The 101,677-nt window shown below is 70.1% G+C and carries 97 protein-coding genes (1 of these 97 running past the window's edge); 59 read left to right on the top strand and 38 right to left on the bottom strand.

Translation table 11 applies throughout. The features are described from left to right. The 4 genes from DW307_RS03100 to DW307_RS03115 all read right to left on the bottom strand — a co-directional run. Positions 1 to 579, bottom strand: partial view of a ferredoxin reductase gene (locus tag DW307_RS03100; protein ID WP_136023901.1) — the 5' portion only. It extends 147 nt beyond the left edge of the window; the window shows 579 of its 726 coding nt (coding positions 1-579); its start codon is at positions 577 to 579; the stop codon falls past the left edge of the window. After that, on the bottom strand, positions 576 to 1,169 hold the full coding sequence (locus DW307_RS03105; protein ID WP_136023902.1) for a sulfite oxidase-like oxidoreductase: 594 nt from the start codon (positions 1,167 to 1,169) through the stop codon (positions 576 to 578). Before DW307_RS03105 ends, DW307_RS03100 begins: the two co-directional genes overlap by 4 nt. Before the next feature lie 174 nt (positions 1,170 to 1,343). Next, positions 1,344 to 1,538: a hypothetical protein gene (locus DW307_RS03110; protein ID WP_136023903.1), complete on the bottom strand. Its 195-nt coding sequence runs from the start codon at positions 1,536 to 1,538 to the stop codon at positions 1,344 to 1,346. A 213-nt stretch (positions 1,539 to 1,751) separates the two neighbouring features. Then, entirely contained in the window at positions 1,752 to 2,408 is a 657-nt protein-coding gene (locus tag DW307_RS03115; protein WP_136023904.1) for a GntR family transcriptional regulator, read from the bottom strand. A gap of 149 nt (positions 2,409 to 2,557) precedes the next feature. Between DW307_RS03115 and DW307_RS03120 the strand changes: the two genes are divergently transcribed. From DW307_RS03120 to DW307_RS03145, 6 genes are all read left to right on the top strand, one after another. Further along, a complete protein-coding gene (locus tag DW307_RS03120) occupies positions 2,558 to 4,639 on the top strand; it encodes a beta-galactosidase (RefSeq protein ID WP_136023905.1) in 2,082 nt (693 codons plus the stop codon). Beyond that, positions 4,636 to 6,048: an aminomethyl-transferring glycine dehydrogenase subunit GcvPA gene (gene gcvPA, locus DW307_RS03125; protein WP_136023906.1), complete on the top strand. Its 1,413-nt coding sequence runs from the start codon at positions 4,636 to 4,638 to the stop codon at positions 6,046 to 6,048. Before DW307_RS03120 ends, gcvPA begins: the two co-directional genes overlap by 4 nt. After that, positions 6,045 to 7,628, top strand: coding sequence for an aminomethyl-transferring glycine dehydrogenase subunit GcvPB (gcvPB, locus tag DW307_RS03130; RefSeq protein ID WP_136023907.1), 1,584 nt, complete (start codon positions 6,045 to 6,047; stop codon positions 7,626 to 7,628). The genes gcvPA and gcvPB overlap by 4 nt, the downstream gene beginning before the upstream one ends. Next, entirely contained in the window at positions 7,625 to 8,911 is a 1,287-nt protein-coding gene (locus tag DW307_RS03135) for an ATP-NAD kinase family protein (protein WP_051667830.1), read from the top strand. Before gcvPB ends, DW307_RS03135 begins: the two co-directional genes overlap by 4 nt. 48 nt (positions 8,912 to 8,959) lie before the next feature. Then, positions 8,960 to 9,718, top strand: coding sequence for an SDR family NAD(P)-dependent oxidoreductase (locus DW307_RS03140; RefSeq protein ID WP_136023908.1), 759 nt, complete (start codon positions 8,960 to 8,962; stop codon positions 9,716 to 9,718). Positions 9,719 to 9,901: 183 nt separating this feature from the next. Continuing rightward, positions 9,902 to 11,422, top strand: a complete 1,521-nt coding sequence (locus DW307_RS03145) for an SDR family NAD(P)-dependent oxidoreductase (RefSeq protein WP_136023909.1) — start codon at positions 9,902 to 9,904, stop codon at positions 11,420 to 11,422. A 111-nt stretch (positions 11,423 to 11,533) separates the two neighbouring features. On the opposite strand, the gene DW307_RS03150 is transcribed toward DW307_RS03145, so the two are convergent. Beyond that, entirely contained in the window at positions 11,534 to 11,872 is a 339-nt protein-coding gene (locus DW307_RS03150) for a winged helix-turn-helix transcriptional regulator (RefSeq protein ID WP_021198374.1), read from the bottom strand. A gap of 76 nt (positions 11,873 to 11,948) precedes the next feature. Between DW307_RS03150 and DW307_RS03155 the strand changes: the two genes are divergently transcribed. Continuing rightward, positions 11,949 to 12,605, top strand: coding sequence for an FMN-dependent NADH-azoreductase (locus DW307_RS03155; protein WP_029265148.1), 657 nt, complete (start codon positions 11,949 to 11,951; stop codon positions 12,603 to 12,605). A gap of 265 nt (positions 12,606 to 12,870) precedes the next feature. Here the strand turns inward: DW307_RS03155 and DW307_RS03160 are convergent, their stop codons facing one another. Continuing rightward, the gene (locus DW307_RS03160; protein ID WP_136023910.1) at positions 12,871 to 13,953 is read right to left on the bottom strand and encodes a sensor histidine kinase; all 1,083 of its coding nucleotides are present in this window, start codon (positions 13,951 to 13,953) and stop codon (positions 12,871 to 12,873) included. 10 nt (positions 13,954 to 13,963) lie between these two features. Next, the gene (locus DW307_RS03165; RefSeq protein ID WP_136023911.1) at positions 13,964 to 14,635 is read right to left on the bottom strand and encodes a response regulator transcription factor; all 672 of its coding nucleotides are present in this window, start codon (positions 14,633 to 14,635) and stop codon (positions 13,964 to 13,966) included. A gap of 87 nt (positions 14,636 to 14,722) precedes the next feature. Between DW307_RS03165 and DW307_RS03170 the strand changes: the two genes are divergently transcribed. The 5 genes from DW307_RS03170 to DW307_RS03190 all read left to right on the top strand — a co-directional run bounded on the left by DW307_RS03170 (position 14,723) and on the right by DW307_RS03190 (position 18,979). Next, complete coding sequence (locus DW307_RS03170; RefSeq protein ID WP_136023912.1) at positions 14,723 to 15,391, top strand: M15 family metallopeptidase; 669 nt, start codon at positions 14,723 to 14,725, stop codon at positions 15,389 to 15,391. Beyond that, entirely contained in the window at positions 15,388 to 16,512 is a 1,125-nt protein-coding gene (alr, locus tag DW307_RS03175) for an alanine racemase (protein ID WP_136023913.1), read from the top strand. The genes DW307_RS03170 and alr overlap by 4 nt, the downstream gene beginning before the upstream one ends. Next, complete coding sequence (locus tag DW307_RS03180; protein WP_136023914.1) at positions 16,509 to 17,459, top strand: D-alanine--D-alanine ligase family protein; 951 nt, start codon at positions 16,509 to 16,511, stop codon at positions 17,457 to 17,459. Before alr ends, DW307_RS03180 begins: the two co-directional genes overlap by 4 nt. Continuing rightward, positions 17,456 to 18,514 (top strand): acyltransferase family protein, encoded by a 1,059-nt coding sequence (locus DW307_RS03185; protein ID WP_168440975.1) that lies wholly within the window; start codon positions 17,456 to 17,458, stop codon positions 18,512 to 18,514. The genes DW307_RS03180 and DW307_RS03185 overlap by 4 nt, the downstream gene beginning before the upstream one ends. Positions 18,515 to 18,589: 75 nt before the next feature. Further along, on the top strand, positions 18,590 to 18,979 hold the full coding sequence (locus DW307_RS03190; RefSeq protein WP_029260102.1) for a VOC family protein: 390 nt from the start codon (positions 18,590 to 18,592) through the stop codon (positions 18,977 to 18,979). A gap of 67 nt (positions 18,980 to 19,046) precedes the next feature. On the opposite strand, the gene DW307_RS03195 is transcribed toward DW307_RS03190, so the two are convergent. The 5 genes from DW307_RS03195 to DW307_RS03215 are packed head-to-tail and all read right to left on the bottom strand — an operon-like array spanning position 19,047 to position 25,007. Further along, positions 19,047 to 20,063: an ABC transporter substrate-binding protein gene (locus tag DW307_RS03195; protein ID WP_136023916.1), complete on the bottom strand. Its 1,017-nt coding sequence runs from the start codon at positions 20,061 to 20,063 to the stop codon at positions 19,047 to 19,049. A gap of 54 nt (positions 20,064 to 20,117) precedes the next feature. Further along, positions 20,118 to 20,897: an ABC transporter ATP-binding protein gene (locus DW307_RS03200; protein ID WP_136023917.1), complete on the bottom strand. Its 780-nt coding sequence runs from the start codon at positions 20,895 to 20,897 to the stop codon at positions 20,118 to 20,120. Beyond that, positions 20,894 to 22,042: a FecCD family ABC transporter permease gene (locus DW307_RS03205; RefSeq protein WP_205810321.1), complete on the bottom strand. Its 1,149-nt coding sequence runs from the start codon at positions 22,040 to 22,042 to the stop codon at positions 20,894 to 20,896. Before DW307_RS03205 ends, DW307_RS03200 begins: the two co-directional genes overlap by 4 nt. Next, on the bottom strand, positions 22,039 to 23,805 hold the full coding sequence (locus DW307_RS03210) for a prolyl oligopeptidase family serine peptidase (RefSeq protein WP_136023918.1): 1,767 nt from the start codon (positions 23,803 to 23,805) through the stop codon (positions 22,039 to 22,041). The genes DW307_RS03205 and DW307_RS03210 overlap by 4 nt, the downstream gene beginning before the upstream one ends. Then, positions 23,802 to 25,007: a hypothetical protein gene (locus tag DW307_RS03215; protein ID WP_136023919.1), complete on the bottom strand. Its 1,206-nt coding sequence runs from the start codon at positions 25,005 to 25,007 to the stop codon at positions 23,802 to 23,804. Before DW307_RS03215 ends, DW307_RS03210 begins: the two co-directional genes overlap by 4 nt. Positions 25,008 to 25,122: 115 nt before the next feature. On the opposite strand from DW307_RS03215, the gene amiA reads away from it, so the two are divergent. The 7 genes from amiA to DW307_RS03245 all read left to right on the top strand — a co-directional run bounded on the left by amiA (position 25,123) and on the right by DW307_RS03245 (position 32,867). After that, complete coding sequence (gene amiA / locus DW307_RS18240) at positions 25,123 to 25,221, top strand: streptamidine family RiPP (protein WP_017831216.1); 99 nt, start codon at positions 25,123 to 25,125, stop codon at positions 25,219 to 25,221. Between the two features lie 85 nt (positions 25,222 to 25,306). Next, positions 25,307 to 26,107, top strand: coding sequence for a hypothetical protein (locus DW307_RS03220; RefSeq protein ID WP_136023920.1), 801 nt, complete (start codon positions 25,307 to 25,309; stop codon positions 26,105 to 26,107). Next, positions 26,104 to 27,081: a CocE/NonD family hydrolase gene (locus tag DW307_RS03225; protein ID WP_136023921.1), complete on the top strand. Its 978-nt coding sequence runs from the start codon at positions 26,104 to 26,106 to the stop codon at positions 27,079 to 27,081. Before DW307_RS03220 ends, DW307_RS03225 begins: the two co-directional genes overlap by 4 nt. Continuing rightward, positions 27,078 to 28,481: a YcaO-like family protein gene (locus DW307_RS03230; RefSeq protein WP_136023922.1), complete on the top strand. Its 1,404-nt coding sequence runs from the start codon at positions 27,078 to 27,080 to the stop codon at positions 28,479 to 28,481. Before DW307_RS03225 ends, DW307_RS03230 begins: the two co-directional genes overlap by 4 nt. Before the next feature lie 8 nt (positions 28,482 to 28,489). Continuing rightward, complete coding sequence (locus DW307_RS03235; RefSeq protein ID WP_136023923.1) at positions 28,490 to 29,509, top strand: hypothetical protein; 1,020 nt, start codon at positions 28,490 to 28,492, stop codon at positions 29,507 to 29,509. Continuing rightward, positions 29,506 to 31,161 (top strand): ATP-binding cassette domain-containing protein, encoded by a 1,656-nt coding sequence (locus tag DW307_RS03240; protein ID WP_168440976.1) that lies wholly within the window; start codon positions 29,506 to 29,508, stop codon positions 31,159 to 31,161. The genes DW307_RS03235 and DW307_RS03240 overlap by 4 nt, the downstream gene beginning before the upstream one ends. Further along, entirely contained in the window at positions 31,158 to 32,867 is a 1,710-nt protein-coding gene (locus DW307_RS03245) for an ATP-binding cassette domain-containing protein (protein ID WP_136023924.1), read from the top strand. The genes DW307_RS03240 and DW307_RS03245 overlap by 4 nt, the downstream gene beginning before the upstream one ends. On the opposite strand, the gene DW307_RS03250 is transcribed toward DW307_RS03245, so the two are convergent. Continuing rightward, positions 32,828 to 35,362 (bottom strand): DEAD/DEAH box helicase, encoded by a 2,535-nt coding sequence (locus tag DW307_RS03250; RefSeq protein ID WP_136023925.1) that lies wholly within the window; start codon positions 35,360 to 35,362, stop codon positions 32,828 to 32,830. The two genes, DW307_RS03245 and DW307_RS03250, sit on opposite strands and share 40 nt — an antisense overlap. Positions 35,363 to 35,511: 149 nt before the next feature. On the opposite strand from DW307_RS03250, the gene putP reads away from it, so the two are divergent. After that, positions 35,512 to 37,023 carry a sodium/proline symporter PutP gene (gene putP / locus DW307_RS03255; protein WP_021198353.1) on the top strand — a complete coding sequence of 504 codons (1,512 nt, stop codon included), beginning with the start codon at positions 35,512 to 35,514 and terminating at the stop codon, positions 37,021 to 37,023. Positions 37,024 to 37,045: 22 nt separating this feature from the next. Here putP and deoD read toward each other — a convergent pair whose 3' ends face one another. From deoD to DW307_RS03270, 3 genes are all read right to left on the bottom strand, one after another. Further along, positions 37,046 to 37,759: a purine-nucleoside phosphorylase gene (gene deoD / locus DW307_RS03260; protein ID WP_029265122.1), complete on the bottom strand. Its 714-nt coding sequence runs from the start codon at positions 37,757 to 37,759 to the stop codon at positions 37,046 to 37,048. Between the two features lie 69 nt (positions 37,760 to 37,828). After that, the gene (locus tag DW307_RS03265) at positions 37,829 to 38,497 is read right to left on the bottom strand and encodes a DNA alkylation repair protein (protein WP_021198351.1); all 669 of its coding nucleotides are present in this window, start codon (positions 38,495 to 38,497) and stop codon (positions 37,829 to 37,831) included. 19 nt (positions 38,498 to 38,516) lie between these two features. After that, positions 38,517 to 39,554, bottom strand: a complete 1,038-nt coding sequence (locus DW307_RS03270; RefSeq protein WP_021198350.1) for an FUSC family protein — start codon at positions 39,552 to 39,554, stop codon at positions 38,517 to 38,519. 113 nt (positions 39,555 to 39,667) lie between these two features. Here DW307_RS03270 and DW307_RS03275 point away from each other — a divergent pair, with 113 nt between their 5' ends. The 13 genes from DW307_RS03275 to DW307_RS03330 all read left to right on the top strand — a co-directional run bounded on the left by DW307_RS03275 (position 39,668) and on the right by DW307_RS03330 (position 54,349). Further along, positions 39,668 to 40,246 carry a TetR/AcrR family transcriptional regulator gene (locus DW307_RS03275; RefSeq protein WP_021198349.1) on the top strand — a complete coding sequence of 193 codons (579 nt, stop codon included), beginning with the start codon at positions 39,668 to 39,670 and terminating at the stop codon, positions 40,244 to 40,246. A 203-nt stretch (positions 40,247 to 40,449) separates the two neighbouring features. Continuing rightward, entirely contained in the window at positions 40,450 to 41,766 is a 1,317-nt protein-coding gene (locus DW307_RS03280; RefSeq protein ID WP_240750468.1) for a cytosine permease, read from the top strand. Continuing rightward, complete coding sequence (locus DW307_RS03285) at positions 41,763 to 42,911, top strand: DUF917 domain-containing protein (protein WP_136023927.1); 1,149 nt, start codon at positions 41,763 to 41,765, stop codon at positions 42,909 to 42,911. Before DW307_RS03280 ends, DW307_RS03285 begins: the two co-directional genes overlap by 4 nt. Beyond that, positions 42,911 to 44,461: a hydantoinase/oxoprolinase N-terminal domain-containing protein gene (locus tag DW307_RS03290; RefSeq protein ID WP_029265119.1), complete on the top strand. Its 1,551-nt coding sequence runs from the start codon at positions 42,911 to 42,913 to the stop codon at positions 44,459 to 44,461. Before DW307_RS03285 ends, DW307_RS03290 begins: the two co-directional genes overlap by 1 nt. A gap of 70 nt (positions 44,462 to 44,531) precedes the next feature. Then, a complete protein-coding gene (locus tag DW307_RS03295) occupies positions 44,532 to 45,590 on the top strand; it encodes a hypothetical protein (RefSeq protein WP_136023928.1) in 1,059 nt (352 codons plus the stop codon). Positions 45,591 to 45,684: 94 nt separating this feature from the next. Further along, entirely contained in the window at positions 45,685 to 45,930 is a 246-nt protein-coding gene (locus tag DW307_RS18045) for a hypothetical protein (protein WP_029260083.1), read from the top strand. A gap of 65 nt (positions 45,931 to 45,995) precedes the next feature. After that, positions 45,996 to 48,878: a helix-turn-helix transcriptional regulator gene (locus DW307_RS03300; protein WP_168440977.1), complete on the top strand. Its 2,883-nt coding sequence runs from the start codon at positions 45,996 to 45,998 to the stop codon at positions 48,876 to 48,878. A gap of 74 nt (positions 48,879 to 48,952) precedes the next feature. Beyond that, a complete protein-coding gene (locus DW307_RS03305; protein WP_017831237.1) occupies positions 48,953 to 49,156 on the top strand; it encodes a cold-shock protein in 204 nt (67 codons plus the stop codon). A 256-nt stretch (positions 49,157 to 49,412) separates the two neighbouring features. Beyond that, positions 49,413 to 50,438, top strand: coding sequence for an iron-siderophore ABC transporter substrate-binding protein (locus DW307_RS03310; protein WP_136023930.1), 1,026 nt, complete (start codon positions 49,413 to 49,415; stop codon positions 50,436 to 50,438). Positions 50,439 to 50,471: 33 nt separating this feature from the next. Beyond that, positions 50,472 to 51,521 (top strand): FecCD family ABC transporter permease, encoded by a 1,050-nt coding sequence (locus tag DW307_RS03315; RefSeq protein WP_136023931.1) that lies wholly within the window; start codon positions 50,472 to 50,474, stop codon positions 51,519 to 51,521. Then, the gene (locus tag DW307_RS03320; protein WP_136023932.1) at positions 51,518 to 52,600 is read left to right on the top strand and encodes a FecCD family ABC transporter permease; all 1,083 of its coding nucleotides are present in this window, start codon (positions 51,518 to 51,520) and stop codon (positions 52,598 to 52,600) included. The genes DW307_RS03315 and DW307_RS03320 overlap by 4 nt, the downstream gene beginning before the upstream one ends. Further along, positions 52,597 to 53,397: an ABC transporter ATP-binding protein gene (locus DW307_RS03325; RefSeq protein WP_029260078.1), complete on the top strand. Its 801-nt coding sequence runs from the start codon at positions 52,597 to 52,599 to the stop codon at positions 53,395 to 53,397. Before DW307_RS03320 ends, DW307_RS03325 begins: the two co-directional genes overlap by 4 nt. Continuing rightward, positions 53,387 to 54,349, top strand: coding sequence for a siderophore-interacting protein (locus DW307_RS03330; RefSeq protein ID WP_136023933.1), 963 nt, complete (start codon positions 53,387 to 53,389; stop codon positions 54,347 to 54,349). The genes DW307_RS03325 and DW307_RS03330 overlap by 11 nt, the downstream gene beginning before the upstream one ends. Positions 54,350 to 54,484: 135 nt before the next feature. Here the strand turns inward: DW307_RS03330 and DW307_RS03335 are convergent, their stop codons facing one another. After that, complete coding sequence (locus DW307_RS03335) at positions 54,485 to 55,327, bottom strand: alpha/beta fold hydrolase (protein WP_029260076.1); 843 nt, start codon at positions 55,325 to 55,327, stop codon at positions 54,485 to 54,487. Between the two features lie 96 nt (positions 55,328 to 55,423). Here DW307_RS03335 and DW307_RS03340 point away from each other — a divergent pair, with 96 nt between their 5' ends. Next, positions 55,424 to 55,990 (top strand): TetR/AcrR family transcriptional regulator, encoded by a 567-nt coding sequence (locus tag DW307_RS03340; RefSeq protein ID WP_136023934.1) that lies wholly within the window; start codon positions 55,424 to 55,426, stop codon positions 55,988 to 55,990. A 124-nt stretch (positions 55,991 to 56,114) separates the two neighbouring features. Continuing rightward, positions 56,115 to 56,927: a tryptophan-rich sensory protein gene (locus tag DW307_RS03345; RefSeq protein ID WP_136023935.1), complete on the top strand. Its 813-nt coding sequence runs from the start codon at positions 56,115 to 56,117 to the stop codon at positions 56,925 to 56,927. On the opposite strand, the gene DW307_RS03350 is transcribed toward DW307_RS03345, so the two are convergent. The 6 genes from DW307_RS03350 to DW307_RS03375 are packed head-to-tail and all read right to left on the bottom strand — an operon-like array spanning position 56,909 to position 64,672. Beyond that, a complete protein-coding gene (locus DW307_RS03350) occupies positions 56,909 to 57,580 on the bottom strand; it encodes a response regulator (RefSeq protein ID WP_029260073.1) in 672 nt (223 codons plus the stop codon). The two genes, DW307_RS03345 and DW307_RS03350, sit on opposite strands and share 19 nt — an antisense overlap. Then, positions 57,577 to 60,135, bottom strand: a complete 2,559-nt coding sequence (locus DW307_RS03355; protein WP_029265113.1) for an ATP-binding protein — start codon at positions 60,133 to 60,135, stop codon at positions 57,577 to 57,579. The genes DW307_RS03350 and DW307_RS03355 overlap by 4 nt, the downstream gene beginning before the upstream one ends. Continuing rightward, positions 60,132 to 60,734 (bottom strand): potassium-transporting ATPase subunit KdpC, encoded by a 603-nt coding sequence (gene kdpC / locus DW307_RS03360; protein WP_029260071.1) that lies wholly within the window; start codon positions 60,732 to 60,734, stop codon positions 60,132 to 60,134. The genes DW307_RS03355 and kdpC overlap by 4 nt, the downstream gene beginning before the upstream one ends. Before the next feature lie 25 nt (positions 60,735 to 60,759). Further along, positions 60,760 to 62,901: a potassium-transporting ATPase subunit KdpB gene (kdpB, locus tag DW307_RS03365; RefSeq protein ID WP_029265111.1), complete on the bottom strand. Its 2,142-nt coding sequence runs from the start codon at positions 62,899 to 62,901 to the stop codon at positions 60,760 to 60,762. 2 nt (positions 62,902 to 62,903) lie between these two features. Further along, entirely contained in the window at positions 62,904 to 64,583 is a 1,680-nt protein-coding gene (gene kdpA, locus DW307_RS03370; RefSeq protein WP_029260069.1) for a potassium-transporting ATPase subunit KdpA, read from the bottom strand. Continuing rightward, positions 64,583 to 64,672: a potassium-transporting ATPase subunit F gene (locus DW307_RS03375; RefSeq protein ID WP_017201862.1), complete on the bottom strand. Its 90-nt coding sequence runs from the start codon at positions 64,670 to 64,672 to the stop codon at positions 64,583 to 64,585. Before DW307_RS03375 ends, kdpA begins: the two co-directional genes overlap by 1 nt. A 306-nt stretch (positions 64,673 to 64,978) precedes the next feature. On the opposite strand from DW307_RS03375, the gene DW307_RS03380 reads away from it, so the two are divergent. Further along, positions 64,979 to 66,142, top strand: a complete 1,164-nt coding sequence (locus DW307_RS03380; RefSeq protein ID WP_029260068.1) for an SLC13 family permease — start codon at positions 64,979 to 64,981, stop codon at positions 66,140 to 66,142. 117 nt (positions 66,143 to 66,259) lie between these two features. After that, positions 66,260 to 66,709 (top strand): hypothetical protein, encoded by a 450-nt coding sequence (locus tag DW307_RS03385; protein ID WP_136023936.1) that lies wholly within the window; start codon positions 66,260 to 66,262, stop codon positions 66,707 to 66,709. A gap of 53 nt (positions 66,710 to 66,762) precedes the next feature. Here DW307_RS03385 and DW307_RS03390 read toward each other — a convergent pair whose 3' ends face one another. The 3 genes from DW307_RS03390 to DW307_RS03400 are packed head-to-tail and all read right to left on the bottom strand — an operon-like array spanning position 66,763 to position 68,929. Next, the gene (locus tag DW307_RS03390; RefSeq protein ID WP_136023937.1) at positions 66,763 to 67,359 is read right to left on the bottom strand and encodes a GNAT family N-acetyltransferase; all 597 of its coding nucleotides are present in this window, start codon (positions 67,357 to 67,359) and stop codon (positions 66,763 to 66,765) included. Between the two features lie 32 nt (positions 67,360 to 67,391). Beyond that, the gene (locus DW307_RS03395) at positions 67,392 to 67,997 is read right to left on the bottom strand and encodes an FMN-binding negative transcriptional regulator (RefSeq protein ID WP_136023938.1); all 606 of its coding nucleotides are present in this window, start codon (positions 67,995 to 67,997) and stop codon (positions 67,392 to 67,394) included. After that, the gene (locus DW307_RS03400; RefSeq protein WP_136023939.1) at positions 67,997 to 68,929 is read right to left on the bottom strand and encodes a DMT family transporter; all 933 of its coding nucleotides are present in this window, start codon (positions 68,927 to 68,929) and stop codon (positions 67,997 to 67,999) included. Before DW307_RS03400 ends, DW307_RS03395 begins: the two co-directional genes overlap by 1 nt. Between DW307_RS03400 and DW307_RS03405 the strand changes: the two genes are divergently transcribed. Further along, positions 68,928 to 70,334, top strand: coding sequence for an aminotransferase-like domain-containing protein (locus tag DW307_RS03405; protein ID WP_029260063.1), 1,407 nt, complete (start codon positions 68,928 to 68,930; stop codon positions 70,332 to 70,334). The genes DW307_RS03400 and DW307_RS03405 overlap by 2 nt on opposite strands. 83 nt (positions 70,335 to 70,417) lie before the next feature. On the opposite strand, the gene DW307_RS03410 is transcribed toward DW307_RS03405, so the two are convergent. Continuing rightward, on the bottom strand, positions 70,418 to 72,538 hold the full coding sequence (locus DW307_RS03410; protein ID WP_029260062.1) for an APC family permease: 2,121 nt from the start codon (positions 72,536 to 72,538) through the stop codon (positions 70,418 to 70,420). An 83-nt stretch (positions 72,539 to 72,621) separates the two neighbouring features. Here DW307_RS03410 and DW307_RS03415 point away from each other — a divergent pair, with 83 nt between their 5' ends. Next, on the top strand, positions 72,622 to 73,728 hold the full coding sequence (locus DW307_RS03415) for a VanZ family protein (RefSeq protein ID WP_136023940.1): 1,107 nt from the start codon (positions 72,622 to 72,624) through the stop codon (positions 73,726 to 73,728). 30 nt (positions 73,729 to 73,758) lie between these two features. On the opposite strand, the gene DW307_RS03420 is transcribed toward DW307_RS03415, so the two are convergent. Then, positions 73,759 to 74,121, bottom strand: coding sequence for a nuclear transport factor 2 family protein (locus tag DW307_RS03420; RefSeq protein ID WP_029260060.1), 363 nt, complete (start codon positions 74,119 to 74,121; stop codon positions 73,759 to 73,761). A gap of 107 nt (positions 74,122 to 74,228) precedes the next feature. On the opposite strand from DW307_RS03420, the gene DW307_RS03425 reads away from it, so the two are divergent. The 5 genes from DW307_RS03425 to DW307_RS03445 all read left to right on the top strand — a co-directional run bounded on the left by DW307_RS03425 (position 74,229) and on the right by DW307_RS03445 (position 78,051). Continuing rightward, positions 74,229 to 74,963 carry a GTP pyrophosphokinase gene (locus DW307_RS03425; protein WP_029265100.1) on the top strand — a complete coding sequence of 245 codons (735 nt, stop codon included), beginning with the start codon at positions 74,229 to 74,231 and terminating at the stop codon, positions 74,961 to 74,963. A 106-nt stretch (positions 74,964 to 75,069) separates the two neighbouring features. Further along, the gene (locus DW307_RS03430) at positions 75,070 to 75,357 is read left to right on the top strand and encodes a hypothetical protein (protein WP_136023941.1); all 288 of its coding nucleotides are present in this window, start codon (positions 75,070 to 75,072) and stop codon (positions 75,355 to 75,357) included. A 110-nt stretch (positions 75,358 to 75,467) separates the two neighbouring features. Continuing rightward, positions 75,468 to 77,090, top strand: coding sequence for a molybdopterin-dependent oxidoreductase (locus tag DW307_RS03435; RefSeq protein ID WP_136023942.1), 1,623 nt, complete (start codon positions 75,468 to 75,470; stop codon positions 77,088 to 77,090). Between the two features lie 41 nt (positions 77,091 to 77,131). After that, positions 77,132 to 77,620 (top strand): MogA/MoaB family molybdenum cofactor biosynthesis protein, encoded by a 489-nt coding sequence (locus tag DW307_RS03440; RefSeq protein ID WP_029260056.1) that lies wholly within the window; start codon positions 77,132 to 77,134, stop codon positions 77,618 to 77,620. Next, complete coding sequence (locus tag DW307_RS03445) at positions 77,617 to 78,051, top strand: molybdenum cofactor biosynthesis protein MoaE (RefSeq protein WP_136023943.1); 435 nt, start codon at positions 77,617 to 77,619, stop codon at positions 78,049 to 78,051. The genes DW307_RS03440 and DW307_RS03445 overlap by 4 nt, the downstream gene beginning before the upstream one ends. Positions 78,052 to 78,168: 117 nt before the next feature. On the opposite strand, the gene DW307_RS03450 is transcribed toward DW307_RS03445, so the two are convergent. The 4 genes from DW307_RS03450 to DW307_RS03465 are packed head-to-tail and all read right to left on the bottom strand — an operon-like array spanning position 78,169 to position 80,919. Beyond that, the gene (locus DW307_RS03450; protein WP_029260054.1) at positions 78,169 to 78,402 is read right to left on the bottom strand and encodes a MoaD/ThiS family protein; all 234 of its coding nucleotides are present in this window, start codon (positions 78,400 to 78,402) and stop codon (positions 78,169 to 78,171) included. Then, positions 78,399 to 78,893 carry a cyclic pyranopterin monophosphate synthase MoaC gene (moaC, locus tag DW307_RS03455; protein ID WP_136023944.1) on the bottom strand — a complete coding sequence of 165 codons (495 nt, stop codon included), beginning with the start codon at positions 78,891 to 78,893 and terminating at the stop codon, positions 78,399 to 78,401. The genes DW307_RS03450 and moaC overlap by 4 nt, the downstream gene beginning before the upstream one ends. Continuing rightward, positions 78,890 to 80,125: a molybdopterin molybdotransferase MoeA gene (locus tag DW307_RS03460; protein ID WP_136023945.1), complete on the bottom strand. Its 1,236-nt coding sequence runs from the start codon at positions 80,123 to 80,125 to the stop codon at positions 78,890 to 78,892. Before DW307_RS03460 ends, moaC begins: the two co-directional genes overlap by 4 nt. Further along, positions 80,122 to 80,919, bottom strand: coding sequence for a HesA/MoeB/ThiF family protein (locus tag DW307_RS03465; protein ID WP_029260051.1), 798 nt, complete (start codon positions 80,917 to 80,919; stop codon positions 80,122 to 80,124). The genes DW307_RS03460 and DW307_RS03465 overlap by 4 nt, the downstream gene beginning before the upstream one ends. Positions 80,920 to 81,137: 218 nt before the next feature. Between DW307_RS03465 and DW307_RS03470 the strand changes: the two genes are divergently transcribed. Further along, a complete protein-coding gene (locus tag DW307_RS03470; protein WP_136023946.1) occupies positions 81,138 to 82,163 on the top strand; it encodes a tellurite resistance/C4-dicarboxylate transporter family protein in 1,026 nt (341 codons plus the stop codon). Here DW307_RS03470 and DW307_RS03475 read toward each other — a convergent pair. After that, positions 82,117 to 83,490: a D-alanyl-D-alanine carboxypeptidase family protein gene (locus DW307_RS03475; RefSeq protein WP_136023947.1), complete on the bottom strand. Its 1,374-nt coding sequence runs from the start codon at positions 83,488 to 83,490 to the stop codon at positions 82,117 to 82,119. The genes DW307_RS03470 and DW307_RS03475 overlap by 47 nt on opposite strands. Positions 83,491 to 83,646: 156 nt before the next feature. Here DW307_RS03475 and DW307_RS03480 point away from each other — a divergent pair, with 156 nt between their 5' ends. The 6 genes from DW307_RS03480 (at position 83,647) to DW307_RS03505 (ending at position 88,600) form a co-directional block, all read left to right on the top strand. Next, positions 83,647 to 84,039 (top strand): TOBE domain-containing protein, encoded by a 393-nt coding sequence (locus tag DW307_RS03480; RefSeq protein ID WP_021199267.1) that lies wholly within the window; start codon positions 83,647 to 83,649, stop codon positions 84,037 to 84,039. Position 84,040: 1 nt separating this feature from the next. Further along, on the top strand, positions 84,041 to 84,817 hold the full coding sequence (modA, locus tag DW307_RS03485; protein ID WP_136023948.1) for a molybdate ABC transporter substrate-binding protein: 777 nt from the start codon (positions 84,041 to 84,043) through the stop codon (positions 84,815 to 84,817). Beyond that, positions 84,814 to 85,602 carry a molybdate ABC transporter permease subunit gene (gene modB / locus DW307_RS03490; protein WP_205810331.1) on the top strand — a complete coding sequence of 263 codons (789 nt, stop codon included), beginning with the start codon at positions 84,814 to 84,816 and terminating at the stop codon, positions 85,600 to 85,602. Before modA ends, modB begins: the two co-directional genes overlap by 4 nt. After that, positions 85,599 to 86,693 (top strand): sulfate/molybdate ABC transporter ATP-binding protein, encoded by a 1,095-nt coding sequence (locus tag DW307_RS03495; protein ID WP_136023949.1) that lies wholly within the window; start codon positions 85,599 to 85,601, stop codon positions 86,691 to 86,693. Before modB ends, DW307_RS03495 begins: the two co-directional genes overlap by 4 nt. 117 nt (positions 86,694 to 86,810) lie before the next feature. After that, the gene (moaA, locus tag DW307_RS03500; RefSeq protein ID WP_136023950.1) at positions 86,811 to 87,905 is read left to right on the top strand and encodes a GTP 3',8-cyclase MoaA; all 1,095 of its coding nucleotides are present in this window, start codon (positions 86,811 to 86,813) and stop codon (positions 87,903 to 87,905) included. 8 nt (positions 87,906 to 87,913) lie between these two features. Continuing rightward, complete coding sequence (locus tag DW307_RS03505; protein WP_021199262.1) at positions 87,914 to 88,600, top strand: hypothetical protein; 687 nt, start codon at positions 87,914 to 87,916, stop codon at positions 88,598 to 88,600. On the opposite strand, the gene DW307_RS03510 is transcribed toward DW307_RS03505, so the two are convergent. Then, on the bottom strand, positions 88,597 to 89,064 hold the full coding sequence (locus DW307_RS03510; protein ID WP_021199261.1) for a GNAT family N-acetyltransferase: 468 nt from the start codon (positions 89,062 to 89,064) through the stop codon (positions 88,597 to 88,599). The genes DW307_RS03505 and DW307_RS03510 overlap by 4 nt on opposite strands. A gap of 116 nt (positions 89,065 to 89,180) precedes the next feature. Here DW307_RS03510 and DW307_RS03515 point away from each other — a divergent pair, with 116 nt between their 5' ends. After that, positions 89,181 to 89,450 carry a ribbon-helix-helix protein, CopG family gene (locus DW307_RS03515; protein ID WP_021199260.1) on the top strand — a complete coding sequence of 90 codons (270 nt, stop codon included), beginning with the start codon at positions 89,181 to 89,183 and terminating at the stop codon, positions 89,448 to 89,450. A 104-nt stretch (positions 89,451 to 89,554) separates the two neighbouring features. Here the strand turns inward: DW307_RS03515 and DW307_RS03520 are convergent, their stop codons facing one another. Together DW307_RS03520 and DW307_RS03525 are read right to left on the bottom strand one after the other, a co-directional pair. Beyond that, positions 89,555 to 90,769, bottom strand: a complete 1,215-nt coding sequence (locus DW307_RS03520) for an amidohydrolase (protein WP_136023951.1) — start codon at positions 90,767 to 90,769, stop codon at positions 89,555 to 89,557. A gap of 53 nt (positions 90,770 to 90,822) precedes the next feature. Then, positions 90,823 to 91,470: a TetR/AcrR family transcriptional regulator gene (locus tag DW307_RS03525; RefSeq protein WP_021199258.1), complete on the bottom strand. Its 648-nt coding sequence runs from the start codon at positions 91,468 to 91,470 to the stop codon at positions 90,823 to 90,825. A 158-nt stretch (positions 91,471 to 91,628) separates the two neighbouring features. On the opposite strand from DW307_RS03525, the gene DW307_RS03530 reads away from it, so the two are divergent. The 6 genes from DW307_RS03530 (at position 91,629) to DW307_RS03555 (ending at position 99,472) form a co-directional block, all read left to right on the top strand. Further along, the gene (locus DW307_RS03530) at positions 91,629 to 93,287 is read left to right on the top strand and encodes an ABC transporter substrate-binding protein (protein WP_136023952.1); all 1,659 of its coding nucleotides are present in this window, start codon (positions 91,629 to 91,631) and stop codon (positions 93,285 to 93,287) included. Positions 93,288 to 93,360: 73 nt separating this feature from the next. Further along, positions 93,361 to 94,185, top strand: a complete 825-nt coding sequence (locus tag DW307_RS03535) for an ABC transporter ATP-binding protein (RefSeq protein WP_021199256.1) — start codon at positions 93,361 to 93,363, stop codon at positions 94,183 to 94,185. Beyond that, positions 94,182 to 94,988, top strand: coding sequence for an ABC transporter ATP-binding protein (locus DW307_RS03540; protein WP_136023953.1), 807 nt, complete (start codon positions 94,182 to 94,184; stop codon positions 94,986 to 94,988). Before DW307_RS03535 ends, DW307_RS03540 begins: the two co-directional genes overlap by 4 nt. Next, positions 94,985 to 96,073, top strand: coding sequence for an ABC transporter permease (locus tag DW307_RS03545; protein WP_021199254.1), 1,089 nt, complete (start codon positions 94,985 to 94,987; stop codon positions 96,071 to 96,073). Before DW307_RS03540 ends, DW307_RS03545 begins: the two co-directional genes overlap by 4 nt. A 1-nt stretch (position 96,074) precedes the next feature. Next, on the top strand, positions 96,075 to 97,226 hold the full coding sequence (locus DW307_RS03550) for an ABC transporter permease (RefSeq protein WP_136023954.1): 1,152 nt from the start codon (positions 96,075 to 96,077) through the stop codon (positions 97,224 to 97,226). After that, the gene (locus DW307_RS03555; protein ID WP_136023955.1) at positions 97,226 to 99,472 is read left to right on the top strand and encodes an exo-beta-d-1,3/1,6-glucosidase; all 2,247 of its coding nucleotides are present in this window, start codon (positions 97,226 to 97,228) and stop codon (positions 99,470 to 99,472) included. The genes DW307_RS03550 and DW307_RS03555 overlap by 1 nt, the downstream gene beginning before the upstream one ends. Before the next feature lie 49 nt (positions 99,473 to 99,521). On the opposite strand, the gene DW307_RS03560 is transcribed toward DW307_RS03555, so the two are convergent. After that, on the bottom strand, positions 99,522 to 100,871 hold the full coding sequence (locus DW307_RS03560; RefSeq protein WP_029265082.1) for a DUF1214 domain-containing protein: 1,350 nt from the start codon (positions 100,869 to 100,871) through the stop codon (positions 99,522 to 99,524). A 64-nt stretch (positions 100,872 to 100,935) separates the two neighbouring features. Next, positions 100,936 to 101,385, bottom strand: a complete 450-nt coding sequence (soxR, locus tag DW307_RS03565; RefSeq protein ID WP_021199250.1) for a redox-sensitive transcriptional activator SoxR — start codon at positions 101,383 to 101,385, stop codon at positions 100,936 to 100,938. 134 nt (positions 101,386 to 101,519) lie between these two features. Between soxR and DW307_RS03570 the strand changes: the two genes are divergently transcribed. Then, positions 101,520 to 101,677: indolepyruvate ferredoxin oxidoreductase subunit alpha (locus DW307_RS03570; protein ID WP_168440978.1), on the top strand; the 158-nt coding region annotated here is incomplete at its 3' end.

Below are 101,677 nucleotides of genomic sequence, written 5' to 3' on the forward strand. Positions count from 1 at the left end.
CACCTCTTCGGTGATGCGTCCGACGGTACCCGCCCATCCGTCTGGAGCGGATCGCGTGAACGCCCATCGCACATCCGCCGCCGCCCCTGCGGGTGCCGCCTCCAATTCACTGCGGTAGAGGGCTTCGTGCGGAGCCCTCACCGAGTAGAGCAACCTGACCGAGTCGGTCGCCCCTGCGGCCTGAGCCGCCCGCACCATCGACATCAGCGGCACGATGCCGGATCCACCGGCGATGAGCTGCACGGGACCGGGGGTCTCCGGATGCCAGACGAAGTATCTCCCGAGTGGGCCCTTCACCTCGAGCTCGTCGCCGACGCGGACGTCCCGCACCAGGTACGGGGAGACCTCCCCATCGGGTATCTCGTCGACCGCGAGTTCGATCGTCTCGCTGTCACCGAAGGAGGCGAGCGAGTAGGAGCGGACCGCCTGGTAGCCATCTTCGGCGGTGAGACGGACATCGACGTGCTGCCCCGGGTCGCTCCCCGGCCAACCCGGCACGCTGAGCCTGATCGTGCGGGCCGATTCCGTCTCCGCATGCGCGCCCGTCACCCGCGCCTCACGCCAGCCGCCCACCGTCACCAATAGCGTTCCTCCGTCCACGGATCGCCGTGCATGTTGTAGCCGTTCTGCTCCCAGAAGCCCGGGGCGTCCTCCTCCATCAGGGTGAGTGCCCTGAGCCACTTCGCGCTCTTCCAGAAATAGAGGTGAGGCACGATCAGCCGAGCGGGGCCGCCATGCTCCGGGGCGAGCGGTTCACCCTCGAACTCGAATGCGATCCACGACTGCCCGCCCAGCAGATCGTCGAGGGGGATGTTCGTGGTGTACCCGCCGTAGGAATGGGCCATCGCGAAGGAGGCGGCGGTGTCGATCTCCTCGAAGAGCGTGTCGAGAGAGACTCCGCGCCAGGAGGTGCCGAGCTTCGACCATCGCGTCACGCAGTGGATATCGGTGTGCACGTCTTCGATGGGCAGCTCGTGCAGTTGATCCCACGTCCAGGAGGCGACCTCGCCGACCTCGTTGCGGATGCCGAAGCTCCACTCCGACATAGGGATGTTCGGCGTCGGCCCTGCGGAGAGCACGGGGAAGTCCTCGGTGAGGTACTGCCCCGGCGGGAGCTCCGGAGTGCTCTCCCTGCGTCGAGCGCCGAAACCTCGGGAAATCACGGCCATGATCTTGCTCCTGTCGGTGGATGCGACCCTGCGCGTCAGGCGTACTGGTTCAGACGGTACTCCGCGGAGGGTGCTCGGAGCGAGGAAGCGCTGCATGCCGTGCATCCACGTGAGCTTGATCGCTTCGACGGCCACAGGGATGGCGCCGTCGGCGAGATGCCTCGAGCCGCGTGCCTAGTTCTGTCCCGACCGGTCCCGCGCGGCCAGGACCAGCAGGACCACACCGGTGACGGCTAGCGCGATGTTCATGATGAGGTACGTGGCTCCGTCGACACCACCTGCGCGCACGACAGAGTACGACGTCACTGAGCCGACTGCGGCCAGGGCGATCGCGACGAAGCCCCACCCCCGCATTGTCGATTTCTTCATCGCATCACCGTCCCTTTTGTGCCCCTAGGGTAGCCCGCGGCGATCCGTTGCGCGAAACGCAGAAGCCTATCGTGCAGGCTCTCATCCGCGTCCAGAACTTGATGCCCCGCACCGGGTACGATCGTGACCTCCACGTCGGCACCCGCGCCGCGGCAAGCGTCGCCTGGAACGCCTGATACGCCCCGTAGGACACGTCACCCTTTGACGGCGGGACTACGCCGTGAAGTACGAGCTCGTGGCGTTGTCGAGGATGCGCTGCATGCCGTGCATCCAGTTGAGCTTGAGGGCCTCGACGGCGCCGGGGACGTCGCCGTCGGCGAGGTGCCGAGCGATCTCGGCGTGCTCGGCAGCGACGCGTTCGACCTTGACGTCTTCGGGCACGAGGAGCGACTCGTAGCGGTGGAACGAGCTGCGCACGTTGTCGATCACGGCGAGCAGGCGGGCGTTCGGGCAGGCCGACAGCATCACGCTGTGCCACTCGTCGTCCTTGGTGATGACGAGCTGGTGCTCCACGAGCTCGTCGGCGAACGCGTCGGCCATCTCTTTGAGCTGCGCGCCGATGCGACGCAGCTCGTCGGGCGGGCTGAGCTCGATCGCGAGGCTCTCGAGCGCCGCCAGGACGGGAGCGAGATCGCGGAACTCGGAGGCGCTGAGCGGGACGAACCGGAAGCCCTTGCCGTTCTCGCTCTCGATCTGCCCTTCGGACTCCAGGGCGATGAGCGCCTCGCGCAGGGGAGTGCGGCTGACGCCGAGCTCGGTGGCGAGCTGGACCTCGTTGATGCCCTCGCCGGGCTGCACGAGTCCGGCGCGCATGCGGTTCAGCAGCTCCTGCCGGACCTGCGAGCGCAGGTTCTTGCGTTCGATCGCCATGCGTCCCCTCTTCTGCCGCCTGCCCGTCAGCCTATGGGTTGACGGGCCTGGGACGACGTCCTAGTGTGTTGTATACAGAATACAGCCGATTCCGGATTCGCACCAGTGCACCGCCGGATCGGCCGGTGATGACTCAGAGAGGAGACTTCGTGCCCGCACCCGGTGGCGACCAGCCCACCCGACGCGTCCGCCTCGACGCCCTCGCCTACGGCGGCGACTACAACCCCGACCAGTGGTCGGAAGAGATCTGGCACGAAGACATCCGCCTGATGCGCGAAGCCGGCGTGAACATGGTGAGCCTGCCGATCTTCAGCTGGCCGCAGTTGGAGCCGGAGCCCGGTGTCTACGACTGGGCATGGCTCGACCGCATCATCGATCTGCTGTGGGAGGCGGGCATCGCGATCGACCTCGCCACCGCCACCGCGACCCCGCCGTCGTGGCTGCTGCGCGCCCACCCCGAGATGGCGCCGTGGGATGCCGACGGGCACCGGCTCGAGTTCGGATCGCGCCAGACGTACTGCCCGTCATCGCCGGTCTGGCGCGAGAACGTCGCCCGCATGACCAAGGCCATGGCCGAGCGCTACGGTGAGCACCCCGGCCTCGCGATGTGGCACATCTCGAACGAGTACGGCGATCACACCTCACGCTGCTGGTGCCCCGAATCGGCGCGGCACTTCCGCCGCTGGCTGCAGGACCGCTACGGCGATCTCGACGGTCTGAACGAGGCCTGGGGTGTGAACGTGTGGGGTCAGCGCTACACCTCGTGGGAGCACATCGAGACGCCGAAGAAGGCGCCGGGACCGGTCAACCCGACCAAGCTGCTCGACTTCGAGCGCTTCTCGTCTGACGCTCTTCTGGAGCTGTTCCAGGTCGAGATCGATGTGCTGCGCGAGGTCACCCCCGACATCGCGGTGACCACGAACTTCATGAGCATGTTCCGCGACCTGGACTACTGGGACTTCGCCGCCGTCGAAGACGTGGTGACCGATGACGCCTACCCCGAGCCCGCCGACCCGACATCGCACGTCGGCGCGGCTCTCAACTACGGCCTGATGCGCTCGCTCAAGGGCGGACAGCCCTGGCTGCTGCTGGAGTCATCTGCCAGCGCGACCAGCTGGCGCGACGTGAACGTGCCGAAGGCGCCGGGCAAGATCCGCATCGAGAGCCTGCAGGCCGTCGCCCACGGCTCCGACGCGGTGATGTTCTTCCAGTGGCGCCAGGCCAAGTACGGCCAGGAGAAGTTCCACTCGTCGATGCTCGGCCACCGCGGGGAGCGCTCACGCAGCTTCCGGGAGACCAAGGCGCTGGGGCTCGAGCTGAAGAAGCTCGAGCAGGTGCGCGGCACCCGGGTGCGCTCGCGCGTGGCACTCGTCGTCGACTGGGACTCCTGGTGGGGGACCAGTGCGGTCGAGTCGCTGCCCTCGCAGCGGCTGCAGTGGGCGCAGCAGGCGCGCGCGTGGCACCGAGCGCTGTACACGCTCGGTCAGCCGGTGGATGCCGTTCGCGCCACCGGCCCCTTCGACGCCTACGACGTGGTCGTCGTGCCGAACCTCTACATCGTCGAACAGCCGCAGGCCGAGGCGCTCGCCGCCTTCGTGGAGCGCGGCGGGCACCTCGTGGTCGGACCGTTCTCGGGAGTGGTGGACGCCACGGAGAAGGTGCACGACGGCGGAGCCCCCGGGTTGCTGCGAGACCTGCTCGGCATCGAGGTCGACGAGCAGTGGCCGATCGCCGACGGTCTGACCGAGAGCATCGACTTTGCGGGCGAGCACCTGAGCGTGCCCTCGTGGAGCGAGTGGCTCGAAGCGGATGATGATGTCGAGGTACGCGGGGCGTACGCGAGCGGCGAGCTCGAAGGGTTGCCCGCGGTGACCCGTCGCACGACGGGGGCGGGGTCGGCCTGGTACGTCAGTGCGATGCTCGAGCCTGAGGGCCTGCTCCCGGTCTTCCGTGATGTGCTGCGCACCGCCGGCGTTCCCGCCCGCGAGCGCACCGACGTCGAGGTCGAGGTCGTCACCCGTGCCGACGACACCAGCGACTACACCTTCTATCTGAACCACGGGCGCTCCCCCGTCGCGTTCGAGATCCCGACCCCGGGCGTCGACCTGCTCACCGGCATCCGTCACGCGGACCGGCTCCAGCTCGACCGTTACGGCGTCGCCGTTCTCGCCGCACCCCGCGCCGCCTCCATCCCTTTTGCCACCCTGATCCCCGAGAAGGAGGACGCATGACCGCCCCGTTCGTGCATCCGTACATCCCCAACACCGCCCCGGCCTCCCGAGCGGCGATGCTCGCGGCCGTCGGCGCCGCCTCGGTCGACGAGTTCTACGCCGACATCCCGGAGTCGCTGCGACTCGGACGTCCGCTCGACCTTCCGACCCCGTTCGTGGCCGAGCAGGACCTCGCCCGCCACGTGCGGGGGCTGCTCGCCAAGAACCGTTCGACCCAGGAGCGGCTGAGCTTCCTCGGCGCGGGCACCTACAACCACTACGTGCCCGCCGTGGTGGACGAGGTCATCGGCCGCAGCGAGTTCCTGACCGCGTACGCCGGTGAGCCCTACGAGGACCACGGTCGCTTCCAGGCCCTGTTCCAGTACCAATCGCTGATGGCCGAGCTGCTCGAGATGGACGTCGTGAACGTGCCGACCTACGACGGCTACCAGGCGACGGCGACCGGCCTCACGATGTCGGGGCGACTCACGGGCCGCGGGCGGGTGCTGGTCGTCAGCGACGTGCTGCCGGCGAAGCTCGCGAAGGTGCACGACTACGTCCGCGCGCACCTGACGCTCGAGCTCGTACCCACCGTCGGCGGTACGGCCGACGTGGCCGCCGTTCGCGCGGCGCTGGGCGATGACGTGGCCGCAGTCTGGATCGAGACGCCGAGCGCCACCGGCGCCGTGGAGGCGTCCCTGCAGGAGATCTCGGATGCCGCCCACGCGGCCGGCGCCGTGGTCGTCGTCGGCACCGACCCCATCGGCTACGGCGTCCTCGCCCCGCCCTCGGTCTCGGGAGCGGACATCGTCACCGGCGACATCCAGTCCCTCGGCCTGCACCAGTGGTTCGGCGGCGCCCACGGTGGCTTCATCGCCGTGCACGACGACCCGACCTTCGTGATGGAGATGCCGTCGCGCCTGTTCGGGCTCGCCACCACCGACGTGCCCGGCGAGTACGGCTTCGGCGACGTGGCCTACGACCGCACCTCGTTCGCACACCGCGAGGAGGGGAAGGAATGGGTCGGCACGGCCGCGGCCCTCTGGGGCATCGCCGCCGGGGTGTACCTCGCGCTGATGGGACCGGCCGGGATGGCCGAGCTCGGCGAGGTGCTGCTCGCCCGCACCCGGTACGCGCAGCAGGCGCTCTCCGCAGTGCCGGGTGTCTCCCTCGACGACGACGCCGTGCACCTGCGCGAGTTCACGGTGACCTTCGCCGACGTCACGGCCGAAGCGGTCGTCACGGCGCTCCGCACCAAGGGCATCGAGCCCGGCGTGGTCGTGGGGGAGCGCCGCCTGCTCGTCTGCGTCACCGAGCTCACCACCCAGGCCGACATCGACACCCTGGCGGGCGCGCTCGCCGAGGTCACGGCATCCGACGCGTCTTCATCCCATGCATCACACCAGGCTGCGAAGGAGCAGAACCGATGAGTCTTCCCGTCGCCCCGAAGCCGACGCTGCGCCGCTTCCAACAGGCTCGCTGGGATGAGCCGATCATCTTCGAGCTGAGCGCCCCCGGTGAACGCGGCGTGCTGGTGTCGCAGGTCGAGCCGGGCGTGCGCGAGGTGGTGGGCGATGTGGTCGCCGCGCTGCCGGACTCCCTGCGTCGCCCGTCTCGTCCCGCGCTGCCCGAGATGGGGCAGATGCGCGTGCTCAAGCACTACCTGCGCCTGTCGCAGGAGAACCTCGGTGCCGACTTCAACGTCGACATCGGCCAGGGCACCTGCACCATGAAGTACGCCCCGAAGATCAACGACCAGCTCGCGAACACGCCGCAGCTCACCGCGATGCACCCGCACCAGGATCCGGCCGATGCGCAGGGCGTGCTCGAGATCGTCTGGCAGCTGGAGCGGGTGCTCGCCGAGATCTCCGGCATGGACGAGGTGTCGCTGCACACGCAGGGCGGCTCGGCGGCGATCTGGTCGAACATCGCCATGATCCGGGCCTTCCATGAGGCGAACGGCGAAGGCGAGCAGCGTCGCGAGGTCATCACCACGATCTTCAGCCACCCCTCGAACGCGGCCGCTGCGAAGGCGGCAGGCTATGAGGTCATCACGGTCTACCCCGACGCCGAGGGCTATCCGTCGCTCGACGCGTTGAAGGCCGCCCTGTCGCCCCGTACCGCGGCGATCATGGTGACCAACCCCGAGGACACCGGAATCTACAACCCGGCGATCAGGGAATGGGTGGATGCCGCGCACGCGGTGGGCGCCCTGGCCTCCTACGACCAGGCCAACGCGAACGGGATCCTCGGGGTCACCCGCGCCCGCGACGCCGGTTTCGACGTGTGCCACTTCAATCTGCACAAGACCTTCGGCACCCCGCACGGCAGCGGTGGACCGGGATCTGGCGCCAACGCCGTGAGCGCGGCCCTCGCCCCGTTCCTGCCGGGGCCGCGCGTGGTGCGGGCCGATGACGGGACCTTCGCCGTAGCCGAGGCGGGGGAGCTGTCGATCGGCGCGGTCGGCCCGTTCTTCGGCGTCATCCCCGCGCTCGTGAAGGCCTACTCGTGGATCATGGCCCTCGGCGCTGAGGGACTGCTCGCCGCCGCCGAGACCGCCGTGCTGAACAACAACTACCTGATGGCTCGTGTGCTCGCGATCCCCGGAGCCTCGGCGCCGTATGCCACGGGGCGCCGCCGCATCGAGCAGGTGCGCTACTCGTGGGAGGAGCTGTACCAGGAGACCGGCATCTCGTCGGAGGAGATCGGCGTGCGCATGTCCGACTTCGGGATGCACTACTGGACGAGTCACCACCCCTACGTGGTGCCGCAGCCGTTCACGCTCGAGCCGACCGAGTCGTACTCGATGGCAGAGCTCGATGAATATGCGGCGACCCTGGCCGAAGTGGCACGCGAAGCACGCGAGAACCCCGAGGTGGTGCGCACCGCCCCGCACAACCAGACCGTGCACCACACGCACCATGACGACCTGGACGACCCGGAGCGGTGGGCGATCACGTGGCGCGCGTATCAGCGGAAGTACTTCCCCGCGGAGTCTGTCGCGTCATGATCGGAGTCGTCGTCAATCCTGTCGCCGGTGTCGGCGGGCCCGCGGGCCTCGCCGGCTCCGACGGTGCGGACGTGCAGCGCAGCGCCCTTGCGCGTGGTGCCCGCTCGCGCGCCCAGGAGCGAGCGGTCCTCGCCCTGACGACGCTCGCCGAACGGCATCCGGGACTCGTGGTCGCGACCGTCGCCGGTGCGATGGGGGCCGACGCGGTGCGTGCAGCGGGACTCGTGTCGCGCGTCGTCGGGGTGGGCGCGCGTGATGCGGGCTCGGCGGGATCGCCTGAGGCGGCGGGGGTGACGGAGGCGGCGGATACGTCGCGTGCGGTCGCAGCGTTGGCCGCGGCAGGGGCAGATCTGATTCTCGTCGTGGGTGGCGACGGCACCCTGCGCGACGCGGTCTCGGGGCTCGGTGCCGTGGGGCATCCGTGGGGTGAAAGGGTGGATGGCGGGAGAGGCGACGACGGATCTGCGTTCGAGGCCGAAAACTCCCGACAGGTGCACGGTCAGGGCGGATCGGGCACGCGTACGCCGCGGCTCGGTCTGCCGGCGGTCCTCGGAGTTCCGGCAGGAGTGAAGATGTACTCGTCCGTGTTCGCGGTCAGTCCGCGGGCGGCGGGATCGATCGCCGCGGACTGGGTCGACCACGAGGGCCTCCCGACCGAGGAGCGCGAGGTGCTGGACATCGACGAGGCCGCGATGCGGCGTGCTCGCGTCGACCCCACGCTGTATGGAATGCTCCGGGTGCCGCATCGTTCGGGCCGCACGCAGGCGCGCAAGGCGCCGACGCCGGTCACCGAAGCGGCCGCGGTCGAGGCCGCGGCTCGCGGGGCCGTCTCCCGCATGCGACCGGGCGTGCGTTATCTCCTCGGCCCCGGAGGCACGATCGCCGAGATCACCCGGCAGCTCGGCGTCGAAGGATCGCCGCTCGGCGTCGACGTCGTTCTCGACGGTGCCATCCTCGTCCGCGGGGCGAGTGAGCAGGAGCTGCTCGACCAGATCGCCCAGGGCCCCGCGCAGGCTGTCGTCACCGTGATCGGCGGGCAGGGATTCCTGCTCGGGCGCGGCAATCAACAGCTCTCGGCGTCTGTGCTGCGCGCCCTCGGCGACGACCCGCTCCTCGTCGTCGCCCCCGAGCAGAAGCTCATCGACCTGCACGGACGCCCGCTCCTCGTCGACACCGGCGACCCGGAACTCGATGCGAGACTCGCCGGGCACGTCCGCATCATCACCGGCGTCGGCACCCGCAGCCTCTACGCCGTGAATGCGCCCGAACTGATCTCCGTCTGACCATCTCCTGTCTGACCCCCAGTCTGAACGAACCCGAAAGGACACCCCATGCGTCTCGAGAACAAGAAGGCCATCGTCACCGGCGGCGCCGGCGGCATCGGTCGCGCCACGTCGCTCGCGCTCGCCGCCGAGGGCGCGGCCGTCGCCGTCGTCGACCTGAACGCGGATGCGGCCGAAGCCGTAGCGGAGGAGATCCGCGCGACCGGCGGCACGGCCGTCGCGATCGCCGCCGACGTCGCGAGCGAGCCCGACATCGAGCGGGTGATCGCGACCTCCCTCGCCGAACTCGGCGGCGTGGACGTCGTCTTCAACAACGCCGGGATCATCCGTCGCACCACTGCGGTCGAGACGACCGTCGAGGAGTGGGACCGCGTCTTCGGCGTGAACGTGCGCTCGATCTTCCTGATGTGCAAGCACGTCGTTCCGGTCATGGAGGCGGCGGGTGGAGGCTCGATCATCAACACCGGATCGGGCTGGGGCCTCAAGGGCGGCGGCCAGGCCATCTCGTACTGTGCGTCGAAGGGCGCGGTCGTGAACATGACCCGCGCGCTCGCGATCGACCACGGCCCCGCCGGCATCCGCGTGAACTCGGTCAACCCCGGTGACGTGAACACCGGGATGCTGCGTGACGAGGCTCGGCAGCTGGCGCAGGACACCAAGGCGTTCCTCGCCGAAGCCGCCGATCGTCCGCTGCGCCGCATGGGTGAGCCGAGCGAGGTCGCGCAGGCCGTGGTCTGGCTCGCGAGCGATGACTCCTCGTACGTCACGGGCTCGGCGCTCGTCGTCGACGGCGGGGGCATCGCCTAGCCGGGCAACGCCCTGCGCGCTCCGTCGAGTGCACAGGATTTCGCCGAGCGCACGGCTCTTCGGCGTTGATACGCCGTGCGCTCGGCGACATGCCGTGCACTCGGCACCGAGGGCGAGGGCGAGGGCGAGGCGAGGCGAGGGCGGCGGGGCGGATGCCCAGGACACTCGCGTAAAATCGGCACAATGACCGACGCCCCCTCCGACGCTGCACCCGACCTCGGACCGGGCGTCGATCCCGAAGATCTCGCCACCACCCTGCGTGTGCTGCGCGAGCTGCACCGGATCGACAACGAGCACCCCGACTTCATCGCGGTGCGCCAGGCCACCGCGGCGATGTTCAAAGACGTGAAGCGCGTGCGGCGCAAGCAGATCCGTGACGCGATCGCCGAGGCCGACAAGGCCGTGGTCGCCCGCACCGCCACGGGTGCCCCCGACCGCATCGATGATGAGACCCGTGGCAACGATCTCGCCACCAGCGTCGTCGACGCCCCGATCGCGGGCGAGCTGCTGAAGCCCCGCAACTGCTACATCTGCAAGCAGCCGTACACCGTGGTCGACGCGTTTTACCACCAGCTCTGCCCGGACTGCGCCCGCTTCAGCCACGGCAAGCGCAATGCCCGCACCGACCTCACCGGCAAGCGCGCCCTGCTCACGGGCGGCCGCGCCAAGATCGGCATGCACATCGCGCTGCGGCTGTTGCGTGACGGCGCGCACACCACGATCACGACCCGCTTCCCGCGCGATGCCGTGCGGCGCTTCTCGGCCCTGCCCGACTCGGCGGACTGGCTGCACCGCCTGCGGGTGGTCGGCATCGACCTGCGCGATCCCGCCCAGGTGATCGGCCTCGCCGACTCCGTCGCCGCACAGGGGCCGCTCGACATCCTCATCAACAACGCCGCGCAGACAGTGCGCCGCTCGCCGGGGGCGTACTCGCTGCTGGCGGATGCCGAGCTGCAGCCCCTCCCCGACGGACCCCTGCCCGAGATGGAGACGTTCGGGCACACGGCCGACCCGCACCCGCAGGCGCTGCAGGCTTCGGTCGATGCGCATCCGCTGCTGTCTGTGGCCGCGCTCGGTGGCACGGTCGCCGAGCAGGGTGGCCAGGCGCTCACCGCCGAAGACCTCGCCCGACTCGCGATGGCCCCCGGATCCTCCTCGCTCGAGAAGCACGCCGACGGCACCGCGATCGACGCCGGCGGACTCGTGCCCGACGTGAACCGCGTGAACAGCTGGGTGCAGTCGATCGAGCAGGTCGATCCGCTCGAGATGCTCGAGGTGCAGCTCGCCAACACGACCGCGCCGTTCCTGCTGATCAGCCGTCTGCGCGCCTCGATGGCCGCGTCCGATGCGCACCGCAAGTACGTCGTGAACGTCTCGGCCATGGAGGGCCAGTTCTCCCGCCGGTACAAGGGACCGGGCCACCCGCACACGAACATGGCCAAGGCCGCTCTCAACATGCTCACGCGCACGAGCGCGGGCGAGATGCTCGAGAAGGACGGCATCCTGATGACCGCCGTCGACACCGGCTGGATCACCGACGAGCGTCCGCACTACACGAAGGTGCGCCTCGCCGAGGAGGGCTTCCATGCCCCGCTCGATCTGGTCGACGGCGCCGCCCGCGTGTACGACCCGATCGTGCGCGGCGAGGCCGGCGAAGACATCCACGGCGTGTTCCTGAAGGACTACGAGCCCAGCCCCTGGTGACGAGTGTGGGGCTTCCACCTGCATGAGGAGACCCCGGATGCATGAGGGTTACTCGGTGTGTTCGCATGCATCCGTTGATCGGTCATGCGGGTGGCAGACGGATGAAACGTCTTAGTGGGCGCGCGCGGCGAGATTCGCCGAGGCCCACTGCCCGAGTTGGTTCAGGATCGGCAGGAGTCCTTCCCCTGCGGGCGTGAGTGCGTACGACACGGTCACAGGCGGGCCGGCGTCGACCGTGCGGGCCACGAGTCCGGCCTCGGCGAGTTCGGCGAGGCGGTCGGAGAGCACGGTGTCGCTGATTCCGGCGACGGCCCGACGCAGAGCGACGAAGGTCGATGGACCCCCGCCGAGCGACGACACGATCATGCCGTTCCACCGCTTTCCGAGCACGCTGAAGGCGAGTGTGACGGCAACGTCGCACACCTGACGCTCTTCGTCGACCTCGGCCATGCCTTCATCCTATCGTGCTACGTTAATCACTGCCGCTAAGAAAAACCTAGCGACTACGAAAACGAGAGGTAGGCCCATGTCCCTGTTCCGCCTGGATGCCAGCATCCTTCCCGCGTCGTCCGCCAGCCGAGCGCTCGCCGACCTCGTCGAGGCCGAGTGGACCGCGTCCCACCCCGACTCCACGGTCACCCGCCGCGACCTGGCGAGCGACCCGGTGCCCGCGACCGCCTGGGCGGATGCCGTGACCGGCGGCTTCGTCGACGCGGCCCAGCGCACTCCCGCGCAGAACGATGCCCGCGCTCTCGCCTCGCAGTTCGCCGATGAGCTGATCGGCGCCGACGCGCTCCTGTTCGCGGTGCCGCTGTACAACTACGGCGTCTCGCAGCACTTCAAGACCTGGTTCGACCTGGCCTACACCGACGCGCGCATCGACCCGACCGGCACTGCGCTGAACGGCAAGCCCGCCACGCTGGTCACGGTCCTCGGCGGCAACTACGCGGCCGGCTCGCCCAAGGAGGGCTGGGACCACTCGACCGGGTGGCTGCGCCGCGTGCTCGAAGACGTCTGGGGCCTCGACCTGCGCGTCGTGCAGCGTCCGTTCACCCTGGTCGGCGTGAACCCGGCCCTCGACGCCTTCGCCGACACGGCGCGCGAGCTCAAGGAGAACGCCGAGGCCGACGCTCGCACCTACGGCCGTGAGCTCGCGGCGACGCGCGACCCCCGCGTGGCCTGAGCCGAGCGGCATCCGGTTCGTCTTCGGCGTCGCGTCGGGTATCGGGTTCGGGTATTTGGTCGGGCGTCCGGTTCACCCGTCGGAAGGATGCACGGATGTAGGGCGGGAGACCGCCTACCGGCCCGACATCCGTGAAATCCTCCGACATCTGAACCGGGCGGACGTGAGGGCCTCGGCCGAGGGGACGTGAACCGGGGTGGACCCGAGGGGCACCGGACCCGGGACGTGAACGGGAGGGCGTGAACCACGACCGACCGGCGTGCGGTCAGGCGGGAGGCTCCACCGGGTAGGGATGCGGGAGCCACACCGTCACGATCAGGCCGCCGTCCGTGCGCGGGGTGAGCACCAAAGTGCCGCCGTGCGCCTGGGTGATGCGGTCGACGATCGCGAGGCCGAGCCCCGCTCCGGCATGGTCGTCACTGCGGATGCGTTCGGCGCCACGCTGGAAAGGCTCGACGAGTGTCGCCACACGGTGCGCCGGCAGCACCTCGCCGGTGTTCTCGACGACCAGCGCGACCGCATGGGGCATCGAGTGGGTGCGCACGGCGACGGCTCCGCCGGACGGCAGGTTGTGCACGATCGCGTTGAGCACGAGGTTCGTCACCAGCTGCGGCAGGAGGGCGGCGGAGCCGAGCACCGGTGCCGGTACGCCGCCCACCTCCACGGCGACACCGCGACGATCCGCGAGGGGCACCAGCGCCTCGACTGCTCCCTCCGCGAGGAGCGACAGATCGACGATCTCGCGGGTGAACGTCCGTCGGTCCGCCCGGCTGAGCAGCAGCAGTGCCTCGGTGAGGTCAATCGCGCGGGTGTTGACCTGTTGCAGGCGTGAGATCAGCTCGTCGACGTCGCGCTCCGGGTCGTCGTGCGCGACCTCGAGCAGCGTCTGCGAGATCGCGAGAGGTGTGCGCAGTTCGTGCGAGGCGTTGGCGGCGAATCGCTGCTGTTCCGCGACGTGCGCCTCGAGCTGTTCGAGCATCGAGTCGAAGACGTCGGCGAGGTCGCGGAACTCGTCGCGGGGGCCGGGGAGAGCGATCCGATGGGAGAGCGATCCCTGCGCGGCCAGCCGCGCCGCGTCGCCGATGCGCTCCAGCGGCGCCAGCATCCGTCCGGCGAGCAGCCATCCGCCCCCCAGGCCCAGGGCGAGCAGCACGACCATGACGGTGGAGGCGACCGGCACGAACGCCCGGATCAGGTCGGAGCGGTTCGGCACACGGACCTCGAAGTAGGGGATCTGCACGTCCGGCACGTACCGCAGCAGATACAGAGCCACGGCGGCGAGAAGCAGGAGTCCCGACACCAGCACGACAGCCGCATAGCTGAGGGTGAGCTTGAGGCGGGCGCTCATCCCGCGGCGTCTACGCATCGGCGTCCGTCCCGATCCGGTACCCGACGCCGGGCACCGTCAGGATCAGCCACGGCTCGCCCAGGCGCTTGCGCAGCGACGACACCGTGATGCGCACCGCGTTGGTGAACGGGTCGGCATTCTCGTCCCAGGCGCGCTCCAGCAGCTCCTCGGCGCTGACCACTCCGCCATCGGCGTCGACCAGCACTTCCAGCACCGCGAACTGCTTGCGCGTCAGCGCGACGTAGCGGTCGTCGCGGTACACCTCGCGACGGAAGGGGTCGAGGCGCAGCCCCGCGACCTCGAGCACGGGCGGCCGGCTGCGCTGACGGCGACGGTCGAGGGCGCGCAGGCGCAGGACGAGTTCGCGCAGCTCGAACGGCTTGGTGAGGTAGTCGTCCGCGCCGATCTCGAAGCCGCTCGCCTTGTCATCGAGGCGGTCGGCGGCGGTCAGCATCAGGATCGGGATGCCGCTGCCGGAGGCCACGATCCACCGGGCGATGTCGTCGCCGGAAGGGCCGGGAACGTCGCGGTCGAGCACGGCGAGGTCGTAGGAGTTGATGCTCAGCAGTTCGAGCGCGGTGTCGCCGTCGCCGGCGATGTCGGCGGCGATCGCCTCCAGCCGCAGTCCGTCACGTACCGCCTCGGCGAGGTAGGGCTCGTCCTCGACGATCAGTACACGCATGGCTGCGATCCTACGCAGTGCGGCATATCGGCAGCATATGCAAAAGCGCATACGCCCCGGCAACCGGCCCCCTTCTTCACTGGGAGCATGAACACCCGCACCATCCCCCATCCACCGCGAGTGCGTCGCCGTCGCCGTGTCGTCGTCACGCTGATCGCGATCGCTGCGGCCGTGATCCTCGCGTTCGCGGTGCAGCAGTCGCTGTCCGCGGCATTCGCCGATGCGGCGCACACGATCCCCTCGCCTGCCCCGACGCCCGTTCCGACCGGGGGATCCGCCGGCTCGGTGGTCGCCCCGACCGAGGCCGACGGTGTGATCGTCGACGATGACAAGCCCACGGTCTTCGAGGTCGACAGGGTCGCCGTCGGCAACCTCGACCCCGCTCTGCTCGCGGCGCTGCAGCGCGCCGCTTCCGACGCCGAGGCCGACGGGGTGACCATCCGTGTGAACAGCGGATGGCGTTCTCCCGCGTTGCAGGAGTGGATGCTGCAGGATGCCATCGTTCAGTACGGATCCGAAGAAGAGGCGCGCCGCTGGGTGGCCACCCCCGAGACCTCGGAGCACGTGACGGGCGATGCGGTCGATCTCGGACCGTGGGCGGCGCTCGACTGGCTCGCCCAGCGCGGATCGCGATACGGCCTCTGCCAGATCTACGCGAACGAGTCGTGGCACTACGAGCTGCGCCCCGACGCCGTCGACGACGGATGCCCCGAGATGCTCGCCGACCCGACCGCCGACCCGAGGACGAAGCGATGACCACCCTTCTCGCCACCGAGCGCACCACGTACTCGCGTCTGCACGCGCCGACGCTCCACACCCTTCCCGGTGCCGTCGCCGAGAACCTGCGCCGTGTGCAGGCCGTGACCGCCGTGCCGATCATGGCCGTGGTGAAGGCCGACGGCTATGGGCACGGGGCCGTCGTCGTGGCCAGGGCCGCGGTCGCCGCCGGAGCCGGATGGCTGGGGGTGACCGATGTCGCCGAGGCGGTCGCGCTCCGCGATGCCGGGCTCGATGTGCCGATCCTCTCCTGGTTGAACCCGTCAGGTGTCGACGCGGACGTCGCCGCGGAGCACCGCATCGACATCGCCGTCGGTTCGGTCGAAGAGCTGCGCCAACTGATCGCCGATGCCGGGGATCCGGTACGCGTGCACCTGCATCTCGACACCGGCATGGCGCGGGGAGGGTGCCCTCTCGACGACTGGTCCGAGCTGTTCCGGCTGGCGCGTACCGGGCGGGGCAGGGTCGAGATCACGGGGGTCATGGGGCATCTGCCGCGCGCCGATGAGGCCGACCCGGCGGCGAACGCGGCAGCGGTGCTCCGGATGCGACAGGGGCGCGACGCCGTGCTGCGCGCAGGACTCGGCCCCGTGCTCGTGCATCTCGCCGCGACGTCCGGAGCGCTGACCGACCCGGCGACCCATTTCGGCATGGTGCGGATCGGGGCGGGACTCGTCGGCATCGACCCGTCGGAGACGACCGCGCTGGTGGGGGCCGCGCGCTGGACGGCACCGGTCGTGCACAGCGTGCGCGTGCCGGAAGGAACCGCGGTCGGTTACGGAGGCGGGGCGGTGACCGATCGGGAGACGCACCTGGCCGTCGTCGGCGTCGGGTACGCCGACGGCATCCCGCGGGAACGGGAAGCGGGCGCCGGCGTGGAGATCGACGGGGTGAGGTATCCGCTCGTCGGGAGGGTGTCCATGGATCAGATCGTGATCGACACCGGCGCCGTGCGGTTCCCCCGGGGCACGATCGCAACCGTGTTCGGACCCGAAGGGGGAGCCGTGCCGTCGGTGCAGGAGTGGGCGCGGTGGGCGGGAACCATCCCGCACACGATCGTCACCGGAATCGGGCCGCGAGTGCAGAGGAGTGTCGCATGACGACGAAGGTGCTGGTCATCGGCGGGGGACAGAACGCCGAGCACGAGGTGTCGCTGGCATCGGCAGCCGCGGTCGCCGCCGCCCTCCGGATGGGCGATCACGAGGTCACGTGCGTGACGATCGACCGTGACGGGATCTGGCGCGTCGAGGGCCGCCCGCACGGGAGCTCGGCCGCCGAGTCGCTCGCCCTCGCCCTTCCGCTGCTCACGCGGACCGACGTGGTCTTTCCCGCGGTGCACGGTGCCCCGGGCGAGGATGGTGCCCTCGCGGCGCTGTGCGCGCTCGCCGGCGTGCGTGTGGTCGGCTCGGGCCTGCGCGCCGGAGCCATCGGCATGGACAAGTGGACGACGAAGCTGGTGGCTGATGCCGTCGGTCTGGGCACTGCACGCGGTCGCCTGGTCTCGGCCGACGACATCGGCGACGTGGAGTTCGAGGGCGAGGTCGTGGTGAAGCCGGTGTCGTCCGGATCCAGCCACGGTGTGGGTCTCGTGACGCGGGAGGAGGATCTGCTCGTCGCGCTGCACGAGGCCGCGCGCTTCGACCGCCGGATCCTGGTCGAAGAGGTCGTGCGGGGGCGTGAGATCGACGTGGCGGTGCTGCGTGAGAAGGGCGGCATCCGCTGGGCCGCTCCGCCCCTCGAGATCCACGCGACGGGATTGTTCGACACGGCCACCAAGTACGACGGCAGCGCGCGGTTCACGGTTCCGGCGCAGCTCGACGCCGGTGAGGTGTCGGCGCTCAAGCGGGCGGCGATCGCCGTGTTCGATGCCCTCGGATGCGAGGGCGTGGCGAGGATGGACTTCTTCCTGACCGACCGCGGTCCGGTGCTGAACGAGGTCAACACGATGCCGGGGCTGACCGCGGCATCGCAGGTGCCGCGGATGTTCGCCGCGGCGGGAGTGACATACGTCGACCTGGTGGCGCGGCTCGTGCGCGCGGCGTCGTGACGGCGGCTCCCGCGCCACGCGTCGGATGGCCCGATGTCGCGAAGGGCATCTGCATCATCCTGGTGGTGCTCTGGCACGTCGTGACCAAGCACGCGATCGAGGCCCCGGGTGCGGGGCCGGTCACCGACGCCTGGGCGACGCTGAACGCCCAGCTGCTGCCGTTGCGGATACCGCTGTTCTTCCTGGTCTCCGGGATGTTCGCCGCACGCGCGGTGCTCGTCGACGACGGCAGTTCCTGGCGGCGGCGCGCGGCACGGCTGACGATGCTCTACATCGTCTGGGTCGTCATCCAGACGTTCGTGCTCGCTCTGGCTCCCGACTTCGACACGGCTCGGGCGACCAGCGGGTGGGAGCTGCTCGCGCAGCTGACCATCAGCCCGACGAACCTCTGGTATCTGCTCGCGCTCGCGGTGTACCTGGCGATCGGTCGACTGAGTCGCCGCATCCCGGCGGTCGTGGTGCTGCCGGTCGCCTTCGTGATCGCGGCGGTCGCCGGGGCCGGGGTCATCCCCGACCTCGGCAACCTGTGGCAGCTGGTGCAGAACCTGTTCTTCTTCCTCATGGGGCTGCGGCTGCGCGCGGTCGTCGAACGGTTCGCGAAGAGCGTCAGGGTGTGGAGCACCGTCGCGCTCGCCGCCGTGTACGTCGCGGCGCTGGCCGTCGTGGCGGGCCTGGCCATCCGCCTGCTGCCGGGCGTGTGGCCCGCGCTCGCCCTGATCGCGGTGGCGTTCGGGGTGTCGCTCAGCGTGCTCCTGGACCGCCACGTCGACGTGGTCGCGCGGCCCCTGCGCTGGATCGGACAGCGCACCTTGCCGACCTACGTGCTGCACATGATGCCCCTCGCCCTCATCGATGCGGTCCTGCGCTCGACGCGCGGGCGGACGACGGACGTGGTCGAGGCCGTCGCCCCCATCCTTCTCACCGCGATCGTGATCGGGATCTGCCTGGGTGTGCATGCGCTGCTCGTGCGCTTCGGGCTCGGGGCGCTGTTCGATCCGCTGCGGGTGACCGACCGCTTCACGGCACGGCTGGTGCCTCGCGGGGGAGAGGGATGACGCCGATGAAGGGGCTCGATGAGGGCGTTCGAGGAAGGCCTCGACAATCGGCGGAGGACGGCGGATGCTGGGATCATGGCGGCCTTCACAGCGGACAACGCATTCAGCGGATTCAGCGTCGACGACATCGACGCGGCGGAGGAGTTCTACGGCACGGCGCTCGGGCTCGACGTCGAGCGCAATGCGATGGGTTTCCTCGACCTGCGGCTGCCGAGCGGCGGATCGATCCTCGTCTACTCGAAGCCGAACCACACCCCGGCGAGCTTCACGATCCTGAACTTCCCGGTGGCCGATGTCGACGCCGCCGTGGATGAGCTCATCGCCCGGGGCGTGCAGACCAAGATCTACAGCGACGAGGAATTCCCGTCCGACGAACGCGGCATCGTGCGCGGCAACGGTCGGGGTCCGGACATCGCGTGGTTCCGCGATCCCGCGGGCAACGTGCTCGCGGTGATGCAGGCCTGACAGCGAGACCGGAGGGTCTGCGCCCCGGAGACCGAGGTCCCCGGGGCGCAGTGCCGACCGACGCGGCTCAGCCGAAGACGGCGTCGGGGTAGAGGCCCTCGGCGATCAGCCGGACCGCCGAGACGTTGCCGAGCGTGCCGGGGAACAGATCGGTCGAGGGCACCGCGATCAGGCGGCCGTCGCGCACGGCGGGCATGTCGGGGAAGGTCGCTGCGAGGTAGGAGCGGACCGCCGCCTCGTGAGCGGGGTCGGACACCGCGAAGACGAGCGCGTCGGGTGCTTCGGCGGCGAGGGATTCCGGGGTGATCTCGGCGGCGAAGAAGTCGGCGAACGCGGGGTCTTCCGGCGTGAAGACGTTGTCGGCACCGGCGCGCTGCAGGATGTCGTACTCGATGCCGGCGCCGATGGCGGTGAGGGTGGTCCCCTCGATGAAGACCTGCGCGACGCGGGGGCGATCCTGTCCCTCGATCGCGGTGTCCACGGTGGCGAGCTCGGCCTGCGACGACGCGATCAGGTCGTCCGCCTCGTCTTCCACGTGGAAGATCGCGCCGAGGTTCTCGAGGTCGGTGAAGAGGTCGTCGACCGTGCCCTCCATGCGGCGGTCGAAGCAGCCGCCGGTCGCGGTATACGCGGCGACCCCGGCATCCGCCAGCTGCTCGACGCTGGCGAATCCCTGCTCGGCAGTGAACTCGTACGTCGTGGGCGAGTAGACGAAGTCGGGTTCGACGGCGAGGAGCTCTTCTCGGCTCGGAGGGGCGTCACCGCCGATGACCGGCACCTCGGCGGCGAGGTCCGCGACGTCGGACGGCAGCTTCTGGGTCGTGGCCTGGGCCTGGCCGACGAGCGCATCGGCGAGGCCGAGACGCAGCAGCAGCTCGGTCTGCGACGGGTGCAGCCCGACGACGGCGGTGGGCGTGGACGGGATCTCGACCGTGCGGCCGCAGTTCTCGATCGTCACCGCCTCACCGGAGGCGGCGGGTGCCGTTCCGTTCGAGACCCCACCCCCGCATGCGGTGAGGGCGATCGCGCCCAGGCCGACGGTGACGGCGGCCAGCAGACGGGTGGTTCGGGTACGGGGTGTCATTCGTGTTCTCCTTCGTTGGTGTGGGGTGGGGGTATGAGTTCGGATGCCGGGGGATCAGCGGCCGGCGGGCTCTCGGGGATGGAAGGTCATCGCGCGTGCCCCGGTGTCGACCTCGACGGCGATGCGGGCGGTGACGTGGAAGACCTCATCGACGAGCGCCGGGGTGAGCACCGTGTCGGGCGGACCGAAGGCCACGAGTCGGCCCTCGTCGAGCACGGCGACCTCGTCGCAGAACGCCGCGGCGATGTTGAGGTCGTGCAGGGCCGCGATCACGGTCGTGCCGAGTCCGCTCACGACGCGCATCAGGTCGAGCTGGTGCGCGATGTCGAGGTGGTTGGTCGGTTCGTCCAGCACGAGGATCTCGCCGCTCTGCGCGAGAGCGCGGGCGAGCATCACCCGCTGGCGCTGACCGCCCGAGAGCGAACGGACCAGGCGGTCGCCGAGGTCGTGCACGTCGGCGGTGCGCAGAGCCTCGTCCACGATGCGCTGATCCTCCGCGGTGTCCCGGCTGAAGGGCGGACGATGCGGCGAACGGCCCACGAGCACGGTCTCTCGCACGGTCAGGTCGAACTCGGAAGGGGAGTCCTGCAGCATGACCGACACCGTGCGGGCGAGGGCGCGCGGGGCCAGCTGCGACACGTCGGCGCCGTCGATCAGGACGCGCCCGGTGTGCGGACGCTGACCCGTGAAGAGCGCGCGCAGGAGCGTGGACTTGCCGCTGCCATTGGGGCCGAGCAGTCCCACGATGCGCCCGGTGCCGACCTCGAGGTCGATGCCGTGCAGCACGGTGCGACCGCCGCGTGCGACGCTCACGCCGTCGAACAGCACGCTCATCGGTCGAACCCCGCGCGCTCGCCGCCACTGCGCATCAACCACAGGAAGAAGGGAGCACCGACGAACGCGGTGAGGATTCCGAGGGGGATCTCGGTCGGCATCGCGACCGTACGGGCCAGCAGGTCGGCGACCATGAGGAACAGCGCGCCGCCGAGGACCGTGATCGGCAGCATCCGACGATGATCCGACCCGACCAGGAGTCTCGCCATGTGCGGCACGACGAGGCCGACGAAGCCGATGCCGCCGCTCACGGCCACGATCGCACCGGTCAGGAGCGAGGCGAGCACGAGCAGCAGCCCACGCAGCCGGGTCGTTCGTACGCCGACCGCCATCGCGGACTCGTCACCGGCGAGCAGCGCGTTCATCGACCGCGAGAGCCCGAAGACCGCGATGCAGGCGACGGCGAGTGCGACCGCGGGGATCAGCAGCGACGACATGTCGGCGGCCGACACGCTGCCGAGCAGGAAGAACATCACGCTGACGACGTTCTGGGCATCGGTGGTGAGCGTGAGGTAGCTGGTCACCGCGCTCAACAGAGCGCCCAGTGCGACGCCGGCGAGGATCATGCGGGTCGGAGACAGCTCTCCGCGGATGCGCGCGAGCATGGCCACGAGGATGCAGGCGACCATCGCGCCCACGAACGCCGCCCCGCTCATCGTGAGCCCGAGGAACGTGGCGCCTCCCGACACGATCACCAGCACGGCGCCGACACTCGCGCCGGAGGAGACGCCGAGGATGTACGGCTCGGCGAGCGGGTTGCGCACGACCGCCTGCATCATCGCCCCGGCGAGGGCGAGACCTGCGCCCGAGAGCGCGGCGAGGAGCGACCGCGGCACCCGGAACTGCCACACGGCCTGATCCTGCAACGGCGTGAGGGTGCCGTCGGACATCCAGGGCATGCCGGGGGCCAGATGGCCGATCACGATCTTCGCGGCATCGAGGGGCGAGACCGTGACGGGTCCGGTGGCGGCCGAGAGCACGAGGACGAGCACAGCGAGCACCGTGATCGTCGTCACGGTCGGGCCGACGGGCAGCATCCGCCGGAAGCCGACGCGGCCGCCGGCGCGCCGACGAAGGCGCGGGATGCGTCGAACGGGGGTGCGCCGTGTGTCCGTCCCGGTGAGGGCTCCGGTGGATTCGCTCATCGGGCGCGTCCCATCGTGGATTCGGTCGTGGATTCGGTCGTGAGTTCGGCCGCGAAGTCCAGCACGGTGAGTCCCAGCTCGTGCAGCGCGGCGGACTCGTTCGCACCGTGTCCTGCCCCCGAAGCCGTCCAGAGCCGGGCGGACCCGCCGGCTCGTCGCAGCGCCTCGACCATCCGGTGCGTGTCGCGAGCGCGCACTCGGGTGTCCTCACCGAGTACGACGCCGAGATAGGAGGGGATCCGGGCACCGGCCGGAAGGGCTTCGGCCTGCGCCAGCGGAGACAGGGCCCGGAGGTGAGCGCGCGATTCGCGGGTGCCGTCATCGCCGAACTCCGCTCGCCAGCGTGCACCGAGCGGATGATCGTCCAGGTGGAGCAGATCGAGGGGAGCGGCGGTGGTGACGAATCCCGCGCACAGATCCGGGTGCGCGATCGCACACCCGGCTGCGACGACCCCGCCCAGAGAGGCCCCGGCGAGGACGAGGAGGTCGGGTCGCGTGATCCCGGCCTCGATGAGTCCGCGCGCGATGTCGGCGAGGTCGGCGATCGTGCGGTGCTTGCTCCTGCCGCGGCCCCCCTCGCGCCACGCAGCTCCGCGCTCGCCACCACCGCGGAGCTGCGCGACGGCGTACGCTCCACCGCATTCGACCCAGGCGGGCACGGTCGGCTCGAAGAGCGGAAGGTGCGGCACGCCGAACCCGCCGTAGCAGGTCAGGATCAGCGGCAGCGGGCCCTCCGTTCCCGGGGGAGAGGTCACGTGGACGGTCAGGATCACGCCGTCGTCGGCGCGGATGTCGTGGCGGACGGTCGTGCCGAGGGGCCGCACGGCAGCGGCCGGCACCACCACGGTCCCCCGGCGCTCGCGCTGCAGGAGGCGAGGGGGAGTGAGCGGGCCCTCGACGCCGAGACGCAGCACGCCGTCGTCGACGCCGATCATCGTGGTGGTGAGCGCATCGGAGGGGCTCGACGCGGCCTCGATGCGCGCGACCTCGACACCGTCGACCAGGTCGATGAGCACGCTGCGCCCGTCGGCGACGGCGAGGACGACGACGCGGTCATCATGCACCGCGACATCGACGATCAGCGCGTCGGGATCGTGCCAGCGCCAGAGTGCATCGTCTTTTCCGGCATCGTCTTTTCCGGCACCGACGTTCGGCACGGCATCGAGCCCGCGGTCGTGCCACACCAGCACGCCGGTGCCGAGAGGGGAGGCCCGCAGGAGCGCCGGCCAGCGACCCAGCGATGCTCCGGTGCCCCGGTCGGTCAGCGTCGTGCCTCGCGAACCCGAGCTGAGGGCGCGCAGGCCGCTCTCCCCGCCGGGGAACAGTCGCAGTCGTGCATCGGCCTCGAGGGCGGCCGCCCGCTGCTCGCCGGTCTGCAGGTCCAGGGTCACGAGCATCCGGTCGCGGCTCGCGACGACGTCGAGGCTGCGCGAGTCGGGTGCCCAGAGCACGGTGTCGTAGCGCAGACGGATGTCGGGGTGCAGCTGCAGGGTGCCTCCGTGGGCATCGACGATGCCGAGGACGGCGTTCTCGTCGGCGGTGGGCGCCCACTCGACGGCGATGCGCCGACGGTCGGGCGACGGGAAGATCCGATGGAGGTGCCCGTCGGGCTCGATCACGGTCGTGCCGTCGAGGCGGTGGATACCGCGACGAGAGCGACCGTCGGCCCGACCCAGGATGAAGCCCCCGACGGGAAGACCCGGTCGACCGTGACGTTCCGCACGTGCGAGGGCGTCGTCGAGCACGGATCGGCGAGCGCTCATCGGCCGACCAGATCGTCGACGCGGTGGTCGGCACCGGCCCACAGCAGGTGCCCGCCCTCGTCGAGTGGGGTGGGGAGCTCGATGGTCGAGATGCCGCTGTCGTCGACGAGGTGGATCGTGCCGTCTCCGCCGCTGGTGACGGCGATCGTTCCGGTGCCGGGGTCGATCGCGATGGACCGGCGCTGTGCGGGGCGGCCGTCGACGCCGTCCCACGGCAGTCGTCCTGCGCGGGGCGGGTGCGTCATCGCCGGGATCGGGGTGATCCGCGCGATGCGCGCGTCCTCCCGATCGATCACGATCACGACATCCTCGTCGGGATGGATGACGGAGACGGCTGCGACGCCTGTGGCGAGGGCGAAACGGAAGGCGAGCCCCGGCGGCAGCGGCACGGTGCGGGAGGCTCCCGACGCGAGGTCGATATCGACGAAGGTGTTGGTCCACTCCGGCCACGATCCGGGAGAGGCCGGTCCTCCGCGGACGATGCCGGTGGCGCGCCCGGTGTCGCCCGCGAGGCGCAGGTAGTACGCGCGTCCTGCGACGGGCCACGGGACGATGCCGATGGCGCGGGGAACTCCACCGTCGACGATGAAGCGCTCCAGACCGCGGCTCGTCGCGATGCCGATGATGCCGGAAGCGGGGTCCACCACGTCGCCGTGTCCGTCTGCAGCGAGGTCGTCGATGACGTGCCCGCGCAGGACCGGTGCGTGCGCTCCGACCTCGAGCGCCGCCGCGAGGGGCAGCGCCTCGACGGCTCCGGGTTCGCGATGGCGGAGCACGATCATCGGCTCTCCCGTGGCCTGATCCGGGGCGACCACGACGCCGGGCTCGCCGGTGCGCACGCGGAAGCGCACGGAGGAGTCGGTCGCGAGATCGACGACGGACACCAGGTCGGTCCAGGCTTCCTCGTTCATGCCCAGACCGGAGGTGACGACCACGTGGCGTCCGCTCGGATCGCAGGCCAGATGCTCCGCCGGGATGGCGATCGGGACGCGTCGTACGGAGTCCGCGTCTCCGATGACCAGCGCACCGCCGCGGTCGTCCGCGAACGCCCAGCGGCCGGATGATCCGGCGGGAAGCCGCAGGAAGCCCGCATGCTCGGCGAGCCAGCTGTCGGCGACGGCGACACGCCGGGAACCGTCATGAATCTCGTAGACGACTCCGGCCCGGTGATCAGCGGCGAGGAGGGGGATGGAGGAGGACATGTCAGCGATCCTAGTAGATATTGAGAATCATTATCATTTAGGGTCGTCAGTGTTCACTCACCGTGGACACCGCCCCGCACCCCGCGAGGCGGACACCTCACAGAAGGAGCACGAAATGGAAAAGCAGATCCTCGCCGAGATCGAAGAGTCCGAGCAGCTGGCGCACCTGTCGGCATCGCACTCGAACGCCCTGGTCGAGAACCCGTTCGACTGATCGCGGATCCTTCCGTCGCGCTTTCGAGCGCACTCCCGTCCGGCCGGGCGTTCGCGCCCGGCCGGGCCCATCACCGAGAGACACCATGACTTCCGAACCCCGCATCCTGCCGCTCCCCGACACCGGGGCGCATCTCGTCATCGGTGCCGACGGCCGCCCCCGGATCCGTCTGCGCACCGGACGACTCGTCCTGGTCGACGCACCGGCCGCCGCTCTGGTCGAGGCCCTCGAGAGCGGGGCCCACGGAGAGCGCTCGACCGCACTCGACCGGCTGACGCTCGAGGTGCAGGAACGCGAGTCCGCCGATGCCCTTCACCGCTGGCCGCAGGAGCGCCGCGACGTCTGCCTCCTCGGAACGGGCCCGCTCGTGCACGACCTCGAGCGCGTGCTCGCCGCCTGGGGCGCCCGGGTCGCCGTCCTGGATCCGGAGGCGGCACCGTCCGAGCACGCCGCGCTCGTGGTCGCCTATGCCGAGGACGCCTCCGGCCGCCGCCGCTGGGCAGAGCTCGATCGGCTTCCGGAGCGGGGCACCGCATGGCTCCGCGTGCACCGGGAGGGCGAGGTCGTGCTGATCGATCCGCTCGCCGTCGACCCCGGCGACCCCACCTCCGTGCAGGTGGCCGCGCGACGGGTGGCCGCGAGCAGCGCGCCCGCCTCGACCGAGGCCTGGCAGCGGGCGCGTCCGCTCACCCCTGGCGCGCTCGACGACGCGACCAGAGCGCTCGTGCTCGCCCGACTGCTGCACACCATCCTCGCCTGGGCGCAGGAGGACGCAGAGCTCGACCGGCTGCGGACGACGCTCTGGAAGGTCGTTCCCGCAACCGGTTCCGTGAGCGCGCACACGGTGCTGCCCTTCCCCGCGGCCCCGCGCCGGGTGATCCGATGACGCCGCCGCGCGACGCCCGCCCTCATGCCGTGCTCGCGGAAGACGGCGCCCTGCTGCGCGGCTGGGTCTGGGAACCCGCGGAACCTCGCGGCGTCGTGCTCATCCGTACGCCATACGGCGCCTGGCGACACGGCGACACCGCACGCGCCTGGGTCGGGCGGGGCTACCGCTGCGTGATCCATGACGTGCGCGGACGCCACTCCTCCGACGGTGAATGGCGCCCCTACCTCGCGGAACGCAGCGACGGGCGCGCGGTGGTCGAGCAGGTCAGGGCCGAGAGCCCCGGGCTCCCGCTCGTGCTGTCCGGCGGCTCGTATGCCGCGCACACCGCACTCGAAGCGGCCAGGGCCGTCGTCGTCGAGGCCCTGGTGCTCCAGGTGCCGGCGCTCGGGCTCGCCGAGACCGCGTGGGACGAGAACGGGCGTCCCCAGCTGCGCGACCGGATCGGGTGGTGGCACCAGCACGGCCGCGGCCCGCGTTCTCTGGCGCCGCTGTCGGACGAGCAGCTCTCGGCCCGTGTCCGGCGGGCATCCGACGTGGGCGTGCATCGGGCCGCCGACGAGTGGGGGTGGTCTTCCGAGGTCCTGTCCGGATGGCGACGCCTCTGGTCTGCTCCGGCCGTCGACCTGGACCGTGCCTACGGGGCGCTCCTGGCACCGCTGCTGCTCATCCGCGGCGATCACGACTTCTTCTTCATGCATGCCGGTCGGCTCGCGGCCGCCTGGCAGGGCCCCGTCCACCTGGTCGACGGTCCGTGGGGACACCGACTGGCCGCGGACATCGACGACGACGATGTCCGCTCCCGGCTGCGCAGTGCGGGCGGCATCGGCGGCGTACTCGACTCCTGGCTCGCCGAGACCGGACTGCCGACCACGGCATCCGCGCTCCCCGCACCGGCGTCGGCGCGAAGCCGCCGGACCAGATCCGCCTTCGAACCCGAGACCGGCCGCTGGCGGTACGAGAGGACAGCATGAGCGTGCACGACAACCTTCACCGCCGCACAGCGCGGGCGACGCTGTCGGCCGAGGCGCTGGTCGACGCCGAAGCCGGCATCATCCGCTCGGTGCGGGAGGTGCCGCATCCGATCGGCGCCCCAGACCCGTACCTGGCCTTGACGGCATCCGTGGCCGACGCCCGGATCCTCGGCGAGTGGCCCGCCGATCGGGTCTCGCTCGGCACATCGTTCGGCGACCCCGCTCAGGCGCGCATCGCCGCGATCGGCGAGGGCGTGGAGCGGTACTGCGGCAACTGGCTGCCCGATGAGCTTCCTCACGACGAGCTCCGTGTCAGCTCGGCGGATGACCTGCGTGCGGAGGGGGAGAGCGTCGTCGCCGAGTCCGATCTGCCCCGCTTCGCGGACTGGCAGCTCGCACGCCCCGGCTTCGCGTACCAGCGTCTGCTCCCCTCCACACCGACGCTCTGGGCACGCTGCGACGAGATCGACGGTGGCTCGGTGTGGGTGCCGGACTCTCTCGTGCACCTGAACTGGCGGCAGTCCCGGTTCCGCGCGCTGCCGCGGACACACCATCTGAACTACGCCGGCATCGCGACCGGCGCAGGGTTCGACGACGCCCGCGACCGCGGGGTGATCGAGGTCATCGAGCGGGATGCGCTCGAGGTGTGGTGGCACCTGGACGGACCGACGTTCGGCATCGATCCGGCCACGGTCCCCGGCCTGCTCGACGATCTTCAGGGGAGCAGCCTGCGGGTGTGGCTGGTGGCGATGCCCTCGGAGTTCGCTCCCGCGATCGGCGCGCTCGTGCACGACGAGGAGCGCGGGCTCTACGCTGCAGGCTTCTCGGCCTCGCTCGACCCGGCGCGGGCCGCGCGGAAGGCCGTGCTCGAAGCGGTGCACACCTGGATCTACACGCAGGGATGCACGACGGACGACGGATGGGTGTTCCGCGCGGTCGCTGCGGGACTGATGGCGAAGGGCCTCACCCTCGACTTCCGTCCGCACGCCGACTACCTCGCCGCGGCCGGGCCGCAGTTCGAGAACGTGATCGACCTCGGCGCGCACGTGCAGGTGTGGCTCGACCCGAGCGTGCACGACGAGGCCCGGCGGTTCCAGTCGCCCGCGCAGGGCGTGTGTCCGCTGAGTGCGGTGGACCCGGTCACGATCGACGAGGTGTACGGGCGTCTGCGCGATCGCGGTCACCGCGTCCTGACCCGCGACCTCACGACCTCCGACGTGCGACGCACCGACCTGCGCGTGGTGCGTTCGATCGTGACCGGACTCGTGCCCAACGCCCCGGCGGCGTTCTCGTACCTCGGAATGCCACGGTTCCGCGAGGCGGCCGAGGAGCGCGGCTGGCGCACCACCTGGACCGGCGGCCCGGAGGACTTCACGCTCCTCCCGGCTCCGCACATGTGAGGGGCGTCATGGATCGCACACGCCGCGAGAGCCGCGGCCTTCCTGCCCCGCTCGACGAGGCGCTGACCTCGCGCATGCCCGCAGGTCCCCTGCCGCCGGGGCCGCGCGCGAACGCCTGGGATCGGGTCGGCGCCGTCGCGGACGAACCTCACCGCGGGGTGTCAGAGCTCGTCGACGCCCTGTGGCACCCGGGGGAGTACCACCGGGATGCCGACGGCTCGGCCACCCGCATCCGTCGGCGCCCCGTCCCCTCGGCCGGAGCGTGCTATCCGGTGCAGACCCACCTGATCGACCCCACCGGTGTGCGCTGGACGGTCGACCAGGAAGGGGTCTTCCATCGTCGCGTCCTCGCATCCGACCGTGCGGACGGATGGCCGTCGCCGGCATCGGACGACGGCACCGCACGCCTGGTGTTCACCGTGCTGCCGGGGCGGTCGTTCGGCCGCTACCGGCACCGGGCGTGGCCCCTGTGGATCGCGGATGCGGCCTACGCGGTCGCCGCCGTGCGATTCCTGCTGGGGGAGCGCGCCGGGCCCGTGCAGGTCGGTCCCTCGAAGCGGCTGCGGGAGATGCTCGGCGTCCCCCGGGCCGCGGATGCCGACGCCTGGATGCGCCGAGGACTCGCGCCGGAGATCCCGCTCGCCGCCGTCGGGATCCCGCACGTGCCGACCCCGCACGCCGCTGCTGTGCAGGCTCTCGGCACGCGACGCTCGCCCGCCATCGCGGAGTTCGCCGATCGGATCGGGGGCTCACCGACCACCGAGGTCGAGCACGTCGCCCGCGCCTCCGGACAGGGCTGGGTGCGCGGTGCGACCGAAGTGCGCTCCTGGTCCGTGCCGAGCAGGGCACCCTCGACGATCGTCGGCGCCACCCTCTGGAGCGCCCATCTCGCCGCCGCACGCCTCTGCTACGAGGCCGCTCTCACCGGAGACAGGCGCACGCGCCCGGTCTCCGGCCTCTCCTCGACGGGCGACCGGTGGATCCTCCACGCGGTCGCCGTCCTCGACTCCCGCGGAGGTGCACGATGATGATCGTCCCCGAGCTGTGGCGCGAAGCGCGACGGCACCCCTGGCTCCTGTCCATGAGCATCCTGCTCCTCCTCCTCGTGTTCGCGACGCACCTCGCGCAGGCGCTCGCCCTCGCGTGGTCTCTCGCCGCCTTCGTGCGCGGTGACACGGCCGGCGCGGTGGCGGGCATCGGCGGGATCCTCGCGATCGGGGTGGCGCGGATGCTGCTGACGCTCGCGCAGGGCGATGCCGCCGCCCGCCTCGGAGGGCGGGTCAGGGAAGATCTCCGAGGTGCGGCCGTCGCCGCGGCGCTGGTGCCGGAACGACTGCACGATGCCCGCCTCCGCGACGGCTCGACCCAGCTCGCGCTCGGCGACGGCATCGACGGCACCGACGCCTACGTGTCGAAGTACATCCCTGCGGTGGCGCAGCTCGTGGTCGGCAGCCTGATCGCGGTGTGCCTCGTCGCGGTGCTGTCGCCCGTGATCGCGCTGTGCGTCGCCGCGGGGATCCTGCTCGCGGTGCTGGGCCCTTTGGCCTGGAAGCGGATGCTCGCCCGGCGCGGTTTCGACCACTGGGACAGCTACGAGGCTCTCAGCGGCGACATGCTCGAGGCACTCCGGGGGATGTCGACGCTGCGGGCGCTGGGCGATGTCCCCGCGACCCGTGAGCGCTTGCAGGCGAGGTCGGAGTCGTTGCGCGTGGCCACGGAACGCGTCATGCGATCGTCGCTCGCCGAGACGGCGATCACCGACTTCGCGGTGCAGGCCGGAGTGGTGGTCGCCGCCGGGCTGGCCGTCGTGTCCGTGATGACCGGACAGCCACCGGCCATCGAGGTGTACGCCCTGCTCCTGCTCTCCTCGGAGGCGTTCCGGCCGGTACGTGAGCTCTCGCGCCACTGGCATGCCGGATTCCTCGGGCTCACGGCGGTTCCCGGGCTGGCGGCCCTCGGTGCGTTCCGTCGGTCCGCACGGGTCGCGACGGAGATCGAGCGCATCGAGGAACCCGAGACCGGGGCGGTGACCGGCGGGGGAGACGTGCTCCGCATCTCCGGCCTGTCGTACCGATACCCCGGCACCGATCACGATGTCCTGCGCGGGGTCGACCTCCGTGCCGGGCGTGGCGAGGTGCACGCGATCGCCGGCCCCTCCGGTGCGGGCAAGTCCACGCTCTTCGACCTCGTCCTCGGCTTCCTCCCGCCCACGGCGGGAACGGTCGAGCTCGACGGGCGCCCGCTCCGCCCGAGCGATGTCGCCGTGGTCTCCCAGCACCCCGTCCTGTTCACCGGGACCATCAGGGACAACGTCGATCTGTTCGACGCCGGACAGGAGGCGCTGGAGGATGCGTGCGCCGCAGCCGGTGTGCTCGACGAGATCCGGGCGATCCCCGGAGGCTTCGACGCGAGGGTGGCGGAAGCGGGGACGAGCCTGTCGGGCGGGCAGCGGCAGCGTCTCGCCCTCGCCAGAGCATTGCTCGCCCGGCGCCCCGTGCTTCTCGTCGACGAGCCGACCAGCGCCCTCGACGACCGCAGCGCCCTGACCGTCGCCGAGACGCTCGAACGTGTCGCCGCAGAGAGGATCGTGCTCATGATCAGCCACCGTCCGGAGGCCCTGTCCAGGGTCGCCGATGTGCGGGTGCTCCGTGACGGAATGCTCGTGGAGGAGGCCTCATGACCTCGTCCGCGGGCATCCTCGCTCGGCTGCTTCCGCCGCTGCGACCCGAATGGCGGCGCATCGTCGGCAGCTACCTGATCGCCACCACGAGCCTGTGCGCGCTCGCCGCCATCGCGGTGCTCACCGCGCTCGGCGTCGGCGGGGCCGTCGTGCGCGGCACCTGGCCGCCGGCGGTCTGGTGGTTCGCCCTCGGAGGCCTCGTGCTGCTGCGCACCTTCCTCACCTGGCGCGAGATGGACGTGTCGCACGCCCTCGCGTACCGCGTGCTCGCCCGGCTGCGGATGGCGCTCTTCGACGCGTACTCGCGCAGCGTTCCCGGTCGCCGTCGCGAGCACTCCGGGCGCGCGGCGTCGGTCGCGATGACAGACATCGAGAAGCTGGAGTTCTTCTACGCCCACACGGTCGCGCAGATCGGTGCCGCGTTCACGCTCTTCGTCGGAGCCCTGGTCTGCGCGTTCCTGGTGATGCCGGTGGCGGCGGTCGTGATGCTCGCCGGAGCGGTCGCGGTCGCGCTCACCGTCTGGGCCGGGGCGGGTCCGTCGCGGCGTATCGGTGCGCGCGAGCAGCAGGAGCGCGAGGAGCAGTCCGAACGACTGGTCGATGCCCTCGGTGCGCTGCGCGAGATCCTCGCCTTCGGGCTGCAGAGCCGGATCGTGCGCGAGGCCGTCGACGGTACCCGGCGGTCGGCGCGCGTCACCCGCCGCCGGGAGGTGATCGCCCAGCTCGTCGACGGCACGCGCGAGCTGATCCTCACCGCGGTCGTGATCGGGGTGATCGCCGTCTCCCTTCTCGACGGATCGGTTGACGGGGCGGTCGACGCCGGGCGAGCGGCACTGCTGCCCGCGGTGATCGCCCTCGCCGTCGCCGGCGTCGCCGCGGTGGCGGACGCCGCGCACACGGTGTCGGAGCTGCATCCGCTGATCGCCAGTGCCGATCGCGTGGGTGCAGGGCTGCACCGCCCCCCGGTCGTGGCGCCGGTCGATCGTCCGCTCCCGCTGCCGCCGGGGCCGCTCGGTGTGCGCTTCGAGAGGGTCGCGTTCTCCTACGACGACCGCACGGAGGTTCTGCGCGGCTGGTCGATCGACGTCGACCCCGGTGAGCACATCGCCCTCGCGGGGCCGTCCGGCGCCGGCAAGAGCACCGTGATCGCGCTCGCCGCGCGGCTGTGGGACCCTGCAGAGGGCACCATCGCTCTCGTCGATGCGGCGGGGGTCGCGTACCCGCTGGGTCGCATCCGCGATGAAGATCTTCGCCGGACCGTGGCCGTGGTGGAGCAGGATGCGCGCCTCTTCCACGGCACCGTGCGCGACAACCTCGTGCGGGGTGCCGGCGCCCGCACCGACGAGCAGTTGCGCGAGGCGCTCACACGGGTCGGCGCCGACGACTGGATCACCCTCGACGACGAGCTCGGCGAGCACGGGGTGAGGCTCTCCGGTGGTCAACGGGCACGGTTGGCCCTGGCGCGGGCGCTGTGCCGCGAGCCCCGGGTGCTCATCGTCGACGAGATCACAGCGAGCCTGGATGCCGAGTCGGAGCGCATCATCTCCGACGTGCTCGAAGGGTTCGACGGCACGGTCATCGCCGCCTCGCACCGGCGCGAGACGCTGGGGCGGTTCGGGCGGGTGGTCGGCGTGGAGCGCGGAGGCCACGCGAACGACGACGGCGGCTACAGCCGGTCGACCCCGGTGACCGTGACGACGGCCTGACCGGCTTCGTCGGAGTCGGCGAGATCGATCGTCGCGGAGATGCCCCAGTCGTGGTCGCCGGCGGGATCGTCGAGGATCTGCCGTGCGGTCCAGGCGGTGGGCCCCTCTGTGAGGATCAGCAGCTTCGAGCTGCGGGCATCAGCGCCGGTGAGGATCTCGTCGTGGTCGGAGAAGTACCCGTCCAGCGCGTCCGACCAGGCGTCGGCGCCGAAACCGGGATCGAGCTCGGCCAGCGCGTTCACGTCTTCCCTGGCCGCCAGCTGCACCCGGCGGAAGAGTTCGTTGCGCACCAGGATGCGGAAGGCGCGGATGTTGCTCGTGAGGCGCTTGGGTGCGGGCGGGACGATCGGCTCATCGGGCGCGTGTGGATCGAAGCGTCCGTTGTCGACGCCGGCGATCAGCTCCTCCCACTCGTCGAGCAGGCTGGAGTCGACCTGGCGGACGAGCTCGCCGAGCCACTCGATGAGATCGCGCAGATCCTCGTCCTTGAGCTCTTCCGGGATGGTCTGCGAAGCCGCGCGGTACGCGTCGGAGAGGTAGCGCAGCACCACACCTTCGGAGCGCGCGATCTTGTAGTACGCGACATATTCCCCGAACGACATGGCCCGTTCATACATGTCACGCACCACCGACTTGGGGTGCAGCTCGAAGTCGCGGATCCATGGCTGGGCCGCGCTGAAGGTCTCGAAGGCCGCGGTCAGCAGCTCGTCCAGCGGCTTCGGGTAGGTGATCTGCTCGAGCAGCTCCATCCGCTCGTCGTACTCGATGCCCTCGGACTTCATCGCGGCGACCGCCTCGCCCCGGGCCAGGAACTCCTGCTGACTGAGCACGGCGCGGGGATCGTCGAGGGTCGACTCCACGATCGAGATCATGTCGAGTGCGTAGGAGCCGGTCCCCGTCCCGGCGGCGGGATCGGGGTCGAGCAGCTCGAAGGCGGCGAGGGCGAACGGCGACAGCGGCTGGTTGAGCGCGAAGTTCGGCTGCAGGTCCACCGTGAGGCGGATCTCTCCTTCGGGGGTCTTCTCGACGATGCCCGATTCGCGGAGCGTGCGGTAGATGCCGATGGCCCGTAGCGCGAGCTCCCGCTGGCGCCTCCGCGGCTCGTGGTTGTCGTATACCAGTGCGCGCATATTGCCGAACACGTCGCCGCCGCGGGCGATCACGTTGAGCATCATCGCGCTCGTGATCTGCATGTGCGAGGTCAGCGTCTCCGGCACGGCGTCGATGAGCTTGCGGAACGACGGCTCGCCCCACGACACGAAACCGTCCGGTGCCTTCTTCCGGACGATCTTGCGCTTCTTCTTCGGGTCGTCGCCGGCCTTCTTCACCGCAGCGACGTTCTCGCTCTCGTGCTCGGGCGCCTGCGCGACGACCGTGCCGGCGGTGTCGTAGCCCGCGCGGCCCGCGCGGCCCGCGATCTGGTGGAACTCGCGGGCGTTCAGCTGCCGCATCCGGGTGCCGTCGAACTTCGTGAGCGCCGTAAGCAGCACCGTGCGGATCGGCACGTTGATGCCCACCCCGAGGGTGTCGGTGCCGCAGATCACGCGCAGCAGTCCGCGCTGGGCGAGCTGCTCGACCAGACGCCGGTACTTCGGCAGCATGCCCGCGTGGTGCACGCCGATCCCTGCGCGCAGGAACCGTGAGAGCGTCTTGCCGAACGCGGTCGTGAAGCGGAACTCGGCGATCAGGGCGGCGATCTCGTCGCGCTGCTCGCGGGTGGCGACCTTGGTGCTGGAGAGCGCCTGCGCGCGCTCCATCGCTGCGGCCTGCGAGAAGTGCACGACGTAGATCGGCGCCTGTCCGGTGTTCAGCAGATCGTCGATGGTCTCGTGGATCGGCGTCGTCTCGTAGAAGAAGTGCAAGGGGACCGGACGCTCGACACCGGTGACCGTGGCCGTCTCGCGGCCGGTGCGACGGGTGAGGTCGGCGGCGAGCTCGGTCACATCGCCGAGTGTCGCCGACATGAGGATGAACTGCGCCTGAGGCAGCTCGAGCAGCGGCACCTGCCACGCCCACCCGCGGTCGGGGTCGGCGTAGAAGTGGAACTCGTCCATCACGACCTGGCCGACGTCGGCATCGGTTCCCTGGCGCAGCGAGAGGTTCGCGAGGATCTCGGCCGTGCAGCAGATGATCGGAGCATCGGCGTTCACGGAGGAATCGCCCGTGACCATGCCGACGTTCTCGGCGCCGAACACATCGACCAGGGCGAAGAACTTCTCGCTCACGAGCGCCTTGATCGGTGCCGTGTAGTAACTGCGCCGTCCGGCGACCAGGGCACTGAAGTGGGCACCGATCGCGACGAGCGACTTCCCGGTGCCGGTGGGGGTGGAGAGGATCAGGTTGTTGCCGGAGACGATCTCGATGACCGCCTCGTCCTGCGCGGGGTACAGGCTGATGCCCGTCGATTCCGCCCATTCGACGAACGCGAGGTAGACGGCATCCGGATCCGCGGCGTCCGGGAGGAGGGCGGGGTCGAGCCGCGGAGAGGAAGTCATGGTGATTCGATCATCCCTCATGCGCGGGGGCACCTGCTCTGCGGGACCGACATCCCGCCGCGCCGGGCGACGTCTGGGCGGCACCGCCGGCGGTTGACATCATCGAACGACGACCGGATGCGGTGACTCCACCGCGAGGGGGGACGACGATGCCCGACCAGATCTTCACTTTCGCCGCGCTGGGTGTGTACTTCGCGGCGATGCTGCTCATCGGATGGATAGCCTTCCGGCGCACCGGCGATCACGAGGACTACATGCTCGGCGGACGGAATCTGCCGCCGTGGGTGGCCGCCCTCAGCGCCGGGGCCTCCGACATGTCCGGCTGGCTCGTGATGGGGCTGCCCGGTGCGATCTACGTCTCCGGTCTCATCGAGGCGTGGATCGCGATCGGCCTCACCATCGGCGCCTACCTGAACTGGCTGCTCGTGGCTCCTCGGCTGCGCGCCTACACGCAGGTGTCGCGCAACTCCATCACGGTGCCGAGTTTCTTCGAGAATCGACTCCGCGATACGACGCGACTGCTGCGGGTGGTCTCCGGTGTCGTCATCCTCGTCTTCTTCACCCTCTACATCTCCTCCGGCATGGTCGCCGGTGGGGTCTTCTTCGAGAGCTCGTTCGACGGCGACTACCTCACCGGCATGCTGCTTGTCACGGGCGTCACCCTCGCGTACACGCTCTTCGGTGGGTTCCTCGGTGCGTCACTGACCGATGTCGTGCAGGGACTGATGATGGTGATCGCGCTGGTCGTGATCCCGGTGGCGGCGATCGTCGCGATCGGGGGACTCGCCGAGACGGGCGAGCTGATCAACGAGGTGGCGCCGGACCACCTCTCCATGCTCTCCGGAACGGCGCTCACGGGCGGCACCATCCTCGCCATCGTCTCGTCGCTCGCCTGGGGCCTCGGATACTTCGGACAGCCGCACATCATCGTGAGGTTCATGGCTCTGCGCTCGCCCCAAGAGGCGAAGAGCGCTCGACGCATCGGCATCTCCTGGATGATCGTCTCGCTCGGCGGCGCCGTGCTGTCGGGCCTGGTCGGCATCGCCTACATCGCCAAGACGGGCGTCGACCTCGCCAACCCCGAGACCGTGGTGCTGCTCATGTCGCAGACGCTGCTGCATCCGTTCGTCGCCGGCCTCGTCCTGGCGGCCGTGCTCGCCGCGATCATGAGCACGATCTCCAGCCAGCTGATCGTGTGCTCCTCGGCCCTCGTGGAAGACCTGTACGGCGTGTTCCGGCGCACGCCGCCCTCGCAGAAGACGCTCATGCTGATGGGGCGGCTGGGTGTGCTCGGCGTCGCGATCGTCGCCGCGGTGCTGGCGATCACCCCGAACGACACGATCCTCGGACTCGTCTCCTTCGCCTGGGCCGGATTCGGCGCCGCATTCGGCCCGGTCATCCTGCTCAGTCTCTACTGGCGCAAGCTCACCAACTGGGGTGCCCTGGCGGGGATGTTCGTCGGCGCCGCGACCGTGTTCATCTGGAAGGCTCTCGACACCGGGCTCTACGAACTGCTTCCCGCCTTCGTTCTCGCTCTGATCGCCGCCGTCGTGGTGAGTCTCGTCACGTACCGGCACGACGACGAGATCCAGCAGGAGTTCACCGACACCGGCGCCATGCTGGCTCTGCCCCGTCCGCACGCGGTCGGCGACACGCCGTAGCGGCCGAGCGCGCCGGGGACGCTCAGACCGCGGTGGCGGCGCGCAGAGCGATGCGGATCATGTCGCCGAAGGTCTGCTCGCGCTCCTGCGCCGAGGTCTCCTCGCCCGTGACGATGTGGTCGCTGACCGTGCAGATCGCGAGGGCGCGCCGACCGTAGTACGCCGCGAGAGTGTAGAGACCGGCGGCCTCCATCTCGACGCCGAGGATGCCGTGCTGCACGAACGGCTCCATGAGCTCGGGGCGCGTGCTGTAGAACTGGTCGCTCGAGAACAGCTGTCCCACGTGCACGGTCGAATCCAGAGGTTCGGCCTCGCTCGCCTCAACTGCGGCGCGCAGCAGCGAGAAGTCGGCCACGGGTGCGTAGTCGAGTCCGTGGAAACGGCTCCGGTTGATGCCGGAGTCGGTGCTGGCGGCGTTGGCGATGATGATGTCGCGGATCTTGACGCGCTCGGTCAGGGCTCCGCACGAGCCGACCCGCACGATCGTCTGCACGTCGTACGCGTCGAACAGTTCGTTCGCGTAGATCGCCATCGACGGCTGCCCCATGCCCGAGCCCTGCACCGAGACGCGATGCCCCTCCCAGGTGCCGGTGAAGCCGAGCATGCCGCGCGTCTCGGAGTAGAGCTCGGCATCGTCGAGGAAGGTCTCGGCGATCCACTTCGCCCGCAGCGGGTCGCCGGGGAACAGGACGATGGGGGCGATCCGACCGGGCTCTGCGGCGATGTGGGTGCTCATGGCCTCAGCGTAGCCAGCCTCATCCCGCCCCGCCCGCGCACCCGTGTCCCCGGGGCGATACCGCGCCGATCACCCCTCGCGTCGCCGCACGATCTCGCCGATCCAGAGCGGGGCGAAGGGCGAGGTGCACCCGGGTGCGGTCGGGTAGTCGGCGAGCACCTGCAGGCGTTCGCCGATCGCCAGCGCCCTGGCGCGGTACTCGGGGTGGAAGATGCCGATGTTCGCGAGGGTCTCGTTCATGGACCACTGCAGGCGCGACGGCGCATCCTTCATGTCCCGCTCGATCAGGTCGAGCAGGTGCGCAAGGTCCAGGCCGTCGGCGTCCTTCATGACGCGCACGGTCGTGAGCGACCAGGCTGCAGCAGCCACCGTGGGGTCGGCGTCGTCGAACCACCGCAGCCGCAGCTCTTCGGCGAGCGGGGTCTTCTTGGCGACGTAGTTGACGAACCAGTCGTTGACCTTGGGTGGGCGGGTCTCGCGCAGCATGGCGTCGAGCTCGTCGGCGGTGAAGTCGCGCGGGCGGCAGATCAGCAGGGCCAGCAGCCGTGCGGGCGTCTCGCCGGTCGCCCACAGCTCCTGCGCGAGGGGCTGGTCGGTCTTGATCTTCTTGGCCAGCGCTCGCATCCGGCTGAGGTTGATGCCGTGGTCATCGCCCCGCTTCTCGTTGGCGGCGCGCATCTTCGGGTCTTCCAGCGCGGCGAGTTCGCCGAGGGCTTCGGCGACGGTCATGTCGGACATGCCTCCAGAGTAGGCGGGCTCAGTCCTCGTCGAGCAGCTCGCCCCTGATGCGGCGCAGGTCTTCCATGAGGGAACCGATCAGGATCCAGTGCTGTGACGACGGCGGCCGGATCACGAGGGGAGCGGTGAGCGCGGGGATCGCCGAGGTCATGGTGTCCGGCTCCGGCGAGGCATCGGCGACCTGCACGGCGAGCCGTACGTCGTGCCCTGCCCGTCGCAGCTGCTCGGCGATCGCGGCGACGGCGGGCTCCTCGCCGATCCGGTCGTCGTAGTGGTCGAAGTAGGCCCGGGTCATGCCGATCGTCTGCGTGACGATCGGGGAGAGCCGGTCGAGCAGCGCCCGCATCTCACGCAGATCGGCACGATGGGTCGAGCGCCGCGGGTTCAGAGTGAGCGATTCCTCTCCGGCGGCGATCGAGGCCTCGGCGGCCTCCTTCATCGGCCGCAGCAGCCGTACCTCCAACATCAGCTCCTGCAGCCGTGCGGGCGTCTGGGGTTCGGGCAGTGCGTCGGCCAGGCGATCCAGGCTCGCGGCGAGCTCGAGGCCGAGGAGCCCCACGTCCCGACGGGCCGGCGCGACGAGCACCGGAGGCACGATCAGGGCGTTCACGACGATGCCGATCACGACCCCGATCAGCGTCTCCACGATGCGGGCGAACGCATACTCGGGACTCGACGAGCCCAGAGCCAGCACCAGCATCGCCGAGATCGCGACCTGATTGCCGGTGCCGGGCGAGGCGCGGAAGATCCACGCCACCAGCATCGCGACGACGATCGCGAGCAGCACGATCCAGCTCGGCGAACCGAGCAGCAGCCCGAGTGCGACGGCGATCACGACACCGGCGATCACGCCGATGCTGCGCTCGAGCGCCTTCGACAGCGACTGGTTCACGCTGGGCTGCACCACCAGCAGCGCGGCGATGGCGGCGAAGACGGGCAGCTGTGCGGGGAACACCCATCCGGCGATCAGCCACGCCGCGATGGTCGCCGCGGCCGACTTCACGACCTGCAGCAGCGGGGAGCGCTGGGAGGCGCGGATCGCGGCGGGGATGCGCATGACCTCAACGCTAGTCGTGCGGATGCCCCGAGCGCGGCTCTTGCGTCGCGGGGAGATGCGGGGTTACGCTCTGCCTAACTAACAGTCGTTAGGTAACAAGTCTGAGGCGGAAGATGACCAGAGCAACGATCCTCGCGGAGGCCCGGACGATCTTCGCGCGCCAGGGCTACGCCGAGACGAGCCTGCGCGAGATCGCCGAAGCCGTCGGGATCAAGACGCCCTCTCTCTACGCGCACTTCTCGAGCAAGGAGGCGCTCTACGCCGAGGTGTATGCCGCGGTGTCGATCGATCACACCGCGTTCTTCGACGAGCTCGTGCGGAGCAGCTCCGATATGGAGCCGCTCGCGCGTCTGCAGCACCTCCTCGGCGGCATCGAGGCCTACTACCGCGACCGGCCCGACCTCGCGGAGTTCAGCCTGCGGGCCGCGGTCACCGAATACGGTCCCGGTGGCGAGCAGCTGCGGCAGATCTTCCTCGACTCGGAGTCGACCCTCGCCGCCGCGGTGCGCCAGACATATGAAGACGGGGTCGCGACGGGGACGTTCGTCGCCGGTGACGCAGACGGTTTCACGGCACTGGTCTTCGTCGTCATGGACGGCCTCTTCCTGCAGCTCACCCACTACACGCCCGAGGTCTACCGCGAACGGTTCGACCAGGCCTGGCGGCACCTCTCCACGATCCTCTCCCGATGAACACCACGCTCTCCCGATGAACCACGCCGCATCGACGCGGCACATGCCTGACCCGCCGGCACCGAGCCACGAGCTCCGACCCGGCATCGCACGACACGGCCGCCACGACAGGCCGCCCCCGACCCGCCCTGCGAGTCGTCCGCACCACGGGAACCCGAATCCCCGCCGACGGACTCGCAGGGCCACTTCTCAAGGACAAGATGATGACCACCACCGACTACGAGCACGGCGTCGTGCCCCAGGACCAGCGCAAGAGCTGGCTGTCGATCGCCACCGTGTGGATCGCGATCGGCATCGACCTCTCCGGGGCGTTCCTCGGTGTCTCGCTCGCCTCCGGCATGGCCTTCTGGCCGGCGATCGGCGCGACGATGCTCGGTTCGCTGCTGCTCGGACTGCTCGCGATGGCCTGCGCCTACGTCGGCGCCGCCACCGGGCTCTCCACCGCGATGATCTCCCGCGCGGTGTTCGGGCGCATCGGCGGGGCGATCCTCGCCCTCGCGATCGCGATCAGCCTGGTCGGCTGGTACGCCGTGCAGGCGGGCTTCTTCGGAGCGAACGCGCAGATCGCGTTCGCCGAGTTCACCGGCATCGATGTACCCGTGCAGGTGTTCACCGCGATCGGCGGCGTGCTCATGGCGATCACCGCGTTCTGGGGCTACCGCTCGATCAACCGCCTCAGCACCCTCGCCGTGCCGCTGCTCCTCCTCCTGCTGATCGTCGGCGTGGTCGTGGCGTTCACGGTGAACGGGTCGGCAGGGCTCGAGGCCCCGGTCGAGGCGACGTTCACGTTCGGCGGTGCGGTGTCGCTCGTGATGGGCATCTTCATCCTCGGTGTCGTGCTGGCCCCCGACATGGCGCGGTGGGCGAAGACGCCGAAGCAGGCCATGATCGCCGGGTTCGTCGGCTTCTTCTTCGGCAACTCGATCATCCTGGTCGTCGCGATCCTTCTCGCCCGCATCATGGACGGCACCGAGTTGATGGCGATCTTCTTCGCCCTCGGTCTCGGCGGCGTCGCCGTGGTCGTGCTGATCCTGGCGCAGTGGACCACGAACACGACCAACCTCTACTCGGCCGGCCTCTCGTTCGCGTCGATCAGCGAGCGCCTGAGCCGCCGCACCGTGACCATCGTGCTCGGCGCCATCGGCATCGTCGTCGGAGTGATCGGCGCGGCCGACTACTTCGTGCAGTTCATCCTCGTGATCGGCACGATCATCGCCCCCTACGGCGGCGTGTACCTGGCGTCGTTCTTCACGGGTCGAAAGACCGCGCGCTGGGCGCACGGCGCCACCGTGCCGCTGGTGGACGGGTGGTCGATCACCGCCTGGGTGGTCGGCATCTTCGTGGCCGTCGCGACGACGAACCCGGCGGACGGTCCCGGCTTCGGCTGGTTCACGATCACCTCGATCTCGGCGCTGGACGGACTGCTGGTCGGCTTCGTCGCGTACCTCGCGCTGCTTCCGCTCCGCCGCCGTGCGGCGCCGGAAGCCGTGGCACCCGCCGCGGATGAGGTGAAGGCATGACCGCCGTCACGACCGCTCCCTTCCTCACAGAAGCCGACATCGACGAGATCGCCCTGGGCGCCGCGGTGCTCGGTACCGGCGGCGGAGGAGACCCGCACGTCGGCTCGCTCATCGCCAAGCGCCTCATCCGCCTGCACGGACCGGTGCCGCTGGTGGCTGTCGACGACCTGACCGACGACGACTTCGTGATCCCGATCGGCGGGATAGGGGCGCCTTCCGTGAGCGTGGAGCGCATCCAGGCCGAATCCGAGCTGCTCGCGGCCCTGCAGGCGATCGAACGCGCGGTGGGTCGCAAGGCCACGGCCGTGATGCCGATCGAGGTCGGTGGAGGCAATTCCATGATCCCGATCGCGGCCGCCGCGCTCGCCGGACTCCCGGTGGTCGACGGTGACGCGATGGGACGCGCCTTCCCGGAGGCGCAGATGGTCACGTTCCATCTCGCCGGCTATGGGCCCGGTACGACCGTGCTCGTCGACCACCACGGCAACGAGGTGGTCAGCCGCCCGGTCGACGGTGGCTGGTCGGAGCGCATCGCGCGGGCCGTCACCGTCGAGATGGGCGGAGGGGCGACCATGATCGACTACGCCTACGGCGGCGACGTCGTGCGCGAGTGCGCGATCCCGGGCACTCTGGGGCTCGCCCAGCGCATCGGACGCATCCTCCGGGGGCGCGATGGCGGCGGACGCGAACTGCGCGACGACGAGCGCATCGACGCTCTGTGCGCCGACCTCGCCGCGGTGCGGCTGTTCGACGGCAAGGTGGCCGACCTGCAGCGCTCCGTCGACGGCGGTTTCACGCGGGGAGCAGCCGAACTCGTCGGCGTCGGAGAAGACCGGGGGAGTGCGTTCCGTCTCGACTTCCAGAACGAGATGCTGCTCGGGCGTCGTGACGGCGTGCTGGCGGCGGTGACCCCCGACCTGATCGCGGTGCTCGACCTGGCGACCGGCATGCCCATCACGACGGAGTCCCTCCGCTACGGGGCGCGGGTCGCGGTCATCGCGATCCCCTGCCATGACAAGTGGCGCACGCCGATCGGGCTGGAGACGGCAGGTCCCACCCACTTCGGCTATGACGTGGAGTGGGTTCCCGTCGAAGACATCGCGCAGCGCTCCGGTGCGCGCACGACGGACGAGGAGGCCGCGTGATGGCCGGCACCTATCGCATCGGCATCGACGTCGGCGGCACCAACACCGACGCCGTGATCCTCGACGAGCGGCTCGACGTGGTCGCCTCGGTGAAGCGCCCGACCACGGCCGACACGGGCGACGGCGTGGCCGCGGCGATCGACGCCGTGCTCGCGGCCTCCGGCGTCGACGCCGCCCTGATCGGGCACGCGATGCTCGGCACCACTCACTGCACCAACGCGATCGTCGAGCGTCGCGGTCTCGGTCGCGTCGGCATCCTCCGCCTCGGCGCACCGGCCACCACGGCCGTCCCGCCGTTGGAGGGCTGGCCCGACGACCTGCGTGCGGCGATCGGCGAGCAGGCACACCTGCTGGACGGCGGCTTCGAGGTCGACGGCCGGGTGCTCTCCCCGATCGATGAGGATGCCGTGCGCGAGGCCTGTGCACGGATGCGCGGCGAGGTCGACGCGGTCGCCGTCGTGGGGGTGTTCGCCCCGATCGACGAGAGCCAGGAGGGGCGGGTCGCCGCCATCGTCACGGAAGAGCTGGGTGTTCCCGTGTCGCGGTCGGCCCGGATCGGGTCGCTCGGACTGCTCGAGCGCGAGAACGCGACGGTGCTGAATGCGGCGCTGATGCAGACGCTGCGGCAGATGGCCGCGGGCTTCGTCGCCGCTCTGCGGGAGCGGGGCATCCCGGCCACCCCGTACTTCGGCCAGAACGACGGAACCCTCATGCAGCTCGAGTACGCGCTCGAGTTCCCGGTGCTGACGATCGGCTGCGGTCCGACGAACTCGATCCGCGGCGCCGCGCACCTCTCGGGCGCGACCGACGCCCTGGTGGTCGACATCGGCGGCACCACGACCGACATCGGCGTGCTCGTCGACGGGTTCCCGCGGCAGTCGGCGCACGCGGTCGAGATCGGCGGCATCCGCACGAACTTCCGCATGCCCGACGTGCTGTCGGTCGGCCTCGGCGGCGGCACGATCATCCGGGAGACGCCTGCGGGCGCGACCGTCGGCCCGGACAGCGTGGGCTATCGCCTTCCGCAGGAGGGTCTCGCGTTCGGCGGCAGCACCCTCACGGCCACCGACGTCGCGCTCGCGGTCGGCGGCGCCGAGATCGACGGTCTCGACGCCCCCGCCGTTCCCGAGGGGGTCGGCTCCGCGGCGTGGACCGCGATGCGGGAGATCCTCGAGGACTCGATCGATCGGATGAAGCCGAACGCCGCGCCGGTACCGGTGATCCTGGTCGGCGGGGGCGGCATCATCGCCCCGACCGTGCTCGACGGCGTCGCCGAGGTGATCCGCCCCGATCACTTCGGCGCCGCCAACGCGGTGGGGGCGGCCCTCGGCGAGGTCGCCGGCCAGATCGAGAAGATCTACCGCGTCGATCCCACCGACCAGCGGGCATCCCGGGCGGACGCCGCCGCCGAGGCGACCGAGCGTGCCCGGCTCGCCGGCGCCGATCCCACGACGATCGAGGTCGTCGCGGTGGAAGAGCTGCCGGTGGCCTACTCCGACGGCACGGCCGTGCTCATCCGCGCCAGAGCGGTGGGTCGCCTGGCGGCCTGACTCTCCGCGGACGGCATCGCCTCGGGCGGGCGGGCTTCCGTCCGTCCGAGGTGCGTGCTTGCATGGGCGCATGGAGCGGGACGCGAAGCTGCGCGGCGAGACGAGAGCGGTCTGGGCGACCGTGATCTGCTTCGTGATCGGCACGCTCATCGGGATGCTCGTCCTGGGCGGTGCCGACCGCCCGCTCACGGGCGAAGGGGCGCTCGCGATGCCCGCCGCGCTCATCGCCGGAGCGATCGCGGCGGGCGCCTTCCTCACGAGCACACTGATGCACCGAGGGGGCGAGACGAGGCCGATGCCGCGCTGGCAGGCGGTGGTCTCCGATCTCTCGGCTGGTGCCCTCACCGTCGCGTTCGGAGCCGTCACGACGATGGGAGTGCTGCTCGCCGCCGAGGTGCTCACGGCCGGGCTCCAGGGACTGCAGCTCGCGGCGATCGGCGGCGGACTGCTCACCGGTCTGGCGGCGGCGGTCGGCGGGCGCTTCGCCTTCGGCGCCGGCGTCGACCTGCGCACGGCAGACCTCGCCGCGCTCCTGTTCGGTTTCCTCGTGATCGGCACCCTGTTCGCCATGATCACGGCCGCTGATCCGCGCTGGTGGGAGCAGAACTTCTCCCAGTTGGGCTCCGGTTCGTGGGCCTTCAACGGCACCCTCCTGGTCGCGGGGCTTCTCATCGCGACCGTCGGCTCGTACATCGGTCGTGACCTGCACCGGCTGCTCGGGGATTCCGCACTCTCCCGCATCGCCGTCGTCGTGGCGTCGTGGGCGGCCACCGGAATCGCACTGGCTGCGGTCGGGCTGCTGCCGCTGCATCGTGTGCCCATCCCGCACGACATCGCCGCGGTCTCCACGCTCGTCCTGTTCGTCGTGGCGGCCGCGGCCACGGTCGCCGCTGTTCCCGGGCACCCCCGAGCGCTCCTGATCACCTCGATCGGCGTCGGTCTGCTCCTGGCGGCGGCGGTCGTGCTGTGGGTGCCGTTCGGTCTCTTCTCGGCCACCGCTGTCGAGGCCGTCGTCGTCGGACTCGGACTCCTGTGGATGGCGACGCTCGTTCGGGTTCTCGCGATCCTGGTGCCGGCCCGGTCTCGCCCCTCCGCGCGCCTGTCGCTGATGCGCGCCCGGCATCCCTAGTGCGGCAGGCACGAAAGATAGGGCAACTGCCCGATGCCCCGGGGGTGCCTCAGAGCGGACTGTAGGGATACAGCGAACCGTCGAGGAGAACCCCATGTACGAGCACCCGTATCTCAGCCAGCAGCTCACCCGGCACGACCAGGAGCAGATGGAGCGCGCCGCCGCGCAGAGGCTGCGTCTGATCGAGCACGCCGACCAGATCGTGCCGCGTCCGGAAGGGGTGGTCCGGCGGATGCTGCGCCGCGCGTTCGGTCGCACGGCGGCCGCCACGTCTCCGACCGCCCCGACGACGGCTCGTGTCGCGGGCGGATGCGAAGCGGCGGCGGCACACGCGCAGTGAGCGGCGTCGCGCAGCGCGAACCGCAGACCGTCCCGAATGTCGGTCGGGGGTGGGACGATGAATCCATGCCCCCTTCCGCGTCGAGCGCTGCGATGGTCGGCCGCGAGGCCGAGCTCGCCGAGGTGCGCCGATCGTTCGCCGGGGTGCGCGACGGTGTCCCGGCCGCGCTGCTCGTCGAGGGCGAGGCCGGCATCGGCAAGTCGCGCATGCTGCGCGAGTTCGCCGCCGAGATCGCGCCGACCGCCGACGTGCACGTGGGGTGGTGTCTCGATCTGGGCGCCTCGCGCACGCCCTACGGGCCGCTCACCGGCATCCTCCGCTCGATCGTCACACGCATGGGCGTCGACCGGGTGCGCGAGTCGGTGGGAGTGGGGGTCGAGGCACTCGGCATGCTGCTCCCCGAACTCGTCGACTCCCCGACCGATCGCGACCGCACCAGCCCCGAGCGCCTGCGCGATGCGATCGCCTCCCTCATCGAAGCGGCGGCCGAACGCGCCCCGCAGGTGCTCGTGGTCGAAGACCTGCACTGGGCCGACGAGTCGACGCTCGCCATCCTCTCCTTCCTGCTGCGGGCGTTGAGCCGCGGCCGCATCCTGCTGCTCCTCACCTGTCGTACCGACGATGTGCGCCGCGGGGATGCGGTGAGCCGCTTCATCGGCGAGGCGACGCGCGCGCGGTTGCTCGAGCGCCTCACCCTCGGCCGGCTCGACGAGGCCGCGGTTCGCGAGCTGGCCGAGCAGATCACCGGCCGGGCGCTGACCGAGAGCGCCCTCGATCGCATGCAGGAGCGGGCCGAGGGCGTGCCCTTCTTCATCGAGGAGATCGCGGGGTGCGCGAACGGCCCGCTCCCCGACGGTCTGCGCGACCTGCTGCTCGCCCGCTTCGACCGGCTCGGCGACGATGCACGGCGTGTGGTGCAGGTCGTCTCCGGCGCCGAGCGTCCTCTCTCCCATCCGCTGATCACGGGCCTCGTCGATCTGCCGGAGCAGCGCCTCGACGAGGCGATCCGCGAGGCGACCCGCAGCGGCATCCTCGTCGTGGGCGACGACGACTACCGGTTCCGACACGCCCTGCTCCGCGAAGCCGTGCATGACGACCTGCTCCCCGGCGAGCGGGCACGCCTGCATCGCGCCTATGCCGAGGCGCTCGAGGCGCAGTGCGCGGGGTCGGACACCAGCGACGCCGCGGCCCTCGCCTATCACTGGCAGCTCGCGCAAGACGATCGGAAGGCCCTCGTCGCCGCCGCCGACGCCATGCGCCACGCGAAGGGGCAGTACGCGTTCGCGAGCGCGGCCCGCTTCAGCGAACTGGCACTGGAACTGTGGCCGCTCGTGCCCGACGCCGCCGCGGCGGCACGCGTCGAGAGACTCGACCTGCTCCTGGTGCTGGGATCGATCTTGCGCAATGCGGGCGACGGCGAGCGGGCGCTCGCGGTCGCGAACGTCGCGCTCGCCGAGATCGACCCCGCCACAGTGGACCCGCGTCTGCATGCCCGACTCCTGCGCAACAAGGCGCTGTACCTCGTCAACCTCGGACGCCTCGGTGCGATCCCGCTGCTGCAGCAGGCCCTGGCCATCGCGGAGGAGCGCATCGGCGACGAGGTGTTCCGGGCCGAGCTGCTCAACCAGCTCGCGAGCCGGCGCATGATCGCGGGCGACAGAGAAGAGGCGATCCGCCTCGCGGATGAGGCTGAGCTGGGGGCGGCCGGAGCCGACTCCACCGACCAGCTGTCGATCGCCGCGAACGTGCGCGGCGGTTCCCTGGCCCACCTCGGCCGGGTCGACGAAGGGGTGCGCGAGTACGAGCGGGCGCGTGAGCTCGCGGCGGGAACGACGGCCGAGATGCGCTATCGCGTCAACTACTCCGACCTGCTCACGCTGCTGGGCCGCTACCGCGAGGCGGTCGAGGTCGCCGAAGAGGGACTGCGGCGTGCCCGCGAGCTCCGCGTCGAACGCACCTCGGGGTCGATCATGGCCCAGAACATGGTGGTGCCCCTGCTCGAACTCGGCGAGATCGAGCGGGTCGAGGAGATGCTGTCGCGCGACTTCGTGCAGGGAACCCTGCGTGTGTTCCGCATGTACATGAGCATGACCCGCGTGCGGGTGCTGGCCTGGCGCGGACGGTCGGCCGAGGCAGCAGAGCTGTTGCAGGAGTGGTTGCCGGCGTTCGAGGAGACGGGCGGCTCGGAGCGGCAGATCTGGTACGACCGGATCATGATGACGGTGGCTGTGGCCGAGAGCGAGGGGAATCTCCGGAGGGCGCTCGACACCATTCTCGAGATGCTGCGCGACGAACATCCCGCGCTGCTGCACCAGCGCCGGCTGCTGCTGGAGGGCGGGGCGATCATCGCCGAGCTGCGCGCCGAGGGCGCCGACACCACGGCGGCATCCGATGCCGTCCGTGCGGCATGGCGCGCGCAACCCCCGCAGTTGCAGGACGACGCGTGGTCGACGATCCTCGATGCGCTGCTCGACCCGCGCCATGACGCCCTGGATGCGGCCCTCCACCATGCCGAGGGAGAAGACGTACCGGTCGTCTTCCGCGCCGTGCTCCGGCTCGAGCGCGCGCGTCTGCTCGTCCACGAGGGGGAGCGCGTCACCGCGGCGTCGGTGCTCGCCGAGGCGGCAGGCCTCGCGGAGGCACTCGGCAACGCCCAGGTGCGGGCTGCGGTCGCCCGGTTCGCCACCGACGCCGGACTGCGTGCCCCCGCCGATCCGCCGTCGGGCGACGACCTGCTCACGGCTCGCGAGCGGCAGGTGCTCGAGCTGATCGCCGAAGGGCTGAGCAACCGGCAGATCGGCGAGCGGCTGTTCATCAGCGTGAAGACCGTGAGCGTGCACGTCTCGGCCGTGCTGCGCAAACTCGGCGTGAGCACACGCACCGAAGCTGCTCTCGTGCAGAAGAATCGACAGTTCCGTGTCCCTGCCCAGCCTGCCGTGGTAGCGTGACTGTGCGCGCGTCTCGGATGTTCCGATTCGGCGTAGGCCGTGTAAACGGCTAAGTCAACAGAAAGTAGAAACACATGGCCACTGGCACTGTGAAATGGTTCAACGCGGAAAAGGGCTTCGGCTTCATCGCTCCCGATGACGGCTCGGACGACCTCTTCGCCCACTACTCGGCTATCGCCGGCTCCGGTTTCAAGGAGCTCCGCGAGAACCAGAAGGTCGAATTCGACGCTGAGCGTGGCCCCAAGGGCATGCAGGCGGCGAACATCCGCGCTCTCTGAGCGCGCGCTGACTTCCTGAAGCCGGTCGGATCCTCACGGATCCGGCCGGTTTTTTCGTGCCACCCGCAGCTTTCGAATCGCGTGAATGGCCCCAACCGGCGGCGATTCGCGGCGAATCGCGCGATTCGAGAGGCAGCACGCGGCCGGGAATCCGGGGTGAGGTTCCCCTAACCTCCGTGTTAGATTAGGCGAGGCTTACCAAAGCCTGGGCGCAGGTCATGCGCCGCCCCCTCACCCCGAACCCGAAGGAACGCCTGTGCGCACCTCTCGAATCCTCGCCATCGGCGCGGCCGCCGCGCTCGCCATCGGTCTCTCCGCCTGCGCATCCTCTGCCCCGGAGTCGACCTCGACCGCCGGCGGCAACCCCGCATCCGACGACGCCTTCCCCGTCACCGTCGAGCACGTCTACGGCGAGACCACGATCACCGAGAAGCCCGAGCGCGTCGCGACCGTCGCATGGGCGAACCACGAGGTGCCGCTGGCGCTGGGCATCGTTCCGGTCGGCATGAGCAAGGCGTCGTGGGGCGACGATGACGACAACGGCGTGCTGCCCTGGGTCGAGGAGAAGCTCGACGAGATGGGCGCCGAGACGCCGGTGCTGTTCGACGAGACCGACGGCATCGACTACGAGGCCGTCGCCGACACCGAGCCCGACGTGATCCTCGCCGCCTACTCCGGCCTCACGCAGGAGGAGTACGACACCCTCTCCAAGATCGCTCCGGTCATCGCCTACCCGAAGGTCGCCTGGGGCACTTCGGTCGACGAGATGATCGAGATGGACTCCAAGGCCCTCGGCCTCGAGAAGGAGGGCGACGCCCTGATCGAGCAGCTGGACGCCGACGCGCAGAAGGCGCTCGAGGCGAACAGTGTGCTGAAGGACAAGAAGGTCCTGTTCTCCTACATCGACCCGACCGACCTGAGCCAGATCGGGTACTACACGGCGATCGACACCCGCCCGGGCTATCTCCACGATCTCGGTCTGCCGTTCCCCTCGATCGTCGAGGAGAACAAGGACAGCGACCAGTTCTACCTGACGGTCAGCGCGGAAGAGGCGCAGAAGTTCGACGACGTCGACCTGTTCATCACCTACGGCGACGAGTCGATCATCCCGCTCCTGCAGGCCGACCCGCTGCTGTCGAAGATCCCGGCGATCGCCGAGGGCCGCATCGCGGTCCTTCCCGACGCCACCCCCATCGCGGCCTCCGCGAACCCGTCGCCGCTGTCGATTCCGTGGGGTCTCGGCGACTACCTCGCGCTCCTGGCTGCACCGCTCGCTCCGTAATCGTTCGATCCGCCTCCGCGGAGTGAATACCCAGTGACCTCAGCAACCGTCATCGCGCCCGCACCGGGGGCCGCAGACCTGCGGCGCCCGGTGCTGGTGCGAACCCTCTGGCTCCTCATCGGGCTCGTGGTGCTCGTCGTCCTCACCATCCTGTCGATCTCGTTCGGCGTGCGCGCCGTCTCATTCGACGACATCGCCGCAGCCCTCACCGGTCACACCGACACGATCGCGCAAGCGGCGATCGTCAAGCGCATCCCCCGCACGGTACTGGCCCTCCTCGTCGGTGCGGCACTCGCCCTCTCCGGCGCGACCATGCAGGCCGTGACGCGCAACCCCATCGCCGACCCCGGCATCCTCGGCGTCTCGAACGGCGCCTCGCTGGCCGTGGTGTGCGGCATCGCCTTCTTCGGTCTCGCCGACCCCTACGGCCAGATGGCGTTCGCGATCGCCGGAGCAGGGCTCGCCGCCGCCTTCGTCTACACGGTCGGATCCCTCGGACGCGGGGGAGCGACACCCCTCAAGCTCGCGCTCGCGGGTGCCGCCACCTCGGCCGCCTTCGCCTCGCTCATCAGCGCCGTCATGCTGCCCCGCGTCGACCTGCTGCAGACGTTCCAGTCGTGGCAGATCGGCGGCGTCGGTGGCGCGGAGTGGCCGCGCATCGCGCTCACCGCACCGGTTCTGGCCATCGGCGCCCTGATCTGCTTCCTGTGCTCCCGGGGCATGAACTCCCTCGCCCTCGGAGACGAGATGGCCAAGGGGCTCGGTGAGAACGTGTTCCGCACGCGCATGATCTCGGCGCTGGGCGCGGTGATCCTCGCCGGGGCCGCGACCGCGATCGCCGGGCCGATCGGCTTCGTCGGTCTGATCATCCCGCACGTGTGCCGGATGCTGGTGGGCACCGATCACCGCTGGCTGCTCCCGTTCTCGGCGATCGCCGGCGCCGCGCTGCTGACCGCAAGCGACATCGTGGGCCGGGTGATCGCGCCATCGTCGGAGGAGATCCAGGTCGGTATCATCACCGCCATCATCGGAGCCCCGTTCTTCATCTGGATCGTCCGCCGGCAGAAGGTGCGTGAGCTGTGAGCACGACAGAGCACACCGAGCACACCCTCGACCGGGTCGACGAGCCGGCATCCGCCCGGATCGCGCGTATCGTCGCGGGGCGGCGCTCGCGCCACCGCCGGCATGCGGTGGCCACGATCGTCCTCGGCGTCCTGGTCTTCGCCCTCTTCGCGGTGGCGCTCATGGTCGGCAACACGTTCTACACGCCGGATGAGGTGATCCGCGTGATCCTCGGAGAGACGGTGCCCGGAGCCTCGTTCAGCGTCGGCGATCTGCGACTGCCGCGGGCGGTGCTCGCCGTCCTCACCGGCATCGCATTCGGAATGGCGGGTGTGTGCTTCCAGACGATGCTGCGCAATCCGCTCGCCTCGCCCGACATCATCGGCATCTCCAACGGTGCCGGTGCGGCGGCCGTGTTCGGCATCATCGTGCTGTCCGTGAACGGGCCGGTCGTGTCGCTGCTCGCTCTCGGCGGCGCCGTCGTCACCGCCCTCGTGATCTACCTGCTCTCGATCAAGGGCGGCTTCGCCGGAACCCGACTCATCCTGATCGGGATCGGCGTCGCGGCGATGCTGCAGAGCGTCATCTCGTACATGCTGTCGCGCGCCGCGAACTGGGACATCCAGACCGCGATGCAGTGGTTGACCGGGAGCCTCAACAACGCCTCGTGGGAGCGGGTGCTGCCGATGGCGATCGCCGCGGCGATCATCGTGCCGCTCATGCTGTCGCAGGGGCGCGCGCTCGGTGCGCTTCAGCTCGGCGACGACTCGGCTGCCGGTCTCGGCATCCGGGTCAACGCCACCCGCCTGCTCCTCATCCTCGGTGCGGTCGCGCTGCTCGCGTTCGCGACCGCGGCCACCGGCCCCATCGCCTTCGTCGCCTTCATGGCCGGCCCCATCGCCGCGCGCATCACCGGTCCCGGCGCCAATCTGCTCCTGCCGTCGGCGTTCGTCGGAGCCGTGCTCGTGCTCGGCGGCGACCTGATCGGCCAGTTCGCCTTCGGCACCCGCTATCCCGTCGGCGTCATCACCGGCGTCGTCGGCGCGCCGTACCTGATCTACCTGCTCATCCGCACCAACCGCTCCGGGGGTTCGCTATGACCGTCTCGCACAGCCTGTCCGCCGAGGGGGTGACGCTCGCCTACGGTGACCGCACCATCATCGACGGCCTCGACCTGCAGATCGCCCCCGGTCGCATCACCACCATCGTGGGGGCGAACGGATGCGGCAAGTCCACGCTGCTGCGCTCGCTGGCGCGCCTGCTGTCTCCGAGCGACGGCCAGATCGTGCTCGACGGCAGATCGGTGCACGCCCGCCCCACCAAGGAGGTCGCGCGCATCCTCGGGTTGCTGCCGCAGTCGCCCGTCGCGCCCGAGGGCATCGCGGTCGCCGATCTGGTCGGCCGTGGACGGCACCCGCATCAGAAGATGCTCGCCCGATGGAGCACCCACGATTACGAGGTCGTGGCGGATGCCCTCGACGCCACCGGCATCTCCGATCTGGCCGACCGCAGCGTCGACGAGCTCTCGGGCGGTCAGCGCCAGCGGGTGTGGATCGCCATGGCGCTCGCACAGGAGACCGACATCCTGCTGCTCGACGAGCCGACCACCTTCCTCGACGTCGCCCACCAGGTCGAGGTCCTCGACCTGCTCACCGACCTGAGCGTCTCGCGCGGCACCACGATCGTCATGGTGCTGCACGACCTCAATCTCGCGGCCCGCTACGCCGACGAGCTGGTCGCCATGAAGGATGGGCGCGTGCACGCGACCGGTGCGCCGCAGGACATCGTCACCGCCGAACTCGTCGAAGAGGTCTTCGGCCTCGCCAATCAGATCACCATCGATCCGGTCTCCGGCAAGCCGATGGTCACACCCATCGGGAGGCACCATGTCCGCTGAGACGACCACGACCGACCGTCCGGCCTACATCCTCACCCGCGCCGAGGTACGGGGGGTCGCGCGCGTCTCGCCCTCGTTCGTGCGGGTGACCTTCGGCGGGGACGACCTGTTCGAGTTCGGCACGCCGGGTGAGGTGTTCGACAGCCGCATCAAGCTGGTGTTCCCACCCGCATCCGGAGTCCTGCCTGAGCTCGACAGGGCATCCGACAACTGGTGGCAGGCGTTCCTCGCGGTGCCCGAGGAGGAGCGCGGGTCCATGCGCACCTATTCCGTGCGCGAGCTGCGGGTCGATGACGAGACCGGCACCGAGGTGGACGTCGACTTCGTGCTGCACCTCGAACCCGGACTGACCGGACCCGCGTCGCTGTGGGCGAGCCAGGCCGCGGTCGGGCAGGAGCTCTACCTGGTCGGCCCCCGCCGCGGGGTGGATGTCGACGCGCACGGAGGGGCCGAGTTCGCGCCGGGGACCGCGGCATCGGTCGTGCTCGCCGGCGACGAGACGGCCGCTCCGGCGATCGCCCGCATCCTCGAGGACGCACCGCAGGATCTGCGCGGCGTCGCCTTCATCGAAGTGCCCTCGCCCGCCGACGTCCTCCGCATCGACGCACCTTCGGGGGTCGAGGTGCATTGGCTGCCGCGCGACATCGGTGAGCCGCACGGCTTGCGGCTCATCCCCGCCGTGCTCGCCCACCTCGGCGACGCCGACGCCACGGACGAGATCCGGGTGAAGGACATCGATGGTGAGGACCTGCTGTGGGAGACGCCGGACTACTCCGGTCTCGGCGAGGACATCGCCACGGGGGATGCTGCGGCCGAACGCTACTTCTGGATCGCGGGGGAGAGCGGCGTGGTCACCACGCTGCGTCGCCACCTGGTCAAGGACCTCGGCATCGATCGCGGGCAGGTGGCGTTCATGGGCTACTGGCGTCGCGGCGTCGCCATGCGGGGCTGACCCGCTTCACCCCCCTGCCAAAACGGAGACGACCCGAGCACCGTCCGGCGTGTCATGTCTCGACGCGCCGCCCGGATGCCGGGTCGTCTCTGTTTCGGCCCGCCGCAGCCGCCGTGCGGCGTGCGGCAACGGGGACTACTTGGCGAGGAACTCCTTCAGCGCGGCGTTGACCTCGTCGGCGTGGGTCCACAGCAGGCCGTGCGGAGCGCCCTCGACCTCGACGTAGTCGGCGTCGGGCACTGCCTGGTGGAATCGACGGGCGGTGGCATCGATCGGCAGGATGTTGTCCTTCGTCCCGTGCAGGATCAGGGTGGGCTTTCCGGCGGAGCGCACGGCCTCGACGTCGGTGCGGAAGTCTTCGATCCACGCTGGCACGACCGCGTAGGCGGCCACGGGGGCGCTGCCGACCGCGACGTTCCAGCTGCCGGTCACTGCCTGCTCGCTGATGCGCGAGCCCAGGTTCTCGTCGAGGTTGTAGAAGTTCTTGTAGAAGTCGGTGAACCACGCGAAGCGATCGCCCTTGGCGGCAGCCTCGATGCCGTCGAACACCTCCTGCGGCACGCCCTCGGGGTTGTCGTCGCGTTGCACGAGGAAGGGCTCGAGCGAGGCGAGGAAGGCGAGCTTGGCGACGCGGTCGTGGCCGTGGCGGGCGACGTAGCGTGCGAGCTCTCCGGTGCCCATCGAGAAGCCGACCAGCACGACGTCGCGCAGGTCGAGGGTCTCGAGCACGGTGTTCAGGTCGGCGGCGAAGGTGTCGTAGTCGTACCCGGTGTTCACCTTCGACGATCCGCCGAAGCCGCGGCGGTCGTAGGTGATGACGCGGTAGCCCTGGGCGAGGAGCTCGCGGGTCTGACGCTCCCAGCTGTGACCGTCGAGCGGATAGCCGTGGATCAGGACGACGGGCTGACCCGATCCCTGGTCTTCGTAATAGAGCTCGATCGGGGTGCTGTTCTCGGTGCCGACGGTGATGTAACCCATGATCCTGATCCTTTCGGTTCCGATGAGAACGGGCGTTCTCGCTCGATGCGACCAATCTAGAGAACGTTCGTTCTCGTGTCAAGTAGACTTCTGGACATGACCGAAGACGAGGCTCGCGAGCGCATCCTCTCCACCGCCGAGGAGCTGTACTACCGCAAGGGGTACGCGGCCGTCGGCATGGACGAGCTGCGTCAGGAGGCCGGGGTCTCGCTGCGCCGCCTCTACTCGCTGTTCCCGTCGAAGACCGACATCGTCGTGGCCGTGCTCGCACGCAAGCACGCCGAGTGGGAGTCGGGCCTGTCGGGTGCCGTGGCGGATGCGGGCGGCGACCCGCGCGCACGTCTCCTCGCCGTCTACGGCTATCTCGAGAACTGGTTCTGCGCCGACGACTTCCGCGGCTGCGCATTCATCAACGCGTTCGGTGAACTCGGCGGCACGAATCCCGAGGTTGCCGAGATCGTACGGGCGCACAAGGCCTCGTTCCAGGAGTACATGGCGGGTCTCGTCGCCCAGACGGGCGCGCCCCCCGCGCTCGCCGCGCAGCTGTCCATCCTCGCCGAGGGGGCGCAGAGCACGGCCGCGATCTCGGCCGACCCGGCAGTGGCCGCGCAGGCCAGGGGAGCCGCCGAAGTCCTGATCGATGCGGCCTTCACGCGCGCCTGATCCTTCTGCGCGAGCTTCCGCGTGAGGCGGGCATGATGGGGGTTTTGACTAACCTGGTTAGCGAAATGCCGTTCCGGTGTCAAGGGCGATGCGTCGCGCGCGGGCGTCTCGTAGCCTGCGGAGCATGGAATCACGCACAGAGGGCATCGGTCGTCAGTCGCTGATCATCGCGGCGGCGACGTTCATGGTGATCGCGGCCGCTGTCGGCGCGGGGGCATTCGGCGGTGCGTCCGTCGATGACCTGCAGGACGGGGCCCTCTCCGCCCAGGGCTCGTACCTCGCGCCCGCGGGGCCCGCATTCTCGATCTGGTCGCTGATATACCTCGGCCTGTTCGCGTACACGGTGTGGCAGGCGTTCCCCGCCCAGCGGCAGGACCCGCGTCAGCAGGCCGTGGGCGGATGGATCGCCGCGTCGATGGTGCTGAACGGGCTGTGGCTGGTGACCGCACGATTCCTGACGCTCTGGCTCACCGTCGTCGTGATCGCGGCGCTGCTGGCCGTGCTCGCTCGAGCGATCGTGCTGCTCGGTCGCTTCCCCGCCCGCAGCCTCGCCGATCGCATCCTCACTGACGGCGCGAACGGCCTGCACTTCGGCTGGGTCACGATCGCCACCGTCGCCAACACCGCCGCCTGGCTCACGCAGATCGCACCGCAGAGCTGGGCGCAGGCCGCCGATGCCTGGGCGATCGGCGTGCTGGTCGTCGTCCTCGTGATCGGAGCCGCCGCCGCCTGGATCACCGGACGCATCGCCCCCGCCCTCGCGACGGCCTGGGGTCTGGCATGGCTCGCCGTCGGACGGCTCACCGGAGAACCGCAGAGCACGCCGACCGCAATCGCCGCGATCACCGTGGCGGTGCTGCTCGTCATCACCGGGGTCGTGGCGGTCCTGCGCCGGTCGCGCGCCGTGGACGCCGACGCTCAGAGCACCAGGCGGTAGCCCATCCCCGATTCGGTGAGCAGGTGCACGGGAGCGCCGGGTTCCTGCTCGAGCTTCTTGCGCAGCTGCGACATGTACAGGCGCAGGTAGCCGGAGTCGGAGACCTGCTCGCTGCCCCAGATCTCCTTCAGCAGGTCCTGGCGCGTGACCAGGGCGCCCGGATGCCGGGAGAGGTGCTCCAGCATCCGCCACTCGGTCGGGGTCAGGTGCACGCGCGCTCCGCCCCGTGTCACCGTCTTCGTCGAGAGGTCGACCACCACATCGCCGAAGGCCACGGTCGACTCGCCGCTGGCCGGGATGGAGCGACGCGAGAGCGCACGCAGCCGTGCCAGCAGCTCGTCGACCTGGAAGGGCTTGGTCACGAAGTCGTCGGCGCCGGCGTCGAGCGCTTCGACCTTGTCGGCCGAACCCGTGCGACCGGACACCACGATGATCGGCACGTTGGTCCATCCGCGCAGCGCCTGGATCACCTCGATGCCGTCGAGTCGGGGCATCCCCAGGTCGAGCATGATGAGGTCGGGGTGGGTCTGGGCGGCCGCAGCGATGGCGGCGGCCCCGTCGGGAGCCACGACCACCTCGTATCCGTGCGCGGCGAGGGTGATCCTCAGCGCGCGGACCATCTGCGGATCGTCGTCGGCGATGAGCAGCTTCACTCCGTGCCCTCCGTGTCGGCAAGTCCTGCGGCCAGCGGCAGGGAGATGACCATGGTGAGGCCTCCGCCAGGCGTGTCCTCGGGTGTCAGGGTACCGCCCATGCCCTCGGTGAACCCGCGCGACAGGGCGAGTCCGAGTCCCAGCCCTGTCGTGTTGTCGGTGTCGCCGAAGCGCTGGAACGGCTGGAAGATGCGGTCGCGCCGCTCGGGGGAGACGCCGTCGCCCCGGTCGATGATGCGGATCTCGGCGCGGCCGCCGAGGGCGCTCGTGGAGACGATGACCCGTGCGTCTTCGGGGGAGTGCCGATGGGCGTTGGCGATCACGTTGACCAGCACGCGCAGCAGCAGCACGGGGTCGGCATGCAGCGGCGGCAGGTCGGGGTCGAGGGCGAGCTCGACGTCGGACGGCCCGAGCCCCAGCTCATCGACGGCGGCGAGCACGCAGCCGGCCGCATCCATCCGCGACGACGACACGGCGAGCACGCCGGCCTGCACGCGGCTCACGTCGAGCAGGTCGGTGACCAGCGTCGACAGCGTCGCGAGACTCTCGTCGGCGGTGGCGAGCAGTTCTTCGCGATCGGAGGCCGACAGTCCGTGCGCACCGCGCAGACCGCCGATGGCGGCGACCGCCGAGGCGAGGGGGCGGCGCAGGTCGTGGCTGACGGCCGACAGCAGGGCACTGCGCACCTGGTCGGTCTCGGCGAGTGCTTCCGCCTCGCTCGCGGTGGCACGCAGATCGGTGTGCTCGATCGCGGCGGAGAGCTGGGCGACGATCGCATCCAGCAGGCGGCGTTCGGGTCCGGCGAGCGGCTCGCCGTTCAGCTCCAGCACCGCACGGGGCCCGCCCCCGGGGACGACGCCGACGGGGATGGTCGTGGCACGTCCGTCGGCCACGGGTTCGCCGTCGCTCGCGAGCACCTCGCCGTCGGGAGCGATCAGGCGCACGCCGCTCAGCCCGAACGCCTCTCGGGTGCGGCTGACCAGAGCCAGCACGGCGTTGTCGCCGCGGAGCACGTTGCCGGCGACTGCGGCGAGCAGCTCGGCCTCGGCGGCGGCGCGCTGCGCGGTGCGGGCCCGTCGCGCGGCCTGGTCGACGATGATGCTGACCAGGATCGCGATGAGCACGTAGAGGGCGAGCGCGAGCACGTGCAGCGGATGCGCGATCGTGATCGTGAACAGCGGAGCGACGAAGAGGAAGTCGAGCGTGACGCCCGAGAGCACCGCCGCGAACACCGCAGGGCGGATGCCGCCGATGAGGGCGACCACGACCACGAGCAGTTGGTACGCGAGCACCTCGGCGGTGATCGACTCGGGGCTGCGGAACGTGAACATGATCCACGACAGGATCGGTCCGAAGACGAGCGCGACGCCGAAACCGAGCAGCTGTCGACGCCAGCCCAGGGCTCCGCCGGTGATGCGCGGCAGCACCATCCGCCCACCCGCTGCGGCGTGCGTGACGATGTGCACGTCGATGTCGCCGGAGCGGCGGATGACCTCAGAGCCGATGCCGGGACCGGTCAGCGCAGCGGTGAGGCGACTGCGCCGGCTGACGCCGATCACGAGCTGGGTGGCGTCCGCGCCCTGCGCGAACTCGACCAGGGTGGCGGGGATGTCGTCGCCCACGACCTGGTGGTAGGTGCCGCCGAGCGACTCCACGAGCGTGCGTTGCGCGGCGAGGGCTCCCGGTGTCTCGTCGCGCAGGCCGTCCTGCGCGGTGATGTGCACCGCCAGCAGTTCGCCGCCGGCGGAGCGGGCCGCGATTCTGGCGCCGCGGCGCAGCAGGGTCTCGCCCTCGGGGCCGCCGGTCAGGGCGACGACCACGCGCTCCCTGGCCTGCCAGTTGCCCTCGATGCCCTGCTCCGCCCGGTAGCTGCGCAGCGCGCTGTCGACCTCGTCGGCGAGCCAGAGCAGGGCCAGCTCGCGCAGTGCGGTGAGGTTGCCGAGGCGGAAGTAGTTCGACAGGGCGGCGTCGATCCGCTCGGCCGGGTAGACGAGTCCGGCCGAGAGCCGATCACGGAGCGTCTGCGGGGCGAGGTCGACGACCTCGATCTCGTCGGCGGCGCGGACCACGGCGTCCGGGATCGTCTCCTGCTGCGCGATGCCGGTGATCTTCTCGACCACGGCGTTCAAAGACTCGATGTGCTGCACGTTGACGGTGGTCACCACGTCGATGCCCGCATCCAGCAGCTCGTCCACGTCCTGCCAGCGCTTGGCGTTGCGCGAGCCGGGGACGTTGGTGTGCGCCAGCTCGTCCACGAGGGCGATCTCGGGTGCCCGCTCGAGCACGGCGTCGACGTCGAGTTCGGTCAGGGCGATCCCGCGGTGGAGGTCGACCCGGCGGGGCACCTCGGGGATTCCGGCGGTCTGCGCCTGCGTCGCGGCGCGGTCGTGCGTCTCGACGATCGCGATCACGACGTCATGGCCCTCGTCGAGCATGCGTCGTCCCTCGGCGAGCATCTCGTAGGTCTTGCCGACGCCGGGGGCGGCTCCGAGGAGTACCCGGAGCCGCCCCCGGCGGGAGTGGCCGTGAGATCGACGAAGTGGCGCTGCGGTCATTCGCCCTCCCGTTCATCGAGCGCGAGATTGAGCTCGGCGACGTTGATGCGCTCCGCGCCGAGGAATCCCAGATCCCGCCCTTGAATCCTAGACTCCACGAGGTCGCGCACCTCCTGTGCGGAGAGTCCGCGGGCCTCGGCGACGCGCGGCACCTGCAGCAGTGCGTACGCCACGCTGATGTGCGGGTCGAGCCCGGAACCCGAGGCGGTGACCGCGTCGGCCGGCACCTGCGACGGGTCGACCCCCTCGCGCTCCGCGATCGCGGCCTTGCGCTCCGCGATCGCTGCGACCAGGTCGGTGTTCTCCGGGCCGAGGTTGCTTCCGCTGGAGCCTGCGCCGTCGTAGCCGTCGCCCGCGGCGGAGGGCCGCGACTGGAAGTACTCCGGGAGCGCCTCGCCGTCGTCATCGGTGAAGGACTGGCCGATCAGCGAGCTGCCCCTGTCGTCGGGAAGGGGGGAGCCATTGGCCTGCCACGGGAGCAGGAGCTGCCCGATGCCGGTGACCAGGAGTGTGTAGGCGACACCGAGCACGAGGGTGAGGACGAGCATCGCGCGGACGGCGACACCGGTGGTGCGGACCGCGGTGCGTGTGGAGGACATGTCTGGATTCCTTTTCCGAGCCGGGTCAGAAGCCCGGGATGAGACTGACGACGAGGTCGATGATCTTGATGCCGATGAACGGAGCGATCACGCCGCCGAGTCCATAGATCAGCAGGTTGCGCTGCAGGATCTGCGAGGCGCTCGCCGGGCGGTACTTCACTCCGCGCAGGGCCAGGGGGATCAGGAACACGATCACGATCGCGTTGAAGATGATCGCGCTGGTGACGGCCGATGCCGGCGAGTGCAACTGCATGACGTTGAGCGCCGCGAGTCCGGGGAAGACGCCCATGAACATCGCCGGGATGATCGCGAAGTACTTCGCGATGTCGTTGGCGAGCGAGAACGTGGTGAGCGCGCCGCGCGTGATGAGCAGCTGCTTGCCGATGCGCACGATGTCGATCAGCTTGGTCGGGTCGGAGTCGAGGTCGACCATGTTGCCGGCCTCCTTCGCCGCCGAGGTGCCGGTGTTCATCGCCACGCCGACGTCCGCCTGGGCGAGCGCGGGGGCGTCGTTGGTGCCGTCGCCGGTCATCGCGACCAGACGGCCGCCCTCCTGCTCGCGCCGGATGAGCTCGAGCTTGTCCTCGGGCGTCGCCTCGGCGAGGAAGTCGTCGACCCCGGCCTCAGCGGCGATCGCCTTCGCCGTGAGCGGGTTGTCGCCCGTGATCATGACCGTGCGGATGCCCATCGCGCGCAGTTCCTCGAAGCGCTCGCGGAGGCCGTCCTTCACGATGTCCTTGAGGTGCACCACGCCGAGGACGCGACCGTCGGCACCGGGCGTCTTCACGGCGACCACGAGCGGGGTGCCGCCGCTCTCGGCCACGGCATCCGTGCGCGTCGTGAGCTCGACGTCGTCGCCGTCGAGCCCGAGCCAGGCCCGCACCGCGGAGCCGGCGCCCTTGCGGATCTGCGTGCCGTCGGCGAGGTCGAGGCCCGACATGCGCGTCTGCGCCGTGAACGGCACGACCACCGCGTCCTCCGGTGCGGTCACCCGGATGTCGTTCGCGGCGGCGAGTTCGACGATCGAGGCGCCCTCGGGGGTGGGGTCTGCAAGCGACGACAGTGCGGCGACGTGCAGCAACTCCTCGCCGTCGACACCCGGGAGGGCGAGCACCTCGTGGGCGCGGCGGTTGCCGTAGGTGATGGTGCCGGTCTTGTCGAGCAGCAGGGTGGTGACATCTCCTGCCGCCTCGACCGCGCGCCCCGACATCGCGAGCACGTTGCGCTGCACGAGGCGGTCCATGCCGGCGATGCCGATCGCCGAGAGCAGCGCCCCGATGGTGGTCGGGATGAGGCAGACGAGCAGCGCGATCAGCACCGGGATGCTGACGGGAGAGGCGGCGTACGACGCGATCGGGTTCAGGGCGAGCACCACGACGACGAAGATGATCGACAGGCTCGCGAGCAGGATGTTCAGCGCGATCTCGTTGGGGGTGCGCTGGCGGCTGGCCCCCTCGACCAGCGCGATCATGCGGTCGACGAAGGTCTCCCCCGGCTTCGAGGTGATGCGCACCACGATGCGGTCGGACAGCACGCGGGTGCCACCGGTCACGGCGCTGCGGTCGCCGCCGGACTCGCGGATCACCGGCGCGCTCTCGCCCGTGATGGCCGATTCGTCGACGGTGGCGATGCCCGCGACGATGTCGCCGTCGCCGGGGATCAGCTCGCCCGCTGTCACGATCACGATGTCGTCGCGCTGCAGCTCGGCCGACGAGACCTGGGCGGTCGCGGCGTGCTCGGCGGCGGCATCCGCTGCCTTGTCGTAACCGACCACACGCCGGGCCATCGTGCTGGTGCGGGTCTTGCGCAGGCTCGCGGCCTGCGCCTTTCCTCGGCCCTCGGCGACCGACTCCGCCACGTTGGCGAACAGCACGGTGAGCCAGAGCCAGATCGCGATGCCCCAGGTGAAGGGGGCGGGAACCGCGGTGCCGCCGGAGTCGGCCGGGCCGCCCAGGAACGGCTCGGCGATCGCGAGCACGGTGGTGAACGCGGCGCCGACCCAGACCAGCAGCATGACGGGGTTGCGCACGAGCGCTGCCGGGTTGAGCTTGCGCAGGGCCCCGGGAAGGGCCTGCACGAGCTGCGACCAGCCGAAGGAGCGCGGCGGTTGTGCGGGTGTGGATGCCGGAGCATCCTGCTGTTCGGAGGGGGTGGTGATGAGGGTCATGGTCAGACGAGTCCTTCAGCGAGGGGTCCCAGTGCGAGCACGGGGAAGTAGGTGAGCGCGGTGACGATGACGGTCACGGCGAGGAGCAGGCCGACGAACTGCGGCCGGTGCGTGGGCAGGGTGCCGGAGGTCGCCGGCACACGCTGCTGCGCCGCGAACGAGCCGGCCAGAGCGAGCACGAGCACGATCGGCAGGAACCGGCCGAGCAGCATCGCGATGCCGAGCGCGGTGTTGAACCACGGGGTGTTCGCGGTGAGTCCGGCGAAGGCGGAGCCGTTGTTGTTCGACGCCGAGGTGAAGGCGTAGAGCACCTCGCTCATGCCGTGCACGCCGGGGTTCAGGATGCTGGTCGACTCGACATCGGCGCGGATGCCGGGGATCGCGAAGCTCAGCGCGGTGCCGGCCAGCACGAGGGTCGGCGTCACCAGGATGTACAGGCTCGCGAGCTTGATCTCCCGCGGACCGATCCGCTTGCCCAGGTACTCCGGCGTGCGGCCGACGAGCAGCCCGCCGACGAACACCGCGATGATCGCGAGCACCAGCATGCCGTACAGGCCCGATCCGACGCCACCGGGGGCGACCTCGCCGAGCATCATGTTCAGCATGGGCATCATGCCGCCGAGTGCCGTGTACGAGTCGTGCATCGAGTTGACGGCGCCCGTCGAGGTGAGGGTGCTCGCGCTGCCGAACAGCGTGGAGCCGAGGATGCCGAAGCGCACCTCCTTGCCCTCCATCGCGGCCCCGGCGAGTTCCGGAGCGGTGCCGCGGCCGGCCAGCTCGAGCGCCGAGAGGGCGAAGGTCGAGACGAGGAAGATCGTGCCCATGACGGCGGCGATCGCGTAGCCCTGGCGGTGGTCTCCGACCATGCGACCGAACGTGCGGGGGAGGGCGAACGGGATCACGAGGATCAGCAGCACCTGCAGCAGGTTCGTGAAGCCGGTCGGGTTCTCGAAGGGGTGCGCCGAGTTGGCGTTGAAGAAGCCGCCGCCGTTGGTGCCGAGGAGCTTGATCGCCTCCTGCGAGGCCACCGGACCTCCCGGGATGGTCTGCGTGCCGCCGGACACCGTGGTGACGTCGGTGAAGCCCGCGAAGTTCTGGATCACGCCGCCCGCGAGCAGCGCCACCGCGCCGATGAGGGCGATCGGGAGGAGGATGCGGCCGAGACCGCGGATCAGGTCGACCCAGAAGTTGCCGATCGTGGTCGAACCGCGGCGGGCGAGACCGCGGATGAGGGCGATCGCGATGGTGAGGCCCACCGCCGCCGACACGAAGTTCTGCACGGTGAGACCCGCGAGCTGCACGGTGTAGCCCATGGTCTGCTCGGGGGAGTACGACTGCCAGTTGGTGTTGGCCACGAACGAGGCGGCGGTGTTGAAGGACAGCCCCTCCGGCACCGCCGGGAGGCCGAGGGACTGCGGCAGGAACGCCTGCAGTCGCTGCAGGCCGTAGACCAGCAGAACGCCGACCACCGAGAACGCCAGCACGCTGCGGGCGTACGCGCGCCAGGTCTGCTCCGACGACGAGTCGACGCCGATGAGCCGATAGACGCCGCGCTCGACCCGCAGGTCGCGCGCCGACGTGAAGACGTGGGCGATGTAGTCGCCGAGGGGGCGGTAGAGGAGCACGAGCACGACCACGACGGCCGTGACCTGCAGGATGCCGAACCAGATCGTCGCGTCCATCAGAACCTCTCCGGCGCGACGAGCGCGACCACGAGGTAGACGACGGCGGCGACCGCAAGGGCGGCGGCGAGGATCTCGAAGACGATCACAGCCGCTCCACCCCCTTGGCCACCAGGGACACGAGGGCGAACAGCGCGAGAGTCAGCGCGATGTAGATGATGTCGAGCACGGATCCGATACAACTCCCGCACGGCCCCGGCAGCCGCCATCCTCACGCTTCCCCTACGCCCTCCGCGCGGATGCATGCGGGTTGCTCACGGCATCCGTGTCCCCGCCGCTCCCGCCTGATCTCGTTCCGGTCGCACTTGCTGTCGCTTCCGATGCTCTCGGGCGGCAGCAAGTGCGACCGGAACGGCCCGCGTCGGCCATATGCTCACGAGGTGGGAATCGGAAGGATGCGGATCGGGGCCGGGACGTGGGTCGTCGCCGGGCTGGTCGTGGTCGCCCTCGTGTGCATCGTCACCGGGTTCCTGCCGCGCTCCGACGCCGGGGCATTGGGCGAGCGGATCGCGCCCGTGCTGGGGTTCGTCGTCGCGATCACGATCGTCGCCGAGCTCGCCCGCGACGCCGCGGTCTTCGACGTCGTCTCGCAACGACTCGCCCGCTGGGGACGCGGTCGGGTGCTCGTGCTGTGGGCGCTGGTGGTCGCGCTCGCCGTGGTGAGCACGGTGTTCCTGTCCCTCGACACGACCGCCGTGATCGTCACGCCGGTCGTCGTCGTCCTCGCGCAGAGCATCGGCGTCTCCCCCCTTCCCTTCGCCCTGGCGACCGTGTGGCTCGCCAACACGGCATCCCTCGCCCTCCCGGTCTCGAACCTCACCAACCTGCTCGCCGCCCCCGCCATCGGCGACGGCCCCGCGGCGTTCTTCGCGCTCAGCTGGGCACCGACGCTCGTCGGCATCCTCGTGCCCGTCGCGATCCTGACGATCCTGCATCGGCGCACGGTCTTCGGTGCGTACGAGACCCCGGTGGCACGGCGGCCCGCCGACCCGACGCTGTTCTGGAGCGCGACCGGCATCCTGCTCGTGCTGATGCCTCTGCTCGCCCTGACCCACGATGTCTGGATCCCAGCCACGGTCGCCGCGCTCGCGCTGATCGGCCTGTTCGCGGTCCGGCGGCGCCGGGCGCTGCGGCTCTCGCTCGTCCCGTGGCAGGCGCTCGCGCTCGCCGCGTCGCTGTTCGTGCTGGTCGAGGCGGCGCACGCGCAGGGCCTGCTCGACTTCCTGACCTCGCCGACCGCGAACGGCGACGCTCCCGGCGACCTGTTCCGGCTGGCTGCGCTGGGGGCCGGGAGCGCCAATGCGATCAACAACCTCCCGGCGTACCTGGTGCTCGAACCGGCCGCCGGCGACCCGGTGGCACTCATGGCGCTGCTGATCGGCGTGAACATCGGTCCGCTCATCACGCCGTGGGCGTCGCTCGCGACCCTGCTGTGGCACCACCGGATCGTCGCGCTCGGTGTCACGATCCGGTGGAGCCGTTTCATGCTGTGGGGTGTGGTGGCTGCGGTGCCGACCGTGCTCGCCGCCGTGCTCGTGCTCTGGCTCGTCTCGGGCTAGTGCTCCGTTCCGGTCGCACCTCCTGCCGTCCCCGAGGCGCGGAGGCGGCACGAAATGCGACCGGAAGGGGGAGCGGGCCGGAAGAGGAAGTGCGCCGGGCCTGACAGGATGTCGGTCATGAGCGTTCTCTACGACTACTTCTCCGCGCCGAACGACGAGCGGGCCGTCACCGTCCTCCAGGTGGAGGGCGGACCGACCGCGGAGGAGTCGGGCTTCGATGCCGGAACGCTCGGCGGCATCGACCCGGTCGTGCAGCTCGGCACGCTGGAGGCGCTGCTGACGGGCGTGCCGTACGACGAGGTGACCGACGACCCGCGTGCCGGCCACAACCTCGCGATGAGCGACGACTACGACCGGATCGTCATCACCGTGACGGATGCGCTGACCGCCGCTCTCGCCGCAGCCGACGACGTCCGTCTGGCAGAGGTCGCGGAGCCGTGGTCGCAGACCGAAGTGCTCGAAGGGGCCGATCCGGCCCAGCTGGCCGCGTTCGCGCGCGACCTCGCCGCGCTCGCTCGTCGCGCCGCGGCGTCCGACCACCGCCTCTACTGCTGGACCAGCATCTAGGACGCTCGTCCGCGCAGGACGCACCCCAGCGGTGAGCCGTCACGGGGCCTCGATCAGCGTGCGGTCGGCCACTCCTCGGCGAGAAGGCCGTAGTTCATGCCGTCGAGCCATTCGCCCGAGCGATGCAATGCCGTCTTCCGGCTGAACTCCTCTCGGCGCATCCCGAGCCGCTCCATGAGGCGCCAGGACGGCTCGTTGTCGGCGAAGCACCCCGCATGCACCCGGCGCAGGCCCAGTGCGCCGAAGCACACGTCGATCACCGCGCGGATCGCCTCTGTCGCGTAGCCGTGCCCGGTGTGCGCGGGGTCGAGAACCCAGCCGAGCTCGGCCTCGACGCCCTTCGCCCGGGCGTCGACCTCGAGCTGCGCCCACCCGTCGCCGCGCCGCACCATGATGTCGCCGATCGGGGTCGGGCCGGTGCCCTCGGCGTCGGGCAACAGCTCCACGATGTACAGGGAGGCGAGCCGCTCGGGGTCGAGATACCGCTCACGGAACGCGTCTCGCGTGTCGGGAGCGGCACCGAGCCACCGGTTCACCTCGGGGAGCCGACGCCACTCCCACATCGCATCGACGTCGGCGGGCGTGCACGGGCGCACCTGCAGCCGGGCCGTCCGCGCGGGCCACGGCTCGGGGGTTCGCGTGTCGGTCATCGCTCCACCCTAGGCGCGTCCGGCGACGTCGATCACGGGGTCTCCCCGCCGACCCGTCGCATCTCCTCCGCGAGCGCGCTGTTCGTCTCGGCGAACCGTGCGGTGATGTTCTCGCGCACCTCGGGCGACTTGTTCTGGCTGAGTTTGGCTCGCGCATCGAAGCGGGTCACGCGCATCCGCAGTCCGACCGTGCCCTTCGCGGCGCGGCGGGTGCCCTCCTCGTCCTCCGACAGGTGCCGGCCGTGCTGCTGATGATCCTCGAAGTGGTCGGTCAGCCGCGAGAGCATGGCGTAGTTCTCCTCTTCGCTCAGGATCTCGGGGATGCCGTACAGGTGCGCGGTCACGTGGTTCCACGTCGGGACCAGATCGCCCGGTGCGTACAGTGTCGGTGACACGTAGTCATGCGGTCCCTGGATGATCACGAGCACTTCATGCCGGCCGAGTTCGTGGAGCTGCTCGTCCGGGCGCCCGAAGTGGCTCGCGATCACGATGTCGTCGTCCTCCATCAGCAGCGCGGGATAGTGCGAGGCGACCAGGCCGCCGCTCGCCGGGGAGACGAACGTCGCCCAGGGGTTCCCGCGGATGAGGCGCTTGACCTCGTCGGGATCGGTCATCAGGTAGCGGGGCGTGTGGCGCATCAGGATTCCTCTCTTCGGCGGTCGGTCAGACGGGTGCGCACCGCGAGGGCGGCGCAGGCGATCACGGCGAGACCCCCGACGGCGGTGGCCCAGCCGATGGGCTCGTGCAGCAGGAGCGCCGCCCAGGAGATGCTCATCACGGGCTGGACGAGCTGGATCTGGCTGACCTGCGCCATCGGACCGATCGCGAGCCCGCGGTACCAGGCGAAGAAGCCGAGGAACATGCTCACCGCCGCGAGGTAGGCGAAGGCGAGCCATTGCACGGGCGTCGCGGCCGGAGGCTGCTGGATCGCCGACGCGACGGTGAGTGCCGTCATCAGTGGGGCGGCGACGATCAGCGCCCACGACACGGTCTGCCAGGAGCCGAGTTCACGCGCGAGCAGACCGCCCTCCGCGTAGCCGACCGCCGCAGCGATCACGGCCCCGAACAGCAGCAGATCCGCGCCGGTGAGGGAGCCGATGCCCCCGTTCTGCAGTGCCGCGAAGACCACCGCCGCGACCGCACCGAGGACAGCGAAGAACCAGAAGGACGGGGCGGGGCGTTCCCCGGTGCGGAGCACCACGGCGACCGCGGTCGCCGCGGGAAGCAGGCCGATCACGACGGCGCCGTGGCTCGCGGGGGTCGTGGTCATCGCGAAAGATGTGAGCAGCGGGAAGCCGGCCACGACTCCACCCGCGACGATCGCGAGACGGCCCCACTGGATCGTCGTGGGCGGGCGCTGACGCGTGATCGCGAGTGCGGCACCGGCGAGGAGGGCGGCGACGACCGCGCGCCCGGAGCCGATGAACAGCGGTGAGAGCCCGCCGATCGCGATGCGTGTGAACGGGAGGGTGAACGAGAAGGCGAGGACGCCGAGGAGCCCCCACCAGAGTCCGGCACGCGTCGATAGCAGTGGCCGCGTGGAAGCGATAACGCTACTCTGTTCTTTCATGAGCAAGGATAGCAGTGACCGGATCGTCGCCGGAGTGCGTGCGTGGATCGCATCCGCTTCTCCGGGCGCGCGAGTCCCCTCGAATCGTGCGCTCATGGCGCAGTACGGCGCGAGTCCGATCACCGTGCAGAAGGCGATGCAGCAGCTCGTGCGACTCGGTCTGGTCGAGTCCAGGCCCGGCGCGGGTACGTTCGTGCGGGCCGTGCCCGCCGCCCGTTCGGTCGACTACGGCTGGCAGACGGCCGCCCTCGGCACGGCGCCCGCGGGACTCATCGGCCTGTCATCGACGCAGCGCACCGTCGCCCCCGACGCGATCGGACTGCACTCGGGCTACCCCGCGGTCGACCTGCTGCCGCAGCGGCTCGTGCGACAGGCCCTGGTGCGTGCCGCTCGGTCGGACGCGGCGCTGACCCGTTCGCCCGCCGCAGGCCTTCCCGATCTGCAGGCGTGGTTCGCGGCGGAACTCGCATCCTCCGCCCCCGCGGGGGTCACCCCCGCATCGGCGCGCGATGCCCTGATCATCTCGGGCAGCCAGAGCGGGCTGAGCTCGATCTTCCGTGCCGTGGTGGGTGTCGGCCAGCCGCTGCTGATCGAGTCGCCGACGTACTGGGGCGCGATGCTCGCGGCCGCGCAGGCCGGCGTCGTGCTGGTGCCGATCCCCTCCGGGCCGCACGGCCCCGATCCGGATGACGTCGAGCGGGCGTTCGCGCAGACCGGAGCCCGCGCGTTCTACGCGCAGCCGACCTTCGCCAACCCGACCGGCGCGCAGTGGCCGGTCGCGACGGGGGAGGCCGTGCTCGAGACCGTCCGTCGGCACGGGGCCTTCCTGATCGAGGACGACTGGGCGCACGACCTGGGGATCGACGCCGACCCGCGCCCGGTCGCCGCGTCCGATGACGACGGACACGTCGTGTACCTGCGCTCGCTCACGAAGAGCGCCTCGCCCGCCCTCCGCGTCGCGGCCGTGATCGCGCGCGGACCCGCGCGGGAGCGCATCCTCGCGGATCGCGCGGCCGAGTCGATGTACGTGAGCGGGGTGCTGCAGACCGCGGCCCTCGACGTGGTCACCCAGCCCGCGTGGCGCACGCACCTGCGCGGCTTCCGCGAGCACTTGCGCGCGCGCCGCGACCTGCTGGTCTCGAGCCTCGCCGCGCACGCCCCCTCCGCGCACGTCGAGAGCGTTCCGGTGGGCGGCCTGAACCTGTGGGTGCGGCTGCCGGAGGGGACGGATGTCGCGCGGGTGGTCCGTGAGTGCGAGGTGCGCGGTCTGATCATCGCCCCGGGCTCCGAGTGGTTCCCGGCGGAGCCTTCCGGCTCCTACGTGCGCCTCAACTACGCGAACGCCGACACCGCCCGCTTCGCGGAGGCCGCCGGCATCCTGGGCGCCGTGCTCGACGGGTCCTGAGGGGTCGCTCAGCCCGCTCCGGTCGCAGTTCCTGTCGCCCGCGAGCCGAGGAGGCGGCAGCAACTGCGACCGGAAGGCCGATCTCAGGCTTCGGGGGCGCCGTCCTGCGGCGGGCCGGCGGGGCGGTGGGCGCGACGGCCGGCCACCACGACCGGACGACCGGCACGTTCCTGACCGGGAAGCGGACGGGAGCGGCGGCCGTAGATGAGCTCCGACGAGTCGAGCAGCCACGGCACGAGCGTGATCGACACCCCGTGCACGAGCATGAGCTGGTTGGCGAGACGGCGCGCGCGGCGGTTGTGCAGGAACGACTCCCACCAGTGGCCGACGATGTACTGCGGCAGGTACACCGTCACGACGGACGAGCCGTGCTTCTCGCGGTACTGCTTGATGAACTGAGTCACCGGCTGCGCGAACGAGCGATACGGCGACTCGACGATCACGAGCGGGATCGGCACCAGGTGGTCGGCCCAGTCCTTCTGCAGCTGGGCCGCATCGTCGGAGGCCACGGCCACGTGCACCGCCAGCGTCTTGCCGTGCTTGGCCGCGATCGCGTAGTCGATGGCCTTCACGACGGGCTTCTGCAGTCGGTTGACGAGCACGATGGCGAGGTCGCCGGTCGCACCGAACTTCGTGGTGTCGTCGATCGCGATCTCATGCTCGACGTCGCGGTAGTACCGCTTCACCCCCAGCATCAGGAAGGCGAGGATCGGGATCGCGAAGAAGACCAGGTATGCGCCGTGCGTGAACTTGGTGATCGTCACGATGACCAGCACGAGCACGGTCATCGCGGCGCCCGTGGAGTTGATGATGAGTCCGACCTTCGCCGAGCGGCGGTCGGATGCCGAGGCGCCGTCGATCCCCGAGTCCTTCGTGCCCTCGACCGGTCCGCGCAGCACGCGTCGCCAGTGCCGCACCATGCCGATCTGTCCGAGCGAGAACGAGACGAACACGCCGATGATGTACAGCTGGATCAGCGTGGTCAGCTTCGCCTGGAAGATCACCAGCACCGCGATCGCCGCGATGCCGAGCAGGATCATGCCGTTCGAGAACACGAGGCGGTCACCGCGGGTGTTGAGCGACTTCGGCGCGTAGCCGTCGCGGGCGAGCACAGCGCCCAGCAGAGGGAAGCCGTTGAAGGCGGTGTTCGCGGCGAGCAGCAGCACGCACGCGGTCGCGGCCTGCACGATGAAGAACGCGATGCTGCCGCCGCCGAAGGTCGCTGCGGCGATCTGCGCCATCAGGCTGGGCTGCGGATTCGTGCAGTCGAAGCCGACGAGGTCGCACGGGTTCTCGGCGTAGTGCACGCCGGTGATCAGGGCGAGGGCGGTGAGGCCGGCGAACAGGCAGATGGCGATCGACCCCATCAGCACGAGTGTCGACTGGGCGTTGCGCACCTTCGGGGCGCGGAAGGCGGGAACGCCGTTCGACACGGCCTCGACACCGGTGAGGGCGGAGCATCCGCTCGAGAACGCGCGCAGGATCAGCAGGATCACGGCCGCCTGGCCGAGGCTCTCGGCCTGCACCGAGAACTCGGCGCTCGAGGCGACAGGGGCGTCGCCCAGGAAGGTGCGGATCAGGCCGGTCACGATCATGATGCCGACCGAGCCGATGAACACGTACGTCGGGATCGCGAAGACCAGGGAGGCCTCGCGCACCCCGCGGAGGTTCACGACGATGATGAGGATCACGAAGCCGACGGCGAGCTCGACGCGGAACGGGTCGAGCCCCGGCACGGCCGAGATGATGTTGTCGACACCGGAGGCGACCGACACGGCCACGGTCAGCACGTAGTCGACCAGGAGCGCCGCGGCCACGATCACACCGGGGATCTCGCCGAGGTTCTTCGACGCGACCTCGTAGTCCCCACCGCCCGAGGGATAGGCCTTGATGAGCTGGCGGTAGCTGAGCACGACCACGATCAGCAGCACCACGACCGCGATCGCGACGAGCGGCGTGAACGACAGGAAGGTGAGCCCGCCGATCAGCAGGATCATCACCAGCTCCTGCGGGGCGTAGGCCACCGAGCTGAGCGCGTCGGACGCGAAGATGGGAAGAGCCATCCGCTTCGGGAGCAGCTGGTCGTCGACCTGCTGGCTCGTCAGCGGTTCTCCGATGAGGATGCGCTTGGCGAGCGGCGGTGAGTCCGCGCCCTCCCTGTTTTCGTCTGACACGTCCGGCGACACTACGCCTCCTGATGGCATCCTCACGCGATCCTCACGGAATCCCTACGGTGGGATGCGCGGTCCTCACGGAATCCTTACGCGCAAAGCTACACTGGCACGCGGTGGAAAATCAGGTGCTGCTCGGATTCATCGCGATCGCGATGGGGGTGGCTTTCGGCATCCTCCTGTTCGTGCCCTTCGTGGCGGTCAGCTATCGCCGACGCGGGCGACTCGGCCTCGGACGCACGTTGCTCTGGCTGTCGGCCCTGATCTATTTCTGGGCGGTCTGGACCTACACCCTGCTGCCGCTTCCCGACCCCGACACGATCCGCTGCGTCGGAGCGATCACCGATCCGATGTCGGTCGTGCGCGATGTGCAGAAGGCTTTCGCGGCCCCGGGCAATCCGCTGCGTCAGCCGGCCCTGCTCCAGCTGGTGTTCAACCTGCTGCTGTTCGTGCCGCTCGGCTTCTTCGTCCGAGTGCTCGCCGGTCGTGGGGTGCTCACGGCGCTCGCCGCCGGCTTCGGCCTGTCGCTGCTGGTCGAGACCACGCAGCTGACCGGTGTGTGGGGCGTCTACCCGTGCGCGTATCGCTTCTTCGACGTGGGCGACCTCATGACGAACACCCTCGGCGCGGTCATCGGCTGCATCGCGGCGATCCTCGTCCCGCGATCGCTGCGCGGCGTGAAGGTGAGCCCGGACGCCGATCGTCCCCGTCCGGTCAGCCGCGGCCGCCGCCTGCTCGCGATGCTGTGCGACTTCCTCGCCTACGGGTTCCTGAGCGTGGCAGCCGGGGTGACCGTGCAGGTGTGGCTGGAGTTCGTCGTGGACGACCGCGCCGCGGTGCTCGACGGCGCCCTCGCATCCGCCGCCGCCACCGTCGTCCCCTCAGCACTGTTCCTGGTGCTGATCCTGGTCGGCGGGCGCTCGGTGGGCGACATCGCGGTGCAGCTCCGATACGCGGGATCGCGCCTGCCCGCACCGTTCGCGCGGCTCCTGCGCTGGGCGGGCGGCATCGGCGGGATCAGCGCGCTGCAGCTGCCCGGCGGGTTCTTCGGCCTCGCGGCGGCAGTGCTGTTCCTCGCCGCGATCGTGCTGCCGTTCACGACACGTGACGGTCGCGGACTTCCCGGCGTCGTCTCCGGACAGCACCTCGTCGACGCGCGGGCGGGTGCCGCAGGCGCTGCGCCGAGCGCGCCCGCATCCGCTTCCCCTCCGCGCGACGCATGACCGACTGAGGGTCCGATGAACGCCGCGGGCTCAGCTCTCCGTGTGGGGACGCGGCATGTACCACTCGGTGAACTCCGTCGCCCGCCCGTCGGGAGCGAGCCGGATGATCCAGAGGTTGAGGTAGTCGCGTTCGGCCGGGTATTCCGTGCGCCCCTGGACGACCACGAAGCCGCCGACCTCGTGCAGGACCTCCCACTCGAACGTCCAGGAGCCCGGTTCATCGCCGTCGTCGATCCACCCGGAAACGATCGCCTCGCGCCCCACGCGCGGCTCCGAATCGGGGCTCGTGAGATATCGGGCGTCGTGCGTGAAGAGCGCTCCGATCCGCTCGGGATCGTTCGACCTCCATGCCTCGATGTAGGCCCCGGTCCAGTCCTCGCCTGCGGTCGTCATGTGCTCCGTTCTAGGCGGCGGGGGAGGCCGCGTCAACCCGTTCGCGAATCGTGAGGACATTGGGGATCCACAGCGGTTTCCGATCACGAACCCGTAACGTCGATGGCATGACGACTGTTCACGTCACCGAGGACACGATCAACCAGGCCCGCGAGCTGCGCGATGAGCTGCAGCGGTTCCTGCGCGAGTACGAGTTCGGGATGCGCGAGGTCGAGACGAAGATCTCGATCCTGCGCGACGAGTTCACGCACGACCACGCGTACAACCCGATCGAGCATGTGAAGAGCCGGCTGAAGTCGCCGGACAGCATCGTCGAGAAGATCGCCCGCAAGGGCATCGACGAACCCGACTTCGACCGCATCCGCGCGGAGATCACCGACATCGCCGGTGTGCGCGTGACTTGCAGCTTCGTCGCCGACGTCTACCGCCTGTTCGATCTGCTCACCGCGCAGGACGACGTCACGGTGCGCACGGTGAAGGACTACATCGCGCAGCCGAAGGCCAACGGCTACAAGAGCCTGCACGCGATCATCGAGGTGCCCGTCTTCCTGTCGACCGGTGCGCTGTCGGTACCGGTCGAGGTGCAGTTCCGCACGATAGCGATGGACTTCTGGGCCAGCCTGGAGCACAAGATCTACTACAAGTTCTCGAACCAGGTGCCCTCGCATCTCGTCGACAGCCTGTCGGATGCCGCGGATGCCGCCGCCGAGCTCGACAGTCGCATGGAGCGCCTGCACCGGGAGGCGCACGGCGTGCCGCAGCGTCAGCTCGCCCCGCCGCCCCCTCCTGCCCCGCCGGCGGTCCCGGACGCCCCGACCGGCCCGCGCGTCGTCGGGGTCTGACCGAAGACGCGCCGAGCACCCGTCCACAACTCCGGAGAAGCTGCGGACGGGCGGCTCCCTGCGTGGCGGTGTTGCGACGGAGCCGCGGTGCTGGGAGCATCGGCGGGTGGTGAGAACGCAGGAAGCCGTGTCCGTGGACGCCGAGCACGACGTCGATGAATTCGCGCGCGTCGACGACCTCGCCGGGCTCGATCGCGACCGGCAGCGGTGCGAGTGCGATCACGGCGACGACGACGGCTACCAGCCGTGCGGACGCAAGGCCAAGTGGCGCGTGACGGTCGACTGCGTCTGCGGCGAAGGCCACCCGCGCCGGGTCGAGATCCTGTGCTCCCGATGCATGCGGACACTGAGGAAGTTCCAAGGACGTGAGGCCGTCACCGTGCGCCGCCTCTGACCGTCGAGCCCGTCTGCCGCGGGATCGTCCCATCCGATCGTGGTTCCGCTCCGAACAACGGGGGATCACACCGGCGACGGTGTCGACGTGACGTCGGACAGGAGACGACTATGGTGCAGCGCCGCAGTGGCAAGAGGTTCCTCGTCTGGGCCGCCCTCGCGGGCGTGATCGGCGGGGGCGTCTTCCTCGCCACGGCCGAGCTGTTCGCACTGCTCTTCGCGCGCGCAGCCAGTCCGATCCTCGCCGTGGGCGGGTTCGTGATCGACATCGTGCCGCAGCCCTTCAAGGAGTTCGCGATCGCCACGTTCGGCGAATACGACAAGATCGCCCTGCTCGCCGGCCTCGGACTGGCTGTGGTCATCGCCTCGGCGATCGCCGGCATCCTGCAGTTCGTACGGCCGCCGCTCGGCGTGATCGCTCTCGTGATCGCGGGCGCACTCTCGACCGCGGCGATCGTGACCCGGGCCGCCGTCGCTCCGCTCGCCTTCCTGCCCCCGGTCCTGGGAACCGTCGTGGGGTCGTTGGTCCTCGTGCTCCTGTGCCGTCGCCTGCGCGGATGGAGGGATTCCGTCGTCGGCGTCGAGAGCGAACGGAAGAGCGACACGTCGACCGCTGGAGACGAGATCGTCCGTGCCGACGACGAAGGAGAGTCCGTCCGCCCCGGAATCGACCGCCGCCGCTTCTTCGTCCTCGCCGCGCTCGCCGGGGCATCCGCACTGGTCGTGGGCATCACCGCCCGCACCGTGAGCATGGCGGTGTCGTCGGTCGAAGCGATCCGCGGTGCGCTCAAGCTGCCCTCCCCGAAGACCACGGTGACCGTGCCGCAGGGCGCCGAGCTCGACATCCCCGGGCTCAGCAAGCTGTTCACCCCGAACAAGGACTTCTATCGCGTCGACACCGCACTCACGGTGCCCTCGATCGATCCGGACACCTGGCGTCTGGTGATCGACGGGATGGTCGACCAGCGTGTGGAGATGAGCTTCCAGGACATCCTCGACATGGGCCTCGACGAGTACGCGATCACGCTCACGTGCGTCTCCAACGAGGTCGGCGGTGAGCTCGTCGGCAACGCGAAGTGGCTGGGGGTGCCGTTGCGCGACGTGCTCAAGAAGGCGGGAGTGAAGTCCGGTGCCGACATGGTGCTCTCACGCAGCGTCGACGGCTACACCGCGAGCACGCCGCTCTCGGCGTTGACGGACGACGACCTCGACGCGATCCTCGCCGTCGGGATGAACGGTGAACCCCTGCCCCTCGAACACGGATTCCCGGTGCGGATGGTCGTGCCCGGCCTCTACGGATACGTGTCGGCGACCAAGTGGCTCACCGAGCTCAAGGTCACCACCTTCGCCCAGGACGAGGCGTACTGGACTCCCCGGGGCTACAGCGCGGAGGCCCCGATCAAGTTCGCCTCGCGCGTCGACACCCCCAAGATCGGCGAGGCGGTCGACGCCGGGAAGATCCCGATCGCCGGAGTCGCCTGGGCGCAGTCGGTCGGTATCGAGCGCGTGGAGGTCAGCATCGACGACGGGGACTGGATGCCGGCGACGCTGTCGACCCCGATCAACGACGACACCTGGGTGCAGTGGTTCATGGAGTGGGATGCCACGCCCGGCACGCACTACGTCGCCGTGCGTGCGATCAACAAGAACGGCGATCTGCAGATCCAGGAGCGTGCGCCGATCGCACCGAACGGTTCGTCGGGCTGGCAGCGTTCACTCATCCGGGTCAACTGAGAGCCGTGCGCGGTCGGCCGCTCGGGCCTAGTGTGGGAGCCATGGGCCCGCTCCCCGCACTCGTGATCACCGTCTCGGACCGATCATTCTCCGGAGAGCGCGAGGATCGCGGAGGTCCGATCGCCGTGGGCCTGCTCCGCGATGCCGGATGGCACTGTCCCGACGCCGAGATCGTCGCCGATGGCGCGGGTTCGGTGGCGGACGCTCTGCGCCGGGCCGTCGCCCGCGGCATCCGGCTGGTGGTGACGACCGGGGGAACCGGTGTCGGTCCTCGTGACCTGACGCCCGAGGGGACGCGGCGCGTGATCACCCGAGAGATCCCCGGGATCGCCGAGGAGCTGCGTCGCAGCGGACTCGCCGACACCCCGCTGTCCGTGCTGTCACGCGGGCTCGCCGGCATCGTCGATCCTGACGGCACGCTCGTCGTGAACCTTCCCGGTTCGCCGCGGGCCGTCGCCTCCGGCGTCCCCGTGGTGCTCGGCGTCGCCGGGCACATCCTGGATCAGGTGAAGGGCGGAGACCACTCATGAACGACGTGCGGATCGCAGCGGTATCGGAGGAGCGACTCGATCTCGACGCGCACCTCGCCGCGGTCGAAGACCCTCGACTGGGGGCCGTGACGACCTTCGTCGGGCGGGTGCGCGACAACGACCCCGACGCCGAGACACCCGTGGTCGGGCTGGAGTACAGCGCTCACCCCGATGCGGAGGCGACGCTGCGGCGGATCGCCGAGCAGGCCGGTGCCGGCGCGGAAGCCCCCGCCATGGTGGCCGTGAGCCATCGCATCGGACGCCTCGACGTGGGCGATGCGGCCGTGGTGATCGCGGTCGCCTCCGAACACCGTGCCGAGGCTTTCGAGGTGTGCCGGGCGGTCATCGAGGCGATCAAGAGCGACCTCCCCGTCTGGAAGCGTCAGCTCGAGGTCGACGGGACGTCGTCGTGGAAGGGCATCGGCGGCTGAGCCGCGGGGCCAGCCGTCGATCCTGACGCGCCATCTGCATGAGCTCTTGCCGCGTGCAGGAGGAAACGCCGGTCATCGGTCCTGCAAGCGGCCAGCGTTCCTGCAGGCGGCGTGTGGTCATCCACCCGCGAAGGGCGGGAGCACATCGATGAGGTCCGCGTCGTCGAGGACGAGGTCGCCGTCGGTGCGCACCCCGTCGACGAGCACCGCGCAGCGCGGCAGGATGTCGACGAGGGCCGGATGCTCGGCGACGACCGCCGCGCGCAGGGCGACGAGTGACCGCTCCCCGCGCTCCTCGACGTCGGTTCCCGCAGCCTCCGCAGCAGCGGCGAAGTAGCGCACCCGCGTCATCGGGGGTCTCCGGGGTCTGCTTCGCCCGGACGGACCCAGTCGCCGGAACGGCCGCCCGACTTCGCCACGATCCGCACGTCTTCGATCACGACGGCGCGGTCGACGCCCTTGATCATGTCGACGATCGCGAGGGCGGTGACCGACACGGCCGTCAGCGCCTCCATCTCGACACCGGTACGGTCGGCGGTGCCCACCGTCGCCTCGATGCGCACGCCGTCGTCGACGATCTCGAGGTCGACGCTCGCCCGATGCACGCCGATCACGTGCGCCAGCGGCAGCAGCGCGGGGGTGGACTTGGCCGCCTGGATGCCCGCGATGCGTGCCACGGCGAGCACGTCGCCCTTCGGCACGGTGCCATCGCGGAGGGCGGTGATCACGTCGGGGCTGCAGCGGACGAAGCCTCGGGCCGTCGCGGTGCGCACGGTCGGCTGCTTCGCGGTCACGTCGACCATGTGCGCGCGGCCCGCCGCGTCCAGGTGAGGAAAGCTCATCCGACCAGCATGACATCGATGACGTCGCCTACGGCCACGGTCTCGACCTCGGCCGGCACGATCGCGAACGCGTGCGCACGGGCGAGTCCGCCCGCGAGGTGCGATCCCGATCCGCCGGCGGTGGCCGGGCGGACGGTGCGGGCCGCGAGGTCGACGACGGCGGGAAGGTACTGGCGTCGGCCCGGCGGCGGCGTCCACGATGCGTCGGCGGTGAACGTGGCGCGCGGTCGGTGGATCGCGGAGCGCCCCTGCATCGCGAGCAGGGCGGGGCGCACGAACACCTCGAACGACACCGCCACGCTCACGGGGTTGCCCGGCAGTCCGAATACCAGAGACCCGTTCTCGAGCACCCCGAAGGCCTGCGGTTTGCCCGGTTGCATGGCCACCGCGGCGAATTCGACCTGTCCGCCGCCGTCGAAGGCCCCGCGCACCGGCTCGTAGGCGCCCGCGCTCACGCCGCCGGTGAACACGATCACATCGGCTCCGCGCGCGACGGCCTCGGCGGTCACGGCTCGGACGGCGTCGGCCTCGTCGGGAACCCGCGCGACCAGCACCACCTCGGCGTCGGCTGCGGCGACCAGCTGTTCGAGCAGGGGACCGTTCGAGTCGGGGATGCGTCCGCGGGTGGGTGCTTCGCCCGGCGCGAGCAGTTCGCTGCCCGTCGACACCACGGCCACGCGCGGAGCCCGCGTCACCGAGACCTCGACGATGCCGGCCGCGACTGCGGCGGCGAGCTGGAAGGGTCCGAGGCGCTCGCCGGCGTGCACGACTTCGTCGCCGGCGCGCAGGTCGGCTCCGCGTCGGCGCACGAACACTCCGGGCTTGGCCGGGGCGTGCAGCACCGTCACCTCGCCGAGGGAGTCGGCGAGACCGCCGGCCGTGTCCTCGAAGGGCACGATCACGTCGGCATCGGTGGGGGTGGGCGAGCCGGTCATGATGCGTGCGGCTTCGCCGACGCCGAGCGCAGGGTCGAGGGCGACTCCGGCGGGCAGGTCGGCGACCACGCGCAGGGTGACCGGATTCTCCTCGGACGCGTCGGCGACATCCGCACCTCGTACCGCGAAGCCGTCCATGGCGGAGTTGTCGAACAGAGGGATGTCGTGGGCGGCGGCTGCGGCAGCGGTGAGCGTGCGCCCCGCGGCAGCCGCCACCGGCCGTGTCTCGTGCTCGATGACGTGGACGGCATCGAGCACGCGCGCGAGCTGTTCCTCGACCGTGCGGCGGCCGGTCATGCGCGGGCCCCCGCGGTGGCCTCCGGGGTCGTGGCGGTTGCCGGGCGGATCACGATCTCGTGCTGCCGGGACGTGAGCGCATCGACCATCGCGAGTCGTCCGAGCAGCGGCTCGCCTGCGCCCGTCACGAGTTTGATCACCTCGCCGGCGAGCATCCCGCCGACCTGCACGCACAGGGCGCCGAGCACACCGACCTGGGCGCAGCTGGGGGGTTCGCCCTCGGTGCCGACCGGGAAGAGGTCGGCGAGCACGACCGGCTCTCCCGCGGGCGGGTCCGACCAGAAGACCGTGGCCTGCGCGTGCCACTCCTGCACAGCTCCCCACACGAGGGGAAGTCCGAGCGCTTCGCAGGCGGCGGCCACCTCACGACGGGTCGCGAACGTGTCGCTCGTGTCGACCACCACGTGGGCGCCCGTGAGCAGGCGCTCGGCATTGGACGCATCCAGGCGCTCGGGGACCGGGGTCACGACGGTGTGCGGGGCGAGGGCGGTGATGGCGCGTGCGGCCGATGCGGTCTTGCGCGTCCCGATGTCCTCCACCCGGTGCGCGAGCTGACGCTGCAGATTGGTGAGCTCCACCACGTCGTCGTCGATCACCGTGAGCGATCCGACCCCGGCGGCGGCCAGGGCGAGGAGCACAGGGGATCCGAGTCCGCCCGCGCCGACGATCGTGACGTGAGCGGCGTTGAGGCGGCGCTGTCCCTCCTCGCCGATGCCGGCGAGCACCGCGTGCCGCGCCGTACGGACGAGTTCTTCCGGCTCCAGCACGGGAGCGGGGGCGACGAGAGGCTGCATGGACTCAGCGTATGCCCGTCGGGTCGCGACGTCGCGGCTCGCCTGATCGTGCCGCGGCGGATGTTCTGACATCCTCGACTGCAGAGGCGCGCGGTACCGCGGCCGACATCGGTGACGATCTTCGAGAGGTGTCGGATGGTGGACTGCGGCGAGAAGACGGGCGCGGAGCAGGGACCCTCGCCCGAGTGCCGCAGGAGTACCGGCGGTCGATCTGAGTGATGTCCGTGCGCACGATGATCGAACGGCTTCCGCCCGCGGGATTCTCCTTCGTGATGGCGACCGGCATCGTCGGCACCTCTTTCGTCGCGATCGGACTGTCCCCGATCGGGGCCGTGGCGTTCGTGCTCGCCGTCGGCGGGTATGCGCTCCTGCTGATCGCCACCGTCGCGCGCGTGCTCCTGGCGCCGGCCGCCGTGCTCCGTGACGCCGGTGACCCGGGCCGCGCATTCGGGTTCTTCACGATCGTGGCGGCGACCGGGGTCACCGCCACCTTGGGTGCGTCGCTCGGGGCCGAGGGGATCCTCCCCGTCGCCCTCGCCCTGGAAGCGCTGCTCTGGGCGCTTCTGACGTACGGGATGCTGCCGTGGCTCGTCACGCACGCCTCCCGGCGTCCCCTGCTCCGCACGGTCGACGGCGGGTGGTTCCTCCTCGTCGTCGCCACCCAGTCGCTGTCGGTCCTGACGAGCGCGACCGCCGGAGGGCACCCCCTGCTGGGCCTTGCGGCGTTCGCGCTCTGGTGCCTGGGGATCGTTCTCTATCTGTTTCTCATGGCGGCGGTGACGGTGCGGCTGCTCGGCCAGGAGATCGGTGCGATCGAGGTCGCGCCGACCGCATGGGTGCTGACGGGATCGACCGCGATCTCCGCACTGGCCGCCGCGCGTCTGCTGACGGCAGACTCCGCCGTCCTCCCCGGCACGGAGGGAGCGGTCACCATCGTGGCGATGGCGCTCTGGTCGTTCGGAACGTTCCTCATCCCGTTCCTCGTGGGGCTCGGCATCCGGGACCTCCGCACGCGTCCGGGCGCGCGTCGGTTCACCGTGGGGTGGTGGAGCATCGTCTTCCCGATCGGCATGTACGCCACCGCGACCGTCGCCCTCGGCAGGGCCGCAGGCGTCGGGGAGCTGGTCGCCGTCGGCACGCTCGCGGTGTGGTGCGGTGCTGTCGCCTGGGTGCTGGTCAGCATCCTGGCGATCGGTCTCAGCGTCGAGCGTCTGCGATCGAACCGAGCTGCGACGGGTGGGTGAGGCGCCACCACTCGGACGGCTGGTCGATGCTCCCCTTGATCTCGACCGGAGCGGTGACCGTGTTCGGGCCGGCGGTCCAGGTGACGGTGCCCACGGTGGAGCCGTCCCGATAGGTCGGCGGCGTCTCGATGTCCATCGTCACGGTGATCGGCGTGTCCGACCACGTGAAGATCGACGCCGCCTCGCCGATGACCAGGCGGGCGGAGGAGCCCCACGGCGTCGAGATCGTCCCGACCTCCTGGCCGGGGGTGGCGACGGGCACCTCGTGGAAGCCGGAGCGGAGGCCGTCCAGGGCGGCGAGCACACCGGCGTTCACCGAATCGCGTGACGACCCTCCGAGGATCACGCCGGTCACGGCCAGCGGATCGGTGGTGCCCACGACGAGGGTGGCCGTGTACAGCAGGCTGTAGGTGCCCTCGCCGAGGGTGCCGGTCTTCAGTCCCGTGATCCCGCTGGTGCCGAGAAGGCCGTTGGTGTTGTAGAGCAGGCCCGCTCCGGGGAGCGTGATCGACGGGGTCGCGACGATCTGGGCGATCACCGGGTTCGCGGCGGCGAGCTTTCCGATGGCCACGAGATCGACCGGTGTGCTCGTGTTGCGCGGGCTGATGCCGGTGGGTTCGGTGATGGTCGTGCCGGTCAGCCCCTGGGCGGCAAGCCAATCCCGCGTCGCGCCGAGGAACGCGCTCTGCGATCCGAAGACGTGCGACGACAGCGCCTCGGCATAGTTGCTCGCCGAGGGGATCAGCATGGCCGCCAGGGCATCGCGCAGCGACATCGACGTGCCGGTGGGCATCGGCGCGATCGTGGCGCCCTGCACGTAGTACCGGTCGTAGAGGTCGTGGTCGGCCTTGCCGAACGTGATGGTGGGACCGGGGTCATCGACGGAGGCGAGCGGCGACGCGTCGAGGATGACGAGTGCGGTGATGAGCTTGGTGATGCTCGCGATGGGCAGGGGTTCGCCGGTCCCGCTCGAAGACCAGATGCCACTCGCCCCCTCGCCCAGATAGGCGTCCGCGCCGGCGATGCTGATCGCTGACGCACCCGCCGGGGGCGTGGTGATCGCCGCCGCATCGACGGCCGGGACCTGCGGCGTCTGCGTGGTCACCGCCGGCGGATCCACGGGCGCGGTGAGCGCCCACCCGATGTAGCCACCGGCGGCAGCCAGCAGCAGGAAGATGCAGGCCCCGGTGATGATGAGCCCCCGCCGCCTGCGCTTTCGGCGCACCTCCGGATCGATCCGATCACGGGGGGAGAGGAACTCCTGCTCGTGGGACATCAGTTCAGCGAACTCGGAGAGGTCGTCCGCCGGTGGATTCGGTGCCGTCATGGTGACACTCATCTTGGCCGACCCCTGCCGCACGCGCTATCGGCCATTCGGGGGACACAGGAACGGTCCGTCGACGTGCGGAGCGGAAGGGGTATGGATCATTGCAGACTCGGAGATTTTCGAGGAAAATCTCCGCTTCTGCGGTAGGTTCTCTCCATGCAGACGTATCGGATCGCTCGCGCAGCGCAGCTGCTCGGCGTGAGCGACGACACCGTCCGGCGTTGGATCGAACAGGGGCTGCTTCCGGTCACCGATGCCGTGCCCGCCGAGATCCCCGGCGATGCCGTCGCGGAACGGGCCGTCGCGCTCGCGGAGGAGGCGAAGAGTGCCGGAGATGTGCTCTCCAGCGCGCGCAACCGCTTCGTGGGAATCGTCACCCGGGTGCAGATCGACGGGCTGATGGCGCAGGTCGACATCCAATCTGGTCCTCATCGCGTGGTCTCGCTGATGTCTGCCGAGGCCGCGCGCGAACTGCACCTCGGGGTCGGCGCGCTCGCCACCGCCTCCGTCAAGGCGACCCAGGTCGTGGTCGAAGTACCGAAAGGCTGACATGAACCGCACGCTCCGCGCCGCCGCCGTCCTCGCCGCCGCCGCGCTCGCCCTCACCGGCTGTGCGGGTGGCGCCGCGAGCACTCCCTCCCCGTCGGCGACGGCGGAGAAGAGCGGTGTGAGCGGAGAGCTCACGGTCTATGCCGCCGCATCGCTCAGCGGGGCTTTCGATGCGATCGGCGAGGCGTTCACCGCCGAGAACCCCGACGTGCGGTTCACACCCGTCTACGACGGCTCGTCGACCCTCGTCACGCAGATCCTCGAAGGAGCACCGGCTGACGTGTTCGCGTCCGCTGACGAGGCGAACATGGACAAGGCGGCGGATGTGGCGGTCGATCCGACGCTGTTCGCCTCCAACACCCTCGTGATCGCGGTGCCGGCGGGCAACCCGGGCGAGGTGGAGACCCTCTCCGATCTCGCCGACGTGACCACGGTGCTGTGTGCGCCCGAGGTGCCGTGCGGTGCGGCCACCGCGAAACTGCTCTCGACGGCGGGCGTGACGGTCGACGCGGCCAGTCTCGAGCAGAACGTCACGGCCGTGCTCACGAAGGTCGCCGCTTCCGAAGCCGATGCCGGACTCGTGTACGCCACCGATGTGATCGGACGTGACGACGTCGAGGTGATCGTGCCCGACGGTGCCGACGACGTCGTCAACCACTACCCGATCGCCGCGCTGGCCGATGCGCCGAACACCGAGGCGGCCGATGCGTTCGTGACGTTCGTGCTGTCGGACGCGGGTCAGAAGATCATGGCGGACTTCGGCTTCGGGGCTCCATGAGCGTGACCGGCGCACGCGGATACGCTCCGCGCGCGCTCGTTGTTCCGGCCCTCATCGGACTGTCGTTCCTCATCCTGCCGCTGACCGCACTCGTGGCGCGGGTGCAGTGGTCGACCTTCTTCGCCGATGTGACGTCGGAGGCTGCGCTCTCGGCGCTGCTGCTGTCGCTGGGCACCGGCCTGCTGGCCACCGTGCTGTGCATCGCCGTCGGGGTGCCGCTCGCGCTCTACATCGCCCGCTCCGGGCCCCGCCTGGCCGCGGTGCTGCGTGCCGTCGTCACGGTGCCGCTGGTGCTGCCCCCCATGGTGGGCGGCGTCGCGCTGCTCTACCTGTTCGGGCGCGCGGGGTGGCTCGGCGGGCTCGGCCTGTCGTTCAGCACCCCGGCTGTCGTGCTGGCACAGACATTCGTCGCCCTGCCCTTCCTGGTGCTGGCCGTCGAGGGCGCGGTGCGCACCTCGGGCGTGGACTACGAGCGCACGGCGGCAGCGCTCGGAGCCGGACGATGGACGATCCTGCGCCGCATCACCCTGCCGCTCGCCGCGCCGGGCATCGTCGCCGGCGTCGTGCTGTGCTTCGCGCGGGCCATCGGCGAGTTCGGCGCGACGGCGCTGTTCGCCGGGAACCGGCCGGGAGTCACCCAGACGATGCCGCTCGCGATCTACACCGCGTTCAACGGTGCCGGAGTGTCGCAGGGCACGGCGGTCGCCCTCGCCCTGCTGCTGCTCGCCACCGCGATCATCGTGCTGCTGCTCGTGCGCGGCTGGCGACCGGGGGCGGCGCGATGACCCTGGCGAACGGCCTGCCGGCCGAGCGCCGCGCCGCCGTCGAACCGGGCCTGCGCGCCGACATCGTGGTCGAGCGCGAGCACTTCGCCGTCGAGGTCGCCGTGCAGGCAGCGGTCGGTGAGACGGTCGCCGTCATGGGACCGAGCGGCGCGGGAAAGTCGACGCTGCTGCAGGCCCTCGCGGGACTCGAGCCACTGACCGCCGGGCAGATCGATGTCGCGGGACGCGTGGTCGACCGCGTGTCCGCGCCCCGCGTGCGGACCACGCCGATGAACCGGGGCATCGTGCTGCTGGGACAGGATGCGCGGCTGTTCCCGCATCTCTCGGTGCGCGAGAACGTGGCCTTCGGCCCCCGAGCTGCAGGGGCGGATGCTGGCTCGGCGCACGACCTTGCGGACGAATGGCTCGCGCGCGTCGGACTCCGCGGTGCCGGCGGACGGATGCCTCGCGAGCTCTCCGGCGGGGAGGGGCAACGCGTCGCGGTCGCCCGGGCTCTCGCCGCGTCCCCACGCGCGGTGCTGCTCGACGAGCCGCTGGTGGCGCTCGACCCGGCGACGGCCGGCGACATCCGACAGATGTTGCGTGATCAGCTGGCCGGGATCACCACGATCGCGGTCACGCACGATGCCGCGGATGCCGTCGCACTGGCGGAGCGGCTCGTGATCATCGAGGCCGGTCGGGTCACACAGAGCGGACCGGTGCGCGCCGTCCTGTCGGCTCCGGCTTCCGAGTTCGTCGCGTCGATCGCGGGGGTCAATCGCGTGGCGGGGGTCGCCGCGGGCGGCGCCTGGCGGAACGGAGATCTGCACCTCACGACCACGGATGCCGGCTCGCTCGCGCTCGCCGCAGTCGACGGCACCCCTCTCGCTGCGGTCTTCCGCCCCGAGCACGTGCGCGTCGTCGACGCCGCGGATCCGGATGCCTGGCGCACCGAGGTCACGCGACTCGAGCCCACCCTCGCCGGTGTGCGCGTGCAGACCGCGGGATGCGCCGTCGATGTCTCCCTCGCCGACGCTGCCGGGCTCGCGCCGGGAGATGCGGTCCACCTGCGGGTAGACCCCGCGCACGTGAGCTTCGTGCCCGTGCTCTGACGAAGTCGCCGCCGACGCTTCCGGACACTGGCAATCTGCCGGTCGTCGCCACGAAACCGGCCCTGCCCCGGTCGTCGCGGGTTACTCTCAAAAGATGACGGGGAGTGGGGAAGCGCCATGGCGGCCGTACCGGTCGTGATCGGTGTGCGCGCGCCGCGCGTCGATCCGTCTCCGCAGGCCGCCTCTCTCGCAGGAATCGGCGGAGGTCTCGTCGACACGCACGGCCGGGTGCATCGCGATCTGCGCATCTCGCTCACCGATCGCTGCTCCCTGCGCTGCACATACTGCATGCCCGAGCAGGGCAACGAGTGGCTCGCCCGCACGAGCATCCTCTCCACCGACGAGATCGTCGAGGTGGCCGAGGTGGCCGCGGCCCTCGGCATACGCACCTTCCGGCTCACCGGCGGCGAGCCGCTGCTGCGGACCGACATCGTCGAGGTGGTGAGGCGAATCTCCCGCATCGAGGGGGAGGAGGGCCCCGTCGAGGTCGCGATGACCACCAACGGCATCAGCCTCGCCCAGAAGCTCCCGGCCCTGATCGATGCCGGGCTCACTCGCCTCAACATCAGCATCGACACGGTCGATCGTCAGCGCTTCGCCGACCTGACCCGGCGCGACCGCCTCGACGATGTGTTCGAGGGCATCGCGGCGGCTGCGGCATCCGAGCTCCGCCCGCTCAAGCTCAACGCGGTCGCGATGCGCGGCGTCAACGACGACGAGCTGGTCGACCTGGTGGAGTTCGCGATGAGCGTCGGCGCGCAACTGCGATTCATCGAGCAGATGCCGCTCGACGCCGGACACACCTGGGACCGGGCCTCGATGGTCACGCGCGAGGAGATCCTCGCGTCGCTCGGGGAACGCTGGCGTCTCGATCCGGTCGAGGGTCGGGGAGGCGCACCCGCCGAGAAGTGGCGGATCGACGGCGGCCCGCATGAGGTCGGTGTGATCGCCTCGGTCACGGCCCCGTTCTGCGGCGCCTGCGACCGCCTGCGGCTGACCGCCGACGGCCAGCTGCGCAACTGCCTCTTCTCGCTCGCCGAGTACGACCTGACCGGGTTGCTGCGCGGTGAGTCGGCCGCTGCGCCCGGGGAGCGCGCCGACGAGATCGCCACATTGCTGCGCTCGTGCGTGCACGGCAAGCTGCCGGGGCACGCGATCGACGACCCCTCCTTCCTGCAGCCGGCCCGCGGGATGAACGCGATCGGCGGCTGACCGGGCCCGTGCGCACCACGCAATCACGCTCGGCAGTGCTGTCGCAGCTCTGGGACGAGATCGAGAGTCTCCGTCCAGACGATCGGATCCTGGTGGCGCTCGACGGCTTCGACGGCGCAGGGAAGACGCATCTCTCTCACGAACTCTCAGCACAGGCTCGACGACGCGAAGGCCGGCCGGTCGTCGGCGTGAGCATCGACGGATTCCATCGCCCGAAGGCCGAGCGCATCGCAGCGGGCACAGGACCGGAGGGCTTCTACTCCGGTTCCTACCGATACGACGCGTTCCGCGCCTGTGTCGTCGATTCCCTGCGCGCGCACGGGGCGATCACGCCGGCTGTCTGGGACGTCGGTCGTGACGAACCCGTCGACCCTGCACCGATCGCCGTCCCTCCGACGGGGGTCGTCCTCGTCGACGGGATCTTTCTCCAGCGCCCCGAAATCGCCGCCGTGTGGGATGCCACGGTCTGGGTCCATGCGCCGTTCGAGGTCAGCGTCCCCCGGGGCAACGCCCGATTCCCGGGGAGCCACGACCCCGATCCGGAGGCGCCGTCCAACCGCCGGTACGTCGGTGGGCAGCGTCTGTACGTCGCGGAGGCCCGACCGCAGGAGCGGGCGACCTGGGTCTGGGACAACACGGTCCTCGACCGGCCGACAGTGCGGCGGAACGGGGATCCTTCGGCTTCGGCCGACTAGCGAAGACGCCGCTCGAAGACCACGTTGATCGGAGTGAACCCCATTGCCTCGAAGAACGTGTGCGCGTCGTGGTTGAACGACCACGAATCGAGTCTCACCGCATCTACGTCCTCTGCGCGCCCGATGGCGACGGCAGCGTCCATCAGTTGCTGACCGACGCCTTGTCGCCGTTGGCCGGGGTCGACAGCGATGTGGTGCACATACAGGCTCTTGGACGCGTGACGGAACGGATTCGCAGGTCGCGCGTTGACCTCGGCGAGTATGTAGCCGCCGACCGCGCCGTCCACGTCCGCGATGAGGACGATCGCACCCTCAGCTAGCTGCTCGGCGAGGAACGCACGCAGCGCCTCCGGTTCTGGCTCTCTGAAAAGATCGGGTCTCCCCTCCGCGTGTAGCAGTTGGACCCCGGCGTTGAGGGCGCTGAGCCGATCGATGTCTGCTGTTGTCGCTCTTCGAACCAACATGGCCGAAGCCTATCGACCGACGGCTTTCGGGACTTCGGAGGCTGATCCGCGGTGCGGGGCCGCGACGGCTTCTTATTCGTATACACAAATCGGTGATTTTCGTATACGCCAATGGCATGAGCGAGCACCTGTTGAACGGCAGGCCCGTGACCGACGAGCAGATCCAGGCGTGGGCAGATGAGGCCGAGGCCGGCTATGACCTGTCGACACTTCCCAAGCCGCGTCGAGGTCGACCGACCGTGGGCGATGGGCCCGGCGTGGTAATTCCGGTCCGGCTCGACGCAACCACCATCGCTGCCCTGACGGCGCGCGCTGAGGCCGAGGGCATCGCCACGCGCTCTGAGGCGATTCGCGCCGCGGTGCGGGAGTGGGCACACGTTGCCTGAACTGCACGGATCAGCCCGCAAGCACTACCGACGTGACCAACTCGACGAACTCCAAGTCGTCCCCGCCATCGTCATGTCCGGGGTGAGCGCATCGCCCCGGCCCTCTACGCGAGGAACTCCCGGGCGGCGGCCGACAGCGCGGTGACGCCGACCTCGATCGTCGGGTGGATCTCCGGTGCGAAGAACGGCGAATGGTTGGTGGGGACGTCCTCGCCCAGGCGGCCCGCGGCGACCGCCTCGGCGAACCGGGCGGGGTCGATCCCGCCCCAGAACCAGAACACGAGGGGTGCCCCGGCGTCGCGGGCGAACCAGGAGACGTCCTCGCTGCCGGTGAACATGCCGGGGTCGATCACGGCCGCCTCGCCCAGGGCGCGCTGCAGCGCCGCGGTCACCCGGACGGTGGCGTCCTCGTCGTTGATGGTGGCCGGGAGGGTGTGGTCGGTGCGGATCTCGGGCTCCCGCTCGGCCCCCGAGGCCGTGGCCTCCGCCCGCACGATGCGCTCGACGCTCGCGAGCACCTTGTCGCGCGTCTCCTCGTTCGGATAGCGCAGGCTGAGCTCGAGCTTCGCCTCGGCGGGGATGATGTTGTTCTTGAGGCCCGCGTGGATCGAGCCGACCGTCACGACCGCGACGCCCTGCGGGTCGATCTCGCGCGAGGCGATGGTCTGCAGGCGCATCACGGTGGCGGCGGCCATCACGACCGGGTCGATCGTGGCGTGCGGTCGCGAGCCGTGTCCGCCGCGGCCGTGCAGGGTCACGGTGAGTCCGTCGGAGGCGGCCATCTGCGTGCCGCTGCGCACGCCGATCACGCCGGCGGGCAACGGGGTCACGTGCTGGCCGAGCACCACGTCGGGCTTCGGGTAGCGGTCGAGGATCCCGTCGTCGAGCATCGCGCGCGCTCCGGCACCGTACTCCTCGGCGGGCTGGATCAGCACGACGAGGGTGCCCGACCAGTCGGATCTCTCGGCGACGAGCTTCTCGACCGCACCGACCATGGCCGTGACGTGCATGTCGTGGCCGCACGCGTGCATGACGGGAACGGTGGTGCCCGCGGGGTCGACGCCCTTCGCCGTGCTCGCGTACGACAGGCCGGTCTGCTCCTCGACGGGCAGTGCGTCCATGTCGGCTCGCACCCAGACGACCGGGCCTTCGCCGTTGCGCAGCACTCCGACCACGCCGGTCACCCCGACGCCCTCCTCGACCTCGAGCCCCAGATCGCGCAGGTGCTGGGCGGCGATGCCGGCGGTGCGCGTCTCCTGGAACGAGAGCTCAGGATGCTGGTGCAGGTCGATGTAGAGCGCTTCGAGGTCGATCGTCATGGCCCGAGCCTAGCCGGGCCGGCGGTCGTTGCCGAGGGCCCGCGATCGACGGATCAGGCGGGGTGCACGTACGTCGGCAGCGCCGGCCCGGGGTGCAGCACGGCGTTCACGATCGCCTGGATCGCGAATTCGCTGGCTCCGCCGAGCTCGACGACGTCGGGGTGCAGGAGCCATTGCAGCTGCAGACCGTCCATCACCGCGAGGATCGCGGCGGCGGCTGCGGCGATCGTGTCGGGATCGCGCACACCCTCCTGGGCGCACAGCTCGTGGAACGCCGCCGTGACCTCTCGACGCAGGGTCGTGTAGCGGTCCTCGAAGAAGTGCCGCGCGGGATGGTCGTCGGTCACGGACTCGGCGGACAGAACCGTGTAGGCCTGCACGATGCCGGGCCGCTTCTCGTTCGCGAACGCCGTGCGCACCAGGTGCAGGAACAGCTCAGGTCCGTCCGGGATGTGCTTCTCGGCGAGCTCGGCGACGTCGGCCTGGTCGCGATAGGCGAGAACCTCGAGCAGCAGCTTCTGCTTCGAGCCGAAGTGGTGCAGGACGCCGGCGTGGGTGATGCCGACCTGCTCGGCCACGTCGGCCAGAGTGCCGTTGGTCGAGCCCTTGTTGCCGAAGATCTCGACGGCCGCTTTGAGGATCTGCTCGCGTTTCGCGAGGGTCGCCGGGCGCACGCGCACTGTCTGGTCGCTGTCTACCACCGCGGCCTCCTCTCCATCGTCGGGCTGTGCTTGCGATCAAACTTACTACTCGGTAACCTCACGAGAGCTTACTTTCTCGACAGTAAGCAAATCACGACAGTCGGTGGACTCCCGTCCTCCGGCGACGCAGCACAAAGACCCGTGCCCTAGGAGAAGCAATGAAGCTCAGAAAGTCTCTGATCGCCGCGACCGCGATCACCGCCCTCGGCGTATCGGCCCTCGCCGGATGCTCGGCTGGCGGTGGATCCGACGATGGCGCCGGCTCCGCATCCCTCACCATCGCGAAGCCCGATGGCGCGATCACCACCGAATCCAACAACCCCTTCGTCGGCGACTCGTCCGCCTCGAAGTACGGCTACGGCAAGGTGATCTTCGAGACCCTCGCCCTCGTGAACCAGACCGGCGACCGCGGCGTCACCCCGTGGCTCGCTGACAGCCTGGAATGGAACGACGACTACACGGTGCTCACTGTCGTTCCTCGCGCCGACGTCACCTGGAGCGACGGCGAGCCCTTCACCGCCGAAGACATCGTCTACTCCTACGAGCTCGCCTCCACCCCCGCCCTCGACACCGCGGGCCTCCAGCTCGACGGCGCTGCCGTCGACGGCGACAAGGTCGTGCTGACCTTCGCCGCGTCGAAGTACGTCAACCAGGCCCGCGCCCTGCACGTGCCGATCGTCCCGAAGCACATCTGGGAGAACCTCGACGACCCGGCCACCGACCCCGTCAAGGGCGACGACCTGGTGGGTACCGGACCCTACGTCCTCTCGAACTGGTCGACCGAGTCGGTCACGCTCGACGCCCGCGACGACTACTGGGGCGGCGACCTGGCCGTGCCCGAGCTGCACTACGTCTCGTACGGCGACAACACCGCGCTCACCACGGCCCTCGCGAACGGCGACGCCGACTGGGCGCAGGCGTTCATCCCGCAGATCGAGGAGCAGTTCCTCTCGGCCGATCCCGAGCACAACAAGTTCTGGGCGGCTCCCACCACCGGTTCCGCGACGCTGTTCATGAACCTGCAGCAGAAGCCGTTCGACGACCCGGCCTTCCGTCAGGCGCTCGCCTGGGTGATCGACCGCGACGCCTACGTCGACATCGCCCGCGAAGGCGCCAGCGAGGCCGTCTGGTCGGTGACGGGACTCTCCTCGATCCTCGACGACGAGATCCAGCCCGAGTTCCAGGGCAAGGAGTACGCGGTCGACGCCGAGAAGGCCCGTGACCTGCTCACCACCGCCGGGTACACCTGGAAGGACGACGCGCTGATCGACCCCGACGGCACACCCGTCTCGTTCACGCTCTCCGTCCCCTCCGGCTGGAGCGACTGGAACACCGCGCAGGAGCTGATCGCCGAAGATGTCACGGAGGCCATCGGTGCCGAGGTCAAGATCGACATGCCCGACTGGGGCGGCTGGGCGGACCCGCGCGACAACGGCACGTTCTCCGCGATCATCCATTGGCTCGAGGACAGTGGCACGGCCTACGGCCTGTACACCTCGACCATGGACCCGCGATGGATCTCGGACGGGAAGGCCGGCTTCAACTTCGGTCGCTTCGACGACCCGACGGCGACGGCCGCGCTGAACTCCTACGCCAACGCCTCGTCGGACGAGGAGCGCACCGCCGCGGTCGACACGCTGCAGACGATCTTCTCCGAGCAGGTGCCGGCCATCCCGCTGGGCGCGCACCCGCTGCTGGGCGAGTTCAACACCCGCAACTACGTCGGATGGCCTTCGGAAGAGGACCCGTACGCGTCTGCCGACCCGACTCAGCAGAACATCGTGCAGATCCTCACGAAGCTGAAGCCCGCCGAGTAAGCAGCATCCTGCAGGGGAGCCCGCCTCGGTGACGGTGCGGGCTCCCCTGATCAGGTCGACGAAGGACACCCCCATGCCAGACCCCCTGCTCAGCGTGCGCGACTTCTCGGTCGTGTACGACGTCGATCCGCCCGTCGAGGCGGTGAAGAACGTCACCCTCGAACTGCAGCGCGGCGAGATCCTCGGTCTCGCCGGTGAGAGCGGATGCGGCAAGACCACGCTCGCCTACGGTGTGCAGCGCCTGCTCCGGGCACCCGCGGTCATCACCGGCGGCAGTGTGACCTTCCACGATGTGACCGGGGTCGACATCGACATCAACGCCCTCGGCGTGGATGCCATGCAGCGGTTCCGCTGGGACAAGGTCTCGATGGTGTTCCAGGGGGCGATGAACGCCCTCAACCCGGTGGCGACGATCGGTTCGCAGCTGGAGGACGTCTTCGAGATCCACCGCCCGGACATGAACCGCAAGCAGCGGCGCGCCGAAGCCGAGGAGCTGCTGGAGATCGTGAAGGTCGGACGCCAGCGCGTGCGCTCCTTCCCGCACGAACTGTCCGGCGGCATGCGCCAGCGCGTGATGATCGCGATGGCCCTCGCGCTGCGTCCGCAGCTGATGGTCATGGACGAGCCGACGACCGCCCTCGATGTGCTGGTCCAGCGGGAGATCCTCAAGCAGATCTCGCAGCTGCGGCACGAATTCGGCTTCTCGGTGATCTTCATCACCCACGACCTTCCGCTGCTCCTGGAGATCAGCGACCGGATCGCGATCATGCGGGAGGGCGAGATCATCGAGCTCGCGACCGCGGAACGCATCTGGACGCAGCCCGAGCACGAGTACACGAAGACACTGCTGTCGTCGTTCCCCCGGCTCACCGGGGAGAGAGGGGTGCTGGTGCGATGACCACCCTCGAATTCCGCGGTGTCACCAAGGCCTACAACGTGCGCGGGGCGGGCCAGATCAAGGCCCTCGACGACGTGAGCTTCACCCTGACCTCCGGGCGCACGATCGGGCTGGTCGGCCAGTCCGGGAGCGGCAAGTCGACGATCGCGAAGATCCTCACCCAGCTCGAGACCCCGACCAGCGGAGAGGTGCTGCTCGACGGCACGCCCATCCCTCGTCGCGGCAAGGGGCTCCGGAAGTACCGGCAGCAGCTGCGCATGGTGTTCCAGGATCCGTTCGCCTCGCTCAACCCGTACCACTCGATCCGCTATCACCTGGAGCGGCCGGTCCGTCTCGACGACGTCGTGCCGAAGAAGCAGACGGAGGACGAGGTGCGCCGGCTCCTCGCGCGCGTGCGCCTGGACGCGGACGCGGTGATCGATCGACGCCCGCACGAGCTGTCCGGTGGCCAGCGGCAGCGCGTGGCCATCGCCCGCGCCCTGGCCTCCCGCCCTTCGCTCCTCGTCGCCGACGAGCCCGTCTCGATGCTCGACGTGTCGATCCGCCTCGGCGTGCTGAACCTGCTCGCCGATCTGCAGCGCGAAGAGGGACTCGGCGTGCTCTACATCACGCACGACCTCGCGACCGCCCGCCACTTCAGCGACGAGATCATGGTCCTCAACCAGGGCCGCGTCGTGGAGTACGGCGCCGCCGACGACGTGATCCTCAACCCGCAGGACCCGTACACGCGGGAACTGCGATCCGCTTCCCCCGACCCGGACACGTTCTTCGCGCAGGACGCATCGAACGGAGGCACCCTGTGAGCACCGCATTCCCCCAGCTCGACGACAACGACCTGGTCGCCCGCGACGCCCTGGAGGTCGGCACCACCGCCACCGCGGCGGAACGCGGACGCCGACGTGTGCCGTGGCGCTTCTTCGCCGGCCGAGCCGCCTTCTACCTGTTCACCCTGTGGGCGGCCATCACCATCAACTTCTTCCTTCCGCGCCTCATGAAGGGCGACGCGGTCAGCTCCTACCTCGCGCGCAACCGCAACGTGAGCCCCGAGGCCGCCGATGCGCTGCGCATCCTGCTCGGTATCGACACCGACAAGTCGATCTGGCAGCAGTACCTCGAGTACTGGGGGATGCTGCTGCGCGGAGACCTCGGCATCTCGACCCTGCACGGTCTGCGGCCCGTGGCGGAGGTGCTCGCCGCCGCCCTCCCGTGGACGCTGGGTCTCGTCGGCATCGCGACCATCATCTCCTTCACGATCGGCACGATCGCCGGGGCCGTCGTCGGCTGGAAGCGCGGCAGCAAGCTCGACGCGATCATCCCGGTGACGACCTTCTTCAACACGATCCCGTACTTCTGGCTCGGACTCATCGCGATCGCGATCTTCTCCTCGACCCTGAAGTGGTTCCCCTCATCGCACGCGTACGACAAGGGTCAATCCCCGGAGTGGAGCTTCGACTTCATCGGCCAGGTGATCATGCACGGCACGCTGCCGGCGCTGACGATCGTGGTCGCCTCGCTCGGCGGATGGGTGCTCGGCATGCGCAACATGATGCTGACCGTGCTCGACGACGACTACATCACCGTGGCTCAGGCCAAGGGCATGCCCAACAAGCGCGTCCTCTGGGGCTATGCCGCTCGCAACGCCGTGCTGCCGCAGATCCAGAGCTTCGCGCTGTCGATCGGCTTCATCGTCGGCGGCACGATCGTGATGGAGATGGTGTTCAGCTATCCGGGCGTCGGCAAGCTGCTGCTCGACGCGACCAACGCCAAGGACTTCGCTCTCATGCAGGGCGTGTTCCTCGTGATCACGCTGTCGGTGCTCGTGGCCAACATCCTCGCGGATGTCGTCTACGCCTACCTCGACCCGCGCACGCGCCAGATGGAGTCCTGACATGACCGTTCCCACCACCGCAGCGAGCACCGCGCCCGACGGGTCGGCCGTCGTCTCCGGCATGCCGGAGACCGCGACCCTGCGCACCCCACCGGCGGGCGCTCCACCTCGCAAGACGTTCTGGTCGCAGCTCGCCCAGGCGTTCGCGATGTTCCGCAACCCCAAGTCGATCGCCGGGCTCATCATCCTCGGCGTGTTCGTGCTCATCGCGATCCTCGCGCCGTGGATCTCACCCTACGGGCCGACGCAGAAGGATCGCACGGCATTGCGGCAACCGCCCTCTTGGGAGCACTGGCTGGGCACGACGCACATGGGGGAGGACGTGTTGAGTCAGATCATCTACGGCACCCGCGGTGTGATCGTCGTCGGCTTCCTCGCCGCCTTCATCGCCACGATCATCGCGATCACCATCGGTGTGATCGCCGGCTACGTGCGCGGCTGGAAGAGCGAGTCGCTCTCGGCGCTGACGAACGTGTTCCTGGTGATCCCCGGCATCCCGCTCATCATCATCATCGCTTCGCAGTTCGAGAACCCGCCGCTGATCGTGATCGCCGCGGTGCTCGGCATCACCGGGTGGGCCTGGGGCGCTCGCGTGCTGCGCGCGCAGACCATGTCGCTGCGCAACCGCGACTTCATCCAGGCGGCACGCGCGAACGGCGAACCGCTGCGCCGCATCATCACGGTCGAGATGCTGCCGAACCTCATGGCGCTCATCGCGTCGAGCTTCGTCGGCACCGTGACCGCCGCGATCCTCGGCCTCACCACGCTGGCGTTCATCGGGGTGATCCCGGTGAGCAATCTGAACTGGGGCACGATCCTGTTCTGGGCGCAGCAGAACGGCGCCTTCCCGCGTCTGTGGTGGTGGTACGTGCCCGCAGGGCTCTGCATCGCGATCATCGGTGTGGCCCTCTCTCTCATCAACTTCGGCATCGACGAATACGTCAACCCGCGCCTGCGCTCGGCCGGCGAGCGGGCCAGGGCGATGAAGAAGAAGGGGCTGAACGTAAACGACGCCGTCACGGCCGTCCGCAGCGTGCCCCTGCCGAAGACGACCTCCGATCCCGTAACGTCGGCGACCTCGCCGGACGCCTCCGATTCCTCGAAGACCTCGACCCCGAACTCGACCCCGAACTCGACCCAGAACACGAAGTGATGACCTCTCAGACCCTGACCACCCAGCTCCCGTACCAGGACCCCGCACTCTCGATCCCCGAGCGGGTGGCCGACCTCCTCAGCCGCATGACGCTGGAGGAGAAGGTCGGGCAGATGCTCCAGCTCGATGCCCGCGACGACATCGACGACCACATCGCCCGCCGTCACGCCGGATCGATCCTGCACACCTCGCCCGAGCGCATCCTGCGGGCGAACGAGCTCACCGCGCAGACCCGGCTCCGCATCCCGCTGCTGGTGGGAGAGGACTGCATCCACGGCCACTCGTTCTGGCCCGGTGCGACGATCTACCCGACGCAGCTCGGCATGGCCGCATCGTGGGATTCCGACCTCGTCGAACGCGTCGCCCGCGCGACGGCCGAAGAGGTCGCAGTGACCGGCATCCACTGGACCTTCTCGCCGGTGCTGTGCATCGCCCGCGATCTGCGCTGGGGCCGCATCGACGAGACCTTCGGCGAAGACCCGTTCCTGATCGGCGAGCTGGCCTCGGCGATGGTGCGCGGCTACCAGGGCGACGGACTCGACGACCCGACCGCGATCCTCGCGACCGCCAAGCACTTCGCCGGGTACTCCGAGACCCAGGGCGGGCGCGACGCGAGTGAGGCCGACATCTCACGGCGCAAGCTGATCTCCTGGTTCCTGCCGCCGTTCGAGCGCGTCGCCCGCGAGGGGTGCCGCACGTTCATGCTCGGCTACCAGACCACCGACGGAGTGCCGATCACGACCAACGACTGGCTGCTCAGCGATGTGCTGCGCGGCGAGTGGGGCTACACCGGCACGCTCATCACCGACTGGGACAACGTCGGGCGCATGGTGTGGGAGCAGCGGATCCAGCCCGACATCACGCACGCGGCTGCTGCGGCCGTGCGGGCGGGCAACGACATGATCATGACCACGCCGGCCTTCTTCGAGGGTGCGCTCGACGCCGTCGCTCGGGGCATACTCGCCGAGGACGCCTTCGACGCTGCGGCCGCCCGCATCCTGACCCTGAAGTTCGAGCTGGGCCTGTTCGAGAACCCGCGCCTGCCGGGCACGGAACTCGACGCCGTGGTGGGCAGTGCCGCGCACGCCGAGCTGAACCTCGAGGTCGCCCGCCGTTCGCTCGTGCTGCTCGAGAACGACGGCGTGCTGCCGCTCGATCCCACCTCCGCGCTGAAGGTCGCGGTCACCGGTCCGCTCGCCGACGACGCGCAGACGCAGCTCGGCGACTGGGCCGGCGGCTCCGGGCAGGCGGGCTGGCTCGACGGTCAGCCGCGCGAGATGATCACCACCGTGCTCGACGGGCTGCAGGCGATCGACGGTTGGACCGTCACGCACGCCCGCGGCGCCGACATCCTCACTCTCGAAGAAGACCCGCAGGGGCCGTTCTTCCCCGACAAGCAGCCGCGTCCGCCGGTCGTGAAGGCTTGCGAGCCGGATGCCGCGATGATCGCGGAAGCCGTCGCCGCGGCCTCCGAGTCCGACGTCGTCGTCGCGGTCGTGGGTGATCGGATCGAGCTGGTCGGCGAGGGGCGCTCCACCGCGACGCTCGAACTCATCGGCGGGCAGAACGGCCTGATCGACGCGCTCATCGCGACCGGCACGCCCGTGGTCATCGTGCTGCTGGCCTCGAAGCCGCTCGTGCTCCCGGCATCGGCCTCGAAGGCTGCCGCCGTGATCTGGGCGGCGAACCCCGGCATGCAGGGTGGCCGTGCGCTCGCCGACATCATCTCCGGCGCGGCCGAGCCGTCCGGGCGCCTGCCGATCTCGTTCGCGCGCCACGTCGGTCAGCAGCCGACGTACTACAACCAGATCCGCGGACAGCACGGTGACCGCTACGCCGACCTCACGCAGTCACCGGCCTGGGCGTTCGGCGAAGGGCTGTCGTACACGACGGTCGAGTACTCCGACTTGACGCTCGAGGCGACGACGCTGGGGGAGTCCGACACGATCGTCGGTCACGTCACGGTGTCGAACACGGGCACTCGGCCGGTGCGCGAGACCGTGCAGGTGTACGTGCGCGACTCCGTGACGAGCGTGAGCTGGACCGACAAGGAGCTGAAGACCTTCCGCCAGGTCGACGTCACCCCCGGCGCATCCGTGCGGGTACGCCTGGAGCTGCCGGTCGCCGACTGCACCATCGTCGACGCCGCGGGCAACCGCATCGTCGAGGCCGGCGCGTTCGAGCTGCTGGTCGGCCCGAGCTCCCGCGAAGAGGTGCTCCTCTCCGCCGACTTCGAGGTGCGCTGACCCGCCGCGGCGGGCGAGCGCACCTCGCGATCGACCCGGTGTGCTCGGTTCAGGCCTTCTGGAAGTCGGAGGGCTTCCAGGTGCCGTCGAACGCGGGGGCGCCTGGGCCGTAGATCCGGAAGTAGGCGAACCACTGCGAACCGGGGTTGGTCTGCAGCCATGGCACCTCATCCCGGGGTCGATCGGGACCGAAATGAAGGGTGATCCCGCCGGATCCGTCGGGCGCGAGGTCGTCGCGCAGGCTTGTCAGCACGGGCTTGAACTGCGGGGTGTTGATCTCCGAGCGGGTGTCGAGGTCATAGAGGGTGACAGACCAGAACTGAGCGGCGGGCACGGGGGCGGGAACGGTCAACGTGTACGACGTGGCCCCATCCAGTGCGGCCCCGTCCGCATCGACCGCGGCGAGCCAATAGAGCGAGCCGGCGCCCTCCTTGTGCATGAACATCTTGTCGGTTTCGAGGGTGGCCTGGTAGAACCAGCGCTCCCGCACCGAGAGGTTGAGGAAGTTCTTCTCGTAGTACCCGAAATCTCCCTCGGAGTAGACCACCCACTCCCAATTGCGGTCAGGCCAGACGAGCCGTTCCGGTGCGTCGTCGGCGAACGCCGCCACCACGAGCTGCTCGTTCCCCTTCTCGGCTGCCTCGGACAGGATCGAGACGAGTTCCGCGTCGGGCGCGAAGGGGCGGTCTGCCCGCAGGCCGAGGTCGGCGAGCATGCCGTACTGGTTGTAGAGCGCGGGGGACGGCACATCGATGTCGAGTGCGCGCTTGAGGGCATGCCAATAGTCGATGGTTCCGTCGACCACGCAGGGGTTCGCGACGGCCTTGCGGTCGGACATGTCCACGAACACGTTCGGTGCCGGGTTCTCCGCATCGGCCCAGGGGTAGACCTTCAGCGTGCGCAGCAGTGCCTTCCCCTTCTCCGGGTCGGGGAACGGTGCGCGCGCGCAGATCAGGAACCTGTTCGTCGGGGGGTGCTTGACGATGTAACCGGACTCGGGCAGGGGTCCGTCGTACCCCGGGGGGACGAACAGGTACTTGGCGCCCTTGCCCTCGTCCTCGCCGACGACGCCCATGTTGGTGACGAACTGGAAGTTCGTGTCATCGATCACGCCGATCAGCGGACCGGCGGGGAGCTCGACGACGACGGGGCCGTCGGTCGTGTCGCCCAACCCGAGTCCGTAGGGGGTGTCCGAGTTCTGGGTGAGGGTGACGAGGTCCGGCGTGGTGAGCTGGATGAGGAGACCGCGGTTGGCGGGCGCCCCGAGCTCTTCGATGGACTCGAAGTTCAGCACCATCGACACCGTCGGGTAGAAGAACTTGTACGCCTCGACGGCGCGGTTGAGCAGCGCGTCGCGGCGGATCCTGACGATCTCTTCGGTGGTGGGGAGCTTCTTCATCGGCGGTGTCCCTTCATGGCGTTTCCGCGATCATGTCAGAGACCGTCCGCGCGGGAAAGAGGCGTCAGTCCCGCAGGCGCTGGGGGCCGGCGCCCTGGGTGCCCAGGGCGTCGTCGGGGTTGAGCAGGCCGCACGCCTTCATCGACAGGCACCCGCAGCCGATGCATCCGGTCAGTTCGCGCTCGAGGCGCTCGATGCCCTCGCGACGCTTCTCGAGCTCGCGCTTCCAGCGTCTCGACGCTCGTTGCCAATCGGCGTGGCTCGGAGTCTCGGTCAGGGGCACGTCGGCGAACGCGGTCTGCACGTCCGACAGCGGGATGCCGAGGCGCTTCGCGACCGTGATGAGCGAGACGCGACGCAGCATGTGCCGGGCGTAGCGGCGCTGGTTGCCGGGCGTGCGGGTCGAGGCGATCAGGCCGAGCGTCTCGTAGAAGTGCAGGGCGGAGGCGGCGACCCCGGTGCGTCGGGTCATCTCGCCGATCGTCAGCGGCTCGTCGGGTGCGTGCGGACTCATCCGGCGTGCTCTCCCTCCGTCTGCCGTCCCTCGATTTGACCTCAAGTGTACTTGAGGTTTTACGGTTGAGGGGTGGCTCGGAGACGGGCCGAACGAACGAATGAGGACAGCGTGACCCGGACGAAGACCCCGCGATGACCTATGTGATCGCCCTGCCGTGCGTCGATGTGAAGGACAAGGCCTGCATTGACGAATGTCCCGTCGACTGCATCTACGAAGGCGAACGCTCGCTCTACATCCACCCGGACGAATGCGTGGACTGCGGTGCCTGCGAGCCGGTGTGCCCGGTCGA

Source organism: Microbacterium sp. K27 (assembly GCF_004794435.1).
In the GTDB taxonomy this organism is placed as follows: domain Bacteria; phylum Actinomycetota; class Actinomycetes; order Actinomycetales; family Microbacteriaceae; genus Microbacterium; species Microbacterium maritypicum_A.

Coding starts and splice junctions, on each gene's coding strand:
- DW307_RS03105 (WP_136023902.1), bottom strand. CDS start 1,169: ATGGCCGTGATTTCCCGAGGTTTCGGCGCTCGACGCAGGGAGAGCACT.
- DW307_RS03110 (WP_136023903.1), bottom strand. CDS start 1,538: ATGAAGAAATCGACAATGCGGGGGTGGGGCTTCGTCGCGATCGCCCTG.
- DW307_RS03115 (WP_136023904.1), bottom strand. CDS start 2,408: ATGGCGATCGAACGCAAGAACCTGCGCTCGCAGGTCCGGCAGGAGCTG.
- gcvPA (WP_136023906.1), top strand. CDS start 4,636: ATGACCGCCCCGTTCGTGCATCCGTACATCCCCAACACCGCCCCGGCC.
- gcvPB (WP_136023907.1), top strand. CDS start 6,045: ATGAGTCTTCCCGTCGCCCCGAAGCCGACGCTGCGCCGCTTCCAACAG.
- DW307_RS03135 (WP_051667830.1), top strand. CDS start 7,625: ATGATCGGAGTCGTCGTCAATCCTGTCGCCGGTGTCGGCGGGCCCGCG.
- DW307_RS03140 (WP_136023908.1), top strand. CDS start 8,960: ATGCGTCTCGAGAACAAGAAGGCCATCGTCACCGGCGGCGCCGGCGGC.
- DW307_RS03145 (WP_136023909.1), top strand. CDS start 9,902: ATGACCGACGCCCCCTCCGACGCTGCACCCGACCTCGGACCGGGCGTC.
- DW307_RS03150 (WP_021198374.1), bottom strand. CDS start 11,872: ATGGCCGAGGTCGACGAAGAGCGTCAGGTGTGCGACGTTGCCGTCACA.
- DW307_RS03155 (WP_029265148.1), top strand. CDS start 11,949: ATGTCCCTGTTCCGCCTGGATGCCAGCATCCTTCCCGCGTCGTCCGCC.
- DW307_RS03160 (WP_136023910.1), bottom strand. CDS start 13,953: ATGAGCGCCCGCCTCAAGCTCACCCTCAGCTATGCGGCTGTCGTGCTG.
- DW307_RS03165 (WP_136023911.1), bottom strand. CDS start 14,635: ATGCGTGTACTGATCGTCGAGGACGAGCCCTACCTCGCCGAGGCGGTA.
- DW307_RS03170 (WP_136023912.1), top strand. CDS start 14,723: ATGAACACCCGCACCATCCCCCATCCACCGCGAGTGCGTCGCCGTCGC.
- alr (WP_136023913.1), top strand. CDS start 15,388: ATGACCACCCTTCTCGCCACCGAGCGCACCACGTACTCGCGTCTGCAC.
- DW307_RS03180 (WP_136023914.1), top strand. CDS start 16,509: ATGACGACGAAGGTGCTGGTCATCGGCGGGGGACAGAACGCCGAGCAC.
- DW307_RS03190 (WP_029260102.1), top strand. CDS start 18,590: ATGGCGGCCTTCACAGCGGACAACGCATTCAGCGGATTCAGCGTCGAC.
- DW307_RS03195 (WP_136023916.1), bottom strand. CDS start 20,063: ATGACACCCCGTACCCGAACCACCCGTCTGCTGGCCGCCGTCACCGTC.
- DW307_RS03200 (WP_136023917.1), bottom strand. CDS start 20,897: ATGAGCGTGCTGTTCGACGGCGTGAGCGTCGCACGCGGCGGTCGCACC.
- DW307_RS03205 (WP_205810321.1), bottom strand. CDS start 22,042: ATGAGCGAATCCACCGGAGCCCTCACCGGGACGGACACACGGCGCACC.
- DW307_RS03210 (WP_136023918.1), bottom strand. CDS start 23,805: ATGAGCGCTCGCCGATCCGTGCTCGACGACGCCCTCGCACGTGCGGAA.
- DW307_RS03215 (WP_136023919.1), bottom strand. CDS start 25,007: ATGTCCTCCTCCATCCCCCTCCTCGCCGCTGATCACCGGGCCGGAGTC.
- amiA (WP_017831216.1), top strand. CDS start 25,123: ATGGAAAAGCAGATCCTCGCCGAGATCGAAGAGTCCGAGCAGCTGGCG.
- DW307_RS03220 (WP_136023920.1), top strand. CDS start 25,307: ATGACTTCCGAACCCCGCATCCTGCCGCTCCCCGACACCGGGGCGCAT.
- DW307_RS03225 (WP_136023921.1), top strand. CDS start 26,104: ATGACGCCGCCGCGCGACGCCCGCCCTCATGCCGTGCTCGCGGAAGAC.
- DW307_RS03230 (WP_136023922.1), top strand. CDS start 27,078: ATGAGCGTGCACGACAACCTTCACCGCCGCACAGCGCGGGCGACGCTG.
- DW307_RS03235 (WP_136023923.1), top strand. CDS start 28,490: ATGGATCGCACACGCCGCGAGAGCCGCGGCCTTCCTGCCCCGCTCGAC.
- DW307_RS03240 (WP_168440976.1), top strand. CDS start 29,506: ATGATGATCGTCCCCGAGCTGTGGCGCGAAGCGCGACGGCACCCCTGG.
- DW307_RS03245 (WP_136023924.1), top strand. CDS start 31,158: ATGACCTCGTCCGCGGGCATCCTCGCTCGGCTGCTTCCGCCGCTGCGA.
- DW307_RS03250 (WP_136023925.1), bottom strand. CDS start 35,362: ATGACTTCCTCTCCGCGGCTCGACCCCGCCCTCCTCCCGGACGCCGCG.
- putP (WP_021198353.1), top strand. CDS start 35,512: ATGCCCGACCAGATCTTCACTTTCGCCGCGCTGGGTGTGTACTTCGCG.
- deoD (WP_029265122.1), bottom strand. CDS start 37,759: ATGAGCACCCACATCGCCGCAGAGCCCGGTCGGATCGCCCCCATCGTC.
- DW307_RS03265 (WP_021198351.1), bottom strand. CDS start 38,497: ATGTCCGACATGACCGTCGCCGAAGCCCTCGGCGAACTCGCCGCGCTG.
- DW307_RS03270 (WP_021198350.1), bottom strand. CDS start 39,554: ATGCGCATCCCCGCCGCGATCCGCGCCTCCCAGCGCTCCCCGCTGCTG.
- DW307_RS03275 (WP_021198349.1), top strand. CDS start 39,668: ATGACCAGAGCAACGATCCTCGCGGAGGCCCGGACGATCTTCGCGCGC.
- DW307_RS03280 (WP_240750468.1), top strand. CDS start 40,450: ATGACCACCACCGACTACGAGCACGGCGTCGTGCCCCAGGACCAGCGC.
- DW307_RS03285 (WP_136023927.1), top strand. CDS start 41,763: ATGACCGCCGTCACGACCGCTCCCTTCCTCACAGAAGCCGACATCGAC.
- DW307_RS03290 (WP_029265119.1), top strand. CDS start 42,911: ATGGCCGGCACCTATCGCATCGGCATCGACGTCGGCGGCACCAACACC.
- DW307_RS03295 (WP_136023928.1), top strand. CDS start 44,532: ATGGAGCGGGACGCGAAGCTGCGCGGCGAGACGAGAGCGGTCTGGGCG.
- DW307_RS18045 (WP_029260083.1), top strand. CDS start 45,685: ATGTACGAGCACCCGTATCTCAGCCAGCAGCTCACCCGGCACGACCAG.
- DW307_RS03300 (WP_168440977.1), top strand. CDS start 45,996: ATGCCCCCTTCCGCGTCGAGCGCTGCGATGGTCGGCCGCGAGGCCGAG.
- DW307_RS03305 (WP_017831237.1), top strand. CDS start 48,953: ATGGCCACTGGCACTGTGAAATGGTTCAACGCGGAAAAGGGCTTCGGC.
- DW307_RS03325 (WP_029260078.1), top strand. CDS start 52,597: ATGACCGTCTCGCACAGCCTGTCCGCCGAGGGGGTGACGCTCGCCTAC.
- DW307_RS03330 (WP_136023933.1), top strand. CDS start 53,387: ATGTCCGCTGAGACGACCACGACCGACCGTCCGGCCTACATCCTCACC.
- DW307_RS03335 (WP_029260076.1), bottom strand. CDS start 55,327: ATGGGTTACATCACCGTCGGCACCGAGAACAGCACCCCGATCGAGCTC.
- DW307_RS03340 (WP_136023934.1), top strand. CDS start 55,424: ATGACCGAAGACGAGGCTCGCGAGCGCATCCTCTCCACCGCCGAGGAG.
- DW307_RS03345 (WP_136023935.1), top strand. CDS start 56,115: ATGGAATCACGCACAGAGGGCATCGGTCGTCAGTCGCTGATCATCGCG.
- DW307_RS03355 (WP_029265113.1), bottom strand. CDS start 60,135: ATGACCGCAGCGCCACTTCGTCGATCTCACGGCCACTCCCGCCGGGGG.
- kdpC (WP_029260071.1), bottom strand. CDS start 60,734: ATGTCCTCCACACGCACCGCGGTCCGCACCACCGGTGTCGCCGTCCGC.
- kdpB (WP_029265111.1), bottom strand. CDS start 62,901: ATGACCCTCATCACCACCCCCTCCGAACAGCAGGATGCTCCGGCATCC.
- kdpA (WP_029260069.1), bottom strand. CDS start 64,583: ATGGACGCGACGATCTGGTTCGGCATCCTGCAGGTCACGGCCGTCGTG.
- DW307_RS03380 (WP_029260068.1), top strand. CDS start 64,979: ATGCGGATCGGGGCCGGGACGTGGGTCGTCGCCGGGCTGGTCGTGGTC.
- DW307_RS03385 (WP_136023936.1), top strand. CDS start 66,260: ATGAGCGTTCTCTACGACTACTTCTCCGCGCCGAACGACGAGCGGGCC.
- DW307_RS03390 (WP_136023937.1), bottom strand. CDS start 67,359: ATGACCGACACGCGAACCCCCGAGCCGTGGCCCGCGCGGACGGCCCGG.
- DW307_RS03395 (WP_136023938.1), bottom strand. CDS start 67,997: ATGCGCCACACGCCCCGCTACCTGATGACCGATCCCGACGAGGTCAAG.
- DW307_RS03405 (WP_029260063.1), top strand. CDS start 68,928: ATGAGCAAGGATAGCAGTGACCGGATCGTCGCCGGAGTGCGTGCGTGG.
- DW307_RS03400 (WP_136023939.1), bottom strand. CDS start 68,929: ATGAAAGAACAGAGTAGCGTTATCGCTTCCACGCGGCCACTGCTATCG.
- DW307_RS03410 (WP_029260062.1), bottom strand. CDS start 72,538: ATGCCATCAGGAGGCGTAGTGTCGCCGGACGTGTCAGACGAAAACAGG.
- DW307_RS03420 (WP_029260060.1), bottom strand. CDS start 74,121: ATGACGACCGCAGGCGAGGACTGGACCGGGGCCTACATCGAGGCATGG.
- DW307_RS03425 (WP_029265100.1), top strand. CDS start 74,229: ATGACGACTGTTCACGTCACCGAGGACACGATCAACCAGGCCCGCGAG.
- DW307_RS03435 (WP_136023942.1), top strand. CDS start 75,468: ATGGTGCAGCGCCGCAGTGGCAAGAGGTTCCTCGTCTGGGCCGCCCTC.
- DW307_RS03440 (WP_029260056.1), top strand. CDS start 77,132: ATGGGCCCGCTCCCCGCACTCGTGATCACCGTCTCGGACCGATCATTC.
- DW307_RS03445 (WP_136023943.1), top strand. CDS start 77,617: ATGAACGACGTGCGGATCGCAGCGGTATCGGAGGAGCGACTCGATCTC.
- DW307_RS03450 (WP_029260054.1), bottom strand. CDS start 78,402: ATGACGCGGGTGCGCTACTTCGCCGCTGCTGCGGAGGCTGCGGGAACC.
- moaC (WP_136023944.1), bottom strand. CDS start 78,893: ATGAGCTTTCCTCACCTGGACGCGGCGGGCCGCGCGCACATGGTCGAC.
- DW307_RS03460 (WP_136023945.1), bottom strand. CDS start 80,125: ATGACCGGCCGCCGCACGGTCGAGGAACAGCTCGCGCGCGTGCTCGAT.
- DW307_RS03465 (WP_029260051.1), bottom strand. CDS start 80,919: ATGCAGCCTCTCGTCGCCCCCGCTCCCGTGCTGGAGCCGGAAGAACTC.
- DW307_RS03470 (WP_136023946.1), top strand. CDS start 81,138: ATGTCCGTGCGCACGATGATCGAACGGCTTCCGCCCGCGGGATTCTCC.
- DW307_RS03475 (WP_136023947.1), bottom strand. CDS start 83,490: ATGACGGCACCGAATCCACCGGCGGACGACCTCTCCGAGTTCGCTGAA.
- DW307_RS03480 (WP_021199267.1), top strand. CDS start 83,647: ATGCAGACGTATCGGATCGCTCGCGCAGCGCAGCTGCTCGGCGTGAGC.
- modA (WP_136023948.1), top strand. CDS start 84,041: ATGAACCGCACGCTCCGCGCCGCCGCCGTCCTCGCCGCCGCCGCGCTC.
- modB (WP_205810331.1), top strand. CDS start 84,814: ATGAGCGTGACCGGCGCACGCGGATACGCTCCGCGCGCGCTCGTTGTT.
- DW307_RS03495 (WP_136023949.1), top strand. CDS start 85,599: ATGACCCTGGCGAACGGCCTGCCGGCCGAGCGCCGCGCCGCCGTCGAA.
- moaA (WP_136023950.1), top strand. CDS start 86,811: ATGGCGGCCGTACCGGTCGTGATCGGTGTGCGCGCGCCGCGCGTCGAT.
- DW307_RS03510 (WP_021199261.1), bottom strand. CDS start 89,064: ATGTTGGTTCGAAGAGCGACAACAGCAGACATCGATCGGCTCAGCGCC.
- DW307_RS03515 (WP_021199260.1), top strand. CDS start 89,181: ATGAGCGAGCACCTGTTGAACGGCAGGCCCGTGACCGACGAGCAGATC.
- DW307_RS03520 (WP_136023951.1), bottom strand. CDS start 90,769: ATGACGATCGACCTCGAAGCGCTCTACATCGACCTGCACCAGCATCCT.
- DW307_RS03530 (WP_136023952.1), top strand. CDS start 91,629: ATGAAGCTCAGAAAGTCTCTGATCGCCGCGACCGCGATCACCGCCCTC.
- DW307_RS03535 (WP_021199256.1), top strand. CDS start 93,361: ATGCCAGACCCCCTGCTCAGCGTGCGCGACTTCTCGGTCGTGTACGAC.
- DW307_RS03540 (WP_136023953.1), top strand. CDS start 94,182: ATGACCACCCTCGAATTCCGCGGTGTCACCAAGGCCTACAACGTGCGC.
- DW307_RS03550 (WP_136023954.1), top strand. CDS start 96,075: ATGACCGTTCCCACCACCGCAGCGAGCACCGCGCCCGACGGGTCGGCC.
- DW307_RS03555 (WP_136023955.1), top strand. CDS start 97,226: ATGACCTCTCAGACCCTGACCACCCAGCTCCCGTACCAGGACCCCGCA.
- DW307_RS03560 (WP_029265082.1), bottom strand. CDS start 100,871: ATGAAGAAGCTCCCCACCACCGAAGAGATCGTCAGGATCCGCCGCGAC.
- soxR (WP_021199250.1), bottom strand. CDS start 101,385: ATGAGTCCGCACGCACCCGACGAGCCGCTGACGATCGGCGAGATGACC.